Below are 115,343 nucleotides of genomic sequence, written 5' to 3' on the forward strand. Positions count from 1 at the left end.
GGAACTTTTATATTCCCAGACAGACAAAAGTCATCTACCTACTTATCTTTTTAACCCTTCAAATCAGTCTGTTTTTATAAAGGAGTTATTATGGAATTTACAGATATTGCTATGGAATTATCTAGGGAGGCCTGGCAGGCTTCCTTTCAGCACCCTTTTATTTTAGAGTTACAAAAGGGAAATTTAGACCCATCCATTTTTCGCTATTACTTGATTCAGGATGCTTACTATTTAAATACCTTTTCAAAAGCCTATGATCACTTAGCTAAAAAAACTTCAAAACAAGAAATGAGGAGACTTTTGAAACAAAATGCTCAGAGTTTAGTCGAAGGTGAGTTATTTATCCGTCAACAGTTTTTCAAGGAGTTGGGGATTAATGACAAGGAAATGGCAGAGCAGCCGATTTCTCCAACCTGCTACCATTATATTTCGCATATTTATCGTCAATTTGAGGAAGAGAACGTAGCCATTGCTTTTGCGAGCTTGCTCCCGTGCCCGTGGTTGTACCATGATATAGGTAAGGCACTTAATCTTAATCCTTCACCCGAAGCCCTTTACCAGAAGTGGATTGAAACTTATATTACAGATGAACTTGAACAGCAAATAAAAGAAGAGACTGAACTAGTCAATCAACTCTACAGGGAAAGTGATGAGCTAGATAAGAAAAAAATGCTCGAAGCCTTCCGAATTAGTGTTCATATGGAAGCACAGTTTTGGGAAATGGCCTACCAGCATCAAACATGGAAAAGCACTTTACAGGCTTTAGAAAAAGGAGAATAAGGAAAAATGAAAACCAACCAATTACAAATTCATAAATTAACCGTTTTATCCATGATGATTGCACTTGATGTGGTCCTAACACCTATCTTCCGCATCGAAGGCATGGCACCTATGTCTAGTGTTGTGAATATTTTAGCAGGGACCATAATGGGACCCGTCTATGCTTTAGTCATGGCAACTGTGACAGCCTTGATCCGTATGACAACACAGGGAATTCCTCCTTTGGCCCTAACAGGAGCTACCTTTGGAGCTCTGCTAGCCGGACTCTTTTACAAATATGGTAGAAAATTCTACTTTTCTGCCTTAGGAGAAATCATCGGTACAGGAATCATCGGCTCTATTGTCTCTTATCCTGTTATGGTATTGTTCACAGGGTCAGCTGCAAAACTTAGCTGGTTTATCTACACACCACGATTTATCGGAGCCACCTTGATCGGGACAGCCATAGCTTTTGTATCATTTCGATTTTTAATTACCCAGAAATTCTTTAAAAAGGTACAAAGCTATTTCTTTGAAGAAAGGATTGACTGATGCATACCTTCCAAAATCCCTTCCCTCTATCTGAAAGTCATTTAATCCATTGTATCACTAACGAAATTTCCTGTGAGATGGTCGCTAATGCAATTTTGGCTCTGGGATCTAAGCCAGTAATGGCAGATGACTCCAGAGAGGTCCTTGATTTTACCAAGCAAAGTGCAGCTATCTTATTGAATTTAGGGCATTTGTCAGTTGACAAGGAGCGAGCGATTCTTAAGGTAGCATCCTTTGCCTCTAAATCCTCGCTACCTATGGTTTTAGATGTGGTTGGCGTCTCTGCCTCTCCTATCCGCAAAACCTTAGCAATGGATATTTTGAAATATTCTCCAACCATTATTAAGGGAAATATGTCTGAAATTCGAAGTCTAGTGGGTTTGAAGCACCATGGAGTTGGAGTGGATGCCAGCCAGAAAGATCAAGAAACAGCAGATTTAGTGGGGGTCCTGAAAGACTGGTGTCAAGGCTATCCAACAAGTACATTCTTAGTTACTGGTCCTAAAGATCTCATCGTTTCAGCTAGTCAAGTTGCAATTTTGACCAATGGTTGTCTAGAACTGGACTGGATCACAGGGACAGGGGATCTTGTTGGCGCTCTAGCTACTGTCTTTCTAAGTGATGGGACCACAGCCTTCGAAGCATCTTGTCTCGCAGTGTCTTATCTGAATATAGCTGCAGAGAAAATTATAGACCAAGAAATGGGACTAGAAGACTTTCGTTTTCAAATTCTTAATCAATTGTCCCTCTTAAAAAAGGAGGCCAACTGGTTAGATGCAATCAAAGGAGACTATTATGCTTAAAGAAACGCTTAGATTGTATCTGGTTACGAATCGCTACCAAGATTCACTTGAAACCTTCCTTAAAAAAGTTGAGCAAGCTTGTCAGTCAGGGGTTACCATGGTCCAGCTACGAGAAAAACATCTCACAACCAATCAGTATTATGAACTTGCAAAAAAAGTGAAACAAACTACCGATACCTACCAAGTTCCCTTGATTATCGATGATCGTTTGGATGTGTGCCTAGCTGTCGATGCTGCAGGACTGCATATCGGAGATGACGAACTCCCAGTTTCAGTAGCCAGACAAGTATTGGGTACAGAAAAAATACTAGGTGTAACTGCAAAAACAGTGAAAAGAGCACTCGAAGCAGAAGAATCTGGGGCGGATTACTTAGGAACAGGAGCAATTTTTCCCACAACAACCAAGGAAAATGCCCCTATTACCCTCATTTCTACCTTAAAGGACATCTGCCAAACAGTTAATATTCCAGTAGTAGCGATTGGAGGTTTAACTTGTGAAAATATCCATCAACTTTCTGGAACAGATATTGCTGGTATCGCAGTAGTTCGTGATTTGATGCAGGCAAGAGATATTGAAAAGAGAACCCAAGAATTTTTAACAAAATTAGATCAAATCATCCCCTAAGTAAGAGAGGCTGGGACAAAAGTCCTAGCCTCTCAATTGTTTTTGGATTGTCAAGCAAGACGCAGTGGTTGAGTGGGCTCTACTACGCTGATTTCATCAGCTTTTACAGCCCTACTCAACTGTGCGGAGGTGGGACGACGAAATCGAATTCTAACGAATTACCGATTTCTGTCCCACTCTCTTTTTTAACCTTTATAAGTTGTATGGTTAACAGGACCTGAACCATGCCCAAGTTCAGGGGCATCTTGGATAGCTCTTGTGATAAAAGCCTTGGCCTTATCTACTGCTTGATAAAGGCTTTTCCCTTTTGCGAGTTCAGCAGTGATAACTGCAGCAAAGGTGCAACCAGTACCATGGGTATGGCAAGTTTGAATTCGTGGACTTTCCCAGACAAATTCTTCATCCTTTGTGAAGAGGAAATCTTTGGCAGCACCTTCGAGGTGTCCTCCTTTGATAACAACTGATTGAGGCCCAAATTCTTTTAGGATCAAACGCCCAGCCTTTTGCATATCTTCTTGGTTTTTGATAGAAAAGCCGACAATTTCTTCTGCTTCAGGAAGATTGGGTGTAATAATCGTTGCAAGAGGTAGCAAATTTGTTTTGAGATAGTCTCTTGCGCTTGTATCAATTAAAGTATCCCCACTAGTAGCTACCATCACAGGATCAAGCACATAGGGACAATCAAGTCTCTTTAAGTAGGGTTGGACAATCTCCATGATTTCCGTAGTCGCAAGCATGCCAGTTTTTACAGCTTGAGGTAAAATATCAGAAAAAACACTTTCCAACTGTGCTTTAAGCATCTCACTAGAGACATGCTCAATTAACTGAACTCCTCTTGTATTTTGAGCAACTAGGCTAGTAATTACAGCCATTCCATAAACATCTCTAGCTTGGAAAGATTTTAAATCAGCCATAATTCCGGCTCCTCCACTTGGATCGGTACCAGCAATGGTTAAAGCAACGGGTAAACTAGTCATTTTGTACCTCCCAATATACATTTTACGGCTAAGAAAGATTACAAATTAAAAATTTTGATTAAAGACTTTCTATGTTCGACTAAAATAGTCTAACAGAGATAGTTCTCTGCTTTCTAATCCTCAGCGATATTCCTTTCTCTTCAATTATAGCATATTTTATAGGTATGCTTAATAGTGTTTGAAACCTGACTTCGGTAATGACGGAAGTGGGATAATTTCAGTTATGTAGCATAATTAATTTTTACCTATTTTTTTAAGATTTCTGTATTACTCCACCCAAAAAAGACGACCATATGGCCGCCCTCTCAGCTTTATGAAAATAAGTTTGCTTACTTAACAGTTTTTCATTATACAGAACAAACCTTAAAGAAAGCTTAAAATACGCTTTTTATTTCCATTGAAGAGTATTTTAGTGAATGAACTAATCTTGCCAATTCGTGGTATACTGGGAATACAAGATTTATCAAACGAGGCGTACTATGAAAAATTTAAAATTTCAATCGGTTTTTGACATCATTGGTCCTGTCATGGTAGGTCCATCCTCTAGCCATACTGCTGGAGCGGTTCGAATTGGCAAAATTGTTTCAGCCATTTTTGGTGAAACTCCCACAGAAGTTGAATTTCAACTTTTTAATTCTTTTGCTAAAACCTATCGGGGTCATGGGACAGATGTGGCCCTTGTAGCTGGTATTTTGGGTATGGATACGGATGACCCTAACATTCCACACGCCTTAGACATTGCCTACGAGAAGGGCATTAAGATTTATTGGAAAATCAATAAACACAGTAATGCGCCACATCCTAACACCACTCGTATTACTCTAAAAAATGCTAGAAAAACTATTACGGCTACAGGTGTTTCCATAGGTGGAGGTAATATCCAAGTCACTGAGCTCAATGGTTTTGCGGTCAATCTGAAGATGAATACTCCTACACTCATCATTGTTCACCAAGATGTGCCAGGAATGATTGCTCTTGTAACTGATATTCTGTCTCGCTACGGTATCAATATCGCTCATATGACTGTTACTCGGGAAAATGCAGGTGAGAAAGCCATCATGATTATCGAAATTGACTCGCACCAGTGTGATGAGGCTGTCTCTGAGATTGCAAAAATTCCTCATTTACACAATGTTAACTTTTTCAGTTAAGAGGAGGCTTCCATGTTTTACACTATTGAAGAATTAGTTCAACAAGCTGACCATGATTACCAAGGTAATATCGCTGAACTCATGATTGCCACTGAAATCGAACTATCTGGACGTGACCGTTCTGAAATCTTAAAGCTCATGACCCGAAACCTTGAAGTGATGAAGCAATCCGTCCAGGCTGGTTTATCTCCAGAAAAATCACCGACAGGCTTAACCGGTGGTGATGCTGCCAAATTAGACGCCTACATCAAAAAAGGAAAGACCTTGGCTGATTCAGCAGTTCTTGGAGCTGCCCGCAATGCCATGGCAGTCAACGAATCTAATGCCAAGATGGGGTTGGTTTGTGCGACACCAACGGCTGGTTCAGCAGGTTGTTTGCCAGCTGTACTCACGGTTGCTATCGAAAAACTTGGATTGAGCGAGTCGCAACAACTGGATTTCCTCTTCACTGCTGGAGCATTCGGGCTTGTTATCGCTAATAACGCCTCTATCTCTGGTGCAGAAGGGGGCTGCCAAGCCGAAGTTGGCTCTGCCTCTGCTATGGCTGCGGCGGCTATTACAATGGCTGCTGGTGGCACACCCTTCCAAGCCAGTCAAGCCATTTGCTTTGTACTAAAAAATATGTTGGGACTTATTTGTGACCCTGTAGCCGGCTTGGTCGAGGTACCTTGTGTTAAACGTAATGCCATGGGTGCAAGCTTTGCCCTAGTCGCTGCAGATATGGCTCTAGCAGGTATCACATCGGCTATTCCCGTTGATCAAGTCGTTGATGCTATGTATCAGGTGGGATCAGCCATGCCAACAGCCTTTCGTGAAACGGCTGAAGGTGGCTTAGCCGCAACTCCAAAAGGTAAGGCACTGGCAAAAGAAATCTTCGGATAATTATTACCATAACCCCAAAAGCTTAGAAGCGTTCTCAAAGAATAACTTCTAAGCTTTTTCTTGTGAGATTGTACTTTCAAAATACGGACAGTTCATCTGAACGGGGTGATACCATTAGTTCAAACTTAATCTGAGCCTGTTAACAGGCTATTTCCAATAATACCAATAGTTACAATAGCAATCCCTAAGAATCCCAAAAGGCTAGGCAGACTATCTCCGAGAAATTTGAGAATAACATAGAAAAAACAACCAATCTCTATCATACAGCCACCGTACTAGCCGAAGCCTTCGGCGACCAAGTTTTCATCAAAAATCTTAAAATGGAAATGGAAAAAGATTTAAACATCAAATAGAAAATATATCAGCAACATCGTTAATATGATTCATTCTAAATGTAATAACTACCAAAGAAGCATCTGAAGTTAAACTCAGATGCCTCTTTTATTATTTCGATTTTTTACTTTCAGCTGATATTATGCTTCTTCAAATACTTCTTCCCATACCATTCTTCCACTGACTTGCCTTCCCAGTCACGGTATTCCTCAGGATATTTCCATTTGTAGTAGCCTTGCAACATGTAGGGGAATATGAGATAGATTTCGAAGGCAACAATTACGAGAGTGACAAGATACCACATCCCTAAAATTTGTAAGAAAATAAATCCCTCAGATTTAAACTCTCCAAATCGTGGCATAAAAAGTTTCATAAGCATATAAAGTGCAACTAGTGCCCCACCATATTTCATAACAGCTTTTACAATTTTACCAATAAAGTCATTTTTAACAGCGTCATTATTATTATCTCCATACATTAATTGTCTTAATGAGAAGAGACGATTTCGAAGCATGAGAAAGATAAATAAGAAAATAGAACCAATAAAAATTGTCATTCCCCAAAACTCTAAACTTTCATATGTAAGTGTCATGAAAAACAAATTAACTTCGACTAACATCCAGAGTAAGTATGTAACTAATAGATGAAATTGTCCTCTATAAATTAATATAAATTGTTTGTTAAAACCTTTTCCAATTATAATTAGAAAAAACCACATGAACAAACAAAGCCAAAATACCCAAGGGGGAAAGAAATTTATTTTTGAAATAGGAAATGTGAATTCCGATTTATCTGGTTCATAAAAGAAATAACTATTTACAGCTAAGAACCACCAATTAAGCCCTATCACAAAAATGAGTGTTAAGATGATTTGCCAAACATACGACTTCAAGGTCCCTCTGTATTCTTCTTTTTTTAAAGCATCTTGATAAAGATCCTCAGCATACTTTCCCGAGATTTCATCTTCTAATAGATTTAAACTCTCTTCAAAACTGGCTTTAAAGATTGATTTCTTTTTCATTTTTAGCCTCCAACAACTCCTTGTGTTTCTTCAGATACTTCTTACCATACCAGTCTTCTACTGACTTGCCTTCCCAGTCTCGGTATTCTTCAGGGTATTTCCATTTGTAGTAACCTTCTAAAAATAAGGGCAACTCCATGAAGATAACCATTGCCAAGAATCCAACATCTATGACTAGCCATGTCAAAAACAAGCCTAATAGAGTCAAACTTTGTGAGACTACTACTCCCAAATGCGATAAGATTATTTTGAGGATTACAGCAAGCCCTAGCACTCCTGAACCATAGGTGGCGATTAAACTTACTATTCTATCAACAAGAGTTTCTCCCGCCTCTTCACCGAAAAAACAAGTACTTAAACTTCTTTTCTCCATACGAAGGAATATTAGGGCAATGATAAACAAGAGAATATAAATAAACCAGATTCCAACTGAGGTTAGGGTCGGGAGGGCTACAGTTATGGCCAAGAGATTGAACTCAAGGCAGAACCAAAATAAAAAGGTCTCCATATGAAAGCGATATCTGTATGGACGAATAAACGGTTTTCGAACAAATTTTCCAATAAGTACAAGTAACAGCCATATAAAACAACAAATCAGAAATAATTCAGGGGTCAAGAGTGACGGCTTGTGAACTGGCAGAGTTAAATCCTTAGACTCTGCAACATCCAAAGAAGAGGCAAATAAGGCAAGAAGAAAGTTACATCCGAACACAAACAAAATACTGTAGAGAATACTTTTTATTCTAAAACCAATACTTGGCTTTCCATTGTTTAAGCCTATGCCAAGTTTTTCGTAATAGTCTTTCTTTATATACTGAAGAGAAGCATCGTCTTCGAGATTGAGACTCTCTTCAAAACTGGCCTTAAAGATTGATTTCTTTTTCATTTTTAGCTTTCAACAACTCCTTGTGTTTCTTCAAATACTTCTTACCATACCAGTCTTCCAATGACTTTCCTTCCCAGTCACGGTATTCTTCAGGATATTTCCATTTGTAGTAAGCATGGAGATAGCATGGAAATTCCATAAAAATCAGAAAAGCCATCAATATCAGATTGAAAGCAATCCACATCCCTAAGAGTCCTACTCCCTCTACCAAGGTTGAAAACGTTATAGATAAACGTTTTAGCAGGATACTCAAAATGACTGCTAGACCTAGAAGCCCTGATCCAAAAGTCGTCAGTTTTTTGACAATTCGATTAGGTAGAAAGGTTGTGGAATTGATGTCATACATCACATTCTTGAGGATACCAATTTCAAGTCTTAACATCAGTAATCCTGATAACACAAGCAAAACAAAGATAAGGACCAGGAACCAAATTGTTAAGGTCGGCAGAGACACATCAATCGCTAGTAGATTAAATTCAAGAATTAACCAAACGAGGTATGTTAGGACATGAAAATGATAACAATAAGGCAATAAATAGGCTCGTTTAATACACTTGCCAATCAGTATGATAGTAACCCAAATTAAGAAAGAAACCACATAAACATCAGCTGTTAAAAGCGGATATTTAGAAACAGGCAAGGTTAAATCTTTAGGATCAGAGTCATGAATGGATAGTGAGAAAACTAGAATCATGAAATTGATAAAGATAGGACCAACCAAAGTCAGAAGAATGCTTTGAAGACGTAATTTTATAGTGGGTTTTCCTTGTTTATAGTAGGCTTCCACCCTAGAGAAAACATCTTTGTTTTGATACTGCACAAGCCCGTCATCCTCAAGGTTGAGACTCTCCTCAAAACTAGCTTTAAAGATTGATTTTTTCATTTTTACCTTTCAATAATTCCTTGTGTTTTTTCAGGCACTTCCAATTAATCTCTATTTCGATTGGTTAAATCATAAAGATCTAGACAGACCTTTTTAGTTTTCTCAGCTAGTGTAGAGTCTGTGTTTAACTGAGCCTCTAGCTATTCTCTGGACAAATCAGGATCTATCAGCACGATTGAACGAATAAAATAACTCTCAATTTTTTGTCAGCAAGTTTTAAACGATTTTCTTTATCAAAATCTGGCAAGGATTTTGGGAATCCCATAGTTGAGGAAAAATCTCTAATTTTTTAAAACCAACACTTCGATAAAAGACATTTGTTCGGTCATAATCTTTATTTGAACCTTCTGCCACTGTTTTTACCTGTAGGTAGTCTACTTGTTTGCCTGCTTCTCTTTCTAAAGTCGCAAGCAATTGACTCCCAATTCCTCTACCTTGATAAGCCTTTTTTACGCCGAGACAATCAATCTCTGCACACTCTTCACTAGAATAGGACAAGCTTACAAATCCAGTCAACTCACTCTCCTGATAGGCTGCCCAAACTTGCAATTCCTTGGCTCCTTCGATGTATGCTTGCGTGCTTTCAGGTATTCCAAACCATTCTGGCAAATCCTTTAAAACCTCAGCGACAACTGCCATTTTTTGATCTTCATCCTTGACTTCTTCGATTGTAAACATCATAAGTTCCTTTCTTGATTTTAGTTTTACTTTCCCTCTTACGATCCAGCACTTTCATAGGCATCCAATCCCCTGTCCCATAGTTTCAAGGAAATGAAAAAGAAGACAAGAGAAATCAAAATCAAACCACCGATGTTAAAGAGCCCATCCTTGCCCTGCAAGAAATAACTGGCAGGATAGTAAGCCGTAAAAGCAACTGGTACGATAAAGCCTAGAAGCTGCTCCTAAACATTCAAACACGATTTCTCATCTCCTAAAATCTGTCTTCTTTATCACAGCAGAAGGCATCAGTATGACTCTATTATAAAGCAGTTAAAAAAGGAAACCAAGTGTTATTCTCGCAAAAGAGAAAATAGTGTTGATACTTAAAGAAAACAAAAAAATCTGTCTAAAAAGACAGAATCAGAATGTATAATATAAAGCATTTATCAGATTGCTATAGTCAAACAAATAATCGTGATGAAAACAAGCGTCAAAACCAATGTCCAATAAGTAAATTTATAAACTTTCACAGCTCCACAAAAACGTTCGACATAGGATTCTTTGGGATTATCTGGATTGTACCAAACCGTCAGGGTTGATCCTAATGGAAAAAAATCCTTGGCGGTATATGGCACTGACGAATTGGTGTATAGAACAAGTCTTTTAGCCAACAAGTCTGGATTTGAGGTGGCTTTGGAACTCTTCCAAGGAAGTGAAACTGTCGTGACCCACTCATACTCCAGACTTCTTCTAAAAGCTTTACCATTGACGACATACTCTACAATCGGAGCAATGGCATCAGTATAGTATCTATAGCCAACTACGCTACCTTTTATGCTCTCTGTAGACCTCTTTTTACGATTAAGTTCTTTGAGATACAAATAGCGAAAAAGAAATATTGTAAATGACAAAACGGCGAAGCTTATGGGCCAAGCTAAAAATATAATCTGTAACTTAGACATGATTTTCCACCTCAAAGATAATTTTTACCATTTGATTCTCCCACATTAGTCTTTGTATTTTGCTCACTGGAATAAGCACAACTCACTCCATTTTACCATGTCTGGGCTTGGCTTGCTTGTGAATGTTTAGATAGATTATAAGCCACAAAAAAGCCACCATATGGTGACTTAAAGATAGAAACTCTAAAAATATTGAAAATAATTCCTTTTTTGAGTGCGGTGAGTATAAGTCATAACTTTACACCATGGTAAAAATTCCTTTGAACAATTGCTTCAAGTAGTTGTAAGTTTTAATACTTAGCTTTACTACCAAGCTATGGAAAAGATGAACGTCTTCATCTAAAAATCGAAAAATTAAAAAAATTCATTTATCACATCTAACAATAACTCTTTGTCATTCTTCATAATGTCTAACAATGCATCTTCGTCATCCTCCAGAATGGCCATGTATATCTTTCTTCGAGCTTTTAACATTTCGATTTCTTTTTCAAGTCGCTTATTTTTTAATTTCATACAAAAAAGAATTCCATACGCCATGAAGGTTAACACATTAATTGTGGTAAAAAATATGATAAGGTTCATAATAATTTCTCTCCCTTTAAAATAAAATTTCTTAGTTCTCAACTATTGAATGAATTTCAACACTTCACACTGAAAAGATGTGTTTTCCTTGTTTATGTTAATTATTAGTGTTAACCATTAACAAACATATGCTCTCGCAAACATATACAAATCATCTAATTCATCATGTTCAGGTCTTGAGGTTGTATGAAATCCTGCACAATAATGACAATAATAAGTACGAATGGTTTGATCCTCACACAACATTACTGCACGAAGCGCTTTGGCATTAGTTTCATAAACTATTTTATTTTTTTTAGCTCCATGACAGTAAACACCTTTTGTTGAGTGTCTGTTCTCCATTAGTTTCATTTTGTTTCTATAAATAATCTTTCTAATTTTAGACATTTTGCTTTCCTCCTTTTGGTAATAAATGCTGTACTTTTGTTTTGCATTATTTCTTTATAACTATATTTTATCACCAGAAACACACAATACAAGTACCTTAAACACATCATTGTCCATCTGTTTTATACTTTCAAACAATACAACAAAAAAAGTACGTATAAAACGTACTTCTGTTTTTTTGCGAAATGCTATTAAAAAAAAGTGTCAGTTTTACTTATTTATTTTTTCAAGTTCAAGTATAGTAAACACCCCATTAAATCGATCAATATAACGTTGAAAACTATCTCTGCCATAGGTTTCAATTTCATATATTACCCTAGGAACTGTACTCCTTGTATCTTTCTCGATAACTTTAAGTGCAGGGATATCATCTTCAAGTACTTCCCAAAACTGACCAACATATCTGAATCTAATCCGAAATTTTTCCGTATCTGAAAACATCAAGAAAGTATGATAACGAACATCACTATCTGACAAAATTTGAGTTAATTCCTCAGAACTTAATATTAGTTCTGTATTATGCTTCGAACGATGAACAGTTTTAAAACGATCCAGTCTGAAATTACGAAGACTCCTTGTATCTATTCTTAATCTTCCATATTTTTCTTCAACTTTATATGCCATACAATAAAAATAATGATCATTAAACATAATCGAGACCGGTAACACATCATAATCGGCATCCTTACCTTGGTATTTCGTATACTTAAAAGAAAGAGGTTTCTGATTTTCAATTGCATCAAAAATAGCGGATAGATGAGGTAAGATAGATTTACTCTTATTGTCTCTGTAAATCGATAATTCCTTATACTCCTCTAGTTCCCGTTCCGTAAAGTTTCTAATACGCTGACGTTCCCTATCATCAACAGCTCGCTCTACAAAGGTGTCAATGATTTCTCTAACTTCCTCAACACGTAGTGCTCTACTTTCTAAAAGAATCTTAGACAAGATAACGGCCTGGTTGTACTTTAAGTTACCATAACCATGGTTATATTCTGCCTCATAGGTTCCTGCAAGTCGAGAATACTTTATTTTCATGTCATCTCTAAGTACTTTTAGATTTTCCTTTATTTCCCTTAAATCATCTTTAAAGGTTCGCTCGGCGATATTAAAACGTTTAAGGTAATCAGTTTTATTAACCTTATGCCCCTTTTCCAATTCAGACATAAAATATAAGAGACGACAGGTTTTCCCTTGCAAATTATTTTCTTCTTTCATTATTCGACCTCATGCTTGATTATAACTTATAGAATATAATATCATTAGCCTCTACTTTAGTATGCTTTTACTTTCAATACTTGTCTAAAAAACTCAAAGTCCCTTTGAAAATTGAAAAATTATCCTAATTCTGTTCGTAATAATATCTAGTCTTTTTTGTACTAGCTTACAATAAAAATTGAGATTTAATACACAAAGGCCAGTGTGAATTTCACTAGCCCTCTTGATATTAATAGTGTATTTTATTTTTCAATAATTGTGCTATATCCAAAAATGATAGCCTAGGATCAAGATGCTCTTCCTCTGCTTCTTCACCACCTACTTTATTTATGCTAAAATGATTTCCTCGAAATCTGACTTCATATACTTCATTTACATAAAGTATCCTATTGGTACTTTCAATACCTTTTTCTCTTTCATAATAAGATTGTATTCCAAATTCCTTTAGTTTTTCTTCTAGGGCTATCAAATGAATATCAAAATTTCTGGCACTAGAGCTCTTATTGGGAATTAACAACATCTCTTCTGCTCTATTAAGCCAGAACGGAGATTTCATTCTATATTGTGAAAAATTCATTTTACTAAACATGGTTTCATAATAAGAAATGAAAGCATAACGCCATTCCTGAGGGGGGAGATGACTTATATTGTCTTGGATAATACGACGATATTCAACCTCTAGTGGCTTGGTAATATCAAGTTCATCAAGTAGTTTTTTGACATACTCATTTCGAGATGAAAATAAACTTTTGAGACTTGGTGCAGACCCATCATTTGGATTATCCTGACACAGCGTTTTATAATTATTAGCTGTAGTCATTGTATAGTCTCCTAGAGACAGCAAAGCTGCCCGCATTAATAGACCTTCTTTAGGGTTTGTTTCACTAAACATTTTTGCTATTTTATTCCAATAGATTGAAATAACATCAATCTTTCTGCTTGGCAAATCAGTCGCTTCGAAGTAAAAGCAACTTCGGATCTGACCATCAAAATAGCGATGATTTTCAGCAACTTCAATAATCTCTCTATAGGAATCATCTGCTGTTATCAATTTAGCTTTTTCAATCTCTTCGTCAACTTGGTCAATACTGAAACCATTAATTCTATTTCCCTCGGCTAGATATTCTAGCAGGTCTGAAGTATGTTCGATTTGTTCATTAATCCCCTTGATTGCCCGTTCATATGAATCTTGAGAATCTATAACTGAGTTATTAATCAAGTTCCTAAAGATACGATACCAGTTTTTATAGCTAGTATCTAATGTATCACCCTGATGTTCAAGGAATGTTGAAATAACGTGAAAATAAACCCTATCCTTCAGAGTTTTTTTGACTATTGAACGTTCTAAGATAGATGAAGCATCAGTCATTTTATTCTTGGAGAGGAAATCAAGAACAGATACAATTATTTTTATATGACTCATTTCTATAGTTTCAAAGTCGATTTCAAGAGTCCAATTATCACGTTTAGAATAATCAAGGCTATCTAAATTATTGATAAGTGCAATTTCAAATAAATTTAAAAAGTTGGTGTCAAAGGCATTTTTATCAATATTCCAAATAACATCAGTCCATTTCGTATCAATATTTTGAGAAAATTCCCTTTCTAAATGACCATCTATTTTCTTTATTCTATCAATAAATCTTGCTTTGAACTTTTCAAAGTCAGTTAACGGACGCCCCCTAGAATTCAGTTTGATATAGAGCTCATCTTCTGAACCAAGTTTATCTATATCAAGGAAATTGAACACAAGTTTTTGGTTATTAGCATCTGATAAAACTGAAACATAATCAAACTCATAATCAAAAGAATCAGAAATGTCATCTAGTGTCTTCAAGGCACCTTGTACAGTTGGATCTAACTGCCATGAATCTGCAAACCATGACTCATCTTTTATGATTTCAGAAGGACTTTTTGTTTCTGTAAAGAAATTTTTTCTATTCTCAACTAGACTCTTGAAGAATTTTGTAGAAGAATTTCTAGTTTTATAAGAAAAATTCCCCAAAAAGTCACAGTCATCATTATCTCTATAAGCAAAAAGATAAACCAAGAATAGAGTTGTCAGACGTTGCTGCCCATCTAATGGAATAAACTTCCCATTAGTTGATTTTCCATAAATAAAATTCAAATCGAGTGGCCCAATGTTTGTGTCAATTAAGGCAGTATTAATATCCTGGAGTAATTTTTTTCGAACTTCGGTGGTTCTTTTATCCTTTCTACCTTGTGCATAGTCTCGCTGAATCAATGGAATTACGACTCGATAATTTTCTAACAATGATTTTAAGTTATATTTTGCGTTAATCTCTTGCATGACTACTCCTCATCAGCTCCAAAAAATTGGTTGAATTCCTGTTTTATCGCTTGGATATAACTGTCTTTATCCTTATCAGTCCAGTCATCAAGTCCATCTACCTCATTGCTATAGACTTTCAAAAACACATTACGCGTACAAACAGGTACAAATTTCCCTTCTGCATCAACCTCAATAATAATTCTTCGTTTTTGATCAAACGGACTATTTCCATAAGATCGATTCGTATTAGCGTCTAGCAAAGTTAAATTAGCTAGACTATCATCAGCTTCAGCAGTCTCATCGGCCGTAGCATGAATATGCTCGATATCCCATTTCTCTTTCTTATAAATATCAAAAGGAAATCGATATTGTTTTTCACTCTTATTAATCAAAGTAACGAGATTAAACAGTAAAAGAGTAGATTTGATAGTTTTATTTTTAGTACCATAGGAAAGTTCATCTATAGAAGCTATATCACTCGGAAGAGTTTTATAAGCAAGGTCTTTTAATTTAGAAAAAGCTTCCGACTTTTTCTTCCCTCTTGTAGCTTCAAAAACCTTTTCAATGCTCTTAGCGTCATCCGATAATAGATAGCCGATTAAATGGTATCTATTTAGGTCCATGTACCAGTTATTCAATTCTTCAAATAATAAGTCGACTTTATCCCAGTAGTCACTTATAAAAGTTGGTTTATTTTCGGTCTTTTGATATTTTGCGTAGATTGAGTAGAAAGTTGCGTAAATATCATTTTGAGGTATTTCTAAAGTACCATGTTCACGTAGGTTAAACAAAAGATCTATCCTAGTGACATACTTCTCACTATTTGTCAGAAACTTCCAAAATGATTCTTCTTGAAGTCTATGTTCAATTTTATCCCAAGCTATCCCCCTATGTATCCTTTCACTATCATTTTCAGAATCATAATTAGTTTTATCTAACAATAAAGCTTTAATGAGCTCAGCATTAGTCAAAGGAATCTTACCTAAGTTAACTTTGGTAAATAGTTTTATAGGGTCTTCTGTCTCATCAATTTCATACCAAATAAAGAAAACAGCCTCTGTTAAGACTTGATAAATATCGTGTAAAGCATTATCCGAATTAATATCTTCTCGTTCCACCCATTTATCAATAGCAGCAAAAGCCCTACTGATATGATGCGCATCAATGTCATAATCCTCGATTTGTTGATAAGTGTCAAAGTTTAATTCTTTTAAATACTTAGCGCTCTGTTCCCTTGTTTCATAAAACAACTCAAAGTAATCATATTGATTGCTTCTTCTACGACCACTACTAAATTCAGCAGACATAAATTTCAAAAAAATAAAGATCGTTGTTAGCCTCTGTTGACCATCAACGACATCATAAGTATTATCCGAAACTTTCTTAACAATCAAGGGCTGCAAACAGTACTTATAATCTCTGTTTTGTTTACTATGTGTATAGAGGTCTTCTAAAAGAGTTGTAACCTCATGTTCAGTCCAGCGATATCCCCTTTGATATGAAGGAACATTAAATTTTAACCCTTTTAAGTCTTCAATTCGTTTTTCAGAAACTACCATTTGATATCTCCTTTTCATCCAAAGGTTGTTATTAGAATTGACAAAATTATTATCTACAATTATAGCACTATTATAAATCAAAATATTGGAAAAAATGTAAAATACTTTCTAAATAGGACAGGATAATAAAAAAAGCCACCATATGGTGACTTCATTCTTATCTATTTCTCCTCATCCCAACCAGTCTTTTTCTTTGGCAATGCGGACGGCTTCTGTACGATTGCCTGCATCGAGTTTGGTTAGGATGGCTGTCATGTAATTTCGGACGGTTCCGTTTGAGAGAAAGAGGCTTTCTGCGATTTCTTGGTTGGTTGAACCTTGAGCCACCATGGCCAAGACTTCTTGTTCGCGTTGGCTGAGTGGATTATTGTCAAAGGCAACACCTTCAACTAGCTCTGGCGAGTACTCCTTTTGTCCTGCTAGGACGGTATGGATGGTCGCCATGAGGTCACTGATGGAACGTTCTTTGAGCACGTAGGCATCCACGTGGGCTGCGAGGGCTCGTTTGAAATAGCCTTTTCGTTTGAAGGTGGTCACAATAACAACCTTCGTTTCACTTTGATTGGCACGGATCCACTCCAGGACATCAAGTCCTGTCTTGATTGGCATTTCAATGTCTAAAATGGCTACGTCGACCTCTTCTTTTTCCAAGAGGGCAATGGCTTCTTGGCCATCACTGGCCGCATGGACCTCTTCAACATCGTCCTCCAGCATGAGGAGTTGGCAGAGGGCATCCCTCAACATTGACTGGTCTTCGGCAACTAATAATTTCATGCTTTTCCTCCCTCTTTCAAATGCACACGAATGATTGTTGGATGCGATTGAGACAGAATTTTCAAGTCTCCATCTACCAAACTGATGCGTTCTCTGATACTGTGTAGCTCTTGTCCTGTGACTTCCTCAAAGCCACAACCATCATCCTCAAACTCTAAAATAATCCCATGATGACGACTTAGACGAATCTGACAGCTATCAGCCTGACTATGTTTAATGATATTATTGGCCAGTTCACGAAGTACCATAGATAAGGTAGACTGAGTAACTGGTGACAGGATGTCTAAGTCAAGACTGCTATCCACAGTCAAGACGATATCTGATAGGTCAAAGAGCCGCTCAAGTTCTAGCAACTCCTCAGCTACCGTTCGGTACTTGAGCTGATTGACAATCTCACGCACCTCGTACATGGAGTCTCGGCTAATCTGGTTCAATTCTTCCAGATTCTTTCTAGCAGCTTCATACTGCTCCTTGTCCATCTGTTTCAGAGCCAACTCGGTTTTAAGACTCATCATGGCAAAGGTATGTCCTAAGGTATCGTGCAAATCACGACCGATACGATTGCGCTCATTTTCAGCTGACAGGATATTAATGGTCCGATTCTGCTCCGCAAGGGCCTCTTCCATCTTTCTCTCCTGACGTATACGGTTTTGAAAATAGTACATTCCCAAAGAAAATAAGGTAATAGCCATAGACATGAGGTGGGTACTCAAATCGTCTGTCAATAGGAAGGATGATGACGTCAAAATCAAGAGGGTCACTAGAAAGGAGAAGAATCGATAAGATGATATGCTATCCTCAAAGCGCCAAACGAGAAGATTGACATTGAAAAAAACAAACCACATCATGCCCCCCTGGAAGGTCACTGACATAAAGATAATGTAAGCTAAAGTGTAAAACCACAGAAAGGGAATCCACTTGCTATAGGCTTGTTTCAAATACACCATAAGGAGATAAGCGATGGTAAACAATCCTGTCAAAACTAAGGTCCAAACTGGAAAATAGCCACTAAAGACTCCCAATACTGGGAAGACTAGGAAAATCAGACTAACAAAATAAGCGAAATCATTTTTCTGGTAAGTTCTAAACATGGTCACTTTCTCTGTAAGATTTGATAAAAAGGGCTAAGCCTGTAGCTATTGTAGCATAGACCAAGATAAAAATGAGTGATTTCCATGAAAATTCCCCTTTTTTCGCAAAATTGACTACCAATTGATTGATATGATAGATGGGGGTCCACTCAGAAATGTGCTGAACCCATTTTGGAAACATGGTTACTGGCATCCAAGAGCCACCGATAATAGCAAGTCCAAGAAAGACGATATTTCCGACAATTGCCATGATTTGTTGAGACTTAATTTGGGCTAGGAGCAAACCAAAGGATAGGAAAACAAGGCTTGATAAGAGTAAGAGAGCACCTGAACCGAGCCAATGTGAGAACGGCATTTCAACATCACGCACAAAAGCTCCCACACAGAAAGTCACTAGGATAGCTACCATAAAATTCATAAGAACACGGAAGATTTTAGAGAGGTAATAGGCCTGAATACTGATTTTTGAATGTTCGATATAGGTTAACCAATGCTCCGTTTGGTCCTCTCTAAGCATGTAGGGAAAGGTAAAGAAACCAAAGCTTGACATTGAGAATCCTGTCATGGTCAACATATAGGACAAGGTAAAAGCTTTTTGTGACTCTGGGTCAGGACTCATTTCCATACCTGAATACAAGAGGAAGAATCCGACGGGCATTCCGATGGACATGATAAAGACTGGCCAACTGCGCCATGTTTTTATCCATTCGATTTTAAGTAGTGCTTTCATGACTTGTCCTCCCTTGTGCTATCAAATAGGCTATCTAAAAGTGTCTTGTTTTGAATTTCAATATCAGAAATACGACAGCCTTGAGCTTGTAAACTACTCCATACACTTTCAATATCTTTAGTCATAAAGGTGACAACATCACGTTTTTCAGTCACATCATAAATTGCTGCCAGTTTATCAAGACTTGGCGCAAAGCGACTTGCTAAGGTGACTTGTTTTTCCTTTTCCTCGCTACGCATAGCATGTGGCGTAGTATCCCTGATGAGTTTCCCCTGATGAAGGACCAAGATGCGGTCAGCTGTGTGCTCGACTTCTTCGATATAGTGGGACGAATAGAGAATGGTCACACCTGACTTTTTCAGATCATTTATGATTTCCCAAAAGCGTTGGCGTGTCGTAGTGTCCATCCCTGCTGTCGGTTCATCTAAAAAGAGAATGTCAGGCTTGCCAATAAGACAGAGGACAAAGGCAAGAAGACGTTTTTGTCCCCCTGAGAGTTTGTCCGCGAACTGCTGATACTGTTCGTCTTGGAATTGTAAGAGTGCCTGTATCTCTTCTTTAGATAAGCCATTCTCAGAAATATCTTGGAAAAAAGCAATCAGTTCCTTAACTCTTAATTGTGAGGGAATGGTATTTTCTTGAAGGAGAACAGCAATTTGATCTTGTGCTTTACCCTTTTTGCCCTTGATTAAGACTTGACCGCTACTAGCTTTTTTGTCACCAAGAATGCAGGACATTAAGGTCGTTTTACCAGCACCATTTGGCCCAATTAAGGCAAGACAGTCTCCTTGGCCCACCTCAAAGCTAATATGGTCTAAAATTGTTTTTCCTTTGATTTTTTTGACAAGATTTGTGACTTGAAGGATTGCTTCACTCATGTGTGTGATTTCCTTTCTTTTGGTAGAAGGCTAAAAAGACATAACAAGCTGCAACAGACACACCCATGACACTGTAGAGAATATCACTGCTGCCATGAAGTAGGACATAGGCAAAGAGGATGGTCCAAATTACCGCTAGGAGCATGATGCTTAGTATTTTCAATAGTTTCATGCTGGGCCTCCTAGTTTTTCAAATCATTTATGACAAGGTCGATAAAACTTTTAGCCATCGTGATGAGAATGTAGGCTGAGATAGACAAGCCAATAATCATGCCAAGATTTGAGAAGATAGCTTCAAAATTGCCTTTTTCAAAGATGTCAGTAAACATGCTAAGTCCAGCAAAGACAGTTCCGATAACAGCGTAGATAAGGTAAGATGTTTTGATTTTCATGAGATGACCTCTTTCGTTTTTTATTATTTCTAAGTTATGACTAAAGTATATCTTTTTGGTCATTCTCTTTTTAGCACCAGATGTCATGACATGACATGACATTTGTCATGTGACGTAAAAAAGCCAACCCAAGGTCAGCTCCAAGAGATAGATAAACTATTTCAAATGCGCCATGAACTAAGAAAGTCAGCAAAGAATGACAGATGATTCTCTTTGAGAACGAAGTGAGTATAACTGAGACTTTCCGCTGTGATACCCCCCTGAAGAACTTAAACTTCAGGGGTTCGGAAGTTTCGAGACCTTAGACTCGAAACTTAGGCATGGAACTTCTTTGAAGTTCGCTGACGTCCGTCATCACCTAAGGAAAGTCTCGAAAAAGATTCTTTATTAAAAAATAAAAGCCAACCCAAGGTCAGCTTTTCATTTATCTTACTAATTATTTTTTGAATGGTTCTTCCACCATGATGAGAGGATGGAACCTGAGATATTGTGCCAAATACTAAAGATAGTTGATGGGACCGCAGCTTGTGGCACGAAATATTTCATGGCAAGAGTTGCTCCAAGACTTGAGTCTTGCATCCCCACTTCGAAGGTAATGGCTTTTTGTTGTGGTTCTTCCAAACCAAGGATTTTTGAAAATCCAAAACCAAGGGCATAACCACAAAGGTTATGGAGCATAACGACTGGAATGACAAGGGCTGTCGCTGCTGTGAAAATATTGGCATGGTTGGCAGAAACCACTGCTCCAACAATCAAGAGGATGGCAGCTTGTGAAATCAAAGGCATAATCTTGATGATGGCATCAATTTTCTTACCAAAGATTGAGTGAACAAGCACACCCAAGATAATAGGGACAACCACGATACGCAAGGTACTAAGGAAGAGGCTTTGGGCAGGGACACTCACGTACTGACCAGCCAAGAATGACAAGAGGGTTGGAATCATGAGTGGTGCCAAGAGAGTTGAGAGGGTTTCAATAGAGACATCCAAGGCAACATCCCCACCTGAAAGGAAGGCCATAACACTAGATGAAGTCCCACTTGGACAAGACCCAACAAGGATAACCCCTGCTGCTGTCGCACCTTTCAGATGGAAAATCATACAAAGTAACCAAGCCAAACCAGGCATGATGACATAGTGGGCAACAGTCCCAAGGACAACTGGAATTGGACGCTTAGCAATACGTTTAAAATCCTCAGTGGTCAAAGTAAGCCCCATACCAAAGAGAATCAAACCAAGCAAGTAGGCCGTATTGGGAATGACCCAACTACTTGTTGCTGGAAGGGCGTAGTTAAAGACAGCCCAGAGGATAACGGCTACAGTAAACCATTTGCTGAGCCATTTACTAAAAGATACAAGTGACTCCATAATGAAACCTTCTTTCTATTTTCACAGAATAGTATAGCACTTTCATTTTGGATTACAAGGTAAATTTCGAATTTTCTGAAATTAATTTCAAAAAATAAACCCTCACACTTAAGATGTGAGGATTTTGTGATTTATATAAACGTTAAGCCTTGTCTTGCGACTTTTCTTCAAACTGTTGAGCCCGTTCTTCTCCCCACCATAGTGGCAATAATTCACCCAAAGTAATGGTTTGACGTGTGTCGTAGTCAACCATAAACTCCAAGTTACGATTGTCAGGATGGAGTTCCATTAGAAATTCTCGACAAGCTCCACAAGGCATGCCAGACGGTCCACCATGAGGTGGTTGGTCACGAAAGGCGATAATACGCTTGACCTTAGTTTGACCAGTTTCTTGATACATATTGAAAAGGGCAGCTCTTTCGGCACATAGATGGAAAACACCACACGTTCCTTCCATACAAAAGCCCGTGAAAATTTGCCCATCTTCAGCCTCAACGGCAGCCACAACGTGTCTAGCATAGACAAAGTCTGAGACTTCCTGTGGCTGATGCAGGGCTTGAGCCTTTTCATACATTTTCTGCCAAATATCCATTATTTCTCCTTTAACCTCGATCACTTTCTCTTTGTGACTTGATAAAGAGTGCAAGCCCTGTTGCTACTACAGTATAAGCCAAAATAAACAGAAGTGACTTCCATGAAAATTTCCCGTCCTTTGCAAAATTAACGACCAACTCATTGACATGATAGACAGGTGTCCACTCAGAGATATTCTGAACCCACTTAGGGAACATGGAAATAGGCATCCAAGACCCACCCACAATAGCTAGACCAAGGTAGGTGATATTTGCAACCACAGACATAATCTGTTGGGATTTAATCTGAGCGATAAGCAAACCAAAAGCTAGAAAAACCAGACTTGACAAGAGTAAGAGAGCACCTGACCCTAGCCAACCTGACAAAGGCAACTCAACATCTCGAACAAAAGCTCCCACACAAAAGGTTACAATGATAGCAACCATAAAATTCAGTAAAACACGAAAGATTTTAGAAAGATAATATGCTGAGATACTGATTTTAGAATGCTCGATATAGGTCAACCAGTGCTCCGTTTGGTCCTCTTGCAACATATAAGGGAAGGTAAATAAACCAAAGCTAGACATGGAAAAGCCAGTCATGGTCAACATATAAGACAGCAAAAAATCTTTTTGAGCCTCAGGATTAGGTGTTGAGACAATACTTGAGAAAAGTAGGAAAAAGCCAACAGGCATCCCGATTCCCATGATAAAGACTGGCCAGCTTCGCCACGTTTTTATCCATTCAATTTTTAGTAATGCTTTCATGCCTTGTCCTCCCTTGTTGAATCAAATAGGCTATCCAAGAGTGTTTTATTTTGAATTTCAATATCAGAAATTCCACAGCCCGCTTCTTCAAGACTTTGCCATACCTTTTCAATATCTTTGGTCATGAAGCTGATGACATCCCTCTTTTCAGTAATCTCATAGATGTCTGGCAGTCCGTGAACAATGCTAACAAAGCTACTTGGCAGAGTGACCTGCTTCTCTTTCTCTTCGTGTCGCATAGCATAGGGAGTCGTATCTCTGATAAGTTTCCCTTGATGGAGTACTAAGATACGGTCAGCTGTGTGTTCCACCTCTTCGATATAGTGAGAGGAATAGAGGATAGTTGTTCCAGCTTTTTTCAAGTCATTGACAATTTCCCAGAAACGCTGGCGAGTAGAGGTATCCATACCCGCTGTCGGTTCATCTAAAAAGAGAATTTTAGGTTTATCAATCAAACAAAGAACAAAAGCCAAAAGACGCCTCTGCCCACCAGAGAGCTTGTCCGCAAACTGTTGGTACTGGTCTTCCTTAAATTGTAGGAGATCTTGCACCTCTTGATTAGTCAAGGGATTGTCAGAAATAGTTTGGAAGAAGGCAATCAACTCACTAACTTTCAAACTATTTGGAATGGTATTTTCCTGAAGGAGAACCGCAATTTGATTTTTTGCCTTACCTACCTTACCATCGATGAGGACTTGACCACTACTGTGTTTTTTATCACCAAGAATACAGGACATCAAGGTACTTTTACCCGCCCCATTTGGCCCAATCAAGGCGACACAATCTCCCTGGTTAATCTCAAAACTAATATCCTCTAAAATTGTCTTCCCCTTGATTCTTTTTCCAAGGGATGTGACTTGAATAACCGTTTCACTCATATGTCTGACTTCCTTTCTTTGGGTATCGTTTCATGTTAGTGGACAAGTAAAGTGCCGTAACAGATTAATACTAATACTCTACTGTCAACTCGGTACATAAGAGACTTCCGTTCAGATGAAGCCTTGTTTCTACCTGATCTAGATTAGATTCAAAACGATTCACCTTGACAGATGATAGGGGATGTGAGATTCCAGTGGTATCCATGACACAACCTTTAGGAAGTCGGATATGGACCTCACCAAACTTAGCAACAAGATGTATAGGCACCTGATCAGATGCAAACCTAGCCTGACTCAAATCCAGCCAAAGTTCGCCAAAAGTCAGATTTATATCCACCGTTTCGACTTCTTGAGAATAGATCCGATACCTATCCTCTCCCATATAGGTCTTAACAGAAATATGAGGTCCTTCTTGGTCGTTTTTATTAACCTTATAGTCTTTAGTGAGACCTTTCTTTTGATTATTCCCAAGGAGAAACTCTAAGGCCAAACCTATTAAAAAGATACCGCTAAAGAGATTCCACTGTGCAAAATCAAGGTTTAACAAGTCATGAACATAAGGTGATAAGAAGGCTAGACCAAGAAAAACGATGAGAGGTCGCTTATTCAAGATACCAAAACTAAAGAACGCTGAGAAGAAAATAAGATTATAATTAACCATAATCCAAAAATCTGGAATAAAGGCACTAGCGATAAAACAAGCCGCCAATAATAGTAAGAAGCAGGTCCAAACATTAAAACGTCTCATAAGCAGGCTCCTCTCTAGCCAATGATTGCAATTTTCTAATCATTTTCACTATCAGTATAGCACTATTTGTAAACGTATTCAATGTTATATTAAAAGGATTTGCAAGAAAAAAGAGCTTTCGCTCTTTCATCATTTTCAATGTTTGACAGTTACTTGTCCAAAGGATACAGATCCTGTTAGAGAAACTGTAGTGCTTGATAACTCTCGCTCTCCTAGACTATCGTAACCTTTCACTCCTGCTAGGCTAGTATGAAGTCCGTGGGTATCCACTTGCCAATCCTTAGGCACTCGAATGACAACCTGAGAAAAATTTGCCTGAACCACAATCTGAGGTCGGTCCGTCATAAACTGAGCCTGACGCAAATCAAGGGTCAAACGCCCAAAATCAGCATTGGCATAGACAGTCTCAAGGTTTTGAGAAGTCACCACCTGAACAGATTCTGAAAAAAGACTCTTGGCAAAAATCTCACGTTCACGTTCTTTAGTCACTTTATAAGACATTTTTTTCTTAAAACCTGGCTTGCTAAAACGATCTACCGCAATGCCCAAGATAAGAATCCCTACAAAGAGGGTCCATTCCGAATAGTCCAAGCGAAAGAGATCATGGATATAGGTCGACAGGAAGGCCAGCCCCAAGAAAAAGAGGAACTTACCCTTAGACTGCCAGCTCAAAAGCACAAAAAACAAGGCCAAAATCAACTTATAATTAAAAGCCAAATACAAATCTGGAATAAAAGCTGTCGCAATAAAATAGGCCGCAATGATTAATAAGGTAATAACACCTGAATTAAAGCGTTTCATAACAGGTCCTCCCTAAATTCTGTCCTTAAGTTTTTCCACAAAGAGGTAGGCCGCTGGACAAAAAAGCGTATTTTTGATGGTCAGATGATTGATCTGATAGATTTTCTTACGATCCGTGTGCGGAAAAGCTGCGCAAGCCTTAGGGCGGACATCATAGATATCACAGAGATTATCAGGCCCTAAGAATGGACAAGGCATGGACTTGAAGACCTTATCACCATCCTCATCTACCTGCAAGTACATCTCCTCGAAAGCAGGTAACTTCATGCGAAAATGCTTAGCAATGCGAGTGATGTCCTGCTCTGTGAAGTCAGGACCAAGTGTCTTACAGCAATTAGCACACTGGGTACAATCAATTTCTTGAAAGACTTCATTATGCACCTCCTGAACAATCTTATCTAAATTTTTAGGGGCCTTCTTCTTGAGCTGTGCGAGAAACTTACGGTGCTCCCCTTGCTTTTGACGTGCCAATTCCTCGTAACGTTTGACATCAATAGTCTGTGACATGTGTTTTCTCCGATGATTTATAATTCTTTCATCTATTATAGCATAAAAGAAATAGAGCCTAGTTTTGAACTAGACTCTATGTCAATTACATCGTTACGATTCGACGATAGGAACGAGACGTTAGGGCAAAAACCAAGATATAGGCTAGGAAGAATACGCCACAAACAATGATAGTAACCACTAACATAAGACTTGAATTAAGAACTCCAATGATACGCACAATCAAACTGATCATATGATAGGCAAAGGCCAAGTGAATAAAGGCAAAAATCAAGGGGAGGAAGAAGACAGTAAGGACTTGCTTTCCAATGGTTTGCTTGACTTGGAGGTCGTCCAAGCCAATCTTTTGAAGAATAACAAAGCGCTCACGATCCTCATAACCCTCGGAAATCTGTTTATAGTAAATCACGAGAACTGTGCCAAGCATGAAGATGATGGATAGGAAGATGCCGATAAAGAAGGTTCCACCAACAAAGCCATTTACCATGCCTTCTGCATCATATCGGCTATTTGCAGTGAAGTAAGACTTAGGGAGGCCAGTAGTTTGTCCAGCTAACTGTTGTGTTTCTTTATCCGTGATTTTGTCTAGCAAATCTGAATTTTTCTTGGCATCATGTGAAGGATCTTTGACATTAACACCAACATAGGTAGCTTGGGTGGTTGCTGTTCCTTTGATACTTTCTTGAAAATCATCCATATCAGGAACAACAAGGTAGCTATAATCAGAAACTATGATTGTGAAGAGGTTGGGTACTTTACCTTTAAGAAAGTCATTAAGGCTATCATGGATCTGGTAGCTTTGACCATTGATAGAGACACTCTTTTGATCTTTTAATGTTTTATTTTTAGTAAATAAGCCAACTTGATTTGAAGTCAGATTGAGGTCTTTACCTGTTAATTGTTTATAAGTAGCTTGTGAGAAGACAAGAAAAACTGACTTTGGTAGAACTTTTCTTTCATTCTCAGAAAAGATGGTTAGCTTGTTTTTTTCTTGTTCTTTGATACCAAAGTAGAGGTAACTTGCTTCCACTTTTCTATCTACCTGATTTCCCGTCTGTGCTAAGAAATCATCCATAGCTTTCCGTGTACTTGTTAAATCTACATTTGTCCCTGTAACTGAGTAATCATGCGGAGTAGAACTAGCCAGATAGTCTTTTTTTCCAGCATAAATACTTGCAGCACCTACAAGTGTCACCAAAACCATACTTGAGAGAATGGCAATGGTCGCCAGCCCAACTGCATTTTTTTTCATCCGAAAGACAAGGTTGGAAATGGAAATCATATTATTGGGCTTGTAATAGTAGCTCTTCTTCTTTTTCAAGAGTTGCAGAACAACTGTTGTCCCGGCATTAAAGAGAAGGTAAGTCCCTAGAATGACCAGTAGAACAGCTAGGAAAAAACTCATAATAGCCGTTACTGGATTCTGAACAGAGAGAGCAAGATAGTAACCATACCCCATAGCACTAAGTCCCAAAAGGGTTTGAATAACTAGGAAACGTCCCTTTTTTTCACCCTTAAGGCCATCTTTAGTTAATTGTAAAGGATTAAGCCGTAGCAATCGGAAACCATTTACCAAAACCAACAAACCAAAAATACAAGCAAAGATGACAAGAACAATAGGAATTGTCATTACTTGAAAGGTCGAAACTAAACCAGTACTTTCACCGATAAGCCTTTGAAGAAAAGCATAAATGAGTTTATCGAAAAGTGCCCCCACACCTATACCTAGAAGCAAAGTCACAAAACTCATAATCACTGTTTCTTTTAGAATCATACTAAAGAGGTGACGCTTCTCTAAGCCTAGCACACTATAGAGACCAAGCTCCCTTGAACGATTTTTCATAACAAAGCTATTGGCATAAAGAACAATAATTCCAGAGGATAGGGCGACAATTCCAAGTCCCATCCCCAAAACCATCTTGATAGCATCTGCCCCAGTCAAGTCATCCAGATGAGGATTAAGCGTTAAAGATGTAAAGATATAGGTAATGGCAATAGCCAGAACAGTTGCTAAAGCAAAAGGATAATAAAGCTTACGATTTTTTATGAGATTGGACAAAGCCAGTCTATTGGTTAGACGAAACATATTAGTTCACCTCACTTGCCATTGCAGTTAGTGTATCGGAAATTTCCTGGAACATTTGATGTTCAGACTTATCTCCTTTGAAGATTTGATTATAAAGAATTCCATCCTTGATAAACAAAACACGCTTCGCACGACTGGCGGCAGCCGTCGAGTGAGTTACCATGAGAATGGTCTGACCGCTGGTATTGATGGCATCAAAGACATCTAAGAGTGCCGCTGAAGATTTGGAATCCAGAGCACCTGTTGGCTCATCTGCTAAGAGGATTTCTGGTTGAGTGATGATTGCACGCGCAACCGCAACCCTTTGTTTTTGCCCACCTGAAATTTCATAAGGGTACTTCTCTAGTAAGGAATGAATTCCCAGTTGACGACTAATTGCATCAACTTGTGTCATCATTTGCTTAAGTGGGCGACGAGAAAGAACCAAAGGTAGCAAGATATTATCTTTAACGGATAGGGTATCCAAGAGGTTGAAATCTTGGAAAACAAACCCTAATTTTTCACGACGGAAACTGGAAGCATCCTTGTTTTTGATGGTTGCTGTGTCCATACCATTCAGATAGACACGCCCTGCTGTTGGTTTATCAAGCATGGCAAGGATGTTGAGCAGGGTTGATTTTCCTGACCCGGACTCACCCATGATTGCAACATATTCGCCCTTTTCAACCGTAAAATGGATATCTTTAAGGGCTTCAACCTGATTTCCTTTGAATCGTGTTTTATAGATTTTTTTAACATGTTGAACATCTAGTAATGTCATAATAAGCTCCTTTATTTAATAGATTTGGAAGAGATTTTAGGAACCTCTTACTTAACTTCTGATACCATTTTATAGAAAAAGCAGGGCTACAACCATAACCCTTGCTTTCATTTCTGGTCTTATTTCTTACACTTTTGTAAGTTAGTAATCAATAGCCAACTTCTGCTTTTGAAAATGAATGGAAACGATGGTTCCTTGTCCCACTTGAGAGCTAATACTAATCTCATGTCCAAGCTGATCAGCAATCTTCTTAGAAAGATAGAGACCTAACCCAGACAACTGCTGAGTCATGCGGCCATTGTAACCTGAAAAACCACGCTCAAAGACACGTAAAATATCACTATTTTTAATACCAATCCCTGTATCTTTAAGATAAAGCCTATTATCTTTGAAGTAAATATCAACACCACCACTCTTTGTGTACTTCAAACAATTTGACAAGACCTGCTCAATGATGACTAAGAGCCATTTTTCATCTGATATAACCCTAACATCCAAGTCATGTAGATTAATCGTTAACCCTTTTTGAATAAAGAATAGACTATGCTTTTTAACAACTTCTTTAACCAAGGGTTCTAATGCGACCTGTCTCAACTGCAAATCATCATGAAAATTTTCCAAACGTAAATACTGCAAGACCAAATTGGTGTAGGCATCAATCTTGAAGACCTCTTGCTCCAAGAGAGCCTTGGTTTTACTGTCCCTAACATCCTGAAGTAATAATTGACTGGCTGCTATTGGTGTCTTGATTTGGTGAACCCAGAGCGTATAGTAGTCCATCAAATCTGTATAGCGCTTGCGCTCCTCCTCAGTCTGAACCATCTGACTCTCCCTAGCATTTTCCAAAGCCTGAGCTAGATAAAACTCCAAGGGGCTTAAGGGAGTAATTTCTTCATAAAGATAAGCTGCTTTTGACGTTTTAAAGGATCTACTCAGGTCCCAAATAACCATGATGACGCTCACAAATGTCAAAATTGTCAAGGCATAATAAAGAATATCTGCCACCTCTTCAAATAAAAAGGCAAACAAAACCAAGATGAGTCCGTTAAAGATAAACACAAGATAGAAAGGCAGACGTGACCTCACATGGTATTTGATAAAATGTCCTTTACCCATCATGACGCAACCCGTAGCCGACACCTTTCTTGGTTTCGATAAAATCCTTCAAACCTACTGCTTCTAACTTCTTACGCAAACGTGCTACATTGACAGACAGGGTATTATCATCAATAAAGAAGTCACTGTTCCAAAGCTCCTTCATGAGGTCTTCACGACTAACGATATTACCAGCACGCTCAAAAAGAACTTGTAAAATCTGAAATTCATTCTTAGTCAAAGAAACGACTTCTCCCTGATAAACCAAATCCATGGCCTTAAGGTTCAGTATCACACCCCTATATTCCAAGAGACTCTGGTCCTTACCAAACTCATAGGAACGACGTAAAAGCCCTTGAATCTTAGCCAAGAGAACATTTTGGTCAAAGGGTTTGGTCACAAAGTCGTCCCCACCCATATTGATTGCCATAACGATATCCATAGCTTGATCTCTAGAGGATAAGAACATAATAGGTACCTTGGAGACTTTCCGAATTTCCTGACACCAGTGATAACCGTTAAATAGAGGTAAACCAATATCCATAAGAACCAAGTGGGGTTCTTCTTTTACGAAAATAGGTAATACTTCCATGAAATCTTCAACAAGAACAACTTCGTAACCCCACTGTTCTAGCATTTTTTTGACTTGTTGACGGATAACCTCGTCGTCCTCCACTAATAAAATCTTATGCATAACTCTACCTCTTTCATTTCCCACTATTATAACAAAAATGACATAAGAATCCCCCTTTCTCAGCAAATCTTACAAAAATGTTAGATTGAATTTTCCAACTTTTTAAAGGGTACGTTTTCATAGGAAAAATCCTTTGAGTCTTCAAAGAAAATATAGTATTATAATAGAGTTGATGTTGGTTTATGATTAACCTACTACACCCTCATCGATAATTGAGAACTTTACTTATTTATATCACGAATTGGCGTGATGTTTCTACAAGGTGCCGTAACACCTAACAATGAGTAAGTCCCAAAACTCAGAAAAAGATTTTCTTATCTCTTTCTGGCTTTTAAGGCTTGCTTGGCAAGCTTTTTTCTATTCATCGATGGTCTTTGATGTTTTTTCGCTTCTCAAACAAAGTTCTAAAAGCACCAGAAACACATCATTGTTATTCACTTTATAGGAGGTAATATGAAATTACTGGAAGACCGCATTCTCAAAGATGGGAATGTCCTTGGGGAAAATATCCTCAAAGTTGACTCTTTCCTTACTCACCAAGTGGACTTTGACCTCATGCGTGAGATTGGAAAGGTCTTTGCTGAAAAGTTCAAGGATGCTGGCATCACTAAGGTGGTGACGATTGAGGCATCTGGTATTGCACCAGCCCTCTATGCTGCCGAAGCCTTGGATGTCCCTATGATTTTTGCTAAGAAGGCTAAAAATATCACTATGACCGAAGGAATCCTCACTGCTGAAGTCTACTCCTTCACTAAACAGGTGACAAGTACTGTCTCTATTGCAAGCAAGTTTCTCTCCCCTGAAGACAAGGTCCTCATCGTTGATGATTTCCTAGCCAACGGTCAAGCTGCCAAAGGCTTGATTCAAATCATTGAAGAGGCTGGCTCTCACGTCGAAGCTGTCGGAATCGTTATCGAGAAATCTTTCCAAGATGGTCGTGCTCTTTTGGAAGAAGCCGGCTACCCAGTGGTTTCACTTGCTCGTTTGGATCGTTTCGAAAATGGTCAAGTCGTATTTAAGGAGGCAGATATCTAATGCAAAATAAAGAGAAACACTCGCAGGCGGCAATCTTAGGACTGCAACACCTACTCGCTATGTACTCAGGATCAATCCTGGTTCCAATCATGATTGCTGGAGCTTTGGGATATTCAGCCCATCAGTTAACCTACTTGATTTCAACTGATATCTTCATGTGTGGTGTGGCAACCTTCCTCCAACTTCAACTCAATAAATACTTCGGTATCGGTCTTCCAGTTGTGCTCGGGGTTGCCTTCCAGTCAGTAGCACCTCTCATTATGATTGGTAAGAGTCATGGTAGCGGTGCTATGTTTGGTGCCCTTATCGTGTCAGGGATTTATGTTATCCTCGTTTCTGGCATCTTTTCAAAAGTGGCCAATCTCTTCCCTTCTATCGTTACGGGATCAGTCATCACAACCATTGGTTTGACCCTTATTCCTGTTGCTATCGGAAATATGGGAAATAACGTTGACAAACCAACTGGTCAAAGCCTCTTCCTTGCAGCTATCACGGTTCTTATCATCCTCGTAGTTAATATTTTTACCAAAGGATTTATCAAATCCATCTCAATCTTGATTGGTTTGATTGTCGGTACTGCTATCGCAGCAAGCATGGGCTTAGTTGACTTCTCACCGGTAGCTGCGGCACCTGTTGTTCACGTGCCAACACCATTCTACTTCGGAATGCCTAAATTTGAGTTATCATCAATCATTATGATGTGTATCATCGCTACTGTGTCAATGGTTGAATCAACAGGAGTTTACTTGGCGCTTTCTGACATTACCAAAGACCCAATCGATAGCACTCGCCTCCGTAACGGTTACCGAGCTGAAGGTATGGCTGTTCTCCTTGGTGGACTCTTCAATACCTTCCCATACACAGGTTTCTCTCAAAACGTTGGCCTTGTGAAGTTGTCAGGCATTAAGAAACGCTTGCCAATCTACTACGCCGCTGGCTCCTTGTTCTTCTCGGACTCCTTCCTAAGTTTGGTGCCTTGGCTCAAATCATCCCAAGCCCAGTACTTGGTGGCGCTATGCTAGTCATGTTCGGTTTTGTTTCTATCCAAGGGATGCAAATCTTGGCGCGTGTTGATTTCGCCAACAACGAACACAACTTCTTGATTGCTGCGGTATCAATCGCTGCAGGGGTTGGTCTTAACAACAGCAACCTCTTCAACAGCCTACCAACAGCTTTCCAAATGTTCTTCTCAAACGGTATCGTGGTCGCAAGCTTGCTTGCCATCGTCCTCAATGCCATTTTGAATCATAACAAAAAAGAAAAATAACACAAGAACACCTGAGTCGCTTGACTTAGGTGTTTTCTTTGAAATTAAAATCTTCAAGTTTGTAAATCGAAAGAAAAGACTAAGCAACTAATCTGTCTAACTTTTACTGAAAGTAGCTCTTGCTATTTAATTCTTACGATTGACTTATTTTCAATTCTATAGATCGCATCGTAATCTTCCAGATTGTAATGATGGGCAATTTCTATAATACTATTAGGCAACTGTTTCAAGACATTTCTAATTTCTCTCGAACTTGCTTCATCTAAAGACGCCATCATCTCATCCGCAAGTAAAACTTGCTTTCCTCTCAAAATAGCACGTGCAATCTCAAGTTTTATGATTTGACCACCTGAAAAGTTATCTCCAGTTAATTCATAGTCTAATTGATGACAACAAGCCTCCCATAGTCCAACTTTTTTTAGTGTTGAAATGAGCAATGAGTCAGAATAATCTTGATAAAGAGTTAGATTATGTCGCACACTTGTATGAAAGACATAGGGATTTTGATGAATAATTGCAACATTATCCAAATTTGGAGTCAGCTCCCTTCCATCAATGCTTTTAAAAATGATTTTCCCACTATATGCCTTATCTTGCCCTGATATTAACCTAAAAAGTGTTGTTTTTCCAATACCACTATCACCAACTATAAGATTATGCTGAGACAATGAAAAAGTAACCGTAACATCTCGAAAAATCTCTTGATTATCATAAGATTTAGTGACGTTTTTTAACTGAATTTCTTCTAAAGTATGTATGTGAAGCCCTTTTGAAGGAATTTCTGACTCACTTCCAAATGTCAATAATTTATCTTTTATCACTTGACTTGCTTGAATACTTGCAATAGCCTCCAGAATCTGTTGTAAGGGGTTAATAAGATATGTTGAAGCAGACATCATAGCAATAAGTGTAGTAATTGAATTTTGTTTCATAACAAGACCAATCACAAATGGTCCAATCAAGCCGACAGCTTTCAGAGGTCCTGTCCAAAACATAACTAAATTATGAAGTGTATAATACTTAAATTGTGTCGTCTCCATCTCACTAAGGGTTATGAGAGTTTGCTTTACATTCTCTTTTTCTGCTTGGTTGCAAATAATCGTTTCAATCCCTTTACCAAAGTCTGTAATAGCTCTTAAATTTTTCTCTTTTGAGCTACTTAGTAATTCTCCTGACTCTTTTAACTTTCTCTTAAATATAAACTGAGGCAAAATCATCAGAAAGGCACCTACAGTAAAAAGACTACCTACAATAATATTTTGTTTGAGCAGATAAGTTACAGATACTAGGACAGAGGCGCCCCACACTGGCGAGATTAGAAAAGATTGGAGGAACTCCTGGTCTACAATTCCAAGATCTTGTGTCAAGAGTGAGCAAAGCTCAGAATCGGAGATGTTTTTAGGAAAGACAGCATGATTCTTTAAAATATTTTCTGATAGGCTTACATTAAACGCTCTAATAATAGAACGAAGCAGAATATTCTCTATATACATAAAAGCGTACACAACCACCCAAAGAGAGATGCTCGAAAATGTAAAAACTATTAAATCCCAACTATCACTACTATCTATATGACCTGCCATCTGGATAATTACAGGTATTACAATGCCTTGACACGAATAAAGAAGCGCAAAAATGATATAAAGTACCATTTCCTTCTTAGGAAGTAGCTTAATAAATTTAAGCAGTGACACAGCAACCGATTTATTTTTTTCAATAATCATTGCTTTTACCTCCTTCAATTTGATACTATTATTTTAGTTTATTAATAGTATCAACTATTGAAATTTCGGAAATCCGATAAGGTAATTTTATATGGAACAAGGTCAAAAATTTAAACAGATTCGAAAACAGAGAAAATACACTATTCAGAGACTCGCTCAAGTAGCTGGATCTGTAGCGAGTCTTTCAGACTTTGAAAATAACAAAACATCACTCTCAAATGATACTCTTTTCAAACTTTTAAAACATCTAAAAGTCGAATATAATGAATTTTTCGAACAAGAATATCTTGTGGACGAAACCTACATAAAACTTGCTAATCAATTCAATCAAGCCTCAAATCATCTAGACTTTGAAGCACTGGAGCAAGTCGCAGAAAAGTTTCGCATTTTAGGAGAAACCAATTATAGTGATTATCTGATTAGTCTTTGTATTGACTGTCAGGTTTCAAAACTTCAAAACCGGTCAGTTAACCAAGATATTGCTACAGAACTTCAAAACTACTTCTTTTCTATTGATATTTGGACACTTCTCGATATTAATTTACTGAATATGGTAAAGGATATCTTCACAGAAGATGCGCTAAAAATCTACATTAAGGAATTCCTATCAATACTCAATAAAAATCCTAGAAATAATTTAGATCGAATCACTTTAGAAGTTATCAGTCGTTGTATTTTCCAAATCATTCTTTACGGAAATCAAGAAGATAGTGACTACTATATAAACGAACTAAAAACTATTCAATTACCAGACTATTTCATGTTACAAAAACTCTATCTTAAAGAACTAAAAGCCGCATACCTTTATAAATTTATCGATAAGAATATGGGAAAGACTATACATAAAGAAATTCTCCACTACTTGGCTTTTATGGGAGATGACGATAATTTGAGAGAATGGGACCGAACTTTCCGTCAATTATAGACTTTATTGGATAACAGTTGTACAATGATTATATAATTTGAAAAATTTAGAAAGGAAAACAGAATGCACGAAACATATTCTCTCCGTGAGCGATTCCTTGTTTTCTTCAAGATTTTTGTGCCCATACTGATTTATCAGTTTGCCAACTTCTCGGCAGCCTTTGTGGACACTACCATGACTGGTCAATACGATGCCCTACACTTGGCGGGGGTAGCCATGGCAACGAGTTTATGGAGTCCTTTTTTCACCTTCTTAACAGGTATCGTCTCTGCCCTAGTTCCTATTATCGGACACCATCTAGGGGCAGGTCGCAAGGACCGAGTGGCACCTGATTTCTATCAATTTCTTTATATGGCTTTGGGCCTATCACTTATCCTCTTTGCCCTCGTTTTTCTAGGGGCACCCTTGGTTTTGAATCATTTAGGTTTGGAGCCTTTGGTCAGAAAGGTTGCCCTTGGTTATTTACGCTTTTTGAGTCTTGGGATTATTCCCCTTCTACTCTTTAGCGTGGTTCGCTCCTTCCTTGATGCCCTTGGCCTCACGCGCCTTTCCATGTACCTCATGCTTTTGCTTCTACCTCTCAATGGTTTCTTCAATTTTCTCCTTATCTATGGCATTGCTGGTCTACCAGAGTTGGGAGGAGCCGGAGCAGGTCTGGGAACTTCATTAGCTTACTGGGCCCTTCTCCTTATTTCCATCACGGTTATCAAAAAACATCAGAAGGTTAAACCCTACCACATCGAAAAGATTCAACCTCTTGATAAAGCAGCCCTAATTGACGCCCTTAAACTAGGTCTCCCTATTGGTGGAACGGTTTTTGCAGAGGTCGCCATCTTCTCAGGTGTTGGTCTGATTATGGCCAAGTATCCATCTTTAGTCATTGCCAGTCACCAGGCAGCCATGAACTTCTCAAACCTCATGTATGCCTTTCCTCTCAGCATTTCCAGTGCTATGGCTATCATCATTTCCTACGAATTTGGGGCTAGACGCATGGATGCGGTCAAGAGTTACAGCAAGCTAGGTCGCCTGACAGCCTTAGGATTTTCTATCTTTACCTTGATATTCCTCTATTTCTTGCGCTATGATTTAGCTGAACTCTATGGACATGAACCTGAGTTTTTGAGAATGACAGCCGTTTTCATGACCTATAGCCTCTTCTTTCAAGTGGCGGATGTCTTTGCGGCCCCCCTTCAAGGCATTCTGCGTGGCTATAAGGATACCAAGGTTCCTTTCTATCTCGGTGTCTTGGCTTACTGGGGCATGACTTTCCCTGTTGGCTTCCTGCTTGAAAAAGTTACTGAACTTGGGCCTTACAGCTACTGGATTGGCCTGATTACCAGTCTTATCGTCAGTGGTATTTGTTACCAATGGCGCCTAAATAAAATCGTCAAACGTTACGAAAATCAACCTTGATATACTTGAAGCAGTCTCGTCAGACTGTTTTTTCTCTGCTGACATCTTGATAATAAAGAAAAAGCTTCCTGCATATTGAAAACGAATAAACTGTTATCAATACACAGAAAGCTTCTTTTATGAGTGATTCTTTAGATTCAGATTTTCCTACAGCATTACCCAGATGAACTTATTAATGAAAACAAAGTTGTTTGATATGAAAAAAAGAGTCACAAAGTCCAGCCGGATCAACTAGGGCACTATAGATCATGACTAAACCACATAGTGCTAAGAAATGATAAAAATAAACGACCTTCTCTCCTGTTTTAGGGAGTAAGAGAAAAGACCAAAACCATAAGCCACAAATCGTTACTAATATGATTATTTTATCAACGCATTCCATAACAATTTCTCCATCATAGAAGATTTAGCACAATAAAATAGCCCAAAGGACTATCTGAATATTATCATAAAAACCTAACAAGTGCTGTCATATTTCCCTAAGGGAAATCTCGGGGATTTTGTCGCTAGTTTTGTTTGAGTAAGTTTAGACATATAATATCATAATTGGGAGGTTGGGGAAGACTATTATTACACAAAGTACAATAATGTTTACAGACACCAAAACTAGTAATTATAGGGAAAATGAATTCTTTACACTTGTTAGATTTCTCACTACTATAGTGTACTACTTTTTTGGTTTGATGTGTAAAACAATTTGTATAAAATTGTAAAAAAATGTAATGAAATGTCACTTTTTTGTCCTGAACGGTCATATCACATGACATGTTAGTTCTTGTGGCACATGGATTTTCCAGCATTTAAGCGCTCATTATTAAAAAGGCTGGCTCAAAAGAAACCAACCTTCTAAATAAATTGTTCAAAAGCACTTAGACATGATGATTTAATTGTCAGATAGAGCCCCAAGAGCAAGCCAAACTAGAACTTTTTCAAATTCAATGTTTTCGTTCTGTATATCAGTTTAGGTTACGCTCCCAACACTCATCAGTCCAATTGATCCAGCAAGTAAGCATAGCCTTCTTTTTCCATATCTACTTTAGGCACAAATCGTGTTGCGGCACCATTGATACAATAGCGCAAACCACCCTTGTCACTTGGCCCATCTGGAAAGACATGCCCTAGATGGGAGTCACCCACACGACTACGGACCTCGATACGTTCCATATTATGAGAATGATCTTCCTTGTAGTTGGCTACCTCAGGACTAATCGGACGGGAAAAGCTTGGCCAGCCACAGGCAGAATCAAACTTATCCTTGGATGAAAAGAGGGGTTCACCAGTCACCACATCCACATAAATGCCAGGCTCAAATTGATTCCAAAGGGGACTCGTAAAGGCACGTTCTGTTCCATTCTCCTGAGTCACAGCGTAGGCTTCTGGACTCAAACTTTCCTTAAGTTCCTCCCGATTTGGCTTGTGATAAGCACTAGCATCAATAACAGGACTAGCTGCCTGATTGACATTGATATGACAGTAACCATTAGGATTTTTCTTGAGATAATCTTGATGATAATCTTCAGCAGGAATAAAGTGCTGAAGTGGAAACAATTCAACCGCCAAAGGCTGACCGTATTGCTCAGTCATTTCTTGGAAAACTTGCTCGATAGTCGATAAATCATTTACATCCGTGTAGTAAACACCCGTACGGTACTGGCTACCCACATCATTGCCCTGTTTGTTTTTACTCAGAGGATTGATGATACGGAAGAAATGTAGCAGAATCTCACGCAAGGATACCTTGCTAGCATCATAGGTCACCTGAACGGTTTCAGCGTGGCCCGTCTGACCGATAAGCTCATAGCGAGTTGTCTCACTACGGCCATTGGCATAACCCGAAACCGCATCAAGCACACCAGGTACGCGAGAAAAATACTCCTCAACACCCCAGAAACAGCCACCAGCAAGATAGATAGTATGATTATTTAGATTTGACATTTTTAACACTCCCTTCAATAGATACTTTCATCTCCACGCCTTAAGTGTAACGCTTTTGAGAAGATTTCGCACTTATAGTGACTTGAGGGAGAAAAAATCCCATCACAAGTGTGATAGGATTCAAATAGATGACTTTATTACCTTGATAAATCTACAAATAAACAGATTGACTGGTAATCAATACCTTAGGTAACAACTGGACAACAATTCCTTCATCAGGATTTTCAGAATCATCAAATAGGAATGCTAGTTCTCCAGTTCTCTCGATGTACAATTCACTTAAACTAAATCTCTGTTTACTTTCAATACCAAATTCAGCTATCAACAGGGCTTGAAGCTTTTCTAACTGTTTATCTTTTTCCTCTAAAAACTGAGAATATACCGACTCTTGCTGTTCTGTAATACCATCATTTTCATAATACGCAGAAAAATCAACTGGCACAATTTGAGACTGTGAAAACAAATTTACTTCAAGCTTGGTGTAATACCCAAAATCAAATTCTAATTCACCAAATTTTGACTCTATCATGATTCATTACCTTTCTTCTCAATTAATTCTTTACATTTCGCAATTCCACCTTTATGTGGAATTGCACCGTGGGCATCTATAGGTACTAGATCTAAGGTTTTCATGTCACTTCTTTCATGATAGGTTAGCCTATGTTCTTTTCTATAAGCTTTTGCCTCTTCGGGACTGACTCCCATTTTGATAGCTAATTGTAAATCACCTTGTTTAAAATTTTTATTCCTTTTTTCTGAAAAGTTTTTTATTTTAAAGCTTTCTTTAGCTATAGGTGTAAAATCTGGTTCAAAATTTTTAAAGGTAATTCCATCAATACCATATGGTTGAAATATTTCCTTAATCGTTTTCTGTTCTGGATTAGTTTGTGTATTCTGCGGGACATAGTTTGGATCAGGAATCCATTTCGAATTTCCAGGCTCACCAGTCCAGTTACCATTTGTGCTAGGAATAAATTGCTTTTCAAAATTATTGTCATTTATTTTAAATAGTGATTTTGTAAAATTTTTAATGTCTTGTCCAGACAATTTATCCTTTGGGAGAATACTTTTAAAATTATCGGCAGTATTTTTTTCAGCTTCAAGATTTTTTCCTTCCATTAGTATACGCCCCCTTCTTTTGTTTGAACTTCTACAAAACGTTTAAATAGATTTTCGTAAGAGGAATCTCGAAACTGATGTTCTTCAATTACCAATGCCAAGATGATATTAATCGTTTCTTTAGGGTAAGATTCGATAGGTAGTTGGAAGTTATGTACAACAGTGTCAACCCAATCATGAATATCGTCTTCATCCTTTGATTTCTCGATTGCCCTATTGGCATCTAGCAATTCATACACAAGTTCTCTCAAACTCTTCAAATTAACGTCCCCGCTAGAATCATTGACTTCCATAAGAAGCCTTTTAATCTTTGAACTGATATTTGAATTTAATATCAATTCACTTACACTAGAATAATCTACATGCTTACCTTTGGTCATCCAATTTGTTATAAGATAATCTAAAATAACCGATTTGACATTGTTGGCTTTGAAACTTTTAGACGTAGCACTTCCTACAAATGTATTCTGAAATGTATTAGAATCATGCTCAACTTTTTCAACCTTACATAAAACTGGCTGAATCCATTCATTTTGATAAACTGCTGCAACACCCTTTGGTAATTTGGCGAGTTCTATGATTTGGTCATCGTTTAGATTAGCTGACTTACCTACTAATTCACGATCTGAAAAATCAGGTAATCGCATGATAATCTTAGTATTAGTATTTCGGATAACTGACAAATCCATTAGACCTGGTGCTTGATCAGCAATAATAAATCCTTCCCCATAGGTACGCATTTCAGCAATGGCATTTGCCAACATCTCCACACTCTTACCTAGGAGATTAGCTGATTCAGACATTTGTTCTGTTGATGTGCGTTTTAAGAGATTATGCGCTTCTTCAAGCACAGTGATGTGTTTTAATTCTGCATTCATATCCCCATTAGTCATGCGATACTCTTGCAACTTCAATACCAAAATACCCATTAGCAAGGATTTAGTCTCAGTGGAACCAACTCTACTGAGATCAACAATGACATTCGTATCAAATAGATGTTCATTTGTGAGTTCATCATTTGAAAAGATAAGTCCATTAATACCGTTTGTCAGAGATTCGATTCGAGTTAGTAAGGCTCCCTTATAAGCACCTTTATTCTCATCATCATATTCACTGGAATCAATAATTGTCTTAATATTATCTGCTATATCATTGAAATTTGGATAGAGTCTACCATAAGGGTTGTTTGATTCAAGAAGATCCCATCCACAATCTTGATAAGATTGTTCAACAGCTTTTTTTAAAACAGCTGGCATAGCCGCATACATCGGCCAACATACATTGAAAATTTCAACTAGTCTATCTAGATGCTCTAAAATATGAATTTCTTTAGGGAAACTAAACGGATTCAACCTCAGCAATGGTGTTAACTGAGGATTCGTTCCATAAACTGAAACATCGTCGTGATTACCAAAGACATGCTTATATTCTCCTTTTGCAGGTTCAACAACTAGGAATTTCAAGCCATTCTTTCTGCCTTCATTAAGGAGTTGATAAATCGTATTACTTTTACCAGATCCCGTACTACCTGTCACAAAAACATGAGAGGCTAAAGAGTTTTGGTTCAGATTTACTGGTACATCTTCCTTATGATACATATGGAAAATATCACCTAAATGAAGCATCTTATCAGTAACATCTTCTTCATCAAATTTAGCAATATTTCGGCCGAATTCTGCACACTCTAATATCGGTAGTCCAGGAATAGATTTTCTTGGGAAGTTCAATGAAAAGGCTAATTCTTGACCAGTAAGAGGTACTGTTGATGTCACGATAGATGGGTAGACACTAAAGGTTGAATCAGCTAATAGCAAATTAGGGTTCAATCCAAATAAAGGGTGACGTAATTCTCTTAGGTATGCTACAATCTCCTCTGCGTCACCACTGCTCTCACCTAAATCCCCTCTCCATAAATTAACCGAAGACTGACTCATAAAGGACTCTTCTCCTTGGGTCAAAGCTAAGTAAGTGTGAGCAACATTATTCGCAATATTTTGATCCTCACTGAGTACATAGGCAGCGAACTCCCACATGCCCATAGCCGTTCCTTTTTCAAAACGTTTCATCTGTTCTTCAAGGACCTTAAGGGCGTGAGAAATATTATGATTGGTAAAGGACTGAGTGATTCCCTCATTCTTACCAACTGTCGCAGTAACATTTGAAGCACGCGCAAAATTAGCACCGATATTAGACCCTAAGTTAACACCACTTGAAGAGCCCAAGGTCTGTCCAACCGTTTGTGATAGGGCACGACTAGCAGTTTTAGCAAGGGCACGGCTAACAGTTTTTGCAGTCGATTGACCAATAGAGTCTGAATTACTAGTTCCTTTACTCCAAGTGTGATGATAATCTACTGTTGCCTTAAACATTTTACCATCAGCTCCAATACTACCACCAAAACTATCTGACGAATCTTTACTTTCCCCATCTGTATGGGAAGTATTGGTACCATCAGTCTGACCAGACGAATCCGTTTGAGATTGACCACTAGTTTGCGTATCCCCAGCAGATTGGTTAACTGATTGATTCTTACCATGTTGGATACCAGCACTGGCTCCAACATTGACTCCAAAAGTAGCCATGGAAGTCGTTGCATCTGAAGCTGTGAAAGTATAGTTGGTTTGCCATTTTTCATAAGGAGCTAAAGCTGAAAATAGCTCAGACAGACGCAACTTTCTATTTTCTATATCTTGGATGGGACTTGCTAACAGGATTAAGGTATAGTTTTCTGATGGTTGTGACGGAATGATGCCATCAATCAATTTTTCGATGGTTTGACTGATAAATTTTTCAGATTTGGCAGTTGGTAAATTAGACACCGTTGCCACTGAATAGGGCTTAGAGTTTGCTAGACAAGGAATCCTACCAATTCCCTTTTCATTCTGGACTATAGATCCAGGAAAGTTACCTTTAATGGCTTCTAACAATCGCTTACGATAATTTTCGACATTAACATTATCAGAATCATTCTTGGTATTTACTACAGCTAGAAAAACTTCTGTATTGGTTTCAGTTCGATTGAAGACGAGAGCAATATTACAGTCCTCGTTAGAAAGTACTTCATAAACATTAACCAGTTTTTCTAAACTATTTTCTTTTTTATCAACGACCCATTTTGTGATATTGAAATACCTGATATTATATGATTCCTGAAAGTCTGTACCAAATTCTACCTTATTTTCTATAGGAACATAGAGTTCTTTTATTTGTTCCAAATACGAATTGAAAATTTCTACTCCACATGAAGCTAATAAACGGTTCGTTAATTCCTCATCGCTAATATTAGGTTGATCTGCCAGATACTTCTCTCTTTGCTCCTCAACTTGTTTGAGCTGCTCAGGGCTCAAAGCTGAAAGTTTCGCAACCTTGTCTGCAGCCTTAGCTCCTGCCTTATTAATAATGTTTTTTATTCCCATACGATTCACCTACAAAAAGCTATTTCCAAGTAATCATTTGTTTAATCAGGTTAGTATAATTTTCAATTTGTTGCTGCTGCTCCTCTAAGCTTGCAACTTCATTTCTTGTTCTCTGAATTTTCGTATTCAAAGCACTTAATTCTGGACTAAATTCAATTATATTTTGAACAATTATACTTGTAAGATTTACTAGCCAAATTTTAAAAGCTTTCTCGTGTTCCGAACAAATACTTCCTGCAAATTCTGTCATCTTTGATTTAAATAAATCATTATAGGTCTTCTTAAGGCCAGATGCGTTAACTTTACTTGATTTCAAAGTAAAGTCTCCCAATCTAAATACATAACTAAGTTCTTCTTTACTAAACTTTTCAAGATTTAATTGAGTAAAATCTATCTCTTCATAAGATAAAATCAATTGAGAAAGCTTTTGACGTTTTTCTGGTTCAAGTCCCAAATCACCTGAAATAATACGCTCAAAATGAGATTTTATCTCAGAAGCATGATTAGACCAAAAACTGCTAGAAATACGTTCAAAGTCTATCCTTGAAAAATAAAGTTCTTCTACAAATTTATTTCTAAAATAGTCAACTGTTTGTGCAGAAGCTAGATTCTCTAAATTGATTTTCTTTGTCTTGTTCTCACGTGTAACACCGAAATAGTTACTAACCTCGTTACTGATATTTCCTATTTTTAGATTACTAATATCTATTTGTTGATGCTCAGTTAAATTTAAAGTTGGATTTAATGAGAGTATCTCTTTGTGTATTTCATTATAACGGTCTAAAACATCATCTTTTTCAATGTGTTTCATGAGTTGCTCTTGAAAAATTTGCATTTCTTTTGGATACTTGATCAAAAGGTCATTTTTTTGGGATAATGAAGTGGATTTCAATCTTTCAACAATGACAGATTTTTGGCCATCAAGATTAGCCTCTAATTCTGCCTCTCTACTACGTAAATCTTCATTTTTCTCTGTAATTACTGCATTAGTTCTCAATAATAGTTTGTCTAATAAAGCTTTTGCCTGTTGACACTTGTCATAGTGTGAATAGCGGTCAACAAAGGTTTTTATAGAATCCTCAATGGTTAATAAACCACTATTTGCATAAATAAGGTCGGAACTTTTTTCAGCAGTTGCTCGAACTGTATTAGACATTTGTCTTGGAAGAATGTCAAACTCATACAACTTCTTATAATATTTTGTTTCAGGATTTGAGTATTTTTCTCTATAAGTATCAAATTGCTCAGAGTAGAATTCTCCCTCTAAATGCCCATTTAACTTCGCTCCAAGTCCTAAAATTGATGAAACGTAATAAATGCCTTGAGCATACAACTCTCTAGGAACGGCTTGATTCATAATCTTATTTCTAAATGAATCACGTTTAAAATTTGTCAAGCTCAAATCTGCTGCCTCGGCCTTATTAACCACAATCATTGTGAACCGTTCATCTAAGCCTTCTACTGAAATAAGCTTTTCTTTTAAATTACTATTATCAGTGCTGTCTAAGGAACTACTGTCAGTAACAAAGACTGGCAAGCCATTTGACATACCAGCCATGGCATTAGCTAGGACATCTGAATGTTTACTATTAGTTGATGAATTAGAACCTGGAGTGTCGAATATCGTAATTTTTGAACCTACATCTCCTAAAATACCTTTTGAAAATGGGACAAGTATTTCGATTAAATCTCCAACGCCTTCGTCAGCAAAATCATTGATTACTTCTAAAACTGCATGTAGCTTTGATATGATAGAATCAAAGGATTCATTCAATATTTCATTTATTTCCTTACCAAATGCATCAGTCTCATTTAATCCATCATAAAACACTTGATCATCATAGAAACTGAGAACAACTCTCTCATCTTTAAATACAAAAGAGATTTTAGCACGATCCTCATAAGGACTAGCTGTGACCTTATAGATTTTTGCGGTCACTGGAGTCTCAGCACTTGGTAGTAATTCCTGTCCAATCAAGGCATTAATAAAGGTCGACTTTCCTGCACTATAAGTTCCGAGCACACAGATAGGAACTGTATCTCCGGAGGCATCCGAAAAGCGTTTTAACTGTGTTTCAATCTCCTTGTTGCTCTCCCCAATATTCTTTATAATCAGTGGCTCAAGATTTTTAAAAATACGATTAATTTCTGGCAGAACATCGCGTGCGTTCTCTAAATAGCTTGTAGATGATGATAAAATAATATTTGAAAAGCGCTCATCTTTTAATGCTTCTTCTAACTGTTGCTTTTCATCATTTGGCCCCTCAAAAATTAATTCAAGTTTTTCATCTGGAACAGAATACTCATTTTCAATTTCTTTTAAAATATCATATACCTTAAAAGGAAAAAAGCCACGTTGAAAAACGGCTGAAACCAACTTACTATTTGAGTTATTTTCACTATTTATTGTTATCCAACTTTCACTAGATAAGTCGTAGCGACAAAAAGTTACTGTCTTCTCGTAAGGATTACTTACAACTTTAATTTTATTCATAATTACTCCGATTATTTAATAATACAAGTGTATTATATCACAGCAAACGGTTTTCTGTATGCGCTTTCTATAAAATCTAACTATTTTTATTTATCTAATGTTTAGCTCATTTTTCACCCCACACAAAAAATCCCATCACAATGTGATAGGATTTTATTTTTATTCCATTTCGAAGCTTTCGCTCTTAATCTTATCTGGTAAGACGAGAGACAAGAGGATACACAAGATGGCTGGTATCAACCATGGCAAGGATGCTCCTGACAATGGTAGGAAGTTAATGAGGGCATTTAGTCCTGCAAGCTTGAACTGGCTACCAAGAACGCTGAGCAAGGCAGTCAGAGTGACTACTGCAACTGTAATTTGCATACCAGGTTTAGACAAGGCCACGAACTTGTTGGCAATTACAATCATGACAATCGTAATTGTGATTGGGTAGAGAATCAAAAGCACCGGCACTGAGAAAGCAATGATATTGTTAAGTCCCAAGTTGGCAATCGCAAACCCAATCAAGGTAAAGATAATGGCGTAGGTCTTGTAGGATACTTTCGGAAATGCCTTGTGGAAGAATTCCCCAGTCGCAACGATAAGTCCTGCAGTGGTTGTGAAACAAGTCACTGTCACCATGATAGCTAGGAAAATCTGAGCTGCTGATCCAAAGATGGCTTGTGTAGCTTGTGACAAGACGCTAGCACCAATATTGGCATCTTTTGGTAGTCCTGCCACTTGGAGGGGGAAATGATTCCCCAAAAAGGCTAGTCCCAGATACAAAGCACCAAAGAGAAGCGTTACTATGAAACCAACAACCCAAATCGTTGAAATATACTCTTTTTTCGATTTAAAGCCCAATTGATTAAGTGTGACCACTGCCACTACACTGAAGGCCACAGAAGCCAAGGCATCCAAGGTGTTGTACCCTTCCAAGAATCCCTTACCAAAAGCAGAAGCCTGGTATGCTTGGCTAGCCAGCTGAGGACTGTGTCCACCGTATTTAAGCGCTCCTGCCACGATAACAATGACAATCATGATGGCAAAAACTGGTGTTAAGATGCGTCCAATACTATCTAGGATTTTTGATGGATTCATTGCAATCCAAAGCGCTAGAGCGAAGTAAATCACAGTGAAAGCCAAGAGCCATAGATTTGTATGCCCACTTCCAATCAAAGGTGAGAAGCCAATTGAAAAGGCTGCTGCCGCTGTTCTAGGAATGGCAAAGAAAGGACCAATGGACAGATAAAGGACTGACAAATAGACTAAGGCAAACTTAGGCGAGATTTTTTGTGAAATCTCATGGATGTAGCCCTTGGGATTTAGGGTCCCAATAACCAGCGTTAGGATAGCAATGCCAACACCAGATAGGACAAAGCCTGCAATAGCTGGCCAAAAATGACCTCCAGATTCAAAGCCTAGCTGAGGGGGAAAGGTTAGATTTCCCGCTCCAAAAAACATACCAAACAGCAATAGGGCTGTAAGGCCTCCTTTTTTTAACATAGGGAACTCCATATCTAAAACAAATAAGATAGATGATAATAGCTATCTCAGTTGTTGATTTTTTTATAATATTATTCAGTATCTCATGCGACTAATGAAATTACAAGGCTTACAGCTTCATTCGAGAAGGTTTTCAAGATTAACAATATTCAGAAAAGGCGCAAAAAAAAGACAAATCCCAAGGATTGTCTTAATTCTTATTAAGGGTGGCTGACAATAATTTCCAAATCACCACTAAGTGTCCAGGAAGACACATCGCTTGGTAGAATGAAGTGGCTACCTTTGGCAATGTCGTAATCCTGTCCATCTACCTGAAGGCTTCCTTGGCCATCAAGCACACTGAACAAGCTATAATCAGCGGTCTTTTCAAAATCAGCCTTACCTGAGATTTCCCACTTATATACGGCAAAGAAATCACTAGCGACTAAAAGCGTTGATTTGAGGTCATCTACTTTTGTTGTGACTGGGCGACTATTGGCAGGATCTCCAATAGTAAGCACATCGATCGATTTTTCCAGATGGAGCTCACGCAAGTTTCCTTGGTCATCCTTACGGTCAAAATCATACACACGGTAGGTCGTATCACTAGATTGTTGGGTTTCAAGAACCATGATTCCTGCACCTATCGCATGCATGGTACCACTTGGCACATAGAAGAAATCGCCTGCTTTAACTGGAACCTTGGTCAAGAGGTTTTCCCAATCTTTGGCTTCAATTTGCTGACGCAGCTCTTCTTTTGATTTGGCGTTATGACCGTAAATGATTTCAGAACCTGGTTCTGCAGCAATGATATACCAACATTCTGTTTTACCAAGTTCACCTTCATGTTCAAGTCCGTAAGCATCATCTGGATGGACCTGCACACTGAGCCAATCATTGGCATCCAAAATCTTAGTCAAAAGTGGGAAGACAGGTTCCTTTCGATTGCCAAACAACTCACGATGCTCTGCATAAAGCACATCCAAAGTTTGCCCAGCATAAGGACCATTTTTGACAGTAGACACGCCATTTGGATGAGCTGAGATAGCCCAGTACTCTCCTACATGATTGCTTGGAATGTCATAGCCAAAGACATCACGCAAATGCGTACCACCCCAGATTTTTTCTTGCATAACAGATTGTAAAAATAATGGTTCAGACATAAAAACTCCTTATATAAGAATGAATAGACTCAAAATCTCTGTTTTAACAAAGATGATTACCCATATCATGATAAATGGAACGGTTCCACTTTAAAGCAGATGTGCCAAAAATCACTTACAGCCAGTAAGCATCATCGTCAGCAAATCACAAACAGATTTTGACGAGTAATTACCTCAATTATAAGCATAATTTGTGAAAATATCAACAAAGCCTTGAAGAAATCATAAGATTTTGACTCAATGCCTGCAAGTCATTTCAATAGCAAATTTCCTTTAAGAATCCTACTCATTCCTTCATTTTTCGGATAGACTGATTGAATTTAAAGACTTTTTAACCTATAATGTTAGTGATATTATGAAAGGAAATCTCTCAATGAAATTCTATTCCTACGACTATGTGCTAAGTCAGATTAGCCAGCAAAACTGGGTTATGGTCGCCATTGCTGCAGGACTTATTTTAGTGACCGGCGTATTTGCTTTTAAGGCCTTGAAAGAACGCCATGATACTAAATTTCGTGAACTCTCTATTATTTCTATTTTAACCTTAGTTGCCGTGGTTCTAATTGCTATCAGTAATTTCCAAAGCAATCAATCAAACGATGACCAATTTCGAGCATCTCTTCACTTTATCGAGGTTGTGTCTAAAAATCTCGATGTTGATAAGAGCAAGGTCTATGTCAATACTTCTACTACTACAGATGGCGCTATCCTCAAAGTTGGAAACAAGTACTATCGTGCCATCTCAGGTTCAGAACCTGACAGCTACTTGCTAGAACAAATAAAACTTTACAAGTCTGATGTTGAACTCGTGGAGGTTACAAAATGACATCTTTTTATCTTACTGTTGCAATTAAACTAGCTTTGGGGCTTATTTCACTCGTCTTTGTTATCAATTTAACAGGTAAAGGAAACCTAGCACCTAGCTCAGCTACTGACCAAGTACAGAACTTTGTTCTTGGTGCAATCCTCGGTGGTACAATTTATAGTAGTACCGTTTCAATCCTCCAATATATCGTGATTTTGATTATTTGGACGATTTTGATTTTACTTCTAAAATGGCTAATTACCAATATTCTCTTTATCAAACATTTGATTGACGGTAAACCAACTGTCATCATCAAACATGGTCAACTAGATCCTGAAGCTTGTCGCTCTAAAGGACTTTCAGCCTCTGATGTCGCTTTAAAATTACGTTCCCAAGGAATTTTTCAACTTAAAGAGGTTAAACGTGCAGTTATTGAACAGAACGGCCAATTGATTGTGGTCCGTTCTGGCGATGAAAATCCAAAATATCCAATCATTACTGATGGGGTCATTCAAACAGAAATTCTTGATACTATTGGTAAAACGGAGGATTGGTTAAATGAAGAGCTTCAAAAAATGGGATATGAAAACGTTTCGGATATCTTTATTGCTGAATACGATAAAGGAAACATTAATGTCGTTACTTATTAAACAAATCACTTGCATTACCGTTTAATATTGTCTACAATGGTCTCATCATAAAAAGGAGGTTCTACTATGGGAATCGAAGATAAATTGAATCAAGCTAAAGGTGCTCTTAAAGAGGGTGCTGGTAAACTGACTGGCGACAAAAAGACTGAAGTCGAAGGTGCTGTCGAAAAAGTTGTAGCAAAAGCAAAAGACGGTATCGAAGATGTTAAAGAAGGCGTTGAAGGTGCTGTTGAAGGCCTTAAAAATGCTTTTTCTAAAAAATAATAATAAATAAACAGAAGCTCTTTTCCTTTTTTGGAGAGGGCTTCTGTTTTTCTTTATGTTCTTAACTAGAATTACTTACGAGAATGCTTGCTTCCTTTTAAGGAAAATGAGGTTGTCATCATCACTGCTCCTAATGCGCCTAGTCCCAAGCTACTCACATCACCGGTATCTGGTAGGGTTGATTTGTTTGCTTGCTTGCTTTGAGCACTTTTATCAGACTGATTAGCCTTAGAGCTTGTCTGACTATTTTGTTTTTGAGCAAAATCAGTCTGAACGCTTGATTTCGTAGCTTCCTTTTGGTTGGAAACTTCTCTTAGCTGACCTTTTGATTCCGCTTGGGAACTTTGATTTTGAGTGAAAATCTTATTCAACTTCTCAGCTGTCTCTTCGTCTGGCTGTTGGACAATGCTTGATGTATTGGTACTTGCCCGTTCAGGCTGTGCTTCTGCTGACTGATTGGCAACTGCTACTTCTGACATCAGTGATGTTACTTCAGGGTCTGAAGCTCTAGTCGTTGATGAGCCTTGACCTGATGGGCTTGTGCTTCTGGCTGTCGTTGCTGAAGTAGTTGCATCTGCTTGGTTCGCATTAGTTGCTACTGAAGTACTAGCAGTCGCAGAGGCTGAGGCATTCGCAGTTGGAGACATTGTGGCACTAGCAGTCGTAGAAGTTGTGGTACTCACATTTGGAGACGTTGAGTTACTTGTTTGACTAGCAAAGTTTGGTGGGGTTGGACGACCTGTATTAGGTGTCTGACTTGTTGAACTTGTACTGCTTGTGCTTGTCGTATTTTCAGAATTTGTCGAAGCAGATTGGCCCCATGGGGTATTGACGGTACCCGTATTTGTAGAGCTGCCACCATAGCTAGTTGGTTCGCCATAGCCTCCGAAGTTATCAGACATTGAACTATTACCAAAACCACCACCTGGGAAGCCGCCCATGCCACCAGCACCAGGACCATTGTTTGTGCCTTCTTCAGTAGCTGTTGCAGTCACACTAGCGCCACTTGATGTCGTAATGGTATAGGTTTCACCCGAAGTTAGACTCTCGGTACTAAGGACCACATTTCCAAATGAAGTTGTTGCTGTTGTGGTCGCTACAACATTTCCAGAACTATCAGTAACTGTGATAGTATCTCCTGCACTACCAGAGATATTGGCCATGATATAAGATTGGCTTGAACCCGTTGTAAAGGCCTGAGCCATTCCTTGGTTACCAATAGCCCAAACGGTACCGCCAGAAATAATACCTGTTCCATCGTAGTCGATAGCGGCATTATCTGCACTCGTCTGAGCGACGTAGAGAGAACCACTTTTCACTGTCACATTGCCGTTACTGTCGATACCATCACCATCTGCCAAGATAGTTACTGTTGCACCGTCAATATTGATGCCCACTTCATTTTCCAAGTCAGACGTCGAATTGGTTAGGCTTGAAGTATCAGTGCTATCCTTGGTCGTCCACTCAGTGGCGTTAATACCGTCATCACCAGCAGTGATATCAACGGTTCCACCTGTCAAATTGATATAACGCCCTTCAAGGCCTTCGTCACCTGCTACAACTGTTACTTTAGAATTGCCTTCGACAGTCAATTCATCCGTAACCGTAATACCTTTGTCCGTCGCATTAATGGTTACTGTTGAATCGGTAATTGTCAAATCACCACTATTAACATCTGTTTCGTCTTCGACCTGAATACCGTCATCGGTTGCTGTGATATTAACTGTGGCATTTTTAATAGTTACAGCTGTCGTCGCATTGATACCATCTTTAGCCTCTGACGTCAAATCAAGCGTTACTGAATCAACAGTCACACTATCAGCCTTGATGGCGTGCTTTTCAGTACTTGAAAGGGTAAGGGTGCTTCCAGTACCACTCGTGATTGTTAAGGCACCAGCGGCTTCAATCGCATTAGCAGACGTCGAAGAAATAGAACTGTCTGAAAGAACATTAACAGTCAATTCTGCTGAAGAATTGGAAGTAATAAACGAATCCGTTAAAGTCACACCATCCAAGTAGATTGTAACTGGATCTGTCACGCTACCTGCCACAATAATGGTATAGCTTGAACCATTTCCGGTCAAAGTGTATGACCCTGCTTGATTGATGGTAATTGTCGTTCCATCAATTGTGACAGTACCGCTATCACTTGTTACCACGGTTGTTCCATTGAAAGTAATCGTTGTCGTAGAGCTTTCTGAGTCACTATCTTCAGACTCAGTTGCCGTCGTTTCAGTAGCTGAATCTGAGGAACTGTTGGTTAACACTGAAGCTGTTTCAGATGCAGTGGCTTCAGTGGTGCTTGAGCTTGTATTAGAGCTAGTGTTTTCGTCTGCATTGTTCGTTTCAGATGCTGAGGTTTCACTAGTTGTGCTTTCAGCAGTTTCAGAAGAACTTGCTTCTGGAGTTGCTGAAGTGCTTGAATGATCAGATGTTTCACTGCTTGTTGATGTAACAGTCGTGTCCTCTGTCGTACTTGTTGTACTTATTGTACTTATTGTCGACGAATCAGTGTCTGAAGTTGAAGCCGCAGTTGAAGTACTTGTAGCCGATTCTGTGCTTGTTTCAGTAGTTTCTGATGTATTGTCGGTCTGATTACTTTCTTCAATTAAATCAGCAGTGGTTTCACCTGTTGAAACCGTTGAGAGTGTTGATTCAGTGTTTGTCTCGTCTGCTGAAACCTTGCTGTCATTTAAGACAACTGAGCTAGCAAAGATTAAGCTCGCTACCAGGACTGAACCAGCAGTTTTCCATTTTGATGATTTCTTAATGGCATAACGTTCTTGTGTTTGTTTAGTTTGTTTGTATGTCATTTTTTGTTCCTCTTACTTTTGTGATGACTCTATTAAACACAAGAAACCTAAGATAAGACTTAAAGAAAAGTTAACCTTTCCTTAATGTAAAAAAATCCCCAAGATATTGGGAACTTTCATACTATAGGATAAACCACTCTAACTTCTACTGAAACAATTAACCTTTCATCACTGAAGGTCATTCCTGTCTCATGCAGGCATTTGCTAAAGAGGTCTTCATGGAGCTCTTACCAATAGGATAAGCTTCAGTCTCCAAGGCCTTCCTTGTAGGATTACCACATTTGGTAAGCTTTCATATTTGTACTTCTGTATTGTCTCTCTTCATTTTATCAAAAAACGCTAGGCCGTCTGACCCAGCGTTTTCATCTTAATAATTAGAATGTTTGTAACCGTAAAAGGCATAAATAGCTGAACCGATTAGCACTGCTATGCCAAAGGCTAACCAGGTTTGCCAACTATACTGACTCATAAAGGAGAGACAGACGATAATTGAGATAATTGGCAAGACCGGAACAAATGGGACCTTAAACTCATCCTTCTGCGGCAAGCCCTTGTCCTTACGAAGAATGATGAGGGCAATAGCCAAGAGAACCAGGTAAGCCAAGGTCGCAATGTTAACCAAGGAGGCCATATTAGCCAAAGAGAAGAGTCCTGCTGAAATGGCTGAAAGAATACCAGTCAAAAGTGTCGCATGATGTGGAACCTTATGGGTCTTTGAAACCTTTTGGAAGGTTTGTGGAAGGAAACCATCACGCGCCAAGCTATAAACCATACGGCTAAGGGCATAGGCCATGGAAATACATACGGTAATCAAGGTCATAATGGCAACCACCGATACATAATTGGCAGCCCAAGGCACACCAATATAACGAAGGGCATAAGCTACGGCATCGTCAACATTTAACTTGGTATAGTGAACCGCTCCCGTCAAGACTAGCGAAACCACTGCATAAAGTGCAGCGACGATAATCAAGGCGAGAACAATGCCTCGAGGAACATTCTTTTGGGGTTCCTTAATCTCATCTACTGTCATAGAGATAGATTCAAAACCAAGAAAACCAAAGAACATGAGAGAAGCCCCCGCCATAATCCCCGTCTTACCACCATAGATTTGACCAAAGCCAAATGGTGCGAAGTTAGCCCAATTGCTTGGATTCAGATGGAAGAGACCAACTAGGATGAAGACCGCCAAAGCAGAAAACTTAAGCACCACTAAGAGCGAGTTCAAACGAAGGGCTTGTTTGGAATCCAAGAGGAGGAGAGCCGTCACTAGTACCAAAACCAAGACTGGCAAGAGGTCAATATAAGTTCCTTGACTCGGATTAAAAGGGCCACTGATAGCTTGAGGAAGCTGTAGACCAAAGCTTGCCAGGAGTCCCTTGAGGTAGGCTCCCCAACCAGAGGCAACACTGGACACGGCATTCATGAAAACGATCATTGTAAGCCACCCCCCCATCCAAGCAGGGTACTCGCCCCAAGAGGCGTAGAGATAACCATAAACACCGCCAGCTGATGGGTAACGTGAGGCAAACTCAGCAAAGAAAATAGCTGACATACCCACACAAACGGCTGAAATCAAAACCGAAATAATCAGGGCAGGACCTGCCAAGGTTGATGCTGCGGTACCAGTAATCGTAAAGATTCCTGTTCCCACCATGGCACCAATTCCCAAGAGGACGACATCCCTGAGGGTCAGATGCCGTTTCATCTCGGTTTGAGCGAGACCGACATCCTTTTTACGAAAAATACTCATTTTTATACTCCAATTTTTGAGAAATACCGCACTATTATACCATATTCCAGGCCAAAAAAAGACCTATTTCTGTATTTTTATACTCCTATTATTAAAAAGCATGTTCAAGATTAGGATTTCGTAAAAATGATTTTCTAATGTATTGCCTATACCTATCAAAAACCACCTGCTCAAAATCTTGATCTAGTCGCCCATTTCTTCTACTGTTTTAGCAGATTTCTAAATATTTAAAATATTTAGAAAAGGCTATAAAAAGGATGCCAATTGCGTTTGATTCTTCTAATGAAAGATGTTAGAATCAGGTGTATTTCTTATCTATGGGTTTAACATGGATTTTATCATTAAAATCATGAGTATTGTCCGAGAGTGATTGGTCTTGCGTATGGTTAACCCTAAAGTTATGGAAATAAGACTTAGAAGCAAACTTAAGAGTGTGTTGATAGTGCATTATCTTAAAATTTTGTATAATAGGAATTGAAGTTAAATTAGATGCTAAAAATTTGTAATTAAGAAGGAGGGATTCGTCATGTTGGTATTCCAAATGCGTAATGTAGATAAAACATCTACTGTTTTGAAACAGACTAAAAACAGTGATTACGCAGATAAATAAATACGTTAGATTAATTCCTACCAGTGACTAATCTTATGACTTTTTAAACAGATAACTAAAATTACAAACAAATCGTTTAACTTCTGTATTTATTTATAGATGTAATCACTTCAGGAGTGATTACATGAACAAAAATATAAAATATTCTCAAAACTTTTTAACGAGTGAAAAAGTACTCAACCAAATAATAAAACAATTGAATTTAAAAGAAACCGATACCGTTTACGAAATTGGAACAGGTAAAGGGCATTTAACGACGAAACTGGCTAAAATAAGTAAACAGGTAACGTCTATTGAATTAGACAGTCATCTATTCAACTTATCGTCAGAAAAATTAAAACTGAACATTCGTGTCACTTTAATTCACCAAGATATTCTACAGTTTCAATTCCCTAACAAACAGAGGTATAAAATTGTTGGGAATATTCCTTACCATTTAAGCACACAAATTATTAAAAAAGTGGTTTTTGAAAGCCATGCGTCTGACATCTATCTGATTGTTGAAGAAGGATTCTACAAGCGTACCTTGGATATTCACCGAACACTAGGGTTGCTCTTGCACACTCAAGTCTCGATTCAGCAATTGCTTAAGCTGCCAGCGGAATGCTTTCATCCTAAACCAAAAGTAAACAGTGTCTTAATAAAACTTACCCGCCATACCACAGATGTTCCAGATAAATATTGGAAGCTATATACGTACTTTGTTTCAAAATGGGTCAATCGAGAATATCGTCAACTGTTTACTAAAAATCAGTTTCATCAAGCAATGAAACACGCCAAAGTAAACAATTTAAGTACCGTTACTTATGAGCAAGTATTGTCTATTTTTAATAGTTATCTATTATTTAACGGGAGGAAATAATTCTATGAGTCGCTTTTGTAAATTTGGAAAGTTACACGTTACTAAAGGGAATGTAGATAAATTATTAGGTATACTACTGACAGCTTCCAAGGAGCTAAAGAGGTCCCTAGCGCCTACGGGGAATTTGTATCGATAAGGAATAGATTTAAAAATTTCGCTGTTATTTTGTACAATAAGGATAAATTTGAATGGTACCATAAACGACCGTTTATGGTACCTTTTCATTTTCCTGCTTTTTCTAAATGTTTTTTAAGTAAATCAAGTACCAAAATCCGTTCCTTTTTCATAGTTCCTATATAGTTATACTTAATGAGTTATGGTACATTTAAATTATAAAATTAAGGAGGTTTTTTTATGATTTTTGGCTATGCTCGAGTGAGTACGGATGATCAAAATCTTAGTTTACAAATTGATGCACTTACTCATTATGGAATTGATAAATTATTTCAAGAAAAAGTAACTGGTGCGAAAAAAGACCGACCGCAATTAGAAGAAATGATCAACCTACTACGTGAAGGAGATTCTGTTGTCATTTACAAGTTAGATCGAATTTCACGATCAACTAAACATTTGATTGAACTTTCTGAATTATTTGAAGAACTTAGTGTCAATTTTATATCTATTCAAGATAACGTAGATACTTCAACGTCTATGGGAAGATTCTTTTTCCGAGTTATGGCTAGTTTAGCAGAACTGGAACGGGATATTATTATTGAACGAACTAACTCTGGTCTTAAGGCAGCCAGAGTCCGAGGAAAAAAAGGGGGCCGTCCAAGTAAAGGTAAGCTATCAATTGATTTAGCTTTAAAAATGTATGACAGCAAAGAGTATTCTATTCGTCAAATTCTTGATGCCTCTAAATTAAGCAAAACAACCTTTTACCGTTACCTCAATAAAAGGAATGCTTAAGATATGGCTATGAAAAGAATTTTAACTACTTCACAGCGTGAACAACTTCTTTCTGTAGACCACTTATCAGAAGAGGATTTTAAAGCGTATTTTAGTTTTTCTGATTATGATCTGGAGGTTATTAATCAACACCGTGGAAAGGTCAATAAACTAGGATTTGCGATACAACTTTGTTTGGCCCGGTATCCTGGGTGTTCTTTAAGTAATTGGCCGATTAAATCAACCAGACTAACTTCTTATGTGAGTCGACAGCTCCATCTTGATGCAATTGATTTAAATTCATATGATCATAGAAATACACGTGCAAATCACTTCAACGAGATCTTAGAAGTATTCAACTATCATCGATTCGGTAGTGCTAATACACAAAAACAGTTAATAGAATATTTAATTGAACTAGCTTTAGAAAATGATGACTCTATCTATCTAATGAAAAAAACAATTGATTTCTTAACTCGAAAAAGAATTATTTTTCCATCTATAGCTACACTTGAAGACATTATAAGCCGCTGTCGAGATAAAGCAGAAAACAACTTATTTTCAATATTACTCTGTTCATTAACAGATATACAAATTGAAAAACTAGAGAGTTTGTTTCAAATTTATGAAGAGACGAAAATAACTAAACTCGCTTGGCTAAAAGACATTCCAGGTAAGGCAAATCCAGAAAGCTTTATGAGTATTTGTAAAAAAGTGGAAGTGATTGCTTCCATGGGACTCGGGACAATTAATGTCTCCCATATTAATCGGAACAGGTTTCTTCAGCTAGCTAGACTAGGGGAAAATTATGATGCATATGACTTCTCCCGTTTTGAGCTTGAAAAAAGATACTCTTTACTTATTGCTTTTTTAGTCAATCATCATCAATATCTGATCGATCAACTGATTGAGATTAATGACCGCATTTTAGCAAGTATTAAACGCAAAGGGACACGTGATTCACAAGAACAGTTAAAAGAAAAAGGAAAATTGGCTACTAAAAAATTGGAACATTATGCTTCTTTAATTGATGCTCTTCACTTTGCAAAAGATAATGATAGTAATCCTTTTGACGAAATTGAACGAATCATGCCTTGGGAAGATTTAGTACAAGATGGAGAAGAAGCTAAAAAAATTACAGGTAATAAAAATCATGGCTATTTAGAAATGGTTCGAAATAAAGCTAATTACCTCCGAAGATACACGCCAATGTTATTGAGGACCCTTTCGTTCAAAGCAACTCCGGCAGCAAATCCAGTCCTCATGGCCCTAACTCAACTAACTGATTTACACAATAGTGGTAAAAGAAAAATACCGGCAGATACTTCTACTGATTTTGTGAGTAAAAAATGGAAAAGCCTTGTTCGGCCAGAAGAGGGGAAAATAGATCGGTCTTACTATGAGTTAGTAGCTTTCACCGAGCTAAAGAACAATATTCGATCAGGAGATATTTCAGTTGAAGGAAGTATGATCCATCGAAATATTGATGATTACTTAGTTGATTTATCTGCTTGTATTGATTCAGAAACTATTCCAGACACGTTTGAGGACTATTTAAAGGATCGGGAAATAATTTTAGATTTACAGCTTCAATTTTATTCGACAGTTGATAAGAGAATTTCAAGAGCAAACCTTAAAAAGTTGGAAAAAGTTACACCTAGCGAAGCAGAAATATATAGAAAAAAACTTTATTCAATAATTCCTAAGATAAGGCTTAGTGATCTTTTAATTGAGGTGGACAGTTGGACCAACTTTTCACAAGAATTTAGTCATGATTCTACAGGGAAACCGCCGAGTGAACAAGAAAGAAAAATTATTTTTGCTGCTTTGCTGGGTTTAGGGATGAATATTGGTCTTGAAAAAATGGCCCAATCAACTCCTGGAATTTCTTATTCTCAGTTAGCCAATGCCAAACAATGGCGCTTTTATAAAGAAGCTCTGACTCGTGCTCAATCTGTTTTGGTTAATTATCAGTTAAAGCTTCCTGTTGCAGACTTTTGGGGTGAAGGAAAAACCACTGCTTCAGACGGAATGCGCGTCCCAGTGGGCGTCTCAGCTCTAAAATCCGATGTTAATCCACATTACAAAAGTATGGAAAAAGGAGCTACAATGATTCGATCAATAAATGATAGGCATACGACTCATCATATCGAGGTTGCTTCAACTAATACAAGGGAAGCTACTCATACCCTTGATGGCCTACTTTATCATGAAACAGATCTAGATATTGAGGAACATTTTACTGATACAAATGGGTATTCTGATCAGGTGTTTGGAATGACCGCATTACTAGGCTTTGATTTTGAACCTCGCATCAGAAATATAAAAAAATCACAATTATTTTCTATCAAATCACCTTCCTACTACCCTAACTTATCAGAAGATATAAGCGGAAAAAACAATGTAAAAATTATTGAAGAAAACTATGATGAAATTAAACGAATCGCCTATTCGATTCAAACAGGAAAAGTATCTAGTTCTTTACTATTAGGAAAGCTAGGCTCATACGCACGTAAGAATAGAGTAGCTCTTGCACTGAGAGAACTAGGTCGCATTGAAAAGAGCATTTTTATGATAGATTATATTACAGATAGTGAGCTACGGCGAAGGATCACTCATGGACTAAATAAGACAGAAGCGATTAATGCTTTAGCTAGAGAACTATTTTTTGGGCGACGCGGAAAATTTATGGAGCGCGATATTCGCCGACAACTTCAAAGTGCTAGTGCGCTTAATGTGTTAATAAATGCAATAAGTATATGGAACGCCGTCTACTTACAAGCAGCTTATAATTATCTCGTCAAAATAGATCCCGAAGTAACTAAGTATATGAAGCATGTATCTCCTATTAATTGGGAGCATATCACTTTTCTTGGAGAGTATAAATTTGACTTGTTATCTATTCCTAAACACTTAAGAGAATTGAATATAAAAAATAAATAGGCCTTGAAACATTGGTTTAGTGGGAATTTGTACCCCTTATCGATACAAATTCCCACTAAGCGCTCGGGACCCCAGGTAAGAAAAATTCATCAACGGAAACATGAAGTAACGATACAAGGTCATAAAGAACTTGTATGCTGGGGTGTTGCCCTTTATTTTCAATATTAGTTAAGTACCGTGGGTCAATTTCAATCAATGCTCCCACTTGTTCACGAGTTAAACCTCGTTTCAATCGAGCTTCTTTAATGGCTAAACCAAAGGCTCTAAAATCATATTTATCTTCTTTTTTACGCATAGTAGACCACCTCTATACATTTTATTGTTCCTACTGAATTAAAAACAGGTATAGAAAAACGTGTTATATGGTTTATAGGTTTATATTTAATAAAAAGCACTACTAAACGCCAATAAAAAAACCGTTATATGGTAGTGCTATTTACGCTGTTAAAATATTGTATATTACTTCCAAATGGCGGTTTGTTGGAGGTCAACGTCGCCATGAAGTACATCATATACAATAAATTTCCTTACATTGGGTTCTTGTCAAAAAAAGTCGTCTATCTGCAATAGATAAGTACGTCCACCAATGTGGTTTTATAAATCATATAGATAGAATAACAGAAGCATGTAAACAGAGAAATAAATCTGTTTATATGCTTTTTTGGCTATTCAGAACTTTTTTACAAAGTTTATTTATCAGTAATGCAACAAATCCCCCTTTCACATTGGGACTAAGAGTGAAAGGAGATAAACGAGCAAGGCTCACTTCCTTTCCTAGACAGAAAGGGGGTGAGAAACATGAAACCATCTTCTTTTCAGACCACAATAGAAAATCAGTTTGACTATATCTGTAAACGTGCTATGGAAGACGAGCGAAAGAATTATATGCTTTATCTTTCAAGGATTGCAAAGCGTGAGGTGTCCTTTTCGGATGTTGGCGATTATCTTGTTAGCCAGTTTGCGACAACAGATAACTATTCAACTGACTTTCAGATTTTTACACTCAATGGGTTATCAGTAGGCGTTGAAAATGATTTGTTGAGTGAAGCATTACGTGAGTTGCCAGACAAGAAACGTGAAATTCTACTGCTGTTTTACTTTATGGACATGAGCGATTCAGAAATTGCAGACCTGTTGAAATTGAACCGTTCTACTGTCTATCGGCATAGAACCAGTGGACTAGCCTTAATTAAAAAGTTTATGGAGGAATTTGAAGAATGAAAACACAATATCCTATGATTCCCTTTCCTCTCATTGTAAAGGCAACAGATGGCGATACCGAAGCGATTAACCAGATTCTACATCATTACAGAGGGTACATAACGAAGCGTTCCCTACGACTTATGAAAGATGAATATGGCAATCAAAGTATGGTCGTTGATGAAGTCTTACGTGGAAGAATGGAAACCAGACTGATTACAAAGATTTTGTCATTTGAAATTAAGTAATATCCTCTCTCCTTTCGTGGAAGCGTGCTAAACCATTCCACGCTTCCCGAACAGGGAGGTTTGTTATTCCACCAAAGCATATTGAGCTTTCAATGTGTTTTGATAGGCTAACGAGCCATTGTTCTTTGAAAACTGAATAAAAGTAATCGAATACGTTTCGATAAGAAAAGAGCCAACGGAACTAACCGCCATGACCTATCTTATAAAGATAGCGAGCGATTCATGTTAGTGATCCGAGAAGCAATCTTTAGCAGGATTGCCTGCAACGACATTCTTATCGTGATAATGATACTCCCATACAGTCAATAGTCCGAGCGTGATAAAACCGTCGCAGGCAATGAGTATGGCTACATGAGAACCATGCAGGGGTGGAACTCCCGTGAGCTTTGCTAAAGCTGTTCGATTGCTGGTAAAACAACTTTTATGAAATCCAAATAAGTGATTTGGAAAGGAGGATTTTATGAAGCAGACTGACATTCCTATTTGGGAACGTTATACCCTAACCATTGAAGAAGCGTCAAAATATTTTCGTATTGGCGAAAACAAGCTACGACGCTTGGCAGAGGAAAATAAAAATGCAAATTGGCTGATTATGAATGGCAATCGTATTCAGATTAAACGAAAACAATTTGAAAAAATTATAGATACATTGGACGCAATCTAGCGTCGCCAAAGGGTCTTGTATATGATAAAATAGTATTAAGTCGTATCAAGGCTCTTTCCATAAAGGAAAGGAGCAAATGCCATGTCAGAAAAAAGACGTGACAATAAAGGTCGAATCTTAAAGACTGGAGAGAGCCAACGAAAAGACGGAAGATACTTATACAAATATATAGATTCATTTGGAGAACCGCAATTTGTTTACTCGTGGAAACTTGTGGCTACAGACCGAGTACCAGCAGGAAAGCGTGATTGTATCTCACTTAGAGAGAAAATCGCAGAGTTACAGAAAGACATTCATGATGGTATTGATGTTGTAGGAAAGAAAATGACACTCTGCCAGCTTTACGCAAAACAGAACGCTCAAAGACCAAAGGTTAGAAAAAACACTGAAACTGGACGCAAATATCTTATGGATATTTTGAAGAAAGACAAGTTAGGTGTAAGAAGTATTGACAGTATTAAGCCATCAGACGCTAAAGAATGGGCTATTAGAATGAGTGAAAATGGTTATGCTTATCAAACCATCAATAACTACAAACGTTCTTTAAAGGCTTCATTCTATATTGCTATACAAGATGATTGTGTTCGGAAGAATCCATTTGACTTTCAACTGAAAGCAGTTCTTGATGATGATACTGTCCCTAAGACCGTACTAACAGAAGAACAGGAAGAAAAACTGTTAGCCTTTGCAAAAGCTGATAAAACCTACAGCAAAAATTATGATGAAATTCTGATACTCTTAAAAACAGGTCTTCGTATTTCAGAGTTTGGTGGTTTGACACTTCCAGATTTAGATTTTGAGAATCGTCTTGTCAATATAGACCATCAGCTATTGAGAGATACTGAAATTGGGTACTACATTGAAACACCAAAGACCAAAAGTGGCGAACGTCAAGTTCCTATGGTTGAAGAAGCCTATCAAGCATTTAAGCGAGTGTTAGCGAATCGAAAGAATGATAAGCGTGTTGAGATTGATGGATATAGTGATTTCCTCTTTCTTAATAGAAAGAACTATCCAAAAGTGGCAAGTGATTACAACGGCATGATGAAAGGTCTTGTTAAGAAATACAATAAGTATAACGAGGATAAATTGCCACACATCACTCCACATAGTTTGCGACATACATTCTGTACCAACTATGCAAATGCAGGAATGAATCCAAAGGCATTACAGTACATTATGGGACATGCTAATATAGCCATGACGCTGAACTATTACGCACATGCAACATTCGATTCTGCAATGGCAGAAATGAAACGCTTGAATAAAGAGAAGCAACAGGAGCGTCTTGTTGCTTAGTAGTACAAATGAATTTACTACTTATTTACCACTTCTGACAGCTAAGACATGAGGAAATATGCAAAGAAACGTGAAGTATCTTCCTACAGTAAAAATACTCGAAAGCACATAGAATAAGGCTTTACGAGCATTTAAGAAAATATAAAAAGATAATTAGAAATTTATACTTTGTTTATTTATAAAAAATAACAAGATTTCTCAATCTTGCTAATTTTTTTGTCTTATCATTATGATTTTGTTCAGTCAGTATGTAGCCTACTGGCAAGCTGACTGACTAAATTAAAGTGATTATTTGTCGCCAAAAACTTTGAAACGACCTTCTGTTTGGATGTCTTTATCTCCTGCTGGTGCAACGATTTGACCAAATGGTGCTTGGGCACGGAGTTTCCAGTTAGCTGGGATGTCATATTTTTCAGCCAATTGGGCATCCACAAGTGGATTGTAGTGTTGTACGTTCATGCCGATATTCTTCTCAGCCAAAGCCAACCATGTCGCATAAAGGGCGATTCCATGACCTTGCTCTGACCAAATTGGGAAGTTTTCAGCGTAAAGTGGGAATTGCTCTTGAAGGCCTTTCACTACATCTTGGTCTTCGTAGAAAAGGATTGTTCCCTTAGCTTGAGCAAAACCTGCCAAACGTTCTTTTGTTCCCTCAAAGGCTTCTTCTGGCGTTACTTTTTCAAGCTCTGAATAAGCGATTTCATTCCAGAAAGCATCTGATTCTTCATCTAGCAAGATCACAACACGTGATGTTTGTGAGTTGAAGGCTGTAGGTGTGTTAAGGACAGCTCCTTGAATGGTCTCAATCAATTCTTGGTTAGAGAGCTCAAGGTCTTTTCCCAAAGCATAGATTGAACGGCGTTTTGTTTGTAAGTCTGTAAAGTAGGTCATAGGTATTCTCTCTTTCTTTATGATAAATGTTAATTGTTAAAATTGTTAAGTTGTTTTGTAATAACTTTGATTACAATACCCATTATAGCCATTTTAAATGTAATGTCAATAGTTACGACTCAAAAAATCACTAATTATTAATATTTTTTCTTACGCGTGTCAAAATCCCATCATTATCTTCAACTATTAACTCATTAGTAGATGACCATTTGACCTTGGCTCCACGATTGTTAGCACGTTCTGCTATGCCAATCATGTCGTCCTTGTTTGCCACTTCAACGACGTAGTAAGCAAGACCCGGCATATCTATATCACGTTTGAACAAGTTTTTTCCGCCCCACTCGTTGACCGCAAGGTGATGGTGGTAATCTCCTGAAGCAATCCAACTAGCACTTGGAATGGTAAACTTATCTGCTAGCTCTAAAACATCCTGATAGAAAGTCGTTGATAGGTGACTATCTTTGACCGATAAATGAATATGCCCCATGCGAGTAGCCTTAGCTATCACAAAAGGCTCAACCTTGCGCCCCATCTCGTAAATTTCTTGAGCTGATAGTTCTTCTGTTACACCAACGATGCGACCATCCTCACGAATATCCCATTCAGCAACAGGCTTGTCTCTATAGAGCTCAATACCATTGCCTTCAAGGTCTTCCAAATAAAGGGCTTCACTATAACCGTGGTCGGCTGCACCGACAAATGGATAGTCCAGCTCAGCAATATGTTTGAAAATATCTGCAAGATTCTCACGAGATGGCAACAGAATCGCCATATGGTAAAGTCCATAACTTGACTTGACCGCTTCTTCACGATTGGTTTGGATTAAGTGAACTAAAGGCTTGTTTCCAGCACCCAAAACAACTTCTGTTTCCGTTTGGGATAAAATATCAAGTCCCATAATCTGTGTATAAAAGGCTGTCTGACGTGCTAAGTTCTTCACATTGAGTACCGTCTCTGCCAGGTAAATCTTGCTATTGTAGTCGTATGTCATATGATTTTCTCCTATGTTGTAATCATTCCTATGACATTATTATACTTAGTTTTATTGTAATGTCAATTATTACATCTTGGGAATAAAAAAGAAACCGAATAACTTTCGATTTCTTGGAGTCTCATATTTAAAAATCAAGCCCCTGCTTCCTTCCAATGAGTCTTGGCATCCTTTAAAATACCAGCTAGGGTTTTCTTTTGCAGTTCTTTTTCCATAGCAACTTGAACATCTTCTAGGCTCTGATCCAAAATCCCATGGATATTACGCCCTACTGGACACGCTGGATTAGGATGGTCATGAAAACTAAAGAGTTTGCCACTTGGACCGATGCTATCCACCGCACGATAAACCTGAAGAAGATTAATCTCCTCCGGTGATTTGACTAATGCGGCCCCACCTGTTCCCCTTTGAACTGAAATTAAGTCTGCTTTCTTAAGTTGCGACAAGGTTTTGCGGATAATAACCGGATTGACGCCCACACTACCTGCCATTAAATCACTGGTTAGCTTAGTTTCATTTCCCTTATTTTGTGCTATAAGGGTCAAAATATGGACAGCAATAGTAAAGCGACTTGGAATTTGCATATTAGGGACCTCTCATTCTTCTTTGTTATTTTACTTGATTATAACAAAAAGAATGTTGTAAATCAATAAGTTACAACAACTTATTGAATCAATCTTAGGACTAAAAAAGATAGAGCCATCATAGACTCTATCTGATTGTGACTTCTAAAAATGATAACTAGAACTGGCCAACCATCCTATGCTGGCTTACTGTGGCTCTAGCTTAGTCTTTTGCTTCTTACGGACACCCTGCCCTTCGATATGTTGTTTGACAAGTTCTACAACTTCATCATTGGTTGGTAAGTCCGAGTGCTGAGCATCTTCGCCCGTAACAGTGATTTCAGTATAGCTTTTTGCTTGATTCTGATAGATGTACTTCCCAGCTGAAACACTGGCATCAGGAACCAACTCGTCCGAGTCATAGGTGATAGTCCCTGCTACCGAATAGACATGTAAGGTTGATGGGATATTTTTCTTGGCAGCTATGAAATCCGCCAGCATGACCGATTTATTTTTGATATTAGTTTCAGTGAAATTATAAGGTGTCCCGATGGTCATCAGCGAATTAATCTTGACGTCATAGTCATCCAGATAATTTTCAATAAAGGCCGTATAAATCAAACCACCATTTGAATGTGCTAGACCTTTGAAATTATTAAAATTATATTTATTTTGCAGGGCTTCAAAGGCTTGATTCATCATTTTGGCTTGTTTTTTGATATTGCTGTAGCCGTCGTTGTTATTTTCAAATCCAATAACAATAATAGGTTCATTGTCATTTTTTTTGATTTTTCCTTCAAAGGTAATACGCCCATTGTTCCAAACCTTAACCTTGAGGAGGCTATGCTTAGCCCCACGACGGTCTTGATTTAGCTTACGTACCAGACCATCAAAACGATTTTCCGTAGCGGAACTCCCCGGAATCATGATAATAGGAGACAATTTCGAGTTGTAGAAAGTCTCAATTTCCTTGACATTTTTTTTGGTCCAGCTATAAGAAGGCACCGCTAAGCTGATGAGAAAGACAGCAACCAAAACAAAGACCAACTTCATTTTTTTATTGAGCTTCATTAGTTTCTCCTTCCTCTTTTAAAACGTGTTGTACCTTATTAGAAAGTCTTACGAAAGGAATAAAGATAGCGACATCAACCGCAAAACAAAACAGACTAACAGCCAAGGCACGAAGGCTACCACCAGTACCAATGAAAGCATAGAGCAGGCTAGGGGTACCATCTGGTACAGGATAAACTGCCGCCGGCATAAGACGAAGCACCAAAGCAATTGCTGCTATTCCCATGTTGACCATTGGAGCTAAAAGAAAGGGAACAAGATAAACCAGATTAAGCAAAACTGGTACACCTACCATCAAGGGAGCGCCATTATTAAAGAGACTAGGAAAAACGCTGAGAAGACTGACTTTCTTGTCCTTATAACTGGTTGAGGTTAAAAGAAGGGCTACCAAGAGAGCCAAGACTGAGCCAACGCCAGCAACCAAACCATAACTGTGATAAAGATTTGTCAGAGTAAAAAGATGGGGAAGCCCTGTTGTCGTATGATGGGAAACCGCATAAGTCAGATTCTCCAAAGCAAAGCTATCTTCAGCTATAGAATTGAGAGCGAAGGCTTGACTATTCCCAATCCAAGCAGAAAAAGTACTCAAAAATCCCATCATAAAGGTTGAGAAAAGATGATTACCAGTGACGGTAATGGTCGATGTAAACTGTCTAATAGACTGAAAGATATTTTCCCGTTCACCAATAACCAATAGAATATTAAGCCCAATTGCCAAAATTAAAGACAAAAAAATGGGACGAACCGTCTTAGGCTGATAAATATAGTCCTTATCTACAATTTGGTCATCACTGGCTCTTGAAAATCGGAAGATCTGACCAACCAGATAGCCCACGAAGATAGCCAGCATAATATTAATCGAAGCCGGTAAATTGATACGCGTCAAATCGCCATCGTTAAGTGGAGACATTAGTAACTCTTGCGATCCTATAATCAAACTGACCAAAAGAGAAGTCACACCAGCCGTACCAGTACTTCTACCATAGTGGCCAGCTGTGTATTTTCCAGCGAAATAAGTCGATAAGGGACCTGCTAATCCACCGAGAAAACTAGAAAGATTAATAAGCACTTGACCTGAAGTTTTAAAGGCCGGCAGCCAATCAGAAACTGAAAAAAGTTGGTTAATATAACCCATCTCCGAAAAAACAGATAGTGAAATCACCCGAATAATCCCTGAAAATAGGAAAAAGGGAAAAAGCGAAACCAAAGTTTTCTGCGTAATTTGAACAAAACCACGCTCACGAAACCAGAGAAAACTTCGGATCAAATAGTTTGTCATAAAAGACTCCTAAAAGAGGCCACACTCGGCCCTGTATTAAACATTCACTATCATTATAGCACAAAGGAAAAGGACTTACCTTAATCATGGGTTAAAGCAAACACTCTCAGAATTTAGTCACCACATACAAAAACCATAAGCCTCCACTTTCGAGACTTACGGTCAATTATTTATTAAGCAAAAGTCGTCACATCAGAAGCATTCAAACGAACAGACTCGAAACCTTCTTCATTGGACTTACCAAGGGCAATGAGTAAGATTGGTACATGACGATCAGCGTCAAGTCCGAAGGCTTTGGCGAGACCTTCTTTTTTATAGCCACCAATGGCATTAGTATCGTAACCATAAGAACGAGCGACCAACATCAATTGCATGGCAGCCAGACTAGCATCAATGTGGACAATTTCATTCATCATTTCACGAGGAGCATTTTCATACATTGGGACAATACTTGACAGTTGTTTTTCTTTGACCTCCTCAGGCATTTTTCCTTGCGCAACGGCCTTTCCATAGATTTCTTCAGCTCTTTCTTGGCTCTTCAAATCTGCAAAAATGAGAACCATGGCTGATGACGTCTCATTTTGTAAGCCATTGTAGCTGACAAAGGGTTCCAATTTTTCCTTGCCTTCCTCACTATCCACGACGACAAAACGCCAAGGCTGCATGTTCACTGATGATGGGGCCGTCACAGTTTTATCTAAGATTTCCAACAATTCTTCTCGTGGAATCTTGACAGAAGTATCAAAGTTACGAATGGAACGACGGTTATATACAATATCTGAAAAATCATTACTTACTACAGGCATCTTAATTCTCCTTTATCTAAGGTTAAAAAAAGTTAATATAACCAAGATTATAACACAAGTCTATTTTTATCAAAAATAATTGCTACAAAAGTCCTTAAAGATTGGTCTCCTTGAGTCCCAGACGTTTCACTTCAGATGAATAGTAAACCATAATCGTAATCAAGCTAATCGTGATTAGCCAGATGGACTTAATATAAATGAAGTGCATTAGAAGAGCTGATACAACAGCACCAACCACAAAACTACCTACGACAAAGCCATAATTGACCGCCTGGCGACGATATTCTTTCTGATCCTCGCTCCCCTGAATAACATAGTAAAGTGCCGTCAGCATCCTTCGATAATTGCCTGAAGTCATAAAAATCACAAAGGGGTGATTCTCAATCTGACTGCCAGTAAAAGTCTTCATCATGATACCTGCAGAAAAAGCGATAATCGGGAGCTCAATCAAGGCATTTGAAGGTAGAAAAGGCAGGATAGCTGTCATCACACAAAGTGGAAGAAGACCATAAACACGCCAGTAGGCATTCTTACGATGATCTTTAAACCACATTCCAAAAAGAAAACCTAAGGAAAAGAAAAGAATGGAAAAGCATCGCAACATGTTATAGTACATGCTACTACTACGCCAGTCAGCAACTAACAGGAGAATATTCCCTGTCTGAGTGGCAACCAAACTATGGTAATACATATGACAAAAGACATCCAAAGCTCCTCCTGAAAAACTGAGCAAATTGGCCATCATACGTGTATTCTGAGGCAAAAGATTTCGAGACTCCATTACGTAACTCCCATCTATAAATAGAAAAATGATAGTTTTATTATAGCAAATCTAAAAAAACACGCTAAAAAGCAACCCTCACGAGTTGCTTGCAATCCTATTAAAAATTAACGGAACCTAGGATATTCTATGTGTTGATACTAATAGATATCACGTCTATGACCGACTTCGAGGGCAAGTATGATTAGTTCATTGTCCTGAATATTGACAATAACACGATAGGCACCAATATGATAGAGCCATTGTCCAGTGCGATTGGCAACCAAGGCCTTACCCTTGGCTCTTGGATTCTCTGTCACGCGATTGAGATAAGCCTTAATTTGTTTTCTGACAAAGGGATCCAACTTTTTAAAACTTTTGGCAAATTTAGGGGTGGGTACTATCTTATAGGTCATCCCAATTTAGCACCTCCCCACCGTTTTCTAGATAGGCTTCATATTCTGCCAAAGCCAAATCGGCGACTCTAGCATCGTATTCATCCTCAATGGCTTCTAAAGTTTTGGTACGAATTAATTCTGACAAGGATACCCCTTCAAATTTCGCAATTGCCTGCATGAACTTCTTATCTGCTTCTGAAACTTTCAATGTAATTGTTGTCATATCCTTAACCTCGTACTCTTTTGTAACAACATTGTATTACCACTCCTCCATTTTGTCAATTTCGATGATAGATTCACACTTTTATTCGTAAAACAGAAGAAAAAAGCAACCCTCACGAGTTGCTTGCAATCCTATTAAAAATCTACTGAATCGGGGTCATCCTGAGTTTTGATGCCTTGAATCTTATCCAAGACTGCCATATCTTCCTCTGACAAATCAAAGTCAAAGATATCCAAGTTGGCTTCAATATTTTTTGGTGTCAATGACTTAGGTAGTGGCAAGAAACCTTTTTGAAGGCTCCAACGTAAGGCAACTTGAGCAACAGATTTTCCGTTACGTTCAGCCACTGCTTCAACATCTTCATTCCCAAAAATGCTGCCAGTACCTAGTGGGCTATAGGCTTCAAGAAGAATATCACGCTCTTGGCAATAGGCAACCAACTCTGCTTGAGCACAACCTGGAGCCAAGAGAATTTGGTTAACCTGTGGAACAATCTCAGCCGTTTCAAGGAGGGCTTCAAGGTGATGTTGCATAAAGTTAGAGACACCAATGGCACGAACCTTACCGTCTTTGTAGGCTTCTTCCATAGCCTTCCAAGCCCCTGCATTACCAGCCTTCCATTCATCATTCTCACGAAGAGCCTTTGGATTTGGCCAGTGGATGAGCAACAGATCCAAATAATCCACACCTAGTCTTTCGAGTGACTCGTCGATAGAGGCTTTAGCCAAGTCATAATCGTGCTTATCATTCCAAAGTTTGGTTGTTAGGAAAATATCCTCACGTGCCAAATCACTATCAGCAATCGCCTTACCTACAGAAACCTCGTTACCGTAGATTTGTGCTGTATCAATATGTGTGTAACCCGCCTTAAGTGCGAAACTAACGCTGTTATAAGCTTCTTCCCCTTCTGGAATCTGCCAAGTCCCAAAACCAATTTTAGGAATCGTAACGCCATTTGAAAGTGTATAAGTTTCCATCCTGTTCTCCTTTTCTTTTTTTAATAGTACTATCTTAAAAAAGATAAGTCAAAAATGCAAAGATTTGCTACGGCTTGTTTGATGAATAGTTCCTTACTTCTTTTTCCGCTTCTTTTTAAAGACAACACCATTTTCTTTAAGGAGTTGCATGCTCACCTTTCCAACTCCTCTAATCGCTGCTACTTCCTCTTCCGTTTTCTTTTTAAAATCTTTAAATTCTATTAAGCCATGTTGACGAAGTATACGCTCCACACTTATTGAAAGACCTTGGAGGGCTTTACTCGGTTCTATACTTTTTTCCAATTCTCTAATTAATTTGTGCAATTCTGGATTTTTCTTTTTCGCAACATGTCTTTGTGGACGTTTTGCACGATATTTTTCGATTAACCAAGTAAAATAATATTCTGACTGGGACAGATCAACGACTTGATTAAAAACCATCAAAAGACTTTGCATACTATTGGCTTCAAATAAGATAGGGTTGACTTTAAGCGTTTCGGCAACTAGACGCTCTTCATCACCTTGTTCAATCATTTTTAAATAATTTTCGAACTCTGGATTTTTTGCATAGAGAAGATCAAAATAGAAATCTGCATCCTCAATATGTCCTGTCATTAGAGAGACGGTCATCATAGGTACTATCATCAAATCTTCTTCGTGATATTCCATTTGCTCACATTCGAAAAAGCTTTTTGCCTTATCAAACTCCTCCAGATTACAATAGGTAGCCATCAATTCGTAACGGACTCCCATGTGATCTTGAACATCTATCTCTAGAATCTCTTCAAATTCCTTAATAGCAAACCGGTTCATACTGTTGCTTAAATAAAATTTAGCAAGATTATACTTCAAAGACAAATAAGGACGCTCGTCAAGATTAGCCCAGCCCATTTTTGGACCTTGCTCCCACTTGGACCTTTGCTCTTTTTCTAAGGCAATTAGGCCTTTTAGATGTTCAAGTGGACTTTGAAAAGTTAAGAGCATCTGCTTAGCATCAAGATTTTCAGGATCTAGTTTTAAAGCTTCTGTCAAAAATTCCTGACTTCTTGAAGGATCGTCCTCATAATAATGATAAGCCTCTTCAATGAGTTTCCAGGCTCTCTCCTGCTTCGAATCAGGGGAAGTGATCTCATCAAAAAGCCCTTGGTTGTATTGTCTTGCAAAATCTTCAAGAGCCATGTCCACACTGAGATACTCTGTAATATGTTCTTCTAAGAATGCTTCTGCTTTTTTTGTGAAGTCTTCAAAAGATGATGTCATCAATCTTCTCCAATCTATATTTATTTCTCTAACTACTATTGTACACGTTTTCATAGAACATTACTATATTCTAAGTGAAATCAACAACCTCTTAAATTGTTATTGACAAAAATAGTCGCCAATCACAATACTGATAATAATCCATAGAGTCTTATTTTTGGACATCTAAACTCAAAGTTGTATACTTATATTAGATAGAGTGCCATTGGACGATTAACGTCAAGGCATAATCTTCAAGTTTCATTTAAAGCTACAAAAAATCATTAACGTCTTGGGAGTGGTTTAGTCCCTTTTCTTTATCAATAACTTTAACTCACTTTTTCATAATTTTACTAGACCACTCCCATTTTTAAGGGAATTGAAAACTGAGTTATATTTTAAGAGGAAACAGAGGTCTGTTTCCTTTTTTCTTACTTCAAACCATGACAAAAGGAAACCCTTTCGAGTTTCCTTTATCAAATATATCGTTGGAGGCAAATTCCAATAATACTTTAGTTGAGTGGTTCAATCATGAAGCTCAATTGATAGCTATCTGCTGAGCTAAGCAAGAATTCGTCATGAACTGGAGCACCCCATGAGTCATCACCACCGACACCCATCTGAGCAGCAAGAACTTTAATCCAAGTAGCATCAGACTGTTGCAATTCATATTGATGACGAGCATTTTCAATTTGTTCAGTACTGTTACGCAAAGCACTGAATTCGAATGCCTTATTAAGTGCGGTGAATTTAAGACCATTATGGTTATCATCAGATACTGTAAATTCACGAGTACCATAGTGATTACCAGATTCTTGTGGCATTAGATATGGAGCAAATGTCTTTTCAACAGAAGTTTCATATCGACCAAGATAGGCACCAGGAAGTTTATCAAGGTAACTTTCTTCTGCACCGTATCCATAATATCTAAGGTTTGTAAATTGTGAACCAATAGCAAATTCTAGACCAAATTCAGGGAAGTTTGGCAAACCTGCTTTACCATCATAGTTTGCAGTAACAAAGATTCTACCCTTGTAGTCAACTTGGTAAGTTACCTTAACTTCGACATCAGACAAGCCTGGCAATTCATGAACATAAGTCACTTTAACAGAGTCATCTTCGATTTGAATTTGAGTATCTGTAACCTTACTATAGCTTCCAGCAACTTTCCATCCTACCATTTCGAATGGATATCCAGCACCACGATCGTTGTCAGTGTAAGCACGAGTAAAGTTAAGTTTAGGACCTTTCTCAATGAATTCAACACCGTTATACTTAGCAGACACTAGCGTATTTTGTGCACGTGAAAGCAAGATAGAGAAGTTTTGTCCTTGAATTCCGATGTTGAAGTCGCCTTCAACAACATTCAAAGGTGCTTTAACTGGTGTTTCAGTGCTAATCTTTTCAGCAACATATTGACCACGAACAATTTCATGACCTTTTGGAGCCCATTCAGTTGCTTCATTCTGAACACAAGCAACTTCGTAAATTCGTTCAACATTTGAAGCTCCAACAGCGAATTCTACTGGGAATGTTGCTTCTTCACCTGGTTTAACATCAAAGTGATATTCACTTTCGCTAACTTTTCTACCATCTTCGTAAACTCTGGCTAGGAAAGTATAAGCAGAAAGATCTTCAAAGACATTATCATTCTTGATAGTTACTGATTTTTCATCAACAGCAATCTTAATATTAGAGTAAAGATGTTTAACTGTTTGAAGTTTTGGAGTTAGGGTACGATCTGCGAAGACAATACCATTTCCACAAAATTCGTAGTCAGAAGGTCTATCATGCCAATCACCACCATATGATAGGAATTCGCTACCATTTGGAAGTGGTTTGTAAATAGCTTGGTCAATGAAGTCCCAAATAAATCCACCTTGGTATTCTGGATATTTCTCTAAGTCGGTGTAGAGTTTCAATCCACCACCAGAGTTACCCATTGTGTGCATGTATTCACATGAAATATAAGGTTTTTGAGGATTGTTAGTGAGGTATTCTTCAATATCAGCTGGTTTCGCATACATACGACTTTCGATGTCTGTAATGTAATCAAATTCACGACACCATGTAACACCTTCATAGTGAACTGGACGAGTATTGTCAACACTACGGAAGTAATCAGCCATGTCAGCAATATCTTTACCAGCATATGATTCATTACCACAAGACCAAATGATAACACTAGCATGGTTCTTATCACGTTGGAACATGTTATTGGCACGATCCAAACAAGCAGGCAACCATTCTGGTTCACTAGCTGGGATATTCCATGAAGGTTCGCTTAGACCAAGTTTTTGCCATGTACCGTGTGTTTCAAGGTTGGCTTCATCAATAACATAAAGTCCATATTCATCACACAATTCATACCAACGTGTTTGGTTAGGATAGTGAGATGTACGAACAGCATTGATGTTATGTTGTTTCATCACTTTGATATCCCAAAGCATATCTTCTTCAGTGATACAACGTCCTGTTCTAGCGTTAAATTCGTGTCTGTTAACCCCTTTAAAGACAATTCTCTTACCATTCAAAAGCAGGAGTTTATCTTTAATTTCGAAGTGTCTAAATCCAACTTTAACTGGAACGACTTCAACAACTTGGTCATCATCCAAAACATGAAGGGTCAAATTGTAAAGTTTAGGACTTTCAGCACTCCAAGGTTTAATTTTCAGATTTTCAAGACTTACAGATAGGTCACCGTCACCATTAACAGATGCATCACCTTCTGTAACGATGCCTTCATAATCTGAAAGAACATATTTAATCTTCTTATCTTCATAATCACCAACAGTCTTCAAATCAATATCCAATTGACCTGCTTTTGTTTGGTAATCATAATCTCCCTTAACAAAGAGATCTTGAACGTGAACTTTTGGAATAGCATACAAGTAAACATCTCTGAAAATACCGTAAAGTCTCCAGAAGTCTTGGTCTTCCAACCAGCTTGCTGTAGAGTAACGATAAACAGCTACCGCCAACTTGTTATCACCTTCAACAAGGTAATCACTAATTTCAAATTCACTAGGTGTAAATGAATCTTCACTGTATCCTACGAAGTTACCATTGACCCATACAAAGATGGAAGTGGCAACCCCTTGAAATGAGATAAACACTTTTTTATCTTTTAATGCATCATTCAAGGTAAAATGTTTTACGTATGATGCAACAGCATTTGATTCTTGAGGGACTTGAGGTGGACGAAGGAATTCTTTACCATCCCAAGGATATTGGGTATTCACATATTGTGGAGAACCAAAACCTTGAAGCTCTAAATGACCTGGTACATTGATGAAATTCAAATCAGTTTCATCAAACTCTGTTTTATAAAAGTCTTTTAAAACCTGATTTGTATTCTGAGCATAGTGAATTTTCCATTTTCCATTAAGAGATTGTCTTAACTTCATCTCCCCTTCAGAAAATTCTGCAAGAGATTCAAAATACTTATGATCTGAGTGAGCGTCAACAGTATTAACGCTAACAATCTTTGGATCGTTTAAGTAAGTTTGAATTTTTTCAGTTGTGTTCATAGATTACTCTCCTTTTTTGAAAGTAATAACTTCAGACAAAGCTTCTACCTTTTCTCCAACTTCTTTTTCAAGATGGAAAGCACTGAATTTTTCAGAATTAGTTACAGTGACAAGTACTGTGTCATCAAGACCATTTTTCTCGATAATTGGTGGCCAGAACTCAAGGAGTTTGTCTCCAACTTCAACATGTTGACCTTGTTCTACGTAACTAATGAATCCTTCACCTTTAAGTTTAACTGTTCCGATACCAACGTGGATAAGAACAACGACACCATCTTCACTTTCAATACCAACTGCATGACGAGTAGGAAGAACTTGACGAATGGTACCACTAATTGGTGCAAAGACTGCTCCATCAGTAGGTTTAATGGCAAAACCTTTACCCATGTTACCTGAAGAGAAATGTTCATCATTAACACTTGAGAGGTCAACCAAATTACCAGTTGTAGGGTTTACAAGAGATACGACGTTAGCTTTAACTTCATTTTCAGAAGTTGCTGCGCTAAAGCGATGTTCCAATTCTTCGACGATTTCAGCGTGACGTGCTTCAGTCAAAGTGATTTTACGAGCAATAATGAAGGTAGCGATGAGCATAGCTGCTGCTGGGAAAGCAAACATGCTAAGTTTAAAGACCATTTGTTGATGACTTGTAATATCAGCTGCTTTAGCACCAGTTGTCATACCTGCGGCTACGGCAATCAAAGATACAAGCCAGTTTGACATTGCTCCACCAAGTTTATCAACAAGTGGACGAACTGACAAAGTAAGAGATTCATCACGGTGTCCTAATTTCCATTGACCATATTCTACTGAGTCAGAGATAATCATAAGGATAACAAGGAACACAAGTGGTTGTGGAATGAAGAAGAGTTCAGCTGCAGTCAAAATCATTGGAAGTGATGTACCTGCAATACTAAAGATTCCGATACCACCGAGCATTACTGCAATACATCCGTAGAACAAACGTTTACGGTTAAATTTACTAGCAAGGCTAGGGAAGAGTGAAACTGAAACCAAACCAACAATAGTGTTTAATCCGTAAAGGATTGAATATTTACCTGAATCACCAAGGATGAATGTGAAATAGTAAAGTTGAAGGGCATTAAGTGAGTTAATACCAAGACCGTAGAACCAATATCCGAGAGACAACCACATCAATTGGTCGTTTTTACCAAGAACCTTAAAGACTTGTTTAAGGCCAGTTTTTTCTTTATTATCACGAAGTTTAGATTCAACTTCACGAGTACCAATACCAACAGCGATTGATGTGATCACACCAATAAGAGCAACGATGAAGGCAAACCAGAACCAACCAGTTTTATCTCCTGAACCACCAGTTTTAGTCATTGAGAAGAACAAAACAATTGGCATGATGGCAACACCGACAATGTTAGCACCGATTGTAGAACCGATACGGGCAAAAGTTGCCATTTTTTCACGTTCGTGACTGTCAAGAGACAAGGCAGGAATCATAGACCAGAAACCGATATCTTTAATTGAGTAGAAGACATCCATTACAAGGTAGATAATTCCGAAAAGTACAAGGTACAAGAAAGGATTTGTTTTATTCAAACCACCTAAATCGGTGAAGAGAAGCAACAAGGCGATAGAACTGATGATACCACCACCAACTACCCATGGTTTGAATTTACCATACTTAGTATGAGTGTTATCAATCATGTTACCAATCAATGGATCGATAAATACTTCCAAGATACGCAAAATAGCGATGATGTTAGTAATTAATAGTACGTAGTGACTATTTTGCTTTGGATCACCTGTGTTAAACAAGTGAGTTGTCACAAACATGATAAAGTATGTTGACAACGTTGCATAGAAGACGTCGTTACCAAAAGCACCAGCTGTATAGGATAGACGAGACTTCATCTGACCTTTAGATTTTCCCATTATGAAAACCTCCTGTTATTATTTTGAATACGCTTACATTATACAAGTATTAGCTTAAATTGTCAATAGATTTAGTGATTTTTTACTAAACTTTTACTAATACGTGATTACTTTGATGAATTAAAGTATTGGAAGCCAATTTCATAGTTTACACTATGACCCTTCTCTAAGATAATATCTCCAAAACCTTTGTGATTAACGGCATCTGGAAGGGTTTGAGCTTCCATAGCAATAGCTTCACGCCCTTTTGCTATCTTACCTTTATCTCTTGCAAAGTAAATATTATCTTCGATATCATCCATCGTAAAAATGACTAAACCATTTCTGTTTGAGAAAATTTCGATACCATCTCCACTCTCTTTATCATGGAGAACAGCTACTTCTTTCACATGGTCACAAGTTTCGCCACCTACTACAAAAGCATCATCGAAACCTTGATTTGCTTCAATTCGAGGGAGCAAGTCAGTTGTCTTTCTGAAGTCATAATGTGTTCCATCTACATTAATTTTTTGTCCTGTAGGGATTAACTCAGAATCCAATTCCAAATGGTAGTCTGAATAGATTTTTAACTCATGAGTTGACAAATCTTGCTTGTCACTAAGATTAAAGTAGACATGATTGGTCGGATTAAAGACTGTAGTTTCTGTAACATCAAAGGCATCAAAGAAGATTGATAAGCGATTGCTGTTGTTAAGTCTGTAGGTAATAGAAACTGACATGTCACCAGGGAACCCATCGACACTTGAGTAAAGTCTTCTAACAAACTTTGTCTCAACATATTCCTCTGTCAAGTTTGTGACATAATTCCAATTTTGGAACTGCATCCCTTCCGGACCACTGTGTAGGCAATTTTCTCCTTCATTCTTAGGAAGGCTATAAAGAACCATCTCATGAGTATACGAAGCTTTTCCGATTCTTCCAGCAACCCTTCCGACAGATTGGCAGGCACATAAACCATTCTTGTAATAATCTTCATAAGCATCAAAACCAAGAACAATATTTTTTAAACCGCCCGTTTCAGTTGGAACTAAAAACTCCTGTAATGTTGCTCCTAACGTTAGCGTTGAGATGATAACACCCTTATCATTCTCCATCGTAATTTTGCTGACATCACCTGAGTCAACTTTTCCAATAATTTCACGACCTATTTTCATACTATTTCCTCAAAAAACAAAGAGTACAACAATTTTATATACTCTCTGACTCTTTGTTTATTATTATTTTTTTAATTACCCTCGATCATCGTAACCTTTTGGATGGCTAGAATGCCATGCCCAAGCACTTGCGATGATTTTTTCGATGTTATCAAATTGTGGTTTCCATCCAAGAACTGTACGTGCTTTTTCAGATGAAGCAATTAATGTATCAGGGTCACCAGGACGACGATCAGCTTTTTCAGCTGGAATTTCTTTACCAGTTACCTTACGAGCTGCTTCAAGAATTTGAAGGTTTGAGAAACCTGTTGATGAACCTAAGTTAAAGGCTGTAGATTCATTTCCTTTACGAAGATATTCAACAGCAAGGAGGTGAGCATCAGCCAAGTCAAATGGGTGAACATAGTCACGAACATTTGTACCATCAGGAGTGTTGTAGTCATCACCAAAAATCATGATTTTTTCACGAACACCTTGAGCTACTTGAAGGATAATTGGAAGAAGGTGAGTTTCTGGACCATGGTCTTCACCGATAGATCCATCAGGTTTTGCACCAGCAACGTTGAAGTAACGAAGTGGCACATATTTAATACCATAAGCTTTATCAGACCACTTCATGATAGTTTCCATCATCAACTTACTTTCACCATATGGGTTGATAGGATTTTGTGGTGTTGTTTCAAGAATTGGAATTTCTTCTGGGATACCATAAGTTGCTGCTGTTGATGAGAAGACAATGTATTTAACACCGCATTCGTTCATAACTTCGAGCAATTTAACCATTCCAGCTGTATTGTTATCAAAATATTTGAGTGGTTTTTCCATTGATTCACCAACCAATGAATAGGCTGCAAAGTGAATAACAGCGTCAACATCAGGGTTTTCTTTGAAGACCTTTCTCATAAAATCTTGATCAGAGAGATCGCCTTGATAGAAAATAGCATCTGGATGTACGGCAGCACGGTGACCTGTTACCAAACTATCTACTACCACTACTTTTTCTTGACCTTTTTCAACTAAGCGATCAACCATGTGAGAACCAATATAACCAGCTCCACCTAATACTAAAATTGCCATTTCTTATCTCCTTTCTTCAGAAAAAACAATTAATCAGCTAAATTTACAAAATTTACAAAATCTTTAAAGTTATTCAAGCCTTCATTATCAGATTTATAAACACCAGCATCTTCCAACACACGAGCGAAAATATCAGCAACTGATTGGCGAACAACTTTCTTCGCATCATCAGCTGTCACATTTGGATTTTCAGCCTTAAGTTTATCTGCCCATTCTTGGTGAATTGGAGCTACTTGGTTGACTTGACCCAATAGATAATCTTCAACATCTTTAAGTTCTGTTTTCAAACGAGGAGGAAGAATGGCCAATCCCATAACTTCAATCAAACCAATGTTTTCTTTCTTAATATGTTGAACATCTTTATGTGGGTGGTAGATACCGTCTGGATGTTCTTCAGAAGTTTGATTGTCACGAAGAACCAAATCCAATTCAAATTTGCCGTCTTTTCTACGAGCAATTGGGGTAATGGTGTGGTGAGGTTGTCCATCAGACTCAGCCAAGACACCAGCTTTTTCGTCTGAATAACCACGCCAGCAATTTAAAATTTTGGTTGCAAGAGCAATAAGTCTTTCCTTATCTTCACTTCTTAAACGAAGAACTGACATAGGCCAATTAACGATACCAGCCTCAACATCAGAGTAACCATCAAAGCTAACTTTTTCTTTAATGCCTGCTACTTCCATTGGGAAGGTATGGCGACCACCTTGATAGTGTTCATGTGTAAGAATTGAACCACCTACAATTGGAAGATCGGCATTTGAACCTGCAAAGTAACCAGGAAATGCTTCAACAATTGATAAGAGACGACCAAACGTCAATGGACTGATGTGCATTGGTTCGTGCTTACCATAAAAGAAGATAGAATGTTCATTAAAGTAAGCATATGGTGAATATTGGAAGCCCCAGTCATTTCCTTCCATTTGGAAACGAATAACACGGTGATTACTACGTGCTGGGTGATTGATGCGGCCTAGATAACCTTCATTTTCCATACAAAGTTGGCATTTTGGATAATCAGAAGCTACCGCATTTTTAGCTGCAGCGATGGCTTTTGGATCTTTTTCAGGTTTTGAAAGGTTAATCGTAATTTCCAAGTCACCGTATTTAGTTGGTGCTTTATAAGCAATATTTTGTGCAATGGCTTTGACTTTCACATAATCATTGCGTTTACTTTGTGCATAAAAGTCAGCAATTGCTTGCTCTGGGTTAGATTTATAAGTATCCCAGAAGTTACGATTGACAAGGCTAGGGCTTGGTGTAATCAAGTCCATGAGTTGAGCACCGATGATATCTTGTTCTTCATTAAGTTCACCTACAGAACCAGCTTTAACACCTGCTTGAAGCAACTGGTCTTTAAGGTCAATCAATTCAGAGCTATCTGTTTCAACATCAGCAACTCCTTCTCCAACCAAAGCAAAAACTTTGTTTGTCAAATAGATACGGTCCAATTCCTCATAATCACTATTTTCAATAACCAGAGTTACAAAAGTGTTTACTAAATTTTCAGCCATAATCTCTACTTCTTTCTCATTAATCAAGTACTCGTGAACCGCCAGCTACTTCAGCAATATAGAAGCTTGGTGCATAACCAACGACTTCTTCATAACGTTGACCAACTGCTTTTTTGAAGTCTTCAACTTTGTCTTTGTTTACAAGTGCGATGGCACATCCACCAAATCCCGCTCCTGTCATACGAGCTCCAAGGACACCTTCTTGTTCCCATGCTGTGTGTGCCAAAGTATCAAGTTCAAGACCTGTAACTTCGTAATCATGTTCCAATGATACGTGAGAAGCATTCATAAGACGACCAAAGCCTTCCAAATCTCCTGCTTCAAGAGCTTTACGAGCTTGAAGTGTACGTTGATTTTCAAGAACTGCGTGACGGGCACGTTTGATACGGTTTTCGTCTTTAATCAAGTAGCTGTATGCGTCAAATGTCCAGAGGTCCAATTCACCAAGTGTTTGGATATCAAGTTTTTCTTGGAGTTCAGATACTGCTGTTTCACATTCAGCACGACGTTCATTGTATTTAGAATCTGCCAATTCACGACGTTTGTTAGTGTTCATGATAACAACAACATTGTCTTTAAGGTCAAGTGGTACCAAGTCATACTCTAAAGTATTTGTATCCAAGTAAATCGCACGTTGATCAGCTCCCATACCAATAGCGAATTGGTCCATGATACCAGAGTTAACGCCGATAAAGTCATTTTCAGTCTGCTTACCGATTTTAACCAAGTCAAGGCGTTCCAATTTAAGGTCATAAAGTTTTTCAGCAATAACACCAATCAACAATTCCAAAGATGATGATGATGACAAGCCTGATCCATTTGGAATGTTACCATAAATGTAAATATCCATACCTGAATCAATTGTATGACCAGCTTCTTGCAAGAAATGAAGAACACCTTTTGGATAGTTTGTCCAGTTGTGTTCTTTTTCAAAACGAAGATTTTCAAGTGGTACTTCGATGATGCCCTTATCTTCAAAGTTACCTGAGAAGAAACGCAAAACTTTGTCATCACGTTTACGGGCTGCTCCGTAAGTACCTAGAGTAATAGCTGCTGGGAACACATGCCCACCGTTGTAGTCAGTGTGTTCACCAATCAAGTTAATACGGCCTGGAGAAAAGAAAGTATGGTCTGCTTCTACACCAAAAACTTCTTTAAACTTTTCTCTTAACTGTGATGTCTTCATAGGATGTACCTCGCTTATTCTTTTTTACACTAATATTGTAACCCCTTTCACAAGGAAAATCAATGTTTTTACTGTTTTTTTAGTAAAAATAGGTAAAATTTTAGAATTTATGGTATACTTTGGTTGAAAGGAGAACAATATGGCTACATTAAAAGATATCGCAAAATTGGCTGATGTATCAATCGCAACTGTTTCACGTGTTCTCAACCAAGATGAAAGCCTCTCCGTTACTGAAGAAACCAGGCACCGTATTTTAACTGTGGCAGATGAAATCGGATATACCAAACATCAGAAAATCGGAAACTTGAAAAAAGAAAAACATCAAGTGGCAATTATCCAATGGGTAAGTGAGGAAGATGAGTTAGACGATCTCTACTACTACAACATTCGGCTTGGAATTGAAACAAGAGCCCATGAGCTAGACTACGAGATACTTCGTTATTTCAATGACATTCCTTTTAGTCTTGCTGAAGAAGTCATAGGTATACTTTGTATCGGAAAGTTTAGTCGTGAACAGATTACTGAATTGGAATCATTGGGTAAATCGCTAGTCTTTGTAGATAGTGATACCCTTCGTCAGGGACATCCTTGTGTGACAACTGACTTTGAAAATGCTGTTCAAACGGCACTAAGTTATCTCACTGAGCAAGGGTGTAAGAGCATCGGTCTTTTAACAGGGCAAGAAAAAACAACGGATTCAACTGAAATCGTTCCGGAGCCTCGTTTACGTTCTTATCGTAACTACTGTATTGAAAAGAGCATCTATGACCCTCTTTTGATTCTTTCGGGTAATTTTACAGTTCAATCTGGCTATGACCTTTTAGCCTCTAAAATAGCAAGTGGTACACCCCTACCAGATGCTTACTTTGCAGCTAGTGATAGTCTGGCTATCGGTGCTCTTAGAGCCCTTCAGGAAAATGGTATTAATGTCCCAGAAGATATCCAGATCATCTCCTTTAATGACACCAGTCTAGCCAAACAAGTTTATCCGCCACTTTCTAGTGTTACTGTTTATACCGAAGAAATGGGACGAACTGCCATGGATGTCCTCAATAAACAAGTCTTGGCTCCAAGAGAAATCCCGACACTTACTATGTTGGGCACTAAACTGACTCTGAGAGAAAGTACGAAATAATTTCTTACTATTAAGAATCTTCTAAAATTGAAAACGCAAAAAGAGACTGGAATTTCTTCCAGTCTCTTCTATTGTTCTCTCTTAGAAAACAGCTTAAATGTCAAATCTATAAAAATTCATACCACCCTGACAACAAGGCTAATTTATTAAAGAACCTTGTTAAAGTTTACAAACATTTTTGCACACCTTAGTTCAAATTAACATCCAGATAAACACCTATACCACTAAACACTTAATCTACTTTGACAAAATAAAATTGTTTACTGAGGAAGTCTCCCTGTGGAAGAACGACTGTGATTCCTGCATACATCAGTTCAGCACCAGAATAAACTTGGTCTGTTCCTTGTAACATGTAGTTGGCATCTTGATCGAGATTTTTTAGTTTGAGAGTCGTTTCAACCGTCTCAACTGTTGAAAGAACTCGGACATAGGTTGCTAAAACCTTGTTTTCGTAGTTAAATTGAACAGCTGCTTCATTGCTTCCAGCTTCAGGATTAATGAGTCGGTATTGCTGACCAAATTGAACCACTGGACGAATGTCCTTATAATGAGCGATTTGTCCAGCAATAATATCTTTTTCTTCCTGAGTCAAGCTCGTCAAATCCAATTCGTAGCCTAAATTCCCCATCATAGCTACATCTCCACGTGTTTCCAAAGGCGTTGTACGTTCCATTTGGTGATTAGGAACAGCTGATACGTGAGCCCCCATAGAAATGGTTGGGTAAAGATAGCTTGAACCATATTGAATTGGTAAACGTGCAATGGCATCAGTATTATCACTCGCCCAAACTTGTGGGAAGTAACGCATCATACCGAGGTCGTTTCGACCTCCTCCACCTGAACATGATTCAAAGAGAATATTCTCATGCTTGCTTGTCAGGAATTCTACCAAGTCATATAGTCCCAACATGTATTGATGACTCTGCATTTGGCTTTCAAGGTAGTTCGCTCCATTTCCGATGTTAGTCATGTTACGGTTATAATCCCATTTAACATAATCAATAGCATTATCTGTCAGAATCTTATCCAAGACATCTTTTAAGTAAGTTACCACATCTGGATTAGCCAAGTTAAGCACGAGTTGGTTACGTGAGTAAGTATGACCATAATTAGGCACTTGGATGGCCCAGTCTGGATGTGTACGATAAAGATCGCTGTCCACCGAAATCATTTCAGGCTCAAACCAAAGACCGAACTTAAGCCCCTTGGCATGAACTTTTTCAATCAAGTCTTGGAGTGGTCCACCAAGTTTTTCTTCATTGACGAACCAATCTCCTAGAGCACGGTTGTCGTCGAAACGATTTCCAAACCAACCATCATCCAAGACAAAGAGTTCAACACCTACTTGTTTAGCATCTTCGGCTAACTCAAGCAATTTTTCTTTTTCAAAATCAAAGTAGGTTGCCTCCCAGTTATTAAGAAGAATAGGACGCTCCTCATGGGCAAACTGCTTAGGAATGATGTAATCTGTAACAAAGGCCTGACTTTCTTGACTAACTCCAGTCAAACCTTGGTGGGAGTAAGTAATGAGGGCAACTGGTGTCTCAAAACTTTCATTTGAAGCAAGTTCCCAGGTAAAGTTCTCATCCTCAATTCCGATAGCTACACGGACTTCATTGATTTGACTCTTTTGGACAAATGTTTGGAAGTTACCGCTATACATGAGTTGGAAAGCCAAGGCCTCGCCTGCTCCTTCACTAGCTTCGTGATCACAAAGAATCAAAGCTGGTGTCTGAGCATGACCTGAAGCCCCACGGTTAGAGGCAACTTTAAAGATACCTTGCTCAACTCTTTGGCGACGAACCGTTTTCTCACGAGCGTAAGCGCCTTGGAGAGTGACCACATCATAGTCACGGGTAGGTACATCAGCCATAGCGCTGAGCGCTCGGTGGATAACCACCGCTTGATTAGAGTTATTGATGACTTCGCTATAAGTTACGATTGTGTTGTTGTCTTCAACCACTGTGTAGTAGAGTTTTAACTCCAAATCAGCAACTTTATCGACTAAGGTGAAAATCAGCGTTTCTGCTTTTTCCAAAGAATGGGGATATGGCAGTTTGCTTTCTAGTGAGATTCCTTTGACCACTTCTGCTTTTAAAAATTCAAAGCGTGTCACATCTGAGACTCCATGCTGGATTTTCAAAGACGGTTGACGAAAATCCCCCAAGCCATGTAGACCCAAAACCTGGCGTTGTGTATCATAACTATATGTTCTGACGTCTGGATTAAGCTGTCCTGAAAAAGCGTGATCTCTTTCATTTATAGCATTTGAGCCATGATAATTTGTAATCTTACGCCCAAGATGTCTCAGTAAAAGGTCTCCTTCCCTTTCTTCAATGATAAGTGACAATTCTTTACTGTTGATGTAATAATAGTTCTTGTTAATAGTAATACTCATGATATTCTCCTTTTTTACAAGCTTTATTATAGATGATGTATGCGCTTTCTAAAATGGAATTTTGTTGCAAATATATGGTAAAATGTTAGGTAAGGAGGTTGTGCTATGATTATTTTTTCAGAACTTGAAACAGGAACCTTAGATTTACGTCTTGATTTTTACGGCTATGAGGATTGTTTACCAGACCAGTTCTTTGGTCCTGCCATTCGGGAAAATTACGTTCTCCATTACATCACTGAAGGAAAAGGCTGTCTTGAATACAAGGACCAAAAAATCCCCCTTCAAAAGGGAGACATTTTTTTACTCATACCAGGTGAAGTTACCTACTATTTTGCGGATAATCAGACTCCTTGGTCCTACTATTGGCTGGGGATTAGTGGTATCAAAGCTCAGGAGTACTTTCACCTCTCACAAATCCATGAAACAGCCTATCTTAGGTCGTCCCCTCACACCGAAGCATTAGGTAACTTCATAGAGACTATTGTCAAAGATGCAGAAAGGCTCGACGAAAGTAATTCCTCGCAACTGCATGTTATCAGTCAACTCTATGAACTCATGCACCGATTAAATGACCTCTCACCTAACCTTGATCAAGAAACCATCTCGCCCAGTTGCAAACTCTATCGTGAAGCCAAACACCTCATCGATATAGGTTATAACTCACAAGATATTAGTATCCAAGAGATTGCCGATAAGCTAGGCGTTCATCGTTCCTATTTGTCCTCCATCTTCAAAGACTTCCACAAGATTTCTCCCAAAGAATACCTGCTCGAAGTACGCATGAATCGAGCTAATGAACTCTTGAAAACTACTGATCAACCTATAAAAATTATCGCCTATTCTGTAGGCTATCTGGACCCTTTGCATTTTTCAAAAGCCTTTCGGCAGTATTATGACTGCTCACCAAGTCAATATCGGACCTCTATACAATAACGATTAACTCAATATTTCTACATGAGTATTCTATAATGATAAACATATATAGATTTAAAATTGCAATAAATCCTATTCTTTTCAAAAGACCAGTCTGATATAAAATTAAATACTAATAGCCCCTTAAAACAAATCTAGTTCAAAACATGGCTTAAGGTATCAGCAATTACCAGTTGTCAGCAGAGGAAAGTAAAATTTTAGCACAACTCCTTTATAAGTTAGCTATGTAATGAGGCAATAAAAAACCGTTCGAAATCTCCAAAAAATATAGTCAAACTTATCTGAAACTTTTTAGAAAACAACTTCTTCTACATACAAGACAAGATTTTGAAACTCGGATCACCAACGTTGTTTAAAGATCTATACGCCTTTATCCAAAAAATAGGAAACTTAGATTCAAGATAATAGGCAAAATCACTTGTAACTTTTAACATTAGATGACTGAAAAACTTAGTACATCTCTATCAAAATAATCCAACACTTTTCTAAAGAAAAGTATTGGATTATTAACAAAATACTATTGAATGTTTAATCTTATTGATTTTTAATTTCAATATACCTTACACCACCAACAATTATCTCGCGTTTGTCAGGTTTATTAATGTATACTATTGGTATATCTTCACTGCTATAGAGAATGCTTTGTTCTGATGATTCTAAATTAGTTATTTCCTCCGCTACAAAATAACATTTTTTTTGAAATTTTAATCGTGTTTCAATTAATTTATTATTCTGCATATCCAAACAAAGTACATTTTCCTTATCTGCTAAATCTTCACCTAACAAAATTTTTTCATTTGATTCTTTAAAATACACTTTGTTTCCAAACCTATTCTTTGGAACCTTATATTTTACAAATAAATCTTTTTTCTTTTTAGAATATGAATGTATAAACGTATATTCGTCGTACTTTATAGTATAGTCATCTAGAATCTCAAAAGAGACTCCCGGTTGCGATTTTATGCTTATTTTATCATTTTTTTTAATTAATTGATAAACTTCTTTTCCTATGTATAATAGATTACCTAGAATATAAAAACTTGACACTGAAAATAAGAACTCCCTATTATCAAATTCATACTTATTCAACAAGAACCAATGACCTTGAATATCAATACCCGATTTTTCACGACTAATAAATTTTAACAACCAATTTTCTTTGGGATTTCTATAAAAGCAACGAAAATAAACATTTATACATACCATTCCAATTAACTCAATAAAAATAAATCTAAGTAGAGATGTCAATAACTTAGCAATTGTCTCGTTATTATTTAAGTTTCTTTTATGCACAAATAAATAGTAAACTCCCATTTGCTCATCAAAAGTAACATTTTCTATCTTAAAATCAATGCCTCGATACTTTACAGTTAAATCTTTAAATGAATATAATTTATTTATTATTTTATCAAATTCTAAACTTATTATTCCATGTCTTACATGTTCTCCATCAATAAAATCAAGAATGTACTTTGTATTCCTTAAACTACTATCTCCAATTGCCTTTATTTCTTTACCATTTTCAAATAATTTAACTTCTTTAGGGTCATATTTAATATACTCTAATTTATTATGTAGAATTTTTTCCTCAACACATTGTGATGTTATTAGATTTACTGAGATAAATAATATTGGTGCCATTAGAACTATTATCACTCTTCCACGTACTAAAATAGAGCTTGCCCTTAAAGATAATTTAACTCCAAAAAATTTTGTAAAAAAATCTTCTGTAAATAACATAGAGCCAACTGCCAAGGCAGCAGAAAGAAATCCCCACTGAGAAGTAGTAAGACCACCAAATGCTATCAAAATAATAACAAGTATAATACTAGGGCCAATGGCTAATATTCTATTTTTCTTAAAATATGGAAATAGAAAAACACAAAACACAACTGAAAATAACAATATTGTAAAAATAATACTCATCATGATTTCTATTATATCAAAATGCAATAACCCACTCAAATACACTATTGTTGATAAAAAGAAAAAGACATACATTGAAGTTATTTTAAAATCCAATAAATCGTCTTTCGCCAATAGCATTTACCTTCGGCATTTGATATAATTTTTCTCAGAGGTATTTTTATTTATGAAGAAACAAGCTTTTAGTTCTGAACAGTATTTGAATCTGCAACGTGACCATATTTTGGAGCGTATTAACCAGTTTGACGGCAAGCTCTACTTGGAGTTTGGTGGCAAAATGTTGGAGGACTTCCACGCTGCTCGTGTCCTTCCTGGTTATGAGCCTGACAATAAAATCAAGCTCCTTCAAGAGCTTAAAGATCAGGTTGAAGTGGTCATCGCCATTAATGCTAGCAATATCGAGCACTCTAAGGCTCGTGGTGACCTTGGTATTTCCTACGACCAAGAGGTGCTTCGTCTGATTGATACATTCAACGAGCTCAATATTTATGTGGGTTCTGTTGTTATTACGCAGTATTCAGGTCAACCTGCGGCCGATGCTTTCCGTAACCAACTGGAAAAAAATGGCATCACGTCTTACATCCACTACCCTATTAAGGGTTATCCAACGGATATGAACCATATCATTTCTCCTGAAGGTATGGGAAAAAATGACTATATCAAGACCAGCCGAAACCTAATCGTTGTCACTGCTCCTGGTCCAGGTTCTGGTAAATTGGCGACATGTATGTCTAACATGTACCACGACCAAATCAATGGCATCAAATCTGGTTATGCCAAATTTGAAACCTTCCCAGTTTGGAATTTGCCACTTCATCACCCAGTCAACTTGGCCTATGAAGCTGCTACTGCGGACCTTGATGATGTCAATATGATTGACCCCTTCCACTTGGAAACGTATGAAAAAACGACCGTAAACTACAACCGTGACATCGAGATTTTCCCAGTTCTCAAACGTATGCTTGAACGTATCCTTGGCGAATCTCCTTATGCTTCGCCTACAGATATGGGGGTTAACATGGTTGGTTTCGCTATTACCGATGATGAGGCTGCTAAAGAAGCTTCTAAGCAAGAAATCATCCGTCGCTACTATCAAACCGTTCTTGATTTTAAAAATGAACGTGTACCTGAAACTGCCGTTAAGAAAATCGAACTGCTCATGAACGATCTTGGTATCACGCCTGAAGACCGTAAAGTCGTGGTAGCAGCACGTGGTAAAGCTGAAGAAACCGGTAGTTCTGCTCTTGCGCTTGAATTGCCAAATGGCCAAATCGTCACTGGTAAAAATTCAGAACTCTTTGGTCCTACTGCCGCTGCTTTGATTAATGCTATCAAGACTTCTGCTGGCATTGCCAAAGAAACCAAACTCATCGAGCCTGAGGTGGTTAAACCCATCCAAGGTCTGAAAATTGACCATCTGGGTAGCCGTAATCCTCGTCTTCACTCAAATGAAATTCTCATTGCCTTGGCTATCACTGCTGCTAACAATGCAGATGCGGCCCGTGCCATGAAGGAACTTGGTAACCTCAAGGGATCTGAAGCCCACTCAACCATCATCCTTACTGATGAAGATAAAAATGTCCTCCGTAAGCTTGGTATCAATGTGACCTTCGATCCTTACTATCAATACGACAAATTATATCGTAAGTAATCTATCACTAGAAACAAGAAAGACCTCAGTTTTACCAACTGGGGTCTTTTAGAAATCAACAGAGAAACTAGCTGAATAAAAAAGGAGAACTCTATCAAGTTCCCTTTTTGACAACCCACTTTCTCGTCTCAACCTTTTCTCAAAAAATGGAGAGCAGCCTAGCATTTTTATGAAAAAGTGAGTTAAAAGTATCAAACAGAGGGCTAGGCCACTCCCGATTCTAATTAGTCTACAATTTCTAACTTGAGAAAGGGTAAGCTAAAAAGCAAAATTATAGTAGATAGGACAGCAATGAGTGGGAGGTAACGACCTCCAATAAAGTATAGAAACAATGGTGCTACCGCTATGAGGCGATTTATAAAATTACCTGTAACCCGAACAGTTTGACCATCCTCAACAGTAATCGTATTGGACTTATAGCCCCATTTACCTACACTTAGACGAGCTTTCGATGAAGGTAGGGAGACTGTCACATCTTCAACCCCAGAAACCGTTCCCACAAGACTAGTATCAACCCTAATAGGACTCTTTCTAGCCACCTTGCTCGCTTCAATTGTAATACTAGACACTACACATCTCCTTTTCCTATCTTTCTAACTATATTATACACGCTTTGAAACGCTTACACAAGTGAAAGTCCCACTCTTGCTACCTTTCTAACGGTCATACAAAAATTGTAACCATTTGTTAGAATTAGCAGTTCTTGTCACACAAAAAGCTTTTGTTTAGTGTCAATGGGGTTATAGTGGGTACTACTCTTCTTCTGGATAAACTAAGCCCCAATCTTTGCGGAGTTGGGTCATGAGCTCCATGACATCTCGGCTGTAATTGAGGTAGGTATGATCATCCTTACCTGCAACGGCTGCTTCCATGTCTAGGACTTCATACTGGAGGGCTTTGGCAGTTTCTCCGGCCTCGATGACTTCTTGTGAGCCATCTTCCGTATAGGTGATGACCGCCTTTTGCCCACGTGGGTACTCATAAAGTTCGATGTATCCCTTATCATAAGCAATGGTACCACGTTTAGGTTGTTTAGCATGAAGACTTAGGGTCACTGTCGCCATTTCCCCTTCTGCATTGGTAAGGAGAATACCCGCTTGTTCGTCAACACCTGTCGGTGCCAACTTGACCTGCGAAACCATATCCGTCGGTTGCGACGTCATAAACCAGCGAACAAAGGAAAGAGCATAGACACCGATATCGAGTAAGGCACCACCAGCCAGATTACGATTGAAAAAGCGGTTGGTCATATCATATTCTTTATAAGAACCAAAGTTCATCTGGATAACTTTGAGTGGGCCTAGCTTGCCACTATCCACAATTTCAGAGAGCTTACGATAGATCGGCATATGGAAAATAGTCATGGCTTCCGCCAGTTTAACATGATTTTCTTCGGCCAGTTGGATAGCTTCTTCCAATTCCTCGCTGTTTAGCGTGATGGATTTTTCACAGAGGACATGTTTGCCAGCTGCGAGGGCCTTACGAAGGTAATTAATATGAGTATTGTGAGGTGTGGAAATGTAAATAATGTCCACCTCTGGGTCTTCAAACACCTCATCAATCTCTTGATAAACCTTTTCAATGCCGTATTTTTCAGCGAAGGCAACACCCTTATCATAGGTGCGATTAGCAACGGAATAAAGTTTTCCTCCAAGGGCTTCCATCGCTTGCGCCAATTCGTTTGCAATAACGCCAGTTCCAAGGCTGGCCCATTTATAGTTGATTTGATGTGTCATAGCATACTTTCTTTACTTTTGAATAGTTAATTCATTAACCTGAGATAAGATTTCAACCTCACTAGCTCCTGCCTGAAGTAGAGCTGAAGCTGTGTAGGCCCCCTCAATAAGAGGGACCTGTTGAATGAGAATTTCCTTATCTGAGAATTCCTCAACCATTTCCAGATTCATACGTGCACTGCCTAGGTCGTAAAAGGCCAAAAGACGCTTCGCAGGCTGACTGTCCACTGCTACCTGAACATGATCGAAACTTGATCCTAAGCCACCATCTTCAAGACCACCTGTTGCTGTCAGGGGAATATCGGGTGCGACTTCACGAATGAGCTGAACCAAGCCTTTAGCAATATCAGCAGAGTGGGAGACAATCACAATTCCAAGTTCTGGCATGTCCTATTCCTCCGCTTCTAGCAAGGCTTTGAAGAGCAATCCTGAGGATTGTGATCCAGGGTCAATATGACCAATAGACCGCTCACCTACATAGGAAGCCCGACCTTTAGTTGCCACAATATCCTTGGTGAACAAAACAGCCTGATCAATAAAATCATTCGTTAATTGATCCTTTTTGACGGCTTCTACAACAGGGCTCCAAACATCCACCATGGTCTTTTCACCAACTTGTGCATGACCTCTTTTAACAATCATATCAAGACCTGCTTCAAGAATTCCTGGCAAATCCTGTCCCGCCTGTTCAGCCTTCATCATACCCATGAATGCAGACCCATAGAGTGGGCCTGAGGCACCGCCGACCTTGCTAATCAAGGCCATAGAGACTGCCTTAAAAACCTCAGAGGAACTTTGAGGAGCCGATGTATTAAGAGCTTCAATGGCTGCTGCCATGCCACGCGCCAAGTTAGCCCCGTGGTCGCCATCGCCAATTGGACCATCTAATTCAGAGAGATAGTCTTTCTCTTCTTGTACCATTTGGTTAAAAAGAGTCATCCATTTTATTGCAACTGTTTTATCCATAATATACCCGATTTCTAGTTTTTGTCATTTTTACCATGCGATGGTCTTAACAGGACTTTCCAGAGCTGTCAGCCAAGCCTCATCTTCAATCTTCATAAGGGTTAGTGAAAGACCTGCCATATCAATAGAAGTCATGTAGTTACCCAATTTTCTATAAACCACATCTAAGCCTGCAGCTCCAAGAAGACTTGCCACGTCATTGGCAAAGATATACTGCTCCATGAGTGGCGTTGCACCCATACCATTGATGAGAAGGGCATAGCGCTCACCAGTCTTTGCCTCGAAGGCTTCTATAAGTTTACCAGTCAATTCTTCCGCTAATAGGCGAGAAGGTTGCATAGACTCCTTACGATAACCTGGCTCACCGTGGATACCAATACCATATTCGATTTCATCCTCTGCTAGGATAAAACCAGGCTTGCCAACCTCAGGAACTGTCGCACCGCTAAGGGCCAAACCAATGGTGTGGATATTAGGGACAATCTTGTCAGCCAAGTCTTTGATTTCAGCCAGAGACTTGCCTTCACGAGCCGCATGACCTAAGATTTTATGTACGAAAATAGTACCCGCAACCCCACGACGACCTTGTGTATAGAGACTATTTTCCACAGCGATATCGTCGTCCACAACGACACTGGCAACCTCGATACCTTCCATCTCAGCCAATTCTTGAGCCATCTCAAAATTCATGATGTCGCCTGAATAATTTTTAACAATCATGAAGACACCAGCCCCCTGGTCCGCTTCCTTGATAGCTTCCAAAATTTGATCAGGCGTTGGTGATGTAAAAACTGCACCTGCGATAGCTGCTGAAAGCATACCATCACCCACAAAACCAGCGTGGGCTGGCTCGTGACCACTTCCGCCACCAGAAATGAGACCAACCTGACCAGAAGCCTGCTCATTTCTTGCAATGATGTCAAAACCTGACAGACGATGCACCAAATCATGATGTACATAAGCCAAGCCATCTAACATCTCAGTGACAACATTTTCAGGATTATTGATAATTTTTTTCATGGAATTGCCTCCTTTTCAAAGGTATCATTTTTTTACACTTACATACGCTTCCTTCTGTAATTGCTCATCTCCCTATAAATAAAGGACTATAACGCTTTTTGAGAAAGGTAGCGCAAAAATATGTAAACGCATACATTTTATGATTTAATTGTAGCATTTGCCTCAATCATTAGCAAGGCAAAAGGCAAGCCTCCATTTTCCTGTCCCCCATCATTAAGTAGAAGAAAAATCTCATAAAAAGACGCATTTTAGTCGCCAAAGCTATTGAAAAACCACCATTCAAGCCTTATAATGGAATGACGAATTAACAGATAAGGAGGGGTCACATGACTATCGATTTTCCAAATGAAACAGAGACTCAAAACGAAATGGATGCGGTCCTTCAGGCAGGCCGTCTCCTCATGGAGAGCGGTGCTGAGATTTACCGTATCGAGGACACCATGGGACACATGGCCAAGTCTCTTGGTATTAGAGACTTCTCCACTTACGTGGTCAATCGAGGAGTCATGATTTCCGGACTCAACCGCTCAGGTCTTAAGGAGTCTCGTGTCCTAGCTACCTCAGCCCCTTCTATCCATCTAGGTAAACTAGAGGAGGTTAACCGCCTGTCTCGTGAACTGGCAGAGCAGCCAAATCAGCCTGTTTCTAGTATCTTCCAAAAACTGAGAACCATTGAACACAAGACCTTCTATCGTCCTTTAGAGGATATTATAGCCTGTGTCATTGGTGCAGGTAGCTTCTCGCTAGCCCTTGGAAGTAGCTGGATTGATGGGACTGCTGCGGCTATCTCTGGACTTTTTGTGGGGATTGGCATGCAGCTTTTTTCCCGTTTTATTCATACCAGCTTCTTGCAGATTATCCTCTCTAGTGCCATTGCTGCCTTATCAGCTAATATCCTCTATACTCTGGGCATTGGACAACATCGTAGTGTCATTATCCTAGGGACCTTGATGATTTTGATTCCTGGGGCCTACTTTGTTAATGCCATCCGAGAATTCACCCAGAACAACTACTATAGTGGCCTGGCCCTGATGCTATCGGGAGTCTCCACTTGTCTATCAATCTCTGTCGGTGTCCTTGCCATGATTTCCATTCTCCCCTTTGCGGAGCAACTATCAGGCGTCTTTTCAACACCGTCTACCTCTTGGCTAGAAGTCCTGATTCAAACTGTCATGGCAGGACTAGGGACAGCAGCCTTCTCCGTACTTTACCGAGTACCCAAGAAATACTTCTTAGATCTTGGAACACTAGGCGCCGGCTCATGGCTCCTCTACCTCTTGATTTGGAATAATACCCATCACGAAGTTTTAGCCATCCTCTTTCCTGCCTTACTGGTCACTTTCACCTCACGCTTTTTGGCCCACTACCGTAGATGTCCAGCTACTGTCTTCCTAGCCTCAAGCATGTTCCCACTCATTCCCGGAATGAGCTTCTACCGTGCCATCTACTTCCTCTTGATTGGAAATGCAGACCTAGGCCTCAGCTTCCTACGAGCTTGTTTCCTAGCCTCATTTACCATCGCTATCGCAGTCAGTTTGACACAACAAATCCCTAGCCACTATTTTGTCCTAGGGAAGAAAAAATAAATTGTTGAAAGCCATGGTTTTGTATGCCAGTGGCTTTTTTGATACCTCAATTAAGTAATCAGCACCAAAAAAGGTAGCCCCTAAAAGAAGCTACCTGACAAAATCTCTTTCATAAATCTACTTCAAATCAAAATAGTCTTTGATATCTTTAGGATAACCATACTGTTGGTTCAAAGTCTCTAACAAGACTTTGTTATGACCTGGATAATTGTCATTCCTCACCATCACCCTCGTACAAACATGCCATTAAACGTTCAAAGGGCTCTATATACTCCCAGTACTCAAAAGGGAGATTTGAGATCTTACTTAGATCATTATCATCAAAATGATACACAAGATGGCGTAGTATTTGGTTTTCAATATAATGGATATTTCTCAACTGCTCGAGACTGATTGTATCCAGTTCTATGATGTAGTGACACAAATCTTCAAGTGCCTTTACATCAAATTTTTTCTCCTCGTGTAGTAAGTAGAGAAAGCTCTGATTCTCGGCCCTTTTGTTATCTTCTATCAGATCGCTTTTATACGTCATTCTTACATCCTTTACTTAAATAGCGAAAATTGGCTACCAAGACACTCAAGATTAGAACTACAAAAACACCTAAAATAATAATTGTAATATAGGGGTTAAAGCATAGGCTGATTAACAAGGCAAGACTCATTGTAACCATTAGGTAGCCTAGCTTTCTCGCTACTGACTTACTGATCTCATTTTGATTTTTAGTTGCTAGGCCAACACTTTTAGGAAGATAATTCCCGATTACTAGAAAAATGAGTGCCACTAACCAAATGACAGTCAATCGAACTTGAATTTGGCCTCCTAAGGCAAAAGTCAATATGAGACCTTGGATGACGACCGAAAAAATTGGGATAAGCCATAACATAAACTCTTTTAAGAATAGAATGCTTATTTGTTTAAAATATGAAAATAAGAGATTATAAATGACAAGAGCAATAAAGGGAAGGACAACTATTGCTAGATTGCGATCCATAAATCCATTGGCTTGTTCCTCCACATTAAAGTGGATAGCCACCCGGTTTGGGAGTTGCTGGTAAAGGGCTAAGCCAACAATAACCGGTGTGAGTATCACAATATTACCAACGACTCTTTGCATATTATTTTTCATCGTCTTTTCCTCCAAGTGACTGAATCCAGGTTAAAATTTCTTCAAAAACGGTCAAGTTCAAACTATAGTAAATAAAATTCTTCTGTTTTGCTTCCTCAATAAGTCCTGCTTTTCTCAAGGTAGACAAATGATGAGAAACTGTTGCGGGAGCCAAGTCAAACTGCTGGCTGATTTCACCTGCAGACTTGGGCCCAGACTTTAGATAGTCTAAAATTTCTCTCCTCACAGGGGCAGAGATAGCTTTAAGTGTTTCTGATAATCCCATGACTTCCTTCCTTCTTCCAAATTTTGCTTGTCAGGAGTCCTACACCTAGAACATAAATAGCTAAAATGGCTTCGATTAATAAGATATTGCTGACTATCCCTTGCTGATAAGCACCTGCCAAAAAATCGATGGTAGCATGAAGTAATATCGCCCCAAAATAGAATGAAAGCTTATGCTTAGTGACTGCTAGAAAATCCCAAGCTGTAAGCAAGACTTGTAGTAGTAAGGCAACTAGTCTTTCAAAGAGAGACATGACCACAGCAAAGCCTGTTAATTGATTGACCTGACTTAATAGAAATGAAGGTAACTGACTGGTCTGACCTGAATGGACGGCCTGTAAAACAATGATGTTAGTGAGTAAGCCCATCACTCCAAGCAAGATAAATTCACTAAGACCATGTCCAAAACCGTAGGCTACAATATCAGACGTCATCAAACTTCTTTTCTTTTCGAGAAACTTAAAAACCAAATAGCGTGTTGTTTCTTCAACAAGACCAGCCATAAGTCCTCCATAAACAATGGTAAACCACTTAGAAGAGTGAGCAAAACCAGATAAAACCAAGGCATTGATAGGTCCTTCAATCATCATGACTGGTAAGGCAAAGCCAATCAGTCCCACTAAAAAGAGATTGAGCGAAAACTTCCATCTTTTCCTCAGGACGATAAAACTTATGATGGCGATAACTAACATGGCAATAATTGTCATAAAAAGGAGTGTTTCCATTTGATTTATCCTTTCATTGAGACGGAATAAGAATACTATCTTGGTAAGAATGCCTATTTCTATACTTTTCGAAATAGATTATACGCTTTTCATAGACTACAGTCAATTCTATTTCGAAAAAAATCGAAATAGAATCACAAAAAAAAAAATCGTGAAAACGATCTTTTTGTCATTTTAATTATTAAGCATCACAAACAGATAAATCATCTAAAAAACATGGCGATTGATGACAATCCTATTGCTAGATTAATGTTACGTTCTGATTCATTTTGGAATTCTGTGAGTGTCTTACTCAATTCACTCAATCCTGAACTCAGTGAAATTCCTTTAGAAAGATTGTCAACAGCTAGAACTTGAATAGCTCTGCGTAACTCTGCAAGAAGTTCACCATTATCCTTCTTTCCAACTTCTATTTCATTTTTAAACGTTACGAGCAACTTCCTCTCATTCTCAGTTGTTTCTGGATTTAAAATTAGATTATAGATATTGTTTAAGATATCTTCAATTTGGATATTATTACTTTTTGTCAACTAGAACACTCCCTAAATAGATCATGCTTTTCTCAAGGTAAACATTTGATTTATACCATCATCAAATTCGGAAAGAAATGCTATCTTGGTGAGCACACCTATTTTCTTTTTTTGAAAAAAATTCTACGCTTTTCATAGACTACTGTCAAGACTATTTCGAAAAAATCCAAATAGGAGCACAAAAAAAGACCGTTTTCACGATCTTTTTTTCTTGAGAATTTTCCCTCATTCTCGTCTGTGTGTTCTCTGAGCAGTCACTGGGGCTACTACTGCTTATCTTCCTGGGACATATTCGCCAGTGTCAACATCGTAATAACGGCGTTGGCCATTGACTGTGACGTAGGCTCCTTTAACTTGGCGACCTGATTGGTCAAAGTAAAGGTGTTGGCCATTGATGACTTGTTCACCTGTCACGGCATAACCATCTGCTCCAAAGTAAGCCCAGACGTTAGGCTCGATTTGAGCGAAGCGGTTGGTTACAGGTTGGCCATCGTTTTCGTCATAGTACTTGTAACGACTGCCGACCTTAACGGCCTTGCCCTTGTACTGGATACCATTTTCGTCAAAGTAGTATTCCTTGCCATTGATCGTCCACTTGCCTTTGAGGGCTTGACCTTCCGTGTTGAAGTAAGCCCATTGGTTTGGTGCAATCTCAGCAAAGCTACTTGTTACAAGAGCTCCACTGTCGGCATCATAATAATAAGTCTGACCATCTTCGACAACAGTTTTCCCCTTGACTTGGATACCATTTTTATCAAAGTACTTAAGATATCCATGATCAGCACGAACTTGGCCGATAGCCAGTGAACCGTCGTGTTTGAAGTACATCCACTGGTCATCGCCTACTTGGAGGTAGCGTCCGCTAGCGAGAATACCTGAACCCGGCTCATAGTAATACTTGATGCCATTTTCTTCGACAATAGCTCCCTTAACCTGACTACCATCTTCCTTGAAGTAATAGAGGTTACCGTCAATGTACTGACGTCCAGTGACACGGTTTCCCTCTTTATCAAAGTAGTTCCAAGCCTTAGTTGCTGGGTTATAGACAAAGATGCTACGTCCGATTTCACCTGCTGGTGTGATATAGCGTGCCTTACCATTTTCAAAGATAATAGAATCAGCTCGGTTGCTGTAGGCCGTACCGACACTACCATCTTGGTTAAAGTAATAAGTCTTACCGTCAATGACACGTGAGCCAGTCACAGTGTTACCATCAGCGTCAAAGTAATAACGTTTACCCGTGCTGCTATCTGTCGCAAAGACATTGCGTCCCATGTCACCTGTTTGGGCAGCATAGTAATGCAACTTGCCATCATCTGTACGGACAATGCGATCCTTGGCCTGAATACCCGTTTCACGGTCAAAGTAGAAATGGTGACCACTCCAATGAAGGTTACCCACTACCATTGTTCCTTGAGTCGTAAAAGCACGAACTTGCTGATGTTTGTCATCAAAATCGACGAAGGCATTCTTAATCATGGCACCGTCTATACCGTAATAGTAAGTATAACCGTTGCTAGCACGACGAAGGGCGTTACGCAATTGGATACTATTGTCAAAGAAATAGTAATCCTTTTTATTGATGGTTTGAGCACCCTTGGTCATCTTACCGTCTGCACCGAAGTAATACCAGTTACCGTCACCGTCTTGAACAAATTCATTCTTAACAGCTTGGTTATCACGAAGGAAGTAAACATCTTGTCCACGACGTTGGAAGACTTGAGTGCTTGTAATGGCACCTGTGTCACGAAGTGGTGTTGGCAAGAGTTGGCCGTTGGCTGAAGTATTAAAGTACTGATTGGTCTTGTCATCACGAAGGACAAAGTTGATGCCTCGTCCAAGGATGTTGGTTCCGTTGAAGTACTTAGCAGACCATTTGGTAATCTTTTCATTCGTAGGCAACTGCTTACCATTTGAGATTTGCACACGGTTGAAAATAGATGGGTACTTAGCTTTAAGCTCATCAAGGAAGGCACCACCGTACTTGCCTTGATAGTCTGTACCATCTGTACGTGTATTTGCCACATAGGCCTGGTCAACAATTTGGTAGCCCGCTTGGTGATAACCGTAACCATTTACACGTGTGGCATTAACCACTTCTTTACCAGGAAGGTTATAGATTTGGTCTGGCACCCAGTCAGCGATAGCTTGAATACCGTCTTTGTGCAGAGCTCGAAGGACGTTAAGGAGATCCTCAAGTGATCCGTACTTGTTATTTTGACTCAAGGCCATATCATAACGGTCATCAAAGGCATAACCATTGTCAATCGTTGAATCAAGGAAGGTACCATCCTTACTTGAAACGTACTGTGGTGGAAGTCCAACCGATGTGACACCCCAAGCTTTGAGCAAGTCAGTGTTCTTAGCCAAGACACGGTTCATGTAGAGTTCTGGCTGATCGTCCGCAAAGGCTTGGAAGTTTGAGAAGGCTTCATACATAACTTGCGAATCAAGAGCTGCTGAAGACTTGTAAACTTGACCGTCGCTATTGGCACGGTTACTTGGCTGTGTACGTGCGTCTTGGTTAGCCTTAGCCCCGACTGGTACCCAGACACCGAGGTAACCTGACACTTGCACATTTTCCACACCAAAAACATCATTGGCATTGAAAGTCAAGTTCCCATTCCAGTCGGTACGTTTAAGAAGGTTTGAAGGGACATCAGAATCATTGAGGTAGGTTGCTAGACCATCCTTAGTCGTCAAAAGCAATGGACGGTAAAGCTGATTACGGTGGGCTCTACCCATATTCATCGTTACAGTTTCATTGCTACCCAAGCGGAAATCGTAGTTATTGGTCAAAATGACACCCATCCCTTGCGTACGGGTTTCAGCAGTTCCCCAATCAGTGCTGTTATTGGCACCCTTACCATAACGAACAGATGTCAAGAGGCCGTCATTTCCGACTTTCTTCACTTCCATGTCTTGACCACCGGCCACATACTTGATACGGGCACGCAAAAGGGTATCAATGGCATCAAAATAAGGCGTCTTCTTGGCCATGTAGTGACCATCCTCACGGTAGAGGTCTCCATAATAAACACGTGTTACAGAGTCCTTGTTGGTCAACATGAGGGCATAGACAGATGGCAAGTTGTAAGACGCATAAGTCTTGTGAGCTGTATTGATATCAGCGTTATAAATCTCAAAGGCCTTCTTGATTTCATCACGGGTGAAATTGTAGCCAAACAGATTTGGGTTAATACGATCACGGATGATACGTTGGATAATGGTTTGGGCTTCAGTATCGTGGGCACGGGTGAAAATATAGTTAGCCATACGCTCACTATTTTTATCGTTGGCTCCACGTGGATTCAAACTACTGTTGATGAAAGCCGTCATGTCACCAAGCTGCATACGTGTATTTTTATCACGCATCAAAAGGTTGGTAAGAGCGTTACGAAGGGCATTATCAATCGGCAGTTGCACCCCCTTAGTATCCTTGTTGTAGTATGGGTCGTTGGCAGACCAGGCTTCCAAGTATGACAAGTGTTTGATCGCATTAGCTTCAGACTTGTCAACACCATAGGCTGCCTTGAAGTAATCTGACGCAATCTGGAGAAGGTCAGCATCCACATTGTCCAAGGCATCGACACGCAAACCGTCAAAGTTGGCTGTTGGGTCATTGGCCATGATACTTCCGATATTCATCATAAAGTGGAGCCAGTTAAGTTGCTCCGCCTGAACAGCTGGGTTTGAGTTGTCAATATCGTTGGCAAGCAAGAACTCAAGACCACCGATAGAATTATCCTTGAAATACTTACGTGTCCCACTCTGGTTTGTCGGTGTGCGGTTAAGCAAACGATAATCAGAGTTGGCGTAGCTAGTACGGTTGCCAGTATCACCCTTACTGTTGTTGAAGAGCAATTGTCCGCCTTGTAAGTGGTCATATGAACTATTTTCAGTACTGCTATTCCAACCTGGCTGCGTCTTGATAAATTGGTCAATACTTGTACGCAACCAGTTGGTATTGCCTTCACGCGCGATACGTTCTTCAATCTTAGTCTGAACCATCTTGGCAGCTTGATCTAGACTTTCCTGACTAGAGTTGGTTGAAAATGATCCTGCACCAAGACCTTGATTTTGCATGTAGTTAAGGTAGTTAACCTGAGTTGACTTGTCAGGCCACCAAACCATCAAGAGTGGACGTTTGTCCGCTTCAGTTGAAGCTGTCCAAGTCTTACCATCCTTGAGAATACTCTTTGGACGGTACCAAGCATCTGCTGTGATGAAGGTATCGAGTTGGTCCAAAGATTTGTTATCGTTTTTGTAGAGCTGGTTTCCAGATGAAAAATCCACAGCTGCCTTGATAGGTTCTGTTGAAAATTCATCCTGTGACTTGATCGCAAGAGCCCCTGTTTCAGCATCAAAGTAATAAGACTTACCATCTTGCTCAAAGACAAAGTTCTTACGCACACTACCGTCACTATTGACATAGTATTGTTTGCCATTGATCCATTGGATACCAGTCGATGTATTGGTATTGGCTTCACGAGTTTCTGCCAAGGCACGGCGACTAGGTGTACGAGCTTCTGTATTTGCCGTATCAGTTGTTGCTGCACGGTCTCTCGTAGTAGCTGTTGCAGTCGCATTATTTGTATCTGTAGGTGTAGCACTCGTATCAGCCGCAGATGCTTGCACATTTGTACTTGGTGCTACTTGACCTGAGTTAGTTTCCACTGTCGCTGCGTTTGTAGTAGGTGCCGCTGTTCTATCTGTAACATCGGTTGTCGTGTTAGTCGCATCTGCGACAGGAATGTTGACGCTAGCAGTATTGGCATCTGCTGAGATAGTTGGTGATACCGTAGTTGCTGCATCATTCGTTGTGGCAGGCGCTTCTCGAAGCAAATCCTGACTGCTATCACCCGACTGATTCGCAGCATTTTGCTCATCGGCCTGAACCTGTTGGTCTTCCAACAAAGTGCCACCAGCAACGGTAACCATTGAGAGTGCTGTTACCCCAATCGTTACCCAATTCTTCTTCACTTTATGCAGTTTAAAGCGTACTTTTTGTTCCATAATATATAACCTTTTTCCCTTATAATATTTCTATCATAAGCTATTTGACAAGGGAATACAATTACACAACTATAATGTCAGCTTAATGTAGGCACCTTTCTTTTCTCAGAAAGGTGGTCTAAATGAGGTAACTCCTAAACCGGAGATGACATAACTAACGATAATCATTAGGCTAGGGACTTTTTAACAACTCCTCCCAAGCCTACAAAATTAATGTAAATTTAAATAAAAAAGCCTTCATTTCTAAGATGAAATAAAGGATTTGGCTAGAGATACTGAAATATAACTGTGAAAACCTGCGTGATTAACTCATTCGAAGGTCATGGCGCTTTCCATGTTTGGTAGCCCGAAAAACTCTTGGATGGTATTTTTACACAAGTTGTTTTATTTGTGACATTAAGTTCCATAACACCCTTACTCTTTAATCAAAAATAGCTGAGTCTTTCTGAGAATTATAGCCCGTTTTCAGCCAGTTATAATAGGATAGTTCAGTATTCCTTGGTCGGTTTCAGAACTTTCAACGGAAGCCAAAGTCATCTTATTTTAACGAGTAGTTTTAAATTTTCCTTTTAATTAGAGACAAGGGTAGCACATCTCAACTTATTATCTTTTTCGAAGAAATTTTTATTTTTGAACACTTTATATTTTATATTGTGTGAAATATAAAAGGTCTTTTATCAAAAAATAAGAAAGTTTTCTTTTCGTGAAATTCTTTGCTATAATCTAACCATGATAACGATTACACACCTCATCTTACAACCTGCTAAGAACATACTTACCTCAAATATATAGGGGTGTAAGTATTGAGAAAAATAGGAGAAATAATGAAACCCAAATTATCTTTTAAAGATCTTATTCAAAAACTTGAGGATAAAAATATATCTCCTGGTAGCTATACTGAAGATCAAATTGAAAACTATCTCAAAACTAGAAGTTACTATTATAAAATTTCTAGTTATAGAAAAAATTTCCCTAAACTTCCTCAAGGGGGATATGATAATTTAACATTTGATCATCTCGTTGCCACTGCTAAATTAGATGTACGTCTGAGAGAATATCTACTCATGCTTTGTTTAGACATTGAGCATGCAACAAGAACTAACCTTATGAGAATCCTAACTGATGATGATAACGAGGATGGTTATACAATTGTTAAAGAGTTTCAAGATAAATTCCCTAAAAAGTTCAATGAGGTACTGTCACATTTTAGAAGCAGTAAATATCGATTAGACATGTTTCGTAAAAGAACACAAATTTCATCTTGGGTCCTTATGGAAATTATTGATTTTGGAACGTTAGTCCAATTTTTAGAGTTCTATATTGAATCTAGAACCCCTAAAAACGAGAAACTTTATGCTAAGGAACACAGATTCATTAAGAACATCCGTAACTCTTGTGCTCATAATGATGTATTTTTAATCAATCTATTTTTAAAAGAGGATATGATTCCAAGACCTTATCCATCTACCAAATCATTTTCAAATACAATGGGTATCAATAACGGATTAGTTAAGTATCCCAAAATTATTGATTTAATTAATTTGTTTTATATACACTCAAAAATTTGCTCCGACGAACTTAATAAGAGACGGTATAAAGAGGGAACTGAAGTATTAAACAGATATGATGAGAATAGTGAGATGATAAATCATTCAACGTCTTTAAAAAAATTCTTTGAATCAATTTTCAAAAAATCAGTTGACTTTTTGGATAAAACATAATACTATTGATATGAGGAAACAAGGTAAAACCTTGGCTCGCATTTTATATCGGGTTATTGAAAAAAGTCAGCTGTCTTTGCTGGCTTTTTTCTATTTCTCCTGATATATAAAATGTTACACCGCTAAAAAGAGCTACTGCTATCACCTCATTCGCTAAGAAAAATCAAAAGCCAGCAACTGCTGGCTTTGAATTATTTAATAACCTAGAGATTTGATAGGAAAAATTAATAATTGAAATTGGAAAGGGAAAAAGTTCTCTAGATTCTTAAATCATATTAATATTAACGACCACGTCGCAATTCGCCAGTTCTGGCATCACAAAAGAGACGTTTACCACCAACATAAACATGGCGACCTTTCACTTGACGACCTGAAGCGTCAAAATAAAGGTGTTTACCATTAACAACCTGTTGTCCTGTCACTGCTTGACCAGCTGCGTTGAAATAATACCAGCAACCACGTGTCACTTCGACAAGACGGTTGGCAACCTGCTCACCTGTGTGGGCATCAAAGTAACATTTCTTACCATTGATAGTAAGCACTTTACCTTTAACTTGAGCACCATTGCTTCCAAAGTAGTAAACCTTATCGTTAATGGTTTGAAGGCCTGTTACCTTGTAGCCTTGTTTGTTGAGGTAAGCCCATTGGTTAGCTGCCATTTGGATGAACTGGTTGATGGCTGCTTCACCAGTAACAGCGTCATAATAACGCCCTTCAGCCCAGCCACCTTTTAGCTGACTGTGATCTTTGTTGAAGTAATACTGTTTGCCATCAATCACTTTTGCTCCCTGAACGAGATTTCCTGAAGCATCAGCGTAATACCAGTTGTTATTTTCAAAGATAAAGCGTGACACAGCCATTTCACCCGTTTGAGCAGAAATGTAGTAACTTGTGCTGCCTTGATTCACCAATTGACCTTTGATTTGACGGCCTTCTGCATCAAAACAGTATTCCTTACCATTAATGATACGCTTCCCTGTCACAGCATATCCATGTTCATCTAGGTAGTACCAAGCTTGGTTTTCTTTGTTTTGAACAAAGGTGTTAACCGCCATGTAACCAGTATCTGGAATGAAGTAGCGGATATGACCGTCAGCAAAACGAATAAAATTGTCTTTAGCTTGGATACCTGTTTGCGTGTCAAAGTAGAAGGTCACACCAGACATTTCAACGAGGCCAGTTGCCATATGTCCATAGCAGTCAAAGTAGCGGACATCTTTGCGGTAGCCTGCAAAATCGTAGAAACCATTAATGGCTTTGACACCATTTTTATCATAGTAATAAGTGTAGCCGTCGCCACCTTTAAGAAGATAGTCACGAGCTTGAAGACCATTATCTAGAAAGTAATAAGTCTTACCATCGATAACGTGTTCACCTTTCACTTTTTGGCCGTTTTGGTCAAAATAATACCATTGATTTTCACCTACACGGACAAATGATGACTTGTGAGTGTTTGAATCTACACTTGGTTTTGTCTCACCTGAGATGATTTGATAGCCTGAATTATTTTGTTTGTTTCCTTGTGTAATGATAGTGACATTCGGTGTTGAACCATTTGAATTTGTCACTGACACATTAGGAATCAATTTATTTGAATTTGAAATAATGGTTACATTTGGAGTCGTTCCAGAAGCTGTAATCGTGATTGTTGTGTTACGACGACCATTTAAATTAATAGCATTCAAATCAGGCCAATTCGTCGTAAATGCTGCAAATCCACTAGCATCAGATGATGAAGACCATGATGATGAAGACGAGTAAGAATACCATGCAGAACTTGATGAGCTTGAAGAACTTGACGAACTAACACTCACTGACGCAGAACTGCTACCTGATTGATAACCTGAACCAGGTGTTGTTGTATTAGAGGTCTGTGTTTCAGTAACTTGTGCACCTTGTGAAGCCTGTGAAGTACCTGATGACACACTTCCTTGACCAGTACTTACAACCTCTCCACCACTAGTTACTCCAGCACCAATAACAGACGCTGATGAGCCTTCTGTTGAATAAGATGATGACGCCTCGTATCTTGCAGTCATTTGACTTCCAGAGTTTGATGGCACCGCTGACACGTAAGTAGCATCTTCTGTTAAGGTTGGCGTATAGCTTTGATTAACCAGTGATGCACTTGATTCAATACCAGCATCTGATTGTTCATAACCGCCCTTATTAGGAACTGGCACCTCATCTGCCTTTGCAGATTGATCTGTCAAAAAGGCACCACCTGCTAAAGCAACCATTGACAGAGTACTAACTCCGATAGTCACCCAATTTTTCTTAACCTTGTGTAGTTTAAATCCAACTTTCTTTTCCATAACATACACCTTTCTATGCTTTTTCCATTTAACACCTAATATGATAAGCCATATCAATAGCGAATACAATTACAGTCGCATAACCCTAATCTCATAAGACTAACCTTCTAGTCATATTTCTCACGGAAAAGCAAGGTAAAGCTATGTAACCCATACCTTTTTATCTTAGAAAGCTCTTTTTTTAAAATCTCTTATTTTTTGTTAAATGACAAAGAAAACCTCGCTTTCATCTATTTTCAATCCTCATACATTAGAGCGAATGAGCATCCTTTGTAACCAAAGTAAGCCCTATATGTCGAATATTTTACGTAAACCTTATTATTTGCTTACACTATATTGATAATTTTAGAAAATAAAAAAGCAAGCCAAACAACTTGCGTAAACGCTTTAAATCTTGTCTATCATGACTTTATACTTACTAAAGGAGAGAACTCTACTCACTCTATTCAAACTGTGATTTCTGCTATTTTCTTAGCACCAATTATAGAAGAAATATTATGTAGAGAAATTGCTTACAATCCAAGTTATTTATTGTTACGAAAGATGGAATCGCTGTAGCAAGTTGCTTGACTAACGACCAAATCATCTTCCCCTTGTCTTTGCCAGATGATTTTCAGTCAATATCTTGATGATGCTTCCAAAGGTTCAGCAGGCCTTCTTTTTTATGGTGGATACGCTTCTTAATAGTTTCCCTATTATCGAACCATCCTTTTATCAACTGAAAAAAGGTCATCATCGGTTGACGTACTAGCTTATATCCCTAGTAACAAAGATAAGCTAAAAAGCTAACCAATAATAAAGCATTAAGTCGGTTCACCTTTGCCAGTTGGACCAAAGTATAAAAATAGCTTCTAACCAACTAAACATACTGCTTACCTCGAATTTCTTCTAAAAATCGCTTGAGCTTCTCACCGTAACAAGTAGAAAATAGAAAATCTTAAATTTCTGCCGTGGAGAAGCAAGTTGATAGCGCTCCAGATAGGAACTAATACCATCTTCAATTCCCAGATGAACGGTACATAAGTGGCAACTTCTTCCTTACTTCAGATAATTTTCTATCTGGAGCGAATCAGCCATTAAATTATCAGATTGAAAATCCATTTGTTGTTTTACCATAAGCAAATGATTCTTTCTAGTTTTTAATACACTCCTAGAATAAGGGATAATGAAAATTCCTGCGTTAAGGGGATAAAGAGTCAAAAGAGGCATTTACTTACGAAACTATCTATAAAGTTATATAACTTTATGGTTAAGGATTCTTTAAGCTTTCTAAAATTAATGGTATAATACAAGGAATTTAGAAAGGAGAGTTATGAAACGTAAGCATTACCAATCCTTAGGGATTGGCTTATTCAGTAGTTTGTTATTACTTACACCGCAAGTGTTGGCTGAAGAAATAACGACACCACCGACAACACCTGCCACAGATGCTGTGGCGACAACAGATGAAGCAACAACGGCTGAAACATCACACAATTATACTGATAGTAGCCAATTGAATCAAGCCATCTCTGAAGCAGTTACTGAAGGTATCACTGCTCTTGAAACCAAAGAGGAAACCTTCGATACAACTCAAGAAGCTCAGGCTGATTATACTGAGCAGATAGAAATGGTCAACGAGGTCACCAAAGAGTACCGAGAAGCAAAGTCCGCTTATCAAAAGGCCGAACAAGATTATCAAAACTATCAAAAGCAAGAACAAGACTATCAGGATGAGTTCGTTAAATATCAGGATTATCAAAAGAAGGTCCACCAATATTACATTGATCAAAAAACATATAATCTGGCTAAAGCCCGTTATGATGAAGATTACAATACTGCTTTAGGAAACACCAACAAAACGGGGTACCTTCCTGAAGTTTTAGCTCAGAACCTCATTTTTCGTTCCGAGCCAAATGCCACTCAGACCTTTACGGGTAATATTATTCCTGATGAGATTTTAGAGACGGTCGTTAAGGATAGTCACGGTTGGATGGATCCTGGGACGGTTACTGCCTATGCACCAGGTCAAACCGTTATCACAACAGGAAGATGGAATACTGCCTTGATGGATATTGGCGATACCGTCGTGGTAGATTATTCTAACCTTGAGCACTCAAGTTTTTCGGGTTATCAATTAAAAAGAGTTCGTTTTACTTATCGTCTCATTGATACGACCCACTATTCTGGTAAGGTGATTTTTCAAGCTATTGATGACCCTACTGTCACTTCTTATACGCATATCTACAACAAAGATGGCGTTACTCAAAGTTCCTTTGAGATGGAGATGACAGTCCAGTTCTATGATGCCGCTGGTAAAGAAATTTTGCCTACTAAAGACAATTACGCTTTAACTAGTTTTGCCAGCATCAATTCCCTGAATGGTGAGGGAGAATTTGTTGGGAACTACAACGGAAGATTTATCCCCATTAATGGTTCAACTATTACTGTTCAAGATAATTATGCATTAAATTATAGTTCTGTTCCTCAAGCATCCTTAGCTAGCGATTGGGATAGTGAAACTAGTCCAGATGCTTACATCGGAGCTATTGTCGGAAAATCAACTGAGAGGATCCGTTTTCATTTTGGAAATTCCAATGGCTTTGCGGATTGGTTTGCGTTTAACTCAGATGTTAAGGTTAAAGGCGGCATTTTAAATCCTCCAACACCACCAACAGCACCTGCTTTTATGGCAAAACCAATCGCTCCTAAAAAAGTTGAGAAGCCTCAAGCAATTCTTACCCCTATTATCTTATACCACAACAATAAAGTGGTTCCTAAACCAGCTCCAACTCCTCAGAAAGATAATACACCTAAAAAGCCTACTCAGAAGTCTTCTCCGAAGGTTACTATAACCCCAACTTATCAGCGACAAAACAATGTTGTATCAAGACTTTATACCTATGCCAAGCCAAACTTTGGGTCAGGGCAAGTCATCACAAGAACAGTATCGCCGACCTATACGGGAACTCTTCCACATCCAACAATTACAACACAACCTTCAGTGAAAGAGAGCTCCTCTATAGAAACACAAATACCAAAGAAAAACTCAGTTTCTAAGGAGAAAGATTGGTTTGGTATTAATACAGGAATTATTAACACTCTCGAAGATGGTCCTCAACAGACCGACTTGATTGCTTTTATTAAAAAAATTGGGGAGGAGGCCAAGAAGAAAAATGGCAATAATACAAATGCTATAAATAGAGATATTGCCTTAACGCTAGCTTCTCCTTCATATCGTGAAGACTTTCTACAAAACCTTTATAACACGTATAAAGGAACGACACTCGATATTCCAGATAATGTAAAAACAACAATACGGAAAAACCATTCTGACGGTAAAATCGATTTTGCACATGTTATGACAACGCTAGCTTCTTTAGAACAACAAAAATTTTCTGATGAAGCCATGAAATATGTGTCCTCTCGTTCACTTCTATATCCTTCTTTTCTAGGTTCAAATCCATTATTTGAGATTTACAATAATGACAATAAGAGGAATAACATTCTTCAACAGAATTCATTGGTCGGAGATTTGTTAACCTCAATGCCTGAAACAGATATTTTTACTGATATGGATGCCATTATTTTAGCTAGACATCCTGACTACAAAGATTTACCCCTCGATGAGCGTATCTTAAAGTATTATGGACAGAAAGATTTAGATAGTAAACGCAAAGAGCTTTTTTTAGAAGTTTATGGGAAAAATCAAGGGAAAGATAAGGGAGAAGCGCAACTAGCCTCCTTTATGGAGATTGTCTCAGCTTTTCTAACAGTAGGTGGGGTAGGCGCCTTATTTTACTCTGTCTTTAAAGGGAAAAATAAGGATATTGGAAAGAACATTCATAAACTTGATACGGTTCTTTATGATGGGAACATTGACAAATTTCTAAAACATCCACTAAAGACAACTGCTTCCGCAGTGGCTAAAACTGTTAACAAAAAAGTCATTAAACCTGTAGTTAACAAAGTTCAAAAAATAAATAATAAATTTATCAAACCTGTGATACAGTCTGTCAAGAAGACATCCACAAAAGTTTGGAATGCTACTAAAACTCTTGTCACTAAAACAGTACCTAAAACTATTAATAAAAAAATCATTAAACCTGTAGTTAACACAGCTAAGAAAGTAAACAATAAATTTATCAATGTGGTACAGTCTATCAAGAAAACGACCACAAAAGCTTGGAATGCCACTAAAACCTTTGTCACTAAAACAGTACCTAAAACTATTAATAAAAAAATCATTAAACCTGTAGTTAACACAGCTAAGAAAATAAACAATAAATTTATCAATGTGGTACAGTCTATCAAGAAAACGACCACAAAAGCTTGGAATGCCACTAAAACCTTTGTCACTAAAACAGGACCTAAATCAGTCAAGAAGGCTGTCAAAAAAATTGTGAAAACAATAAAAAAAGCATTTACTCCAAAGAAAAAATCAATAAAGAAACGTAGGAGATAGTCTATGCATCACAAATCTATCATCAAGCTATTCATTGCCAGTTTGGGAATAATCATCATCCTTTTTTTAGGAGGGATGATTTACATCAATAATAACTTATCAACCTATTTTATTTATTATGCAAAGCATTTACCACACGCCAAAAATACTAATCCTGAAATGGTGATGATTTTGGATAATCTAGATTCAATAGATGACCCAAACATTAAAGGATTAAGGTATGATACAGATGGTAATAATTCAATTATAAATGGAGAAGGGACCATTCTAACTCAGGCTCCTGATAGCAATTCTATTCAGTATGCACTTATTCCTAAAGGAACTCCTCAAGAAAATTATCGAACTTATTATTTTAGTGATAATGGTAAATTTTATACTTACTATTATCAAAGACCTGACAAGGGAAAGGATATTTACGATGATAGTGAAGAAAGACAGAGGGAAGCCCAACACTATATTGATGAAATAATTACTCCCATAGTGAATAAATTAGAGGATAAGCCTCGTGTTGATTTACAATGGTTTTTCAATAAAAAATATCAAGAACGTTTTTCGAGGGACTAAGTCGACCAACTGCAAACTTCCTTTTTACCTATTTTTCATAAATTCTTCTCTACTTTAAGGAAACTTTAGGGTTTCGTTTATATACTATAACCATCCTAAAACTTTTCTTTTTCATAATCTCCTAAATCCAGGGCATAGGTCCTGGATTTTTTTGCGTGGAAGAGTAATCATATGAAGAGTTTAGCATTATAGTTTGTCTTGTTTGACCTGGGTTACCATCTCTAGAAAATAGGCATGGACCCTTGTGTCACCTGTTAATTCTGGATGAAATGAGGTGACAAGCATCTGTTTTTCCTTGGCTGCCACGATAGCTCCCTTGACCTGAGATAAAACTTCAACTTCTGGTCCAACGATTTCAATGATTGGTCCACGAATAAAGACCATGGGAATCTCACCAGTTCCCTTAAAGTCAGCATTTGTGACAAAACTGCCCAGCTGACGACCATAGGCATTGCGTGCGACACTGATGTCCATACTTGCCAAATGTTTTGTTTGGTCGCCTACTATGGTTTTGGCCAACAAAATCAAACCTGCACAGGTCCCAAAAACAGGTAAGCCTTTCTCAATTTTCGCCTTAATCGGCTCAAACAGGTCTAAATCATGCAAGAGTTTCCCCATGACTGTCGACTCGCCACCCGGTAGGATAAGCCCGTCTAAGTCAGAGTGAGTTTCCCAATCTTGCCGATTCCTGATTTGCACCGTTTGGACACTAAGGGAATTTAAAACCTGCTCATGTTCCGCAAAAGCACCTTGAAGAGCCAGTATTCCGATTTTTGTCATCTATTTTCCTCGCTCTGCCATCAAAATTTCAATTTCATCCTTGTTAATACCAACCATGGCTTCACCCAAATCTTCTGACACTTGCGCCAAAATATCAGGACGATCAAAGTTAGTCACCGCCTTGACAATAGCTTCCGCACGTTTTTTAGGATCGCCAGACTTGAAAATACCTGAACCAACAAAAACACCTTCAGCACCCAACTGCATCATAAGCGCAGCATCGGCAGGCGTCGCTACACCACCAGCCGCAAAATTGACAACTGGCAACTTGCCATGCTCATGGACATAACGAACCAAGTCAATTGGCACCTGTAAGTCTTTGGCAGTAATGTAAAGCTCGTCTTCTCTGAGATTTTGAATACGGCGAATTTCTTGATTCATGAGTCGTAAGTGGTGAACAGCTTGGACAATATCACCTGTACCCGGTTCACCTTTGGTACGAATCATTGATGCCCCTTCAGAAATACGACGAAGGGCTTCACCGAGGTCCTTGGCTCCACAAACGAAAGGCACATCAAACTTGGTTTTATCCACATGAATAAGGTCATCGGCAGGCGTCAATACCTCACTCTCATCAATATAATCAATCTCAATCGCTTGCAAAATCTGTGCTTCCACAAAATGACCGATACGAACCTTGGCCATAACTGGAATACTGACAGCGTCCTGAATTTCCTTAATCATCTTAGGGTCGCTCATACGTGATACCCCGCCAACCGCACGAATATCAGCTGGAATACGTTCCAAGGCCATAACTGCAGCTGCACCAGCCGCTTCTGCAATACGTGCTTGCTCAGGATTTTGAACGTCCATGATGACGCCCCCCTTAAGCATCTGTGCCAAATTTTTATTTAAGTCGTAACGATTTGTCATAGCAATCACCTCATATGTTTTTATGCCCCTTATTTTACACAGGATAACTTTTGAAGAAAAGTAGCACTTTCACAAACTGTATGGGGACAATTCGGCTATCTATTGTCAGAATGGGCAGAATAATCACTAAATTAGAAAGCTTGCTTCTATAGGTTTTACTGCTTTTTTAGTAAATAAATACAGGTTATGACATCTTAGTTTATAGACCATAATCTTTACTAAATTTTTTAGTTAGCTAACAGCAACTTTCTTTGTAAATCACAAAAATACTCATCTTCTACTTTAAGAAAACTTTAGGCTTTGCTTTATATACTATAACCATCCTAAAACTTTTCTTTTTCATAATCTCCTAAATCCAGGGCTCAGGTCCTGGATTTTTTTGAGTTTAAGAACCGTTGGAGGAAAAAACTGTGAAAAATTTTCCCAGTAAAGAGTTG

99 protein-coding genes, 6 pseudogenes and 1 riboswitch (1 of these 106 cut by a window edge) are annotated in these 115,343 nt (G+C 38.4%); of the genes and pseudogenes, 31 read left to right on the forward strand and 74 right to left on the reverse strand.

The window, feature by feature from the left end:
• The 5 genes in view from QRD39_RS00850 to thiE are tightly spaced (at most 10 nt apart) and all read left to right on the forward strand, a layout consistent with a single transcriptional unit that may run on beyond the window.
• Nucleotides 1-80 carry the 3' end of an energy-coupling factor transporter transmembrane component T gene (locus QRD39_RS00850; RefSeq protein ID WP_285955327.1) on the forward strand. It extends 571 nt beyond the left edge of the window, so only the last 80 of its 651 coding nucleotides appear in the window; its start codon lies beyond the left edge, outside the window; it ends in the stop codon at nt 78-80.
• 10 nt (nt 81-90) lie between these two features.
• Nucleotides 91-780 carry a thiaminase II gene (tenA, locus tag QRD39_RS00855; RefSeq protein ID WP_285955328.1) on the forward strand — a complete coding sequence of 230 codons (690 nt, stop codon included), beginning with the start codon at nt 91-93 and terminating at the stop codon, nt 778-780.
• A 6-nt stretch (nt 781-786) separates the two neighbouring features.
• Nucleotides 787-1,311 carry an energy coupling factor transporter S component ThiW gene (gene thiW, locus QRD39_RS00860; protein ID WP_285955329.1) on the forward strand — a complete coding sequence of 175 codons (525 nt, stop codon included), beginning with the start codon at nt 787-789 and terminating at the stop codon, nt 1,309-1,311.
• On the forward strand, nt 1,311-2,114 hold the full coding sequence (gene thiM, locus QRD39_RS00865; RefSeq protein WP_285955330.1) for a hydroxyethylthiazole kinase: 804 nt from the start codon (nt 1,311-1,313) through the stop codon (nt 2,112-2,114). Before thiW ends, thiM begins: the two co-directional genes overlap by 1 nt.
• The gene (gene thiE / locus QRD39_RS00870; protein ID WP_285955331.1) at nt 2,107-2,739 is read left to right on the forward strand and encodes a thiamine phosphate synthase; all 633 of its coding nucleotides are present in this window, start codon (nt 2,107-2,109) and stop codon (nt 2,737-2,739) included. Before thiM ends, thiE begins: the two co-directional genes overlap by 8 nt.
• Nucleotides 2,740-2,924: 185 nt before the next feature.
• Here thiE and thiD read toward each other — a convergent pair whose 3' ends face one another.
• On the reverse strand, nt 2,925-3,716 hold the full coding sequence (gene thiD / locus QRD39_RS00875) for a bifunctional hydroxymethylpyrimidine kinase/phosphomethylpyrimidine kinase (protein ID WP_285955332.1): 792 nt from the start codon (nt 3,714-3,716) through the stop codon (nt 2,925-2,927).
• Between the two features lie 479 nt (nt 3,717-4,195).
• Between thiD and sdaAB the strand changes: the two genes are divergently transcribed.
• From sdaAB to QRD39_RS00890, 3 genes and pseudogenes are all read left to right on the forward strand, one after another.
• A complete protein-coding gene (gene sdaAB, locus QRD39_RS00880; protein ID WP_285955333.1) occupies nt 4,196-4,867 on the forward strand; it encodes an L-serine ammonia-lyase, iron-sulfur-dependent subunit beta in 672 nt (223 codons plus the stop codon).
• Nucleotides 4,868-4,879: 12 nt separating this feature from the next.
• The gene (sdaAA, locus tag QRD39_RS00885; protein WP_143567133.1) at nt 4,880-5,749 is read left to right on the forward strand and encodes an L-serine ammonia-lyase, iron-sulfur-dependent, subunit alpha; all 870 of its coding nucleotides are present in this window, start codon (nt 4,880-4,882) and stop codon (nt 5,747-5,749) included.
• A gap of 224 nt (nt 5,750-5,973) precedes the next feature.
• Nucleotides 5,974-6,102: pseudogene (locus QRD39_RS00890) on the forward strand (helix-turn-helix domain-containing protein); the annotation flags it as partial.
• A gap of 110 nt (nt 6,103-6,212) precedes the next feature.
• Here QRD39_RS00890 and QRD39_RS00895 read toward each other — a convergent pair.
• From QRD39_RS00895 to QRD39_RS01030, 28 genes and pseudogenes are all read right to left on the reverse strand, one after another.
• Nucleotides 6,213-7,103 carry a hypothetical protein gene (locus QRD39_RS00895; protein WP_285955334.1) on the reverse strand — a complete coding sequence of 297 codons (891 nt, stop codon included), beginning with the start codon at nt 7,101-7,103 and terminating at the stop codon, nt 6,213-6,215.
• Nucleotides 7,081-7,989 carry a hypothetical protein gene (locus QRD39_RS00900; protein WP_285955335.1) on the reverse strand — a complete coding sequence of 303 codons (909 nt, stop codon included), beginning with the start codon at nt 7,987-7,989 and terminating at the stop codon, nt 7,081-7,083. Before QRD39_RS00900 ends, QRD39_RS00895 begins: the two co-directional genes overlap by 23 nt.
• On the reverse strand, nt 7,967-8,872 hold the full coding sequence (locus QRD39_RS00905; RefSeq protein ID WP_285955336.1) for a hypothetical protein: 906 nt from the start codon (nt 8,870-8,872) through the stop codon (nt 7,967-7,969). The genes QRD39_RS00900 and QRD39_RS00905 overlap by 23 nt, the downstream gene beginning before the upstream one ends.
• Before the next feature lie 216 nt (nt 8,873-9,088).
• Complete coding sequence (locus tag QRD39_RS00910; RefSeq protein ID WP_285955412.1) at nt 9,089-9,550, reverse strand: GNAT family N-acetyltransferase; 462 nt, start codon at nt 9,548-9,550, stop codon at nt 9,089-9,091.
• A gap of 38 nt (nt 9,551-9,588) precedes the next feature.
• Nucleotides 9,589-9,768 (reverse strand): annotated as a pseudogene (locus QRD39_RS00915) (ABC-2 family transporter protein); the annotation flags it as partial.
• Between the two features lie 210 nt (nt 9,769-9,978).
• On the reverse strand, nt 9,979-10,494 hold the full coding sequence (locus tag QRD39_RS00920) for a DUF3592 domain-containing protein (protein WP_285955337.1): 516 nt from the start codon (nt 10,492-10,494) through the stop codon (nt 9,979-9,981).
• Nucleotides 10,495-10,848: 354 nt separating this feature from the next.
• Nucleotides 10,849-11,007 carry a hypothetical protein gene (locus QRD39_RS00925; protein ID WP_285955338.1) on the reverse strand — a complete coding sequence of 53 codons (159 nt, stop codon included), beginning with the start codon at nt 11,005-11,007 and terminating at the stop codon, nt 10,849-10,851.
• Nucleotides 11,008-11,193: 186 nt separating this feature from the next.
• A complete protein-coding gene (locus QRD39_RS00930; protein ID WP_084870027.1) occupies nt 11,194-11,463 on the reverse strand; it encodes a hypothetical protein in 270 nt (89 codons plus the stop codon).
• Between the two features lie 210 nt (nt 11,464-11,673).
• Complete coding sequence (locus QRD39_RS00935; protein ID WP_285955339.1) at nt 11,674-12,681, reverse strand: helix-turn-helix transcriptional regulator; 1,008 nt, start codon at nt 12,679-12,681, stop codon at nt 11,674-11,676.
• Nucleotides 12,682-12,910: 229 nt separating this feature from the next.
• Nucleotides 12,911-14,992, reverse strand: coding sequence for a DUF262 domain-containing protein (locus QRD39_RS00940; protein WP_285955340.1), 2,082 nt, complete (start codon nt 14,990-14,992; stop codon nt 12,911-12,913).
• A 2-nt stretch (nt 14,993-14,994) separates the two neighbouring features.
• On the reverse strand, nt 14,995-16,533 hold the full coding sequence (locus QRD39_RS00945) for a DUF262 domain-containing protein (protein WP_285955341.1): 1,539 nt from the start codon (nt 16,531-16,533) through the stop codon (nt 14,995-14,997).
• A 171-nt stretch (nt 16,534-16,704) separates the two neighbouring features.
• Nucleotides 16,705-17,307: a response regulator transcription factor gene (locus tag QRD39_RS00950; protein WP_285955342.1), complete on the reverse strand. Its 603-nt coding sequence runs from the start codon at nt 17,305-17,307 to the stop codon at nt 16,705-16,707.
• Nucleotides 17,304-18,398, reverse strand: coding sequence for a sensor histidine kinase (locus QRD39_RS00955; protein WP_285955343.1), 1,095 nt, complete (start codon nt 18,396-18,398; stop codon nt 17,304-17,306). Before QRD39_RS00955 ends, QRD39_RS00950 begins: the two co-directional genes overlap by 4 nt.
• Complete coding sequence (locus QRD39_RS00960) at nt 18,391-19,128, reverse strand: ABC transporter permease (protein ID WP_285955344.1); 738 nt, start codon at nt 19,126-19,128, stop codon at nt 18,391-18,393. Before QRD39_RS00960 ends, QRD39_RS00955 begins: the two co-directional genes overlap by 8 nt.
• Entirely contained in the window at nt 19,125-20,006 is an 882-nt protein-coding gene (locus QRD39_RS00965) for an ABC transporter ATP-binding protein (RefSeq protein WP_048790070.1), read from the reverse strand. The genes QRD39_RS00960 and QRD39_RS00965 overlap by 4 nt, the downstream gene beginning before the upstream one ends.
• Nucleotides 19,999-20,178, reverse strand: coding sequence for a hypothetical protein (locus QRD39_RS00970; RefSeq protein ID WP_004182318.1), 180 nt, complete (start codon nt 20,176-20,178; stop codon nt 19,999-20,001). Before QRD39_RS00970 ends, QRD39_RS00965 begins: the two co-directional genes overlap by 8 nt.
• Nucleotides 20,179-20,188: 10 nt before the next feature.
• Nucleotides 20,189-20,398 (reverse strand): hypothetical protein, encoded by a 210-nt coding sequence (locus tag QRD39_RS00975; protein WP_021143966.1) that lies wholly within the window; start codon nt 20,396-20,398, stop codon nt 20,189-20,191.
• Between the two features lie 432 nt (nt 20,399-20,830).
• On the reverse strand, nt 20,831-21,766 hold the full coding sequence (locus QRD39_RS00980; RefSeq protein ID WP_285955345.1) for a bile acid:sodium symporter family protein: 936 nt from the start codon (nt 21,764-21,766) through the stop codon (nt 20,831-20,833).
• A gap of 142 nt (nt 21,767-21,908) precedes the next feature.
• Nucleotides 21,909-22,358, reverse strand: a complete 450-nt coding sequence (locus QRD39_RS00985; RefSeq protein ID WP_285955346.1) for a cytidine deaminase family protein — start codon at nt 22,356-22,358, stop codon at nt 21,909-21,911.
• Nucleotides 22,359-22,368: 10 nt separating this feature from the next.
• Nucleotides 22,369-23,106 carry an ABC transporter permease gene (locus QRD39_RS00990; protein ID WP_285955347.1) on the reverse strand — a complete coding sequence of 246 codons (738 nt, stop codon included), beginning with the start codon at nt 23,104-23,106 and terminating at the stop codon, nt 22,369-22,371.
• Complete coding sequence (locus QRD39_RS00995) at nt 23,103-23,984, reverse strand: ABC transporter ATP-binding protein (RefSeq protein WP_285955348.1); 882 nt, start codon at nt 23,982-23,984, stop codon at nt 23,103-23,105. The genes QRD39_RS00990 and QRD39_RS00995 overlap by 4 nt, the downstream gene beginning before the upstream one ends.
• Nucleotides 23,985-24,054: 70 nt before the next feature.
• A complete protein-coding gene (locus tag QRD39_RS01000; protein WP_285955349.1) occupies nt 24,055-24,732 on the reverse strand; it encodes a hypothetical protein in 678 nt (225 codons plus the stop codon).
• Between the two features lie 135 nt (nt 24,733-24,867).
• Entirely contained in the window at nt 24,868-25,533 is a 666-nt protein-coding gene (locus QRD39_RS01005) for a hypothetical protein (protein WP_285955350.1), read from the reverse strand.
• A gap of 12 nt (nt 25,534-25,545) precedes the next feature.
• Nucleotides 25,546-26,040, reverse strand: a complete 495-nt coding sequence (locus QRD39_RS01010; protein WP_014621752.1) for a YkgJ family cysteine cluster protein — start codon at nt 26,038-26,040, stop codon at nt 25,546-25,548.
• Between the two features lie 85 nt (nt 26,041-26,125).
• Nucleotides 26,126-28,126, reverse strand: a complete 2,001-nt coding sequence (locus QRD39_RS01015; RefSeq protein WP_285955351.1) for an ABC transporter permease — start codon at nt 28,124-28,126, stop codon at nt 26,126-26,128.
• Nucleotide 28,127: 1 nt separating this feature from the next.
• Nucleotides 28,128-28,886 (reverse strand): ABC transporter ATP-binding protein, encoded by a 759-nt coding sequence (locus QRD39_RS01020; protein WP_002887953.1) that lies wholly within the window; start codon nt 28,884-28,886, stop codon nt 28,128-28,130.
• 141 nt (nt 28,887-29,027) lie between these two features.
• The gene (locus QRD39_RS01025; protein WP_285955352.1) at nt 29,028-30,005 is read right to left on the reverse strand and encodes a sensor histidine kinase; all 978 of its coding nucleotides are present in this window, start codon (nt 30,003-30,005) and stop codon (nt 29,028-29,030) included.
• Entirely contained in the window at nt 29,995-30,675 is a 681-nt protein-coding gene (locus QRD39_RS01030; protein ID WP_285955353.1) for a response regulator transcription factor, read from the reverse strand. Before QRD39_RS01030 ends, QRD39_RS01025 begins: the two co-directional genes overlap by 11 nt.
• A gap of 205 nt (nt 30,676-30,880) precedes the next feature.
• Nucleotides 30,881-30,976, forward strand: a riboswitch (purine riboswitch).
• 152 nt (nt 30,977-31,128) lie between these two features.
• On the opposite strand from QRD39_RS01030, the gene QRD39_RS01035 reads away from it, so the two are divergent.
• On the forward strand, nt 31,129-31,710 hold the full coding sequence (locus QRD39_RS01035) for a xanthine phosphoribosyltransferase (protein WP_002887960.1): 582 nt from the start codon (nt 31,129-31,131) through the stop codon (nt 31,708-31,710).
• Nucleotides 31,710-32,977, forward strand: a pseudogene (locus QRD39_RS01040) (nucleobase:cation symporter-2 family protein). Before QRD39_RS01035 ends, QRD39_RS01040 begins: the two are co-directional and overlap by 1 nt.
• A 122-nt stretch (nt 32,978-33,099) precedes the next feature.
• Here QRD39_RS01040 and QRD39_RS01045 read toward each other — a convergent pair.
• Nucleotides 33,100-34,701, reverse strand: coding sequence for an ATP-binding cassette domain-containing protein (locus tag QRD39_RS01045; protein WP_285955354.1), 1,602 nt, complete (start codon nt 34,699-34,701; stop codon nt 33,100-33,102).
• A 91-nt stretch (nt 34,702-34,792) separates the two neighbouring features.
• Here QRD39_RS01045 and QRD39_RS01050 point away from each other — a divergent pair, with 91 nt between their 5' ends.
• Together QRD39_RS01050 and QRD39_RS01055 are read left to right on the forward strand one after the other, a co-directional pair.
• Nucleotides 34,793-35,626 carry a helix-turn-helix domain-containing protein gene (locus tag QRD39_RS01050; RefSeq protein WP_073685800.1) on the forward strand — a complete coding sequence of 278 codons (834 nt, stop codon included), beginning with the start codon at nt 34,793-34,795 and terminating at the stop codon, nt 35,624-35,626.
• Between the two features lie 63 nt (nt 35,627-35,689).
• Nucleotides 35,690-37,039 carry an MATE family efflux transporter gene (locus QRD39_RS01055; RefSeq protein WP_285955355.1) on the forward strand — a complete coding sequence of 450 codons (1,350 nt, stop codon included), beginning with the start codon at nt 35,690-35,692 and terminating at the stop codon, nt 37,037-37,039.
• A gap of 984 nt (nt 37,040-38,023) precedes the next feature.
• On the opposite strand, the gene msrB is transcribed toward QRD39_RS01055, so the two are convergent.
• The 7 genes from msrB to manA all read right to left on the reverse strand — a co-directional run bounded on the left by msrB (nt 38,024) and on the right by manA (nt 48,633).
• The gene (gene msrB, locus QRD39_RS01060) at nt 38,024-38,974 is read right to left on the reverse strand and encodes a peptide-methionine (R)-S-oxide reductase MsrB (RefSeq protein WP_285955356.1); all 951 of its coding nucleotides are present in this window, start codon (nt 38,972-38,974) and stop codon (nt 38,024-38,026) included.
• A 151-nt stretch (nt 38,975-39,125) separates the two neighbouring features.
• Nucleotides 39,126-39,503: a hypothetical protein gene (locus QRD39_RS01065; protein WP_049528082.1), complete on the reverse strand. Its 378-nt coding sequence runs from the start codon at nt 39,501-39,503 to the stop codon at nt 39,126-39,128.
• The gene (locus tag QRD39_RS01070) at nt 39,500-40,093 is read right to left on the reverse strand and encodes an HNH endonuclease (RefSeq protein ID WP_070578806.1); all 594 of its coding nucleotides are present in this window, start codon (nt 40,091-40,093) and stop codon (nt 39,500-39,502) included. Before QRD39_RS01070 ends, QRD39_RS01065 begins: the two co-directional genes overlap by 4 nt.
• Nucleotides 40,093-43,509, reverse strand: coding sequence for an ATP-binding protein (locus tag QRD39_RS01075; RefSeq protein ID WP_179968932.1), 3,417 nt, complete (start codon nt 43,507-43,509; stop codon nt 40,093-40,095). The genes QRD39_RS01070 and QRD39_RS01075 overlap by 1 nt, the downstream gene beginning before the upstream one ends.
• Before the next feature lie 19 nt (nt 43,510-43,528).
• Complete coding sequence (locus tag QRD39_RS01080) at nt 43,529-46,003, reverse strand: dynamin family protein (RefSeq protein WP_285955357.1); 2,475 nt, start codon at nt 46,001-46,003, stop codon at nt 43,529-43,531.
• A gap of 159 nt (nt 46,004-46,162) precedes the next feature.
• Nucleotides 46,163-47,491 carry a branched-chain amino acid transport system II carrier protein gene (brnQ, locus tag QRD39_RS01085; RefSeq protein WP_285955358.1) on the reverse strand — a complete coding sequence of 443 codons (1,329 nt, stop codon included), beginning with the start codon at nt 47,489-47,491 and terminating at the stop codon, nt 46,163-46,165.
• A gap of 200 nt (nt 47,492-47,691) precedes the next feature.
• On the reverse strand, nt 47,692-48,633 hold the full coding sequence (gene manA / locus QRD39_RS01090) for a mannose-6-phosphate isomerase, class I (RefSeq protein WP_285955359.1): 942 nt from the start codon (nt 48,631-48,633) through the stop codon (nt 47,692-47,694).
• Nucleotides 48,634-49,006: 373 nt separating this feature from the next.
• Between manA and QRD39_RS01095 the strand changes: the two genes are divergently transcribed.
• The 3 genes from QRD39_RS01095 (at nt 49,007) to QRD39_RS01105 (ending at nt 50,352) form a co-directional block, all read left to right on the forward strand.
• Nucleotides 49,007-49,459 carry a DUF3290 family protein gene (locus QRD39_RS01095; RefSeq protein WP_002887988.1) on the forward strand — a complete coding sequence of 151 codons (453 nt, stop codon included), beginning with the start codon at nt 49,007-49,009 and terminating at the stop codon, nt 49,457-49,459.
• Nucleotides 49,456-50,088 carry a DUF421 domain-containing protein gene (locus QRD39_RS01100; RefSeq protein ID WP_002887991.1) on the forward strand — a complete coding sequence of 211 codons (633 nt, stop codon included), beginning with the start codon at nt 49,456-49,458 and terminating at the stop codon, nt 50,086-50,088. Before QRD39_RS01095 ends, QRD39_RS01100 begins: the two co-directional genes overlap by 4 nt.
• 66 nt (nt 50,089-50,154) lie before the next feature.
• Nucleotides 50,155-50,352, forward strand: a complete 198-nt coding sequence (locus QRD39_RS01105; RefSeq protein ID WP_008534959.1) for a CsbD family protein — start codon at nt 50,155-50,157, stop codon at nt 50,350-50,352.
• Between the two features lie 71 nt (nt 50,353-50,423).
• Here QRD39_RS01105 and QRD39_RS01110 read toward each other — a convergent pair whose 3' ends face one another.
• The gene (locus QRD39_RS01110) at nt 50,424-53,165 is read right to left on the reverse strand and encodes a carbohydrate-binding domain-containing protein (protein WP_285955360.1); all 2,742 of its coding nucleotides are present in this window, start codon (nt 53,163-53,165) and stop codon (nt 50,424-50,426) included.
• A gap of 367 nt (nt 53,166-53,532) precedes the next feature.
• Nucleotides 53,533-54,918, reverse strand: a complete 1,386-nt coding sequence (locus QRD39_RS01115; RefSeq protein ID WP_285955361.1) for an amino acid permease — start codon at nt 54,916-54,918, stop codon at nt 53,533-53,535.
• Between the two features lie 394 nt (nt 54,919-55,312).
• Here QRD39_RS01115 and QRD39_RS01120 point away from each other — a divergent pair.
• The 5 genes and pseudogenes from QRD39_RS01120 to QRD39_RS01140 form a co-directional block, all read left to right on the forward strand.
• A pseudogene (locus QRD39_RS01120) lies at nt 55,313-55,396 on the forward strand (MLS leader peptide); the annotation flags it as partial.
• 48 nt (nt 55,397-55,444) lie between these two features.
• Nucleotides 55,445-55,528: a 23S rRNA methyltransferase attenuation leader peptide gene (locus QRD39_RS01125; protein WP_001814874.1), complete on the forward strand. Its 84-nt coding sequence runs from the start codon at nt 55,445-55,447 to the stop codon at nt 55,526-55,528.
• A gap of 124 nt (nt 55,529-55,652) precedes the next feature.
• Complete coding sequence (gene erm(B) / locus QRD39_RS01130) at nt 55,653-56,390, forward strand: 23S rRNA (adenine(2058)-N(6))-methyltransferase Erm(B) (protein WP_001038790.1); 738 nt, start codon at nt 55,653-55,655, stop codon at nt 56,388-56,390.
• A gap of 354 nt (nt 56,391-56,744) precedes the next feature.
• Nucleotides 56,745-57,299: a recombinase family protein gene (locus tag QRD39_RS01135; RefSeq protein WP_000576156.1), complete on the forward strand. Its 555-nt coding sequence runs from the start codon at nt 56,745-56,747 to the stop codon at nt 57,297-57,299.
• A gap of 3 nt (nt 57,300-57,302) precedes the next feature.
• Entirely contained in the window at nt 57,303-60,221 is a 2,919-nt protein-coding gene (locus QRD39_RS01140) for a Tn3 family transposase (RefSeq protein ID WP_285955362.1), read from the forward strand.
• A 73-nt stretch (nt 60,222-60,294) separates the two neighbouring features.
• Here QRD39_RS01140 and QRD39_RS01145 read toward each other — a convergent pair.
• Nucleotides 60,295-60,516 (reverse strand): annotated as a pseudogene (locus QRD39_RS01145) (helix-turn-helix domain-containing protein); the annotation flags it as partial.
• A gap of 503 nt (nt 60,517-61,019) precedes the next feature.
• Between QRD39_RS01145 and QRD39_RS01150 the strand changes: the two are divergent.
• From QRD39_RS01150 to QRD39_RS01170, 4 genes are all read left to right on the forward strand, one after another.
• On the forward strand, nt 61,020-61,442 hold the full coding sequence (locus tag QRD39_RS01150) for a sigma-70 family RNA polymerase sigma factor (protein WP_000804885.1): 423 nt from the start codon (nt 61,020-61,022) through the stop codon (nt 61,440-61,442).
• Entirely contained in the window at nt 61,439-61,669 is a 231-nt protein-coding gene (locus QRD39_RS01155; protein WP_000857133.1) for a helix-turn-helix domain-containing protein, read from the forward strand. The genes QRD39_RS01150 and QRD39_RS01155 overlap by 4 nt, the downstream gene beginning before the upstream one ends.
• A gap of 460 nt (nt 61,670-62,129) precedes the next feature.
• Complete coding sequence (locus QRD39_RS01165) at nt 62,130-62,333, forward strand: excisionase (protein WP_000814511.1); 204 nt, start codon at nt 62,130-62,132, stop codon at nt 62,331-62,333.
• Nucleotides 62,334-62,414: 81 nt separating this feature from the next.
• Nucleotides 62,415-63,632, forward strand: a complete 1,218-nt coding sequence (locus QRD39_RS01170) for a tyrosine-type recombinase/integrase (RefSeq protein ID WP_001291561.1) — start codon at nt 62,415-62,417, stop codon at nt 63,630-63,632.
• 288 nt (nt 63,633-63,920) lie between these two features.
• Here QRD39_RS01170 and QRD39_RS01175 read toward each other — a convergent pair whose 3' ends face one another.
• The 17 genes from QRD39_RS01175 to QRD39_RS01255 form a co-directional block, all read right to left on the reverse strand.
• Nucleotides 63,921-64,523 carry a nitroreductase family protein gene (locus tag QRD39_RS01175; RefSeq protein ID WP_285955363.1) on the reverse strand — a complete coding sequence of 201 codons (603 nt, stop codon included), beginning with the start codon at nt 64,521-64,523 and terminating at the stop codon, nt 63,921-63,923.
• A 130-nt stretch (nt 64,524-64,653) separates the two neighbouring features.
• Nucleotides 64,654-65,514, reverse strand: coding sequence for a VOC family protein (locus tag QRD39_RS01180; protein ID WP_285955364.1), 861 nt, complete (start codon nt 65,512-65,514; stop codon nt 64,654-64,656).
• Nucleotides 65,515-65,648: 134 nt separating this feature from the next.
• Complete coding sequence (locus QRD39_RS01185; RefSeq protein ID WP_285955365.1) at nt 65,649-66,098, reverse strand: Rrf2 family transcriptional regulator; 450 nt, start codon at nt 66,096-66,098, stop codon at nt 65,649-65,651.
• A gap of 186 nt (nt 66,099-66,284) precedes the next feature.
• A complete protein-coding gene (locus tag QRD39_RS01190) occupies nt 66,285-67,148 on the reverse strand; it encodes an alpha/beta hydrolase (RefSeq protein ID WP_285955366.1) in 864 nt (287 codons plus the stop codon).
• On the reverse strand, nt 67,135-68,427 hold the full coding sequence (locus QRD39_RS01195) for a PTS transporter subunit EIIC (RefSeq protein ID WP_285955367.1): 1,293 nt from the start codon (nt 68,425-68,427) through the stop codon (nt 67,135-67,137). Before QRD39_RS01195 ends, QRD39_RS01190 begins: the two co-directional genes overlap by 14 nt.
• A gap of 173 nt (nt 68,428-68,600) precedes the next feature.
• On the reverse strand, nt 68,601-69,233 hold the full coding sequence (locus QRD39_RS01200) for a nitroreductase family protein (protein ID WP_002888037.1): 633 nt from the start codon (nt 69,231-69,233) through the stop codon (nt 68,601-68,603).
• A 94-nt stretch (nt 69,234-69,327) separates the two neighbouring features.
• A complete protein-coding gene (locus QRD39_RS01205; RefSeq protein WP_285955368.1) occupies nt 69,328-70,014 on the reverse strand; it encodes a YoaK family protein in 687 nt (228 codons plus the stop codon).
• Nucleotides 70,015-70,154: 140 nt separating this feature from the next.
• Nucleotides 70,155-70,409 carry a type II toxin-antitoxin system RelE family toxin gene (locus QRD39_RS01210; RefSeq protein WP_285955369.1) on the reverse strand — a complete coding sequence of 85 codons (255 nt, stop codon included), beginning with the start codon at nt 70,407-70,409 and terminating at the stop codon, nt 70,155-70,157.
• Complete coding sequence (relB, locus tag QRD39_RS01215; RefSeq protein WP_143567091.1) at nt 70,399-70,614, reverse strand: type II toxin-antitoxin system RelB family antitoxin; 216 nt, start codon at nt 70,612-70,614, stop codon at nt 70,399-70,401. Before relB ends, QRD39_RS01210 begins: the two co-directional genes overlap by 11 nt.
• A 134-nt stretch (nt 70,615-70,748) precedes the next feature.
• Nucleotides 70,749-71,591: an aldo/keto reductase gene (locus QRD39_RS01220; protein ID WP_285955370.1), complete on the reverse strand. Its 843-nt coding sequence runs from the start codon at nt 71,589-71,591 to the stop codon at nt 70,749-70,751.
• 93 nt (nt 71,592-71,684) lie between these two features.
• Nucleotides 71,685-72,851: a hypothetical protein gene (locus tag QRD39_RS01225; protein WP_285955371.1), complete on the reverse strand. Its 1,167-nt coding sequence runs from the start codon at nt 72,849-72,851 to the stop codon at nt 71,685-71,687.
• Nucleotides 72,852-73,342: 491 nt separating this feature from the next.
• Nucleotides 73,343-76,360 carry a beta-galactosidase, LacZ type gene (gene lacZ / locus QRD39_RS01230; protein ID WP_285955372.1) on the reverse strand — a complete coding sequence of 1,006 codons (3,018 nt, stop codon included), beginning with the start codon at nt 76,358-76,360 and terminating at the stop codon, nt 73,343-73,345.
• Nucleotides 76,361-76,363: 3 nt separating this feature from the next.
• Nucleotides 76,364-78,268, reverse strand: coding sequence for a sugar MFS transporter (locus QRD39_RS01235; RefSeq protein WP_285955373.1), 1,905 nt, complete (start codon nt 78,266-78,268; stop codon nt 76,364-76,366).
• Between the two features lie 107 nt (nt 78,269-78,375).
• Nucleotides 78,376-79,422, reverse strand: coding sequence for an aldose epimerase family protein (locus tag QRD39_RS01240; RefSeq protein WP_143567087.1), 1,047 nt, complete (start codon nt 79,420-79,422; stop codon nt 78,376-78,378).
• A gap of 75 nt (nt 79,423-79,497) precedes the next feature.
• Nucleotides 79,498-80,499 (reverse strand): UDP-glucose 4-epimerase GalE, encoded by a 1,002-nt coding sequence (galE, locus tag QRD39_RS01245; RefSeq protein ID WP_002888050.1) that lies wholly within the window; start codon nt 80,497-80,499, stop codon nt 79,498-79,500.
• A gap of 29 nt (nt 80,500-80,528) precedes the next feature.
• Entirely contained in the window at nt 80,529-82,010 is a 1,482-nt protein-coding gene (gene galT / locus QRD39_RS01250) for a UDP-glucose--hexose-1-phosphate uridylyltransferase (RefSeq protein WP_285955374.1), read from the reverse strand.
• A 19-nt stretch (nt 82,011-82,029) separates the two neighbouring features.
• Nucleotides 82,030-83,196: a galactokinase gene (locus QRD39_RS01255; protein ID WP_002888055.1), complete on the reverse strand. Its 1,167-nt coding sequence runs from the start codon at nt 83,194-83,196 to the stop codon at nt 82,030-82,032.
• 139 nt (nt 83,197-83,335) lie between these two features.
• On the opposite strand from QRD39_RS01255, the gene QRD39_RS01260 reads away from it, so the two are divergent.
• Nucleotides 83,336-84,331, forward strand: coding sequence for a LacI family DNA-binding transcriptional regulator (locus tag QRD39_RS01260; protein ID WP_008535019.1), 996 nt, complete (start codon nt 83,336-83,338; stop codon nt 84,329-84,331).
• A 232-nt stretch (nt 84,332-84,563) separates the two neighbouring features.
• On the opposite strand, the gene QRD39_RS01265 is transcribed toward QRD39_RS01260, so the two are convergent.
• Nucleotides 84,564-86,729, reverse strand: a complete 2,166-nt coding sequence (locus tag QRD39_RS01265; RefSeq protein ID WP_285955375.1) for an alpha-galactosidase — start codon at nt 86,727-86,729, stop codon at nt 84,564-84,566.
• A gap of 105 nt (nt 86,730-86,834) precedes the next feature.
• On the opposite strand from QRD39_RS01265, the gene QRD39_RS01270 reads away from it, so the two are divergent.
• A complete protein-coding gene (locus QRD39_RS01270; protein ID WP_285955376.1) occupies nt 86,835-87,662 on the forward strand; it encodes an AraC family transcriptional regulator in 828 nt (275 codons plus the stop codon).
• Between the two features lie 534 nt (nt 87,663-88,196).
• Here QRD39_RS01270 and QRD39_RS01275 read toward each other — a convergent pair.
• Nucleotides 88,197-89,702, reverse strand: coding sequence for a hypothetical protein (locus tag QRD39_RS01275; protein ID WP_037608946.1), 1,506 nt, complete (start codon nt 89,700-89,702; stop codon nt 88,197-88,199).
• Between the two features lie 52 nt (nt 89,703-89,754).
• Here QRD39_RS01275 and QRD39_RS01280 point away from each other — a divergent pair, with 52 nt between their 5' ends.
• The gene (locus tag QRD39_RS01280; protein WP_285955377.1) at nt 89,755-91,239 is read left to right on the forward strand and encodes a DUF1846 domain-containing protein; all 1,485 of its coding nucleotides are present in this window, start codon (nt 89,755-89,757) and stop codon (nt 91,237-91,239) included.
• A 224-nt stretch (nt 91,240-91,463) separates the two neighbouring features.
• Here QRD39_RS01280 and QRD39_RS01285 read toward each other — a convergent pair whose 3' ends face one another.
• From QRD39_RS01285 to dhaK, 5 genes are all read right to left on the reverse strand, one after another.
• Complete coding sequence (locus QRD39_RS01285) at nt 91,464-91,808, reverse strand: hypothetical protein (RefSeq protein WP_021151656.1); 345 nt, start codon at nt 91,806-91,808, stop codon at nt 91,464-91,466.
• Between the two features lie 183 nt (nt 91,809-91,991).
• Nucleotides 91,992-92,975: a Gfo/Idh/MocA family protein gene (locus tag QRD39_RS01290; RefSeq protein WP_285955378.1), complete on the reverse strand. Its 984-nt coding sequence runs from the start codon at nt 92,973-92,975 to the stop codon at nt 91,992-91,994.
• 12 nt (nt 92,976-92,987) lie between these two features.
• Nucleotides 92,988-93,362 (reverse strand): dihydroxyacetone kinase phosphoryl donor subunit DhaM, encoded by a 375-nt coding sequence (gene dhaM / locus QRD39_RS01295; RefSeq protein ID WP_285955379.1) that lies wholly within the window; start codon nt 93,360-93,362, stop codon nt 92,988-92,990.
• Between the two features lie 3 nt (nt 93,363-93,365).
• On the reverse strand, nt 93,366-93,941 hold the full coding sequence (gene dhaL / locus QRD39_RS01300; RefSeq protein ID WP_285955380.1) for a dihydroxyacetone kinase subunit DhaL: 576 nt from the start codon (nt 93,939-93,941) through the stop codon (nt 93,366-93,368).
• Nucleotides 93,942-93,971: 30 nt separating this feature from the next.
• Entirely contained in the window at nt 93,972-94,961 is a 990-nt protein-coding gene (gene dhaK, locus QRD39_RS01305; protein ID WP_008535031.1) for a dihydroxyacetone kinase subunit DhaK, read from the reverse strand.
• A 326-nt stretch (nt 94,962-95,287) separates the two neighbouring features.
• On the opposite strand from dhaK, the gene QRD39_RS01310 reads away from it, so the two are divergent.
• Complete coding sequence (locus tag QRD39_RS01310; protein WP_008535032.1) at nt 95,288-96,547, forward strand: threonine/serine exporter family protein; 1,260 nt, start codon at nt 95,288-95,290, stop codon at nt 96,545-96,547.
• A 211-nt stretch (nt 96,548-96,758) separates the two neighbouring features.
• On the opposite strand, the gene QRD39_RS01315 is transcribed toward QRD39_RS01310, so the two are convergent.
• From QRD39_RS01315 to QRD39_RS01340, 6 genes are all read right to left on the reverse strand, one after another.
• Nucleotides 96,759-97,079 (reverse strand): hypothetical protein, encoded by a 321-nt coding sequence (locus QRD39_RS01315; RefSeq protein WP_285955381.1) that lies wholly within the window; start codon nt 97,077-97,079, stop codon nt 96,759-96,761.
• A complete protein-coding gene (locus tag QRD39_RS01320; protein WP_285955382.1) occupies nt 97,069-97,674 on the reverse strand; it encodes a DUF1648 domain-containing protein in 606 nt (201 codons plus the stop codon). Before QRD39_RS01320 ends, QRD39_RS01315 begins: the two co-directional genes overlap by 11 nt.
• On the reverse strand, nt 97,664-97,939 hold the full coding sequence (locus tag QRD39_RS01325; protein ID WP_285955383.1) for an autorepressor SdpR family transcription factor: 276 nt from the start codon (nt 97,937-97,939) through the stop codon (nt 97,664-97,666). The genes QRD39_RS01320 and QRD39_RS01325 overlap by 11 nt, the downstream gene beginning before the upstream one ends.
• Nucleotides 97,917-98,663, reverse strand: coding sequence for a YhfC family glutamic-type intramembrane protease (locus tag QRD39_RS01330; protein WP_285955384.1), 747 nt, complete (start codon nt 98,661-98,663; stop codon nt 97,917-97,919). Before QRD39_RS01330 ends, QRD39_RS01325 begins: the two co-directional genes overlap by 23 nt.
• Before the next feature lie 203 nt (nt 98,664-98,866).
• The gene (locus QRD39_RS01335; protein ID WP_285955385.1) at nt 98,867-99,193 is read right to left on the reverse strand and encodes a bacteriocin immunity family protein; all 327 of its coding nucleotides are present in this window, start codon (nt 99,191-99,193) and stop codon (nt 98,867-98,869) included.
• A gap of 273 nt (nt 99,194-99,466) precedes the next feature.
• Entirely contained in the window at nt 99,467-104,209 is a 4,743-nt protein-coding gene (locus QRD39_RS01340) for a glycoside hydrolase family 70 protein (protein WP_285955386.1), read from the reverse strand.
• Between the two features lie 824 nt (nt 104,210-105,033).
• On the opposite strand from QRD39_RS01340, the gene QRD39_RS01345 reads away from it, so the two are divergent.
• Nucleotides 105,034-105,930, forward strand: a complete 897-nt coding sequence (locus QRD39_RS01345; RefSeq protein ID WP_285955387.1) for an Abi family protein — start codon at nt 105,034-105,036, stop codon at nt 105,928-105,930.
• A gap of 281 nt (nt 105,931-106,211) precedes the next feature.
• Here QRD39_RS01345 and QRD39_RS01350 read toward each other — a convergent pair whose 3' ends face one another.
• On the reverse strand, nt 106,212-108,245 hold the full coding sequence (locus tag QRD39_RS01350; RefSeq protein WP_285955388.1) for a KxYKxGKxW signal peptide domain-containing protein: 2,034 nt from the start codon (nt 108,243-108,245) through the stop codon (nt 106,212-106,214).
• Between the two features lie 859 nt (nt 108,246-109,104).
• A pseudogene (locus QRD39_RS01355) lies at nt 109,105-109,361 on the reverse strand (hypothetical protein).
• 196 nt (nt 109,362-109,557) lie between these two features.
• Between QRD39_RS01355 and QRD39_RS01360 the strand changes: the two are divergent.
• Nucleotides 109,558-112,689: a GbpC/Spa domain-containing protein gene (locus tag QRD39_RS01360; RefSeq protein WP_285955389.1), complete on the forward strand. Its 3,132-nt coding sequence runs from the start codon at nt 109,558-109,560 to the stop codon at nt 112,687-112,689.
• Nucleotides 112,690-112,692: 3 nt separating this feature from the next.
• The gene (locus QRD39_RS01365; RefSeq protein WP_008535049.1) at nt 112,693-113,253 is read left to right on the forward strand and encodes a hypothetical protein; all 561 of its coding nucleotides are present in this window, start codon (nt 112,693-112,695) and stop codon (nt 113,251-113,253) included.
• A 186-nt stretch (nt 113,254-113,439) separates the two neighbouring features.
• Here QRD39_RS01365 and pdxT read toward each other — a convergent pair whose 3' ends face one another.
• Nucleotides 113,440-114,033 carry a pyridoxal 5'-phosphate synthase glutaminase subunit PdxT gene (pdxT, locus tag QRD39_RS01370; protein WP_285955390.1) on the reverse strand — a complete coding sequence of 198 codons (594 nt, stop codon included), beginning with the start codon at nt 114,031-114,033 and terminating at the stop codon, nt 113,440-113,442.
• Nucleotides 114,034-114,906, reverse strand: coding sequence for a pyridoxal 5'-phosphate synthase lyase subunit PdxS (gene pdxS, locus QRD39_RS01375; RefSeq protein ID WP_002888192.1), 873 nt, complete (start codon nt 114,904-114,906; stop codon nt 114,034-114,036).
• Between the last annotated feature and the right edge of the window lie 437 nt (nt 114,907-115,343).

This window comes from Streptococcus raffinosi, from assembly GCF_030284685.1.
Taxonomy (GTDB): Bacteria; Bacillota; Bacilli; order Lactobacillales; family Streptococcaceae; genus Streptococcus; species Streptococcus raffinosi.

Excerpts from the sequence above, each read along its gene's own strand:
- sdaAB (WP_285955333.1), top strand. The coding sequence starts at position 4,196 with ATGAAAAATTTAAAATTTCAATCGGTTTTTGACATCATTGGTCCTGTC.
- QRD39_RS00950 (WP_285955342.1), bottom strand. The coding sequence starts at position 17,307 with ATGAAATTATTAGTTGCCGAAGACCAGTCAATGTTGAGGGATGCCCTC.
- QRD39_RS01105 (WP_008534959.1), top strand. The coding sequence starts at position 50,155 with ATGGGAATCGAAGATAAATTGAATCAAGCTAAAGGTGCTCTTAAAGAG.
- QRD39_RS01210 (WP_285955369.1), bottom strand. The coding sequence starts at position 70,409 with ATGACCTATAAGATAGTACCCACCCCTAAATTTGCCAAAAGTTTTAAA.
- QRD39_RS01170 (WP_001291561.1), top strand. The coding sequence starts at position 62,415 with ATGTCAGAAAAAAGACGTGACAATAAAGGTCGAATCTTAAAGACTGGA.
- QRD39_RS01260 (WP_008535019.1), top strand. The coding sequence starts at position 83,336 with ATGGCTACATTAAAAGATATCGCAAAATTGGCTGATGTATCAATCGCA.
- QRD39_RS01150 (WP_000804885.1), top strand. The coding sequence starts at position 61,020 with ATGAAACCATCTTCTTTTCAGACCACAATAGAAAATCAGTTTGACTAT.
- QRD39_RS01325 (WP_285955383.1), bottom strand. The coding sequence starts at position 97,939 with ATGGGATTATCAGAAACACTTAAAGCTATCTCTGCCCCTGTGAGGAGA.
- QRD39_RS01270 (WP_285955376.1), top strand. The coding sequence starts at position 86,835 with ATGATTATTTTTTCAGAACTTGAAACAGGAACCTTAGATTTACGTCTT.
- QRD39_RS00970 (WP_004182318.1), bottom strand. The coding sequence starts at position 20,178 with ATGAAACTATTGAAAATACTAAGCATCATGCTCCTAGCGGTAATTTGG.
- QRD39_RS01010 (WP_014621752.1), bottom strand. The coding sequence starts at position 26,040 with ATGTCACAGACTATTGATGTCAAACGTTACGAGGAATTGGCACGTCAA.
- QRD39_RS01140 (WP_285955362.1), top strand. The coding sequence starts at position 57,303 with ATGGCTATGAAAAGAATTTTAACTACTTCACAGCGTGAACAACTTCTT.
- pdxT (WP_285955390.1), bottom strand. The coding sequence starts at position 114,033 with ATGACAAAAATCGGAATACTGGCTCTTCAAGGTGCTTTTGCGGAACAT.
- QRD39_RS01345 (WP_285955387.1), top strand. The coding sequence starts at position 105,034 with ATGAAACCCAAATTATCTTTTAAAGATCTTATTCAAAAACTTGAGGAT.
- QRD39_RS00940 (WP_285955340.1), bottom strand. The coding sequence starts at position 14,992 with ATGCAAGAGATTAACGCAAAATATAACTTAAAATCATTGTTAGAAAAT.
- QRD39_RS01075 (WP_179968932.1), bottom strand. The coding sequence starts at position 43,509 with ATGGGAATAAAAAACATTATTAATAAGGCAGGAGCTAAGGCTGCAGAC.
- QRD39_RS01020 (WP_002887953.1), bottom strand. The coding sequence starts at position 28,886 with ATGACATTACTAGATGTTCAACATGTTAAAAAAATCTATAAAACACGA.
- QRD39_RS00930 (WP_084870027.1), bottom strand. The coding sequence starts at position 11,463 with ATGTCTAAAATTAGAAAGATTATTTATAGAAACAAAATGAAACTAATG.
- QRD39_RS00980 (WP_285955345.1), bottom strand. The coding sequence starts at position 21,766 with ATGGAGTCACTTGTATCTTTTAGTAAATGGCTCAGCAAATGGTTTACT.
- QRD39_RS00995 (WP_285955348.1), bottom strand. The coding sequence starts at position 23,984 with ATGAGTGAAACGGTTATTCAAGTCACATCCCTTGGAAAAAGAATCAAG.
- thiW (WP_285955329.1), top strand. The coding sequence starts at position 787 with ATGAAAACCAACCAATTACAAATTCATAAATTAACCGTTTTATCCATG.
- QRD39_RS00955 (WP_285955343.1), bottom strand. The coding sequence starts at position 18,398 with ATGTTTAGAACTTACCAGAAAAATGATTTCGCTTATTTTGTTAGTCTG.
- dhaM (WP_285955379.1), bottom strand. The coding sequence starts at position 93,362 with ATGCCAGAACTTGGAATTGTGATTGTCTCCCACTCTGCTGATATTGCT.
- QRD39_RS01050 (WP_073685800.1), top strand. The coding sequence starts at position 34,793 with ATGGAACAAGGTCAAAAATTTAAACAGATTCGAAAACAGAGAAAATAC.
- QRD39_RS01015 (WP_285955351.1), bottom strand. The coding sequence starts at position 28,126 with ATGTTTCGTCTAACCAATAGACTGGCTTTGTCCAATCTCATAAAAAAT.
- QRD39_RS00945 (WP_285955341.1), bottom strand. The coding sequence starts at position 16,533 with ATGGTAGTTTCTGAAAAACGAATTGAAGACTTAAAAGGGTTAAAATTT.
- QRD39_RS01235 (WP_285955373.1), bottom strand. The coding sequence starts at position 78,268 with ATGGGAAAATCTAAAGGTCAGATGAAGTCTCGTCTATCCTATACAGCT.
- QRD39_RS00975 (WP_021143966.1), bottom strand. The coding sequence starts at position 20,398 with ATGAAAATCAAAACATCTTACCTTATCTACGCTGTTATCGGAACTGTC.
- QRD39_RS01220 (WP_285955370.1), bottom strand. The coding sequence starts at position 71,591 with ATGGAAACTTATACACTTTCAAATGGCGTTACGATTCCTAAAATTGGT.
- QRD39_RS01205 (WP_285955368.1), bottom strand. The coding sequence starts at position 70,014 with ATGGAGTCTCGAAATCTTTTGCCTCAGAATACACGTATGATGGCCAAT.
- QRD39_RS01180 (WP_285955364.1), bottom strand. The coding sequence starts at position 65,514 with ATGACATACGACTACAATAGCAAGATTTACCTGGCAGAGACGGTACTC.
- galT (WP_285955374.1), bottom strand. The coding sequence starts at position 82,010 with ATGGCTGAAAATTTAGTAAACACTTTTGTAACTCTGGTTATTGAAAAT.
- QRD39_RS01350 (WP_285955388.1), bottom strand. The coding sequence starts at position 108,245 with ATGGAAAAGAAAGTTGGATTTAAACTACACAAGGTTAAGAAAAATTGG.
- QRD39_RS01070 (WP_070578806.1), bottom strand. The coding sequence starts at position 40,093 with ATGGAAGGAAAAAATCTTGAAGCTGAAAAAAATACTGCCGATAATTTT.
- msrB (WP_285955356.1), bottom strand. The coding sequence starts at position 38,974 with ATGTCAAATCTAAATAATCATACTATCTATCTTGCTGGTGGCTGTTTC.
- QRD39_RS00905 (WP_285955336.1), bottom strand. The coding sequence starts at position 8,872 with ATGAAAAAATCAATCTTTAAAGCTAGTTTTGAGGAGAGTCTCAACCTT.
- QRD39_RS01165 (WP_000814511.1), top strand. The coding sequence starts at position 62,130 with ATGAAGCAGACTGACATTCCTATTTGGGAACGTTATACCCTAACCATT.
- QRD39_RS01045 (WP_285955354.1), bottom strand. The coding sequence starts at position 34,701 with ATGATTATTGAAAAAAATAAATCGGTTGCTGTGTCACTGCTTAAATTT.
- lacZ (WP_285955372.1), bottom strand. The coding sequence starts at position 76,360 with ATGAACACAACTGAAAAAATTCAAACTTACTTAAACGATCCAAAGATT.
- QRD39_RS00910 (WP_285955412.1), bottom strand. The coding sequence starts at position 9,550 with ATGTTTACAATCGAAGAAGTCAAGGATGAAGATCAAAAAATGGCAGTT.
- QRD39_RS01310 (WP_008535032.1), top strand. The coding sequence starts at position 95,288 with ATGACTATCGATTTTCCAAATGAAACAGAGACTCAAAACGAAATGGAT.
- QRD39_RS01115 (WP_285955361.1), bottom strand. The coding sequence starts at position 54,918 with ATGAGTATTTTTCGTAAAAAGGATGTCGGTCTCGCTCAAACCGAGATG.
- relB (WP_143567091.1), bottom strand. The coding sequence starts at position 70,614 with ATGACAACAATTACATTGAAAGTTTCAGAAGCAGATAAGAAGTTCATG.
- galE (WP_002888050.1), bottom strand. The coding sequence starts at position 80,499 with ATGGCAATTTTAGTATTAGGTGGAGCTGGTTATATTGGTTCTCACATG.
- QRD39_RS01340 (WP_285955386.1), bottom strand. The coding sequence starts at position 104,209 with ATGGAACAAAAAGTACGCTTTAAACTGCATAAAGTGAAGAAGAATTGG.
- QRD39_RS00990 (WP_285955347.1), bottom strand. The coding sequence starts at position 23,106 with ATGAAAGCATTACTAAAAATTGAATGGATAAAAACGTGGCGAAGCTGG.
- QRD39_RS01135 (WP_000576156.1), top strand. The coding sequence starts at position 56,745 with ATGATTTTTGGCTATGCTCGAGTGAGTACGGATGATCAAAATCTTAGT.
- dhaL (WP_285955380.1), bottom strand. The coding sequence starts at position 93,941 with ATGGATAAAACAGTTGCAATAAAATGGATGACTCTTTTTAACCAAATG.
- thiD (WP_285955332.1), bottom strand. The coding sequence starts at position 3,716 with ATGACTAGTTTACCCGTTGCTTTAACCATTGCTGGTACCGATCCAAGT.
- thiE (WP_285955331.1), top strand. The coding sequence starts at position 2,107 with ATGCTTAAAGAAACGCTTAGATTGTATCTGGTTACGAATCGCTACCAA.
- QRD39_RS01290 (WP_285955378.1), bottom strand. The coding sequence starts at position 92,975 with ATGACACATCAAATCAACTATAAATGGGCCAGCCTTGGAACTGGCGTT.
- QRD39_RS01035 (WP_002887960.1), top strand. The coding sequence starts at position 31,129 with ATGAAATTACTGGAAGACCGCATTCTCAAAGATGGGAATGTCCTTGGG.
- QRD39_RS01360 (WP_285955389.1), top strand. The coding sequence starts at position 109,558 with ATGAAACGTAAGCATTACCAATCCTTAGGGATTGGCTTATTCAGTAGT.
- QRD39_RS01185 (WP_285955365.1), bottom strand. The coding sequence starts at position 66,098 with ATGCAAATTCCAAGTCGCTTTACTATTGCTGTCCATATTTTGACCCTT.
- QRD39_RS01110 (WP_285955360.1), bottom strand. The coding sequence starts at position 53,165 with ATGACATACAAACAAACTAAACAAACACAAGAACGTTATGCCATTAAG.
- QRD39_RS00920 (WP_285955337.1), bottom strand. The coding sequence starts at position 10,494 with ATGTCTAAGTTACAGATTATATTTTTAGCTTGGCCCATAAGCTTCGCC.
- QRD39_RS00925 (WP_285955338.1), bottom strand. The coding sequence starts at position 11,007 with ATGAAATTAAAAAATAAGCGACTTGAAAAAGAAATCGAAATGTTAAAA.
- QRD39_RS00985 (WP_285955346.1), bottom strand. The coding sequence starts at position 22,358 with ATGGATATTTGGCAGAAAATGTATGAAAAGGCTCAAGCCCTGCATCAG.
- QRD39_RS01005 (WP_285955350.1), bottom strand. The coding sequence starts at position 25,533 with ATGAAACGCTTTAATTCAGGTGTTATTACCTTATTAATCATTGCGGCC.
- QRD39_RS01330 (WP_285955384.1), bottom strand. The coding sequence starts at position 98,663 with ATGGAAACACTCCTTTTTATGACAATTATTGCCATGTTAGTTATCGCC.
- QRD39_RS01240 (WP_143567087.1), bottom strand. The coding sequence starts at position 79,422 with ATGAAAATAGGTCGTGAAATTATTGGAAAAGTTGACTCAGGTGATGTC.
- QRD39_RS00900 (WP_285955335.1), bottom strand. The coding sequence starts at position 7,989 with ATGAAAAAGAAATCAATCTTTAAGGCCAGTTTTGAAGAGAGTCTCAAT.
- thiM (WP_285955330.1), top strand. The coding sequence starts at position 1,311 with ATGCATACCTTCCAAAATCCCTTCCCTCTATCTGAAAGTCATTTAATC.
- QRD39_RS01065 (WP_049528082.1), bottom strand. The coding sequence starts at position 39,503 with ATGATAGAGTCAAAATTTGGTGAATTAGAATTTGATTTTGGGTATTAC.
- QRD39_RS00960 (WP_285955344.1), bottom strand. The coding sequence starts at position 19,128 with ATGAAAGCACTACTTAAAATCGAATGGATAAAAACATGGCGCAGTTGG.
- tenA (WP_285955328.1), top strand. The coding sequence starts at position 91 with ATGGAATTTACAGATATTGCTATGGAATTATCTAGGGAGGCCTGGCAG.
- QRD39_RS00935 (WP_285955339.1), bottom strand. The coding sequence starts at position 12,681 with ATGAAAGAAGAAAATAATTTGCAAGGGAAAACCTGTCGTCTCTTATAT.
- sdaAA (WP_143567133.1), top strand. The coding sequence starts at position 4,880 with ATGTTTTACACTATTGAAGAATTAGTTCAACAAGCTGACCATGATTAC.
- QRD39_RS01200 (WP_002888037.1), bottom strand. The coding sequence starts at position 69,233 with ATGCCTGTAGTAAGTAATGATTTTTCAGATATTGTATATAACCGTCGT.
- QRD39_RS01000 (WP_285955349.1), bottom strand. The coding sequence starts at position 24,732 with ATGAGACGTTTTAATGTTTGGACCTGCTTCTTACTATTATTGGCGGCT.
- QRD39_RS01100 (WP_002887991.1), top strand. The coding sequence starts at position 49,456 with ATGACATCTTTTTATCTTACTGTTGCAATTAAACTAGCTTTGGGGCTT.
- QRD39_RS01265 (WP_285955375.1), bottom strand. The coding sequence starts at position 86,729 with ATGAGTATTACTATTAACAAGAACTATTATTACATCAACAGTAAAGAA.
- QRD39_RS01030 (WP_285955353.1), bottom strand. The coding sequence starts at position 30,675 with ATGCATAAGATTTTATTAGTGGAGGACGACGAGGTTATCCGTCAACAA.
- QRD39_RS01280 (WP_285955377.1), top strand. The coding sequence starts at position 89,755 with ATGAAGAAACAAGCTTTTAGTTCTGAACAGTATTTGAATCTGCAACGT.
- QRD39_RS01365 (WP_008535049.1), top strand. The coding sequence starts at position 112,693 with ATGCATCACAAATCTATCATCAAGCTATTCATTGCCAGTTTGGGAATA.
- pdxS (WP_002888192.1), bottom strand. The coding sequence starts at position 114,906 with ATGACAAATCGTTACGACTTAAATAAAAATTTGGCACAGATGCTTAAG.
- QRD39_RS01190 (WP_285955366.1), bottom strand. The coding sequence starts at position 67,148 with ATGAAGCTCAATAAAAAAATGAAGTTGGTCTTTGTTTTGGTTGCTGTC.
- QRD39_RS01255 (WP_002888055.1), bottom strand. The coding sequence starts at position 83,196 with ATGAAGACATCACAGTTAAGAGAAAAGTTTAAAGAAGTTTTTGGTGTA.
- QRD39_RS01080 (WP_285955357.1), bottom strand. The coding sequence starts at position 46,003 with ATGAATAAAATTAAAGTTGTAAGTAATCCTTACGAGAAGACAGTAACT.
- QRD39_RS01175 (WP_285955363.1), bottom strand. The coding sequence starts at position 64,523 with ATGACCTACTTTACAGACTTACAAACAAAACGCCGTTCAATCTATGCT.
- QRD39_RS01155 (WP_000857133.1), top strand. The coding sequence starts at position 61,439 with ATGAAAACACAATATCCTATGATTCCCTTTCCTCTCATTGTAAAGGCA.
- brnQ (WP_285955358.1), bottom strand. The coding sequence starts at position 47,491 with ATGTTAAAAAAAGGAGGCCTTACAGCCCTATTGCTGTTTGGTATGTTT.
- QRD39_RS01315 (WP_285955381.1), bottom strand. The coding sequence starts at position 97,079 with ATGACGTATAAAAGCGATCTGATAGAAGATAACAAAAGGGCCGAGAAT.
- manA (WP_285955359.1), bottom strand. The coding sequence starts at position 48,633 with ATGTCTGAACCATTATTTTTACAATCTGTTATGCAAGAAAAAATCTGG.
- QRD39_RS01095 (WP_002887988.1), top strand. The coding sequence starts at position 49,007 with ATGAAATTCTATTCCTACGACTATGTGCTAAGTCAGATTAGCCAGCAA.
- QRD39_RS00965 (WP_048790070.1), bottom strand. The coding sequence starts at position 20,006 with ATGAGTGAAGCAATCCTTCAAGTCACAAATCTTGTCAAAAAAATCAAA.
- QRD39_RS01320 (WP_285955382.1), bottom strand. The coding sequence starts at position 97,674 with ATGAAAAATAATATGCAAAGAGTCGTTGGTAATATTGTGATACTCACA.
- dhaK (WP_008535031.1), bottom strand. The coding sequence starts at position 94,961 with ATGAAAAAAATTATCAATAATCCTGAAAATGTTGTCACTGAGATGTTA.
- QRD39_RS01225 (WP_285955371.1), bottom strand. The coding sequence starts at position 72,851 with ATGACATCATCTTTTGAAGACTTCACAAAAAAAGCAGAAGCATTCTTA.
- QRD39_RS01195 (WP_285955367.1), bottom strand. The coding sequence starts at position 68,427 with ATGACAAACTATTTGATCCGAAGTTTTCTCTGGTTTCGTGAGCGTGGT.
- QRD39_RS01055 (WP_285955355.1), top strand. The coding sequence starts at position 35,690 with ATGCACGAAACATATTCTCTCCGTGAGCGATTCCTTGTTTTCTTCAAG.
- QRD39_RS01025 (WP_285955352.1), bottom strand. The coding sequence starts at position 30,005 with ATGATGGGTAAAGGACATTTTATCAAATACCATGTGAGGTCACGTCTG.
- QRD39_RS00895 (WP_285955334.1), bottom strand. The coding sequence starts at position 7,103 with ATGAAAAAGAAATCAATCTTTAAAGCCAGTTTTGAAGAGAGTTTAAAT.
- QRD39_RS01125 (WP_001814874.1), top strand. The coding sequence starts at position 55,445 with ATGTTGGTATTCCAAATGCGTAATGTAGATAAAACATCTACTGTTTTG.